This is a genomic window from Pseudomonas sp. RIT-PI-o, from assembly GCF_001297215.1.
GTDB lineage: Bacteria > Pseudomonadota > Gammaproteobacteria > Pseudomonadales > Pseudomonadaceae > Aquipseudomonas > Aquipseudomonas moraviensis_A.
Genome location: NZ_LHPA01000044.1, coordinates 1 through 115343 on the forward strand (window position 1 = coordinate 1; position 115343 = coordinate 115343).

Consider the following 115343-nt stretch of genomic DNA (forward strand, 5'->3'; position numbering starts at 1 on the left):
GTGCACAGGCGGAGCCGCGCAACACGCGATAGAGGCCGGGGCACGCCGAGAGCGCGCGGCCCCCGCGGGGGCGCCGGCCCACCCCCACAAAAGAGCGAGAACGGACTGTGGGGGGGCGGGTGTCCCCTCCCCGGGGCGCGCGCAGAGCACACTATGCCCTGGGGGGCCCCCCCGCACCGGAGCGACGAACTGCCCCCTCGCCACAAAATTTGTGCAATGGGTGGCGCACGGTTAAGCGCACAAAATCAAGGTATTGCCGGTCGCAAGCCCGGTCAGCCGGGGCGTCATGGCCCTTTCATAGCACGAACTCTCTGTGGAAAACGCCGTCATACCCTTCAGTTTGAGCCTGCCGTCGAACATTTCGTCGGTCTGTCCCGCCCTTTTCGAGATGGAGCATGTCCACAGATGAGCACCCCCGCCAAGATCGCCCCGAAGCTGCCTGACAGCATTTTCCGCGCTTACGACATTCGTGGCACCGTGCCGGAATACCTCAACGGTGAAACCGCTTACTGGATCGGTCGCGCCATCGGCTCGCAAAGCCTGGCCCAGGGCGAACCGAACGTGTCGGTCGGTCGCGACGGCCGCCTGTCCGGCCCGGAACTGGTTGCGGAACTCATTCGCGGTATCGCCGAGAGCGGTTGCCACGTCAGCGATGTCGGTCTGGTACCGACGCCGGCGCTGTACTACGCCGCCAACGTGCTGGCCGGCAAGTCCGGGGTGATGCTCACCGGCAGCCACAACCCGTCCAACTACAACGGCTTCAAGATCGTGATCGCCGGCGACACCCTCGCCAACGAACAGATTCAAGTGCTGCATGAGCGCATCAAGAACAACGATCTGAGCACTGGTCAGGGCAGCGTCACCCAAGTCGAAATCCTCGATCGCTACAACACCGAAATCGTCCAGGACATCAAACTGGCCCGGCGCCTGAAGGTCGTGGTCGACTGCGGCAACGGTGCGGCCGGCGTCATCGCTCCGCAGTTGATCGAAGCGCTGAACTGCGAAGTCATTCCGCTGTTCTGCGAAGTCGACGGCAACTTCCCGAACCATCACCCGGATCCGGGCAAACCGGAAAACCTCGTCGACCTGATCGCCAAGGTCAAAGAGACCAACGCTGATATCGGCCTGGCCTTCGACGGCGACGGCGACCGCGTGGGCGTGGTGACCAACACCGGCAGCATCGTTTACCCGGATCGTCTGCTGATGCTGTTCGCCCGCGATGTGGTGGCACGCAACCCGGACGCGGAGATCATCTTCGACGTCAAATGCACCCGTCGCCTGGTGCCGCTGATCAAGGAATACGGCGGTCGGCCGCTAATGTGGAAGACTGGTCACTCGTTGATCAAAAAGAAAATGAAACAATCCGGCGCGCTGTTGGCCGGCGAAATGAGCGGGCACATCTTCTTCAAGGAGCGCTGGTTCGGTTTCGACGACGGCATCTACAGCGCCGCGCGTCTGCTGGAGATCCTCAGCAAGGAAAAATCCACCGCGGAAGAGCTGTTTGCGACCTTCCCGAACGATATTTCCACGCCGGAAATCAATATCCATGTGACCGAAGAGAGCAAATTCAGCATCATTGATGCACTGCACGACGCACAGTGGGGCGCAGGCGCCGACCTGACCACCATCGACGGCGTGCGGGTCGATTACGCCAAAGGCTGGGGCCTGGTGCGCGCGTCCAACACCACGCCGGTGCTGGTGCTGCGCTTCGAGGCCGATGACGAGGCTGAATTGCAGCGCATCAAGGATGTGTTCCACGCCCAACTGAAACGCGTTGCACCTGATCTCCAACTACCGTTCTGATCCACCCGGAGCCCTGAATGACCCTCGAACGCGAAGCCGCCGCCAACACTGCCAAGGTCCTGTCCGAAGCGCTGCCTTACATCCGACGCTACGTCGGCAAGACCCTGGTGATCAAATACGGCGGCAACGCGATGGAAAGCGAGGAGCTGAAAACCGGCTTCGCCCGCGACATCGTGCTGATGAAAGCCGTGGGCATCAACCCGGTGGTCGTGCACGGTGGCGGCCCGCAGATTGGTGATCTGCTCAAGCGCCTGTCGATCGAAAGCCATTTCGTCGACGGCATGCGCGTCACCGACGCGGCGACCATGGACGTGGTGGAAATGGTCCTTGGCGGTCAGGTCAACAAGAGCATCGTCAACCTGATCAACCGCCATGGCGGCAGCGCCATCGGCCTGACCGGTAAAGATGCCGGGCTGATTCGCGCGAAGAAGCTCACCGTCTCCCGCCAGACCCCGGAAATGACCCAGCCGGAAATCATCGACATCGGCCACGTCGGCGAAGTTGTCGGCATCAACACCGAACTGCTGAACCTGCTGGTCAAGGGCAACTTCATCCCGGTGATTGCGCCGATCGGCGTGGGTGAAAACGGCGAGTCATACAACATCAATGCCGACCTGGTGGCGGGCAAGGTTGCCGAAGCGCTGAAAGCCGAAAAGCTGATGCTGCTGACCAACATTGCCGGCCTGATGGACAAGTCAGGCACCGTGTTGACCGGCCTGAGCACGCAGCAGGTCGACGACCTGATCGCTGACGGCACGATTTATGGCGGCATGCTGCCGAAGATCCGTTGTGCACTGGAAGCGGTTCAGGGGGGGGTTGGCAGTTCGTTGATCATCGACGGTCGTGTGCCGAACGCGATCCTGCTGGAAATCTTCACTGATACCGGCGTGGGTACGCTGATCAGCAATCGCAAGCGTCCTTGATGGCTGATCGCTGAAAGCAAAAGATCGCAGCCTTCGGCAGTTCCTACAGGGATTTCGCACTTACGGAAATCCGCTTTTGCAGGAGCTGCCGCGGGCTGCGGTCTTTTTTATGCGCGCAGGAAACGCCTTACTCCACACGGCGAAATGTCCGACATCCCCTCAGAACAAATCCCCCTAGGATCTTCCTTTCATCCAGTGGAGATCTTCCCATGCAAAAAGACAGCGTTCCTTACGGCAGTGACATTTCAGCAGGTACTTATGCCTGCGTGGACTGCGGCCGAGAGTATTCAGCCCCGTCACGAACATCGATGCCACCCTGCCCTGATTTCACCCAAGCCTCTCACCCTCTCAAGGGTTGGAAAGTGCTGCGTGGCCAGGGAGATGCGCCTCAGGATCCCTATCCAGCAGCCAGCGACAAATAATCCGGAGCGCCTGATCCATGCAGATCTCGTTCACGATCGACGCCGACGCTTTCGAGCAGGAACAGAAGGAACCGGTGAAAAAGACCTTGCGCATCGGCGACGCCGAAATCGCCCATGCGCTGGAGCGCATCGCCAAGGCCAGCCTGACCGAATACCTGAAAATGCTGGTCGAAGGCGGCATGCCCAGCCGGGCTGACGAAGCCAAACAGGATCGCCTGCTGTATCTGATCCAGAGTTACTTCGGGCAAACCCTGCCGACCGAATCGCAGATTTCGACGATCTTTCAACTGACCCAGAGCCAGAGCAAAACCCTGCTGAAGAACACCGTTTCGCGCTTTCGCAACCAGCTCGACGACATCCTGCAGCAGAGCATGCGCGCGGTGATCGAGTCCGCCGAACATGCGCAAAACGTGTTTCTGGTGGTAATCAGCTCGGACGTGATTCGTGATGAGTTGAATATGCTCATCACGCAAAACGAGCCGACCTTCAAACCCATCACCAAACGCAAGGGCAGCGCCGGGCAGTTCGAGATCAGCGAAGACTCCCACGCATTGCTCTGCGCCACGCTGGGTCTGAATGCCGTTCAGTGACATTGTCGCGGTCAGTGGCTTGCTGCTGACCCTGACCACGTTCATGTTCAACCTGGCGTGGCCGGCGCTCAATGAAGCGCTGGCGCAGGATGAATATCAAAAGGGTTCGCAGGCTCGAAAACGCAGTCGAGACAAGATTCTGGCCACTGTCTACTGGCGCGCATTACCATTGACCTGTGCTTTTGTGGCGCTGTTTTACGTTAACTTGCCGGCGGCAGTCGGAATCGTGCGCAGCAGTACGCTGGATCTGTGGGATTTCGATGTGGATCGCACGCTGTACGTGATGGTGGTTGTCGCGCTGTTGGTGTTTGCGCTGGTCAATGTCGGACTGGCGCTGAGACTGCTGATCAAATGGCAAAAACTGCGTTAATCATCAACAAAAAGACCCAATTCAACTGACTGAACTGGGTCTTTTTTATTGTGGGAGCGAGCCTGCTCGCGGAAGCGGTATTCGCCTCACATCGCTCAGTGTGACGGCCATTCGCGAGCAGGCTCGCTCCCACATTGGTCACACGCCAAATTGGGCGCGATAGGCTTCCACGGCTGGCAGGTGCTGCTTGAGCTGTGGATCGTCGGCGAGGAACTCCAACACTTGATTCAGCGACACGATGCTGATCACCGGAATGCCGAAGTCGCGCTCGACTTCCTGGATGGCCGACAACTCGCCGTTGCCACGCTCCTGACGGTTCAGCGCGATCAGCACGCCGGCGGCCTTGGCGCCGTCCTGGGAAGCGATGATCTGCATCACCTCGCGAATGGCGGTGCCGGCGGTGATCACGTCGTCGATGATCAAGACTTCGCCAGTCAGCGGTGCGCCGACCAGGCTGCCGCCCTCGCCGTGGGCCTTGGCTTCCTTACGGTTGAAACACCATGGCAGATCACGGTCGTGATGTTCGGCCAGCGCAACGGCGGTAGTAGCCGCCAGTGGAATGCCTTTGTAGGCCGGGCCAAACAGAACGTCGAAGGGGATGCCGCTTTCGGCGATGGCCGCAGCGTAGAAACGCCCCAGTTGCGCCAGGGCCGAACCCGAGTTGAACAGGCCGGCGTTGAAGAAGTAGGGACTGGTGCGTCCGGACTTCAGGGTGAACTCACCGAAGCGCAAAACGCCGCGATCGATGGCAAAACGAATGAAATCGCGCTGATACGCTTGCATGAAAAAAACCCCAAATACCACGGATTTAGCTAATTAGCTTGACGCCGTGTATCATACACGCACGCGATTTTTGGGGCCATTTATGCGGATCATCAGTGTGAACGTCAATGGTATTCAGGCGGCAGTCGAGCGCGGTTTGCTCAGTTGGCTGCAAGCCCAGAATGCCGACGTCATCTGCCTGCAGGACACCCGTGCCTCCGCCTTTGAACTGGATGACCCAGCCTTCCAACTGGATGGCTACTTCCTTTATGCCTGCGATGCCGAAGTCCCTGCCCAAGGCGGCGTGGCTTTGTATTCGCGGTTGCAACCGAAGGCTGTCATCAGCGGTCTCGGTTTCGAGACGGCCGACCGCTACGGGCGCTACCTGCAAGCAGATTTCGACAAAGTCAGTATTGCCACCTTGCTGTTTCCCTCGGGGATGAACGGCGATGAGGACTTGAACCAGAAGTTCAAGCTCATGGACGATTTCGGCAAGTATCTGGACAAACAGCGACGCAAACGTCGCGAGTACATTTACTGTGGCTCGCTGTACGTTGCGCAGCAGAAACTCGACATCAAGAACTGGCGCGACAGCCAGCAATCTCCCGGCTTCCTGGCGCCGGAACGCGCCTGGATGGACGAGATTGTCGGCAATATGGGCTATGTCGATGCGCTGCGTGAAGTCAGCCGTGAAGGCGACCAGTACAGCTGGTGGCCGGATAACGAACAGGCCGAGATGCTCAATCTGGGCTGGCGTTTCGATTACCAGATCCTGACCCCGGGCCTGCGTCGCTCGGTGCGCAGCGCACGCCTGCCGCGTCAGCCACGGTTCTCGCAGCACGCGCCGTTGATCGTCGACTACGATTGGACGCTGACCATCTAAGCGTTTTATCGCAGCCAAAGAAAATGCCCGCATCGTGAGATGCGGGCATTTTTTATGCGCCGTACTTCCTAAACCGCAGCGAAGAAAGGCAAGGTCAGGTACAGCTTGATCACGATGACGTTAACGATATCGATGAAGAACGCTCCTACCATCGGCACCACCAGAAACGCGATCTGCGAAGGCCCATACCGTTGCGTCACTGCTTGCATGTTGGCAATGGCCGTCGGCGTAGCACCCAGCCCAAAGCCGCAATGCCCCGCAGCAAGCACGGCAGCATCATAGTTGCTGCCCATTACCCGGAACGTTACAAAAATCGCGAACAGCGCCATGACCAGCGCCTGCACGGCCAGAATGATGAAGATCGGCAATGCCAGCGCTGCCAGATCCCAAAGCTTCAGCGACATCAGCGCGATCGCCAGAAACAGCGAGAGGCTGACATTGCCGAGCACAGAAACTTCACGCTCGAATACCTGATACAAGCCAAGCGCTGATAATCCGTTACGCAACACCACACCCACGAACAGCACACAGACAAAGGTCGGCAACTCGAACGCAGTGCCGTGGAGCAAACCATTCAACAAGTTGCCAGCGAGCAGGCTGACGGCAATCAGCGCCAGTGTCTCGACGAAAGAAAAGGGCGTGATAGAACGTTCTTTGTTCGGCTGTTCAAAACCTCTTGGCAGTCGCGGTGCTTGCTGGGGACTGCAGCCCGGCACCTGCACACGCTTGATCAGCAACCGCGCAACGGGACCACCGATCAGACCACCCAGAACAAGACCGAACGTCGCCGAGGCCAGCGCCAGTTCCGAAGCCGAGGCCAGGCCGTATTTCTCGCTGAACACCGCGCCCCACGCGGCGCCCGTGCCGTGACCACCGGCAAGGGTGATCGAGCCCGTCAGCAAGCCCATCAAGGGATCAAGCCCGAGCAAAGTTGCCAACCCTATTCCCATGGCGTTTTGCACCACCAGCAAGCCAATGACTGCCAGCAGGAAGATGCCGACAATGCGCCCGCCTTTTTTCAGACTGGCAAGGTCGGCACTCAAGCCAATCGTGGCAAAGAACGCCAACATCAACGGTGTTTGCAATGAAGTATCGAAGCGGACTTCTATATCGAAAGTGCGCAATATCAACAGGAGCACGGCAACCACCAGGCCACCCGCTACCGGTTCAGGAATATTGTAACTTCGTAGAAAGCCGAAACGCGTTACAAGTCCGCGCCCGAGAAGCAGCACTAATGAAGCGGCCACGAGCGTGCCGTAGAAATCGAGCTCAATCATGTGGATTATTCTTGGCTAAGTATTCACGAGGCGAGCATTTACCTGGGCCCGACGGGTGAACCGGCTGATTTTCTCAACACTGATTACTGGGGAGTTCAAGTGCCATCGTTGGCTTGAACATATCGAAATGTTTCAATCGAAACATTACACCGGGCAACTTTAACAACCAGCTTGCGCGAATAACAAGGACCGGAATATACACTTGCCCGATCAGTTGTGACCAAAGATGTAATAGAGAAATATCAGTAAATAAATGCCAAGCCGCACATCGTTAACAGACTAGTCCTACAACAAAACCCAATTATTCAGTTGCACAAATAAAAATGCCCCGATAAGTCGGGGCATTTTCATATTGCGATACAACAGACTTTCACTTGATCAATCGCCAGGTGAACGGATATCTGTAGGGGAAACCTTCGTTGGCTTTGACACCTGCAATGATCGTCAGGACCAGCGCCGCAATCGCCAGCAAACCAAACAGGAAGAAACCGATGATCAGCAGCATGAGCAGGAAGCAGATCATTGAGGCAATCGCCACCGTGATCTGAAAATTCAGCGCCTCTTTGCCCTGCGCGTCGATGAAGGGGTCCTTCTCGCGCTTCATCTGCCAAAGGATCAGCGGCCCGATCAGATTGCCGAACGGAATCCAGATCCCCAGCAAGGCGGACAAGTGACAGAACATCGCCCACTGGCGAACCTCCTGGCTCGGTTTGGGCAGCAACTCTTGCTCATCACTCATCACATCCTCCTTGTGGTCAAGAACTTCAGTCGGCCAGTGCAGCCTTCTGCAATTCGAAGATCTCGTTCATGCCTTTCTTCGCCAGTTCCAGCATGGCGTTCAAGTCTTCAGGCTGGAACGGCGCGCCTTCGGCGGTGCCCTGCACTTCGATGAAACCACCGGTGCTGGTCATCACCACGTTCAGGTCGGTTTCGGCTGCGGAATCTTCAAGATAGTCCAGATCCAGCACCGGCTCGCCCTGGTACATGCCCACCGAGACCGCGCCGATCATTTGCTTGAGCGGATCGCCGCCTTTCAGGCCGCCGCGCTTCTTGATCACTTTCAGGGCATCGACCAGCGCAACCATGGCGCCGGTGATGGACGCAGTACGAGTACCGCCATCGGCCTGGATCACGTCGCAATCCACATACAGGGTCACGTCGCCGAGCTTGGACATATCCAGCGCCGCGCGCAGGGAGCGGCCGATCAGACGCTGGATTTCCAGAGTACGACCGCCCTGCTTGCCACGGCTGGCTTCACGCTGGTTACGCTCGCCGGTGGCGCGCGGCAGCATGCCGTACTCGGCAGTCAGCCAGCCCTGGCCCTGGCCTTTGAGGAAGCGTGGCACGCCGTTTTCGACGCTGACGGTGCAGATGACTTTGGTATCACCGAATTCGACCAGTACGGATCCCTCGGCGTGTTTGGTGTAGTTGCGGGTGATGCGGATCGAGCGGAGCTGATCGGCAGCGCGACCACTTGGACGTTTCATAGGGATACCTGTACTGAGGACGGAAAACTGCCGAGCATTATAGAGCGCTGCACCGCGAGTGGGCACTGGTTAAAACCGCCGGCCGACGACCGAAGCGCCTCAAGCGCGCATAACCGACGGGCTGCAGCGCTTTGTCACACCGTGTGTTTGGGCGCATTCGCCGCACTGCGCTACAATCCTGCGCCTTTGCTGCCAGTCGGCTTAAATTCATTGAAATCGCGCCTGCGAAACAGCGTTTCGCGCCGATCTGCATTGCGAGGTCACCGCCATGGTGCACAGCATGACCGCCTTCGCCCGCGTCGAGAAAGCCGGCGTTCAGGGCACCCTGAGCTGGGAACTGCGCTCGGTCAACAGCCGCTATCTGGAACCGCACCTGCGTTTGCCCGAATCATTTCGCGACCTCGAAGGCGCCGTGCGTGAAGCGCTGCGTCAGGGCCTGTCGCGAGGCAAACTGGAGTGCACGCTGCGCTTCACCGAAGAAAGCACCGGCAAGCCGCTGCAAGTCGACCGCGAGCGCGCCGCGCAACTGGTTGCCGCTGCGGAAACCGTGGCCGGGCTGATCAAGAATCCCGCTGCGCTGAATCCGCTGGAAGTGCTGGCCTGGCCCGGCGTGCTGGTGGCCGATGCGACCGACCCGCAAGCGCTGAACGCCGAAGCGCTGGCGCTGTTCAATCAGGGCTTGAAGGACTTGAAGGCTGGCCGCGAGCGCGAAGGCGCGGAGCTGGCGCGTTTGATCAATGATCGCCTGACTTCCATTGAAGAAGACGTCGTGACCCTGCGTGAACTGGTGCCGCAGATGCTCGCCACCCAGCGCCAGAAAGTCCTCGACCGCTTTGCCGACATGAAAGCTGAGCTCGACCCGCAACGTCTGGAACAGGAAATGGTCATCCTCGCGCAAAAAAGCGACGTGGCCGAAGAACTGGATCGCCTGAGCACACACATCATCGAAGTTCGCCGGGTGCTCAAATCCGGTGGTGCCGCCGGGCGGCGTCTGGACTTTCTGATGCAGGAGCTCAACCGCGAGGCCAACACACTGGGCTCCAAAGCCTTCGACCCGCGCAGCACCCAGGCCGCCGTCAACCTCAAGGTGTTGATCGAGCAGATGCGCGAACAAGTGCAGAACATTGAGTAAGGCTACCCCGACATGACCCAACACACCGGCACCCTGTATATCATTTCCGCGCCATCGGGCGCGGGCAAGAGCAGTCTGGTCAAGGCGTTGACCGACGCCGATCCAGAGATCCGCGTTTCGGTCTCGCACACCACCCGCGCCATGCGTCCAGGTGAAGTGGACGGCGTGAATTACCACTTCGTGACCCGCGAAGAGTTCGTGAAAATGGGCGAGCACGGTGACTTCCTTGAACGCGCCGAGGTCTTCGGCAACTTCTACGGCACCTCGCAAAGCCGCCTGCAGCAGACCCTGGACGAAGGCCATGACCTGATTCTGGAAATCGACTGGCAAGGCGCCGAGCAAGTGCGCAAGCTGATGCCGCAAGCGCGCTCGATCTTCATCCTGCCGCCATCGCTGCAAGCCCTGCACCAGCGCCTGACCAACCGCGGCCAGGACAGCGACGAGATCATCGACGGCCGCATGCGCGAAGCGGTCAGCGAGATGAGCCATTACGTCGATTACGATTACCTGATCATCAACGACGATTTCGCCCACGCGCTGGACGATCTGAAAGCGATTTTCCGCGCCAATCAGCTGCAACAGAAACGCCAGCAAGTGCGTTTCGGCAAATTGCTGGCTGAATTGCTCGGCTAAAACAGCACTTCCCAAAATGCCTGCAAGCGCTTTACATTGGTGCTTGCAGCGCGTTGAAGGGTCTGGTCAAAAAATCAGCGCTTCCCTAATCGCTGGTGATTTTTTAAACTGCTCAGTCCGCTCGCCCAACCGGGCAGCGCGCATATTGCATTCGCTCCGAGGAATACCATGGCCCGCGTAACCGTTGAAGACTGCCTAGAACACGTGGAAAACCGCTTTGAGCTGGTCATGCTCTCTACCAAGCGTGCCCGTCAACTGGCCACCGGCGGCAAAGAGCCATTGGTGCAGTGGGAAAACGACAAGCCGACCGTTGTCGCGCTGCGTGAAATTGCTGAAGGCCTGATGAGCTACGAGTTCATCGCCGAGCAGGAAATCGTCCAGGATGAACCGCTGTTCGCAGCGTTCGAGGACGAGTCGAACGAGGCCGTCTAAGCCTATGCCTGGTCGACGTAGCACGGCGCGGGGTCACAGCTTTCGGCAGGAATCATCATGCCGAGCATAGACGCCCTCGCCGATCGCTTATCGACCTACCTCGGCAACGACCAGGTCAACCTGGTTCGCCGAGCGTATTTCTACGCCGAACAAGCCCATGACGGTCAACGCCGTCGCAGCGGCGAGGCGTACGTCACGCATCCTCTTGCCGTGGCGAATATTCTTGCCGACATGCACATGGACCATCAGAGCCTGATGGCCGCCATGCTGCATGACGTGATCGAAGACACCGGGATCGCCAAGGAAGCGCTGCAGGCGCAGTTCGGTGAAACCGTGGCGGAACTGGTCGACGGGGTCAGCAAACTGACCCAGATGAACTTCGAGACCAAGGCCGAAGCCCAGGCGGAAAACTTCCAGAAGATGGCCATGGCCATGGCGCGCGACATCCGGGTGATCCTGGTCAAGCTCGCCGACCGCCTGCACAACATGCGCACGCTGGAAGTGCTGTCCGGCGAAAAACGTCGGCGCATCGCCAAGGAAACCCTCGAGATCTACGCACCCATCGCCAACCGGCTGGGCATGCACGCGATCCGCATCGAGTTCGAAGACCTCGGCTTCAAGGCGATGCACCCGATGCGTTCCGCGCGGATCTACCAGGCGGTCAAACGCGCCCGGGGCAACCGCAAGGAAATCGTCAACAAGATCGAAGAATCCCTTGGCCACTGCCTCGCCATCGACGGCATCCAGGGCGAAGTCAGCGGTCGTCAGAAACACCTCTACGGCATCTACAAGAAAATGCGCGGCAAGCGTCGAGCCTTCAACGAGATCATGGACGTCTACGCGTTCCGGATCATCGTCGACAAGGTCGATACCTGCTACCGCGTACTAGGTGCTGTGCATAATTTGTACAAGCCGCTGCCGGGGCGCTTCAAGGATTACATCGCGATCCCCAAGGCCAACGGCTATCAGTCGCTGCACACCACGCTGTTCGGCATGCACGGCGTACCGATCGAGATCCAGATCCGTACCCGCGAAATGGAAGAGATGGCCAACAACGGCATCGCCGCCCATTGGCTGTACAAGTCCAGCGGTGACGAACAGCCCAAAGGCACCCACGCCCGCGCCCGCCAGTGGGTCAAAGGCGTGCTGGAAATGCAGCAACGCGCTGGCAACTCGCTGGAATTCATCGAAAGCGTGAAGATCGACCTGTTCCCGGACGAGGTCTACGTGTTCACGCCCAAAGGCCGGATCATGGAGCTGCCGAAAGGCTCCACGGCGGTCGATTTTGCCTACGCAGTGCACACCGACGTCGGCAACAGCTGCATTGCCTGCCGGATCAACCGTCGCCTCGCGCCGCTGTCCGAACCGCTGCAAAGCGGCTCCACGGTCGAGATCGTCAGCGCTCCCGGCGCCCGGCCGAACCCGGCGTGGCTCAACTTCGTGGTCACCGGCAAGGCGCGCACGCACATTCGCCATGCGCTTAAACTGCAACGCCGCTCCGAGTCCATCAGCCTCGGCGAGCGCTTGCTGAACAAGGTGCTCAACGGTTTCGACAGCTCCCTGGAAAAAATTCCGGCCGAGCGCGTGAAGGCGATGCTCACCGAGTACCGCCTCGAACTGATCGAAGACCTGCTCGAAGACATTGGCCTGGGCAACCGCATGGCCTACGTGGTCGCCCGCCGGCTGTTGGGCGAAGGCGAACAGTTGCCAAGTCCGGAAGGTCCGCTGGCGATTCGCGGTACCGAAGGTCTCGTGCTCAGCTACGCCAAGTGCTGCACGCCGATCCCGGGCGACCCGATCGTCGGCCACCTGTCGGCGGGCAAGGGCATGGTCGTGCACCTGGACAACTGCCGCAACATCAGCGAAATACGGCACAACCCGGAAAAATGCATCCAGCTCTCGTGGGCCAAGGATGTCACCGGCGAATTCAACGTCGAGCTGCGCGTCGAACTGGAACACCAGCGCGGCCTGATCGCCCTGCTGGCCAGCAGCGTCAACGCGGCCGACGGCAATATCGAGAAAATCAGCATGGACGAACGCGATGGTCGCATCAGCGTCGTGCAGTTGGTGGTCAGCGTCCACGACCGTGTGCACCTGGCCCGCGTGATCAAGAAACTGCGCGCCTTGACCGGGGTGATCCGCATCACCCGCATGCGTGCATAACCTGCCTATTACAAGGAGTCCTACATGACCAGAACCGTCATCACCAGCGACAAGGCCCCGGCCGCCATCGGTACTTACTCCCAGGCGATCAAGGCAGGCAATACCGTTTACATGTCGGGCCAGATCCCCCTGGACCCGAAAACCATGGAACTGGTCGAAGGCTTCGAAGCCCAGACCGTCCAGGTCTTCGAGAACCTCAAGGCCGTAGCCGAAGCCGCCGGCGGTTCGTTCAAGGACATCGTCAAACTGAACATTTTCCTCACCGACCTGAGCCACTTCGCCAAGGTCAACGAGATCATGGGCAAGTACTTCGACCAGCCCTACCCTGCCCGCGCCGCCATCGGCGTGGCCGCCCTGCCGAAGGGTGCGCAGGTTGAAATGGATGCCATTCTGGTCATCGAGTGATGCGCACGGCGCGGCTTTCAACGCCGCGCCGACTGCCGCAAGAAAAGGTTTTGAAAGGATTCCACCATGCGCAAAGCGCTAGCTCTCTCGCTGCTCGCCCTGTTCCTCGGCGGCTGCGCCAGCGACCCTGCCGACCGCGACATCAGCGGCACCTGGATCAACCAGGTGGCGATCGATGCCGCCGCCAAGGGCGGCCCTCTGCGCGAAGCGCTGCAGGCCTACGGCCCGAATCTGGAATGGGACGTCAACACCAAGGCCGGTCAGGCTCGCTACACCAACGGTTTTGAGAATGTCGAAGGACGGTTGCTGGGCCAAGAGTCCGGCGCCTGGAAAGTCGACTTCTATGGCAGCTCCGCCAGCGAACTGAAACGCGACGGCGGACGCCTGCAGCAAGCCGCCAGCGACAACGAACCCGAACAACTCTTCGATCGCGCACAGATCCCGGTGCCCGAAGGCGCCCCAATCGGTGCGAGCTTCGAACGCGCGCTGTACTCGGCGTACCTGGGCGGCAACTGGACCATCACCAGCGGTCAGGGTGAGGGCGGCACCGTCCAGTTCCAGGCCGATGGCCAGGTGAGCGGCCTGCCGGGCGTTGACCGTTATGCCTTGTGCCTGGCCGGCGATTGCGCATCGATGAGCAATGGCAACGACAGCATGTGGCTGCAACTCAATGGCCAGGGTAATAACTGGATCTTTGTGCGCAAGGGCAAGGAACTGGAGATTCTGCAGGCAGTGAATGCTGCGCTGGCGGATGAGCAACCGCAGTTTGCCGCGGGCGAGCGCAAGTGGTTGCTGGAAAAGCAGTAACCCGCTTCTGAATTCACATAGAACCCATGTAGGAGTGAGCCTGCTCGCGATAGCGGTATGTCAGACACATTGATGTCGACTGACACAACGCTATCGCGAGCAGGCTCACTCCTACAGTTGTTTTGTGTTGTTAGAAAGTCAGCACTTACCTTCCAGGATCGCTGCATAGCCTTCGCGGTAGCTTGGGTACTTCGGTACCCAACCCAACGCTTTCGCCCGCGCATTGCTGCAACGCTTGCTGCCGGTGCGGCGCACGCTGGCGTCTTCCGCCCATTCAGTTACCCCCAGATATTCGCGCAACCAGCCCACCACCTCGGCCAATGGCGCCGGCGCATCGTCTACTCCGATGTAGAGCTGCTCCAGCTTGACGCCCTCGCGGTCTTTTTCCAGCAGAAACGCCAGCAACCCGGCCGCATCATCGGCATGAATCCGATTGCCATACAGCGGCGGCTCGACTGCCACGCGATAGCCGCGACGCACCTGGGTCAGCAGCCATTCACGGCCCGGGCCGTAAATGCCGGTCAGACGCAGTACGCTAGCGGGGATGCCGCTATCGAGCGCGACCTGCTCGGCTTCAAGCATCAAGCGCCCTGAGTAACCGGCAGCGACAGTCTCGGACGTCTCATCCACCCAGGCTCCGTCCTGCTGGCCGTACACGCTGCTGCTGGACACGAAGATCAGTCGCTCGGGCACTTGCCCGTAGTCGCCCAGCCAGCTCAACACGTTCTGCAAACCCTGCACATAGGCCTTGCGATAACCCTCTTCATCATGGTCGGTGGCCGCAGCGCAATACACCAGATAATCCACAGCGCCCACTGGCCAAGTCGCCGGGCACTCTTCGCTGAACAGGTCACCAGCGACGCCGATGACGCCCTCCGGCAGCCTGGAAACATCCCGGCGCAAGCCATGAACCTGCCAGCCAGCCGCCAGCAATTGCGTGGCGAGACGACTGCCGACATCACCACAACCGGCAATCAAAACAGAAGGCGCGGACATCAGAAAACTCCCATCGGAAAGGCACAGACTAGCTCTGGCACAGGACGAACGGCTAGCAATGGTGGAAAAAAAGTTACTCTATTACTTTTGTTAACAAGAATTACTTGCAATAATGCACGCCACTTTTGTTCTCGGCCTCACGAGGCCTGGAAGAGCAATAACGTTTTTCTACCTCAGGTCCGGCCAGCATGACACGTAATCAAACTCCCGCTTCGCCAACTCGACCTCGCGCCTGGAGCGCTGTCGCGGCTCTGTTGCTCAGCCTGATGCTGGCACCGACCGCGGCCTTCGCCGACGCTCAAGCGCCAGCCACCCCAGCCGCCACCGAACAGAGCGCGCCCGCTGCCGCTCCGGCTGCACCCGCCGCCACCGATCCGGTGCAGGCTGTCGATGCGGCCGACGCACCTGAAGTCCTCGAAGCCGACAACACCTTGGGCATGGCCCACGACCTGTCGCCGTGGGGCATGTACCAGAACGCCGACATCATCGTGAAAATCGTGATGATCGGTCTGGCTATCGCTTCGATCATCACCTGGACCATCTGGATCGCCAAAGGCTTCGAGCTGATGGGCGCGAAGCGTCGTCTGCGAGGCGAAATCGCCGCACTGAAAAAAGCCACCACCCTCAAAGAAGCCAGCGCCACGGCCGGCAAGGAAGGCACCCTCGCCAACCTGCTGGTCCACGACGCTCTCGAAGAGATGCGCCTGTCGGTCAACAGCCGCGAGAAGGAAGGCATCAAGGAACGCGTCAGCTTCCGCCTCGAGCGCCTCGTCGCTGCCTGTGGCCGTAACATGAGCAGCGGCACCGGCGTCCTCGCGACCATCGGCTCCACTGCGCCGTTCGTCGGTCTGTTCGGTACCGTGTGGGGCATCATGAACTCGTTCATCGGCATCGCCAAAACCCAGACCACCAACCTCGCCGTTGTCGCACCTGGTATCGCTGAAGCGCTGCTGGCCACCGCACTGGGTCTGGTTGCGGCGATTCCGGCAGTGGTGATCTACAACGTCTTCGCCCGTTCCATCGCCGGTTACAAGGCGCAGGTCTCCGATGCCTCGGCAGAAGTCCTGCTGCTGGTCAGCCGCGATCTCGACCACCAGCCTGAGCGCAGCTCGCAGCCGCACATGGTTAAAGTGGGGTAATCGGCCATGGGCCTGCATTTGAAAGAAGGCGCAGACGACGATCTGGCCGAGAACCACGAAATCAACGTCACGCCGTTCATCGACGTGATGCTGGTGCTGTTGATCATCTTCATGGTGGCCGCTCCATTGGCCACTGTGGACATCAAAGTCGATCTGCCCGCCTCGACCGCCAAACCGGCGCCGCGACCAGAGAAACCGGTGTTTCTCAGTGTGAAAGCGGACCAGCGCCTGTTCCTCGGCGACGACGAAGTGAAGGCCGAAACCCTCGGCGCCACCCTCGACGCCAAGACCCAGGGCAAGAAAGACACCACCATCTTTTTCCAGGCCGATAAAGGCGTGGATTACGGTGACCTGATGAGCGTGATGGACAGCCTGCGCGCCGCCGGCTACCTGAAGGTCGGTCTGGTCGGCCTTGAGACGGCAGCCAAGAAATGATCACGACGCGCCATAAGCTGACGCGTTACAGCGGTAGCCTGGCCGTGGTGCTGGGCGTGCACGCGCTGGCCATCGCGCTGGCGCTGAACTGGACCGCCCGCCCGCCCATCGAATTGCCGCCGCAGGCAATGATGGTCGAACTGGCCCCATTGCCTGCCCCGCCACCGCCGGCTCCGCCGAAAGTCGTCACACCGCCGCAGCCACCGGCTCCGGTTGAAGAGTTGCCGATTCCGAAACTGGCCGAAGCACCGAAAGCGGAAATCGCGGTACCCAAACCCAAGCCGAAGCCCAAGCCAAAACCGCCGAAGCCGGTCGAGAAGAAGCTGCCTGATCCACCGAAGGAAAAACCTTCCGAGGAGAAACCGGCCGACACTCAACCGACCCAGGCACCAACGGAGAAATCAGCCCAGCCCGCACCCGGCCCATCGCCTGCTCAATTGGCAGCCAAGGCCAGTTGGCAAGGCACCCTGCTCGCGCATTTGCAGAAGTACAAGAAGTACCCGCAAAGTGCACAGTCGCGTGGCAAGGAAGGTTTGAATCGTCTGCGCTTCGTGGTCGATGGCGAAGGTAATGTGCTGTCGTTCGAACTGGTAGGCCGCTCCGGCAACGCTGATCTGGACCGGGCCACCCTGGACATGATCCGCCGCGCGCAACCGCTGCCCAAGCCGCCGGCCGACATGCTCAACAATGGCTCGATCGAAATCGTTGCGCCGTTTGTTTATTCGCTCGAACGTCGCCGCTAAGGCAACGCAAAACCCTGTAGGAGTGAGCCTGCTCGCGATAGCGTAGTGTCAGACGATGATTTTCTGACTGACACACCGCTATCGCGAGCAGGCTCACTCCTACAAGGGTTCTCTGCTAGCCGGATGATCCAGCCAAAAAGGCACCGAAAGGTGCCTTTTGCATATCTGCCAGCGACAAACCGACCTCGACCAGTGTCGTACTCAGCCCGCAGTCTGATAACGTGCGTCTATCGATTGCAGCCGGTATGCTTGGCGCGCATCTTCATGGACGCTTGCTATGACCCTCACAGAATTACGCTACATCGTTACCCTCGCCCAAGAGCAGCATTTCGGCCATGCCGCCGAGCGTTGCCACGTCAGTCAGCCGACGCTGTCGGTGGGCGTGAAAAAACTTGAAGACGAACTCGGTGTGCTGATTTTCGAGCGCAGCAAAAGCGCCGTGCGCCTGACCCCGGTCGGCGAAGGCATCGTCGCCCAGGCGCAGAAAGTGCTGGAGCAGGCCCAGGGCATCCGTGAACTGGCCCAGGCCGGCAAGAATCAGCTGACCGCACCGCTGAAAGTCGGCGCGATCTACACCGTCGGCCCGTACCTGTTCCCGCATCTGATTCCACAACTGCACCGGGTCGCCCCGCAGATGCCGTTGTACATCGAAGAAAACTTCACCCACGTGCTGCGCGACAAACTGCGCAACGGCGAACTCGACGCGATCATCATCGCCCTGCCGTTCAACGAAGCCGATGTGCTGACCCTGCCGCTGTACGACGAGCCGTTCTATGTGCTCATGCCGGCCCAGCACCCGTGGACCAAGAAAGAATCCATCGATGCCGGCCTGCTCAACGACAAGAGCCTGCTGCTGCTCGGCGAAGGCCATTGCTTCCGCGATCAGGTGCTCGAGGCCTGCCCGACCCTGACCAAGGGCAACGACGGCGCCAAGCACACCACGGTCGAATCCAGCTCGCTGGAAACCATTCGCCACATGGTCGCGTCCGGCCTGGGCATCTCGATCCTGCCGCTGTCGGCAGTGGACAGCCATCACTACGCCCCCGGCGTGATCGAAGTGCGTCCGCTGACCGCGCCGGTGCCGTTTCGCACCGTGGCGATTGCCTGGCGCGCGAGCTTCCCACGGCCGAAAGCCATCGAGATCCTCGCCGACTCCATTCGCCTGTGCTCGGTGGCCAAGCCTGCCGCGCCGGTTACGGCCGGTTAAGCGAGCGTCATGACGGAGCTGTCGCAAGTGTCGGTGACGGCACTCAAGGGTGTCGGCGAGGCCATGGCCGAGAAACTGGCCAAGGTCGGCCTCGAGAATCTGCAGGACGTGCTGTTCCACCTGCCGCTGCGCTATCAGGATCGCACCCGCGTGGTGCCGATCGGCGCTTTGCGGCCGGGTCAGGACGCTGTGGTTGAAGGCACCGTCAGCGGCGCCGATGTGGTCATGGGCCGCCGCCGCAGTCTGGTCGTGCGCTTGCAGGACGGCACCGGCGGCCTGAGTCTGCGCTTCTACCATTTCAGCAACGCGCAGAAAGAAGGCCTCAAGCGTGGCACGCGGGTTCGCTGCTACGGCGAAGCCCGGCCCGGCGCCTCGGGCCTGGAAATCTATCACCCGGAATACCGCGCGATCACCGGCGACGAACCGCCGCCAGTGGATGAAACCCTGACCCCGGTCTACCCGCTCACCGAAGGCCTGACCCAGCAGCGCCTGCGCCAGTTGTGCATGCAGACCCTGACGCTGCTCAAGCCAAGCACCCTGCCCGACTGGCTGCCGACCGAGCTCGCCCGCGACTATCAACTGGCGCCGCTGGCCGATGCGATCCGCTACCTGCACAACCCGCCCGCCGATGCCGACGTCGATGAACTCGCCCTCGGTCATCACTGGGCCCAGCATCGCCTGGCCTTTGAAGAATTACTGACGCATCAACTGTCGCAGCAGCGTCTGCGCGAAAGCATGCGTTCACTGCGCGCGCCGGCAATGCCGAAAGCCACGAAACTGCCACCGAAATACCTGAAAAACCTCGGCTTCAACCCGACCGGTGCGCAACAGCGAGTCGGCAACGAAATCGCCTACGACCTCAGCCAGCACGAACCGATGCTGCGGCTGATTCAGGGTGACGTGGGCGCGGGTAAAACCGTGGTCGCCGCCCTCGCTGCGCTGCAGGCGTTGGAGGCCGGTTATCAGGTCGCGCTGATGGCGCCGACCGAGATTCTCGCCGAACAGCACTTCATCACCTTCAAGCGCTGGCTCGAACCGCTGGGCATTGAAGTCGCGTGGCTGGCCGGCAAGCTCAAAGGCAAGAACCGCGTCGCCGCGCTGGAGCAGATCGCCAGCGGCACGCCAATGGTGGTCGGCACCCACGCGCTGTTTCAGGACGAAGTACAGTTCAAGAACCTCGCGCTGGTGATCATCGACGAACAGCACCGCTTCGGCGTGCAACAGCGTCTGGCGCTGCGGCAGAAAGGCGTCGGCGGGCGCATGTGCCCGCCCCAACTGATCATGACCGCCACGCCGATTCCACGGACGCTGGCGATGAGCGCCTACGCTGACCTCGACACCTCGATCCTCGACGAATTGCCGCCCGGCCGAACCCCGGTCAACACCGTGCTGGTCACTGACACCCGCCGCGTCGAAGTCATCGAACGAGTGCGCAGCGCCTGTGCCGAGGGGCGTCAGGCCTATTGGGTATGCACGCTGATCGAAGAGTCCGAAGAGCTGACCTGTCAGGCCGCCGAAACCACCTTCGAAGACCTCACCGCCGCCCTTGGCGAATTGAAAGTCGGGCTGATCCACGGGCGCATGAAGCCGGTCGAAAAGGCTGCGGTGATGGCCGAGTTCAAGGCCGGCAACCTGCAACTGCTGGTCGCGACCACGGTGATCGAAGTCGGCGTCGACGTGCCCAACGCCAGCCTGATGATCATCGAAAACCCCGAGCGCCTCGGCCTCGCGCAGCTGCACCAGTTGCGTGGTCGCGTCGGCCGGGGCAGTGCCGCCAGCCATTGCGTGCTGCTCTACCATCCGCCGCTGTCGCAGATCGGCCGCCAGCGCCTGGGCATCATGCGCGAGACCAACGACGGTTTCGTCATCGCCGAAAAGGACCTCGAACTGCGCGGCCCCGGCGAAATGCTCGGCACCCGCCAGACCGGCCTGCTGCAATTCAAGGTCGCCGACCTGATGCGCGACGCCGATTTACTGCCCGCCGTGCGCGATGCCGCCCAGGCCTTGCTGGAGCGCTGGCCGACCCACGTCAGCCCGTTGCTCGACCGCTGGCTGCGGCATGGGCAGCAATACGGCCAAGTGTGAGCACCGTCGCAGTTTGTGAAGGATCGTTCCTACAGAGCTGGTTATACTCCTGCCATTGTTTCAAAAACGGATACAGACCATGACTGACGCAGCTCTCGCCCCCGAACTCCCGCACGCGCCGTCTGTAATTCGGCTGCTGCTTGGCAAGCTGGGTATCGCCTACGAAGAAGTGCTCGATCACCACGGCCTCAATGCTTCACGCAAGGTCCAGGCCGTGTTGCTGGATGACGCCGTGGGCGCGCTGATGGTGCTGTTTCCACAGAGCCAGTTGCTCGACCTCAATCGCCTCGCCGAACTCACTGGTCGCCGCCTCACCGCCGTGTCCACCGAGCGTCTGGAAAAGATGCTCGGCAAACACAACCTGAGCCTGCTGCCGGGCCTGCCGGCGCTCACCAGTTCGCCGTGCCTCTACGAGGAAAGCCTGCTGCGCGAGCCGAAGCTGCTGATCAACTCCGGCGAGCCGGGCCTGCTGCTGGAAATCACCAGCGAAGCCTTCAAGAGCATGCTGACCAAAGCTAGCGCCGCCAACTTCGGCGAAGCCCTGAGCAGCATCCGCCCCAACCTCGACCGCCCGGACGATGACCGCGAGGAGATCACCCAGGCCGTGCAGGCGTTCACTGCGCGGCGTATCCAGCAGCGTCTGGAAGCGACCATCGAGATTCCACCGCTGGCCGAAACGGCGCAAAAAATCATCAAGCTGCGCGTTGATCCGAATGCCACCATCGACGACATCACCGGCGTCGTTGAAACCGATCCGGCGCTGGCCGCGCAAGTGGTGAGCTGGGCGGCATCGCCGTACTACGCCTCGCCGGGCAAGATTCGTTCGGTGGAAGACGCGATCGTCCGCGTGCTGGGCTTCGATCTGGTGATCAACCTGGCGCTGGGCCTGGCCCTCGGCAAGACCCTGAGCCTGCCGAAAGACCACCCGCAACACACCACACCGTACTGGCAGCAGTCGATCTACACCGCCGCCGTCATCGAAGGCCTGACCCGCGCCATGCCGCGCGCCCAGCGCCCGGAAGCCGGCCTGACTTATCTTGCCGGCCTGCTGCACAACTTCGGTTACCTGCTGCTGGCCCACGTGTTCCCACCGCACTTCTCGCTGATCTGCCGCCACCTGGAGGTCAACCCGCACCTGTGCCACAGCTACATCGAGCAACATCTGCTCGGTATCAGCCGCGAACAGATCGGCTCGTGGCTGATGCGCTACTGGGACATGCCGGACGAACTGGCCACCGCCCTGCGCTTCCAGCACGACCCAAGCTACGACGGCGCATACGCCGAATACCCGAACCTCGTCTGCCTGGCCGTGCGCCTGCTGCGCAGTCGCGGAATTGGCTCTGGCCCGGATGAAGATATTCCGGATGCGTTGCTTGAGCGTGTGGGTTTGACTCGCGACAAGGCCAATGACGTCGTCAGCAAAGTCCTCGAAGCCGAAGTCCTGCTGCGCGAACTGGCCTCGCAGTTCAGCCAGGCCTAAAACGAAACAGGCCCGCTCCCCCAAGGATCACCAAAATCCCTGTGGGAGCGAGCCTGCTCGCGAAGAATCCACCCCAATCCAACGAACTCAGCGAAACCCCTGTGGCGAGGGAGCTTGCTCCCGCTCGACTGCGCAGCAGTCGCAAAACCAGCCGGCAGGGTGTGTCAGGCAAAACTCGGCTTTCAGGATTTGGGGCCGCTCCGCAGCCCAGCGGGAGCAAGCTCCCTCGCCACAAAAGCTCTTCTCATCAAGACTCGGCTCAAGCCTTAGGCTTAGCCTTCCTCGGCTTCAAATACTTCATCAACCCCTGAAACCACATCACCAGCGCAGGGTTGCCCTTAAGCTGGATCGACTTGTCCTGAATCCCCTGCATAAACGCCAACTGCTTGTTCTTCGCCTGCATCGTGGCAAAGCCATAACCGGCATCTTTAAACGCAATCGCAAACGCCGGCTCAGCCACCACGCCAGACTTGCTGGTGATGCGCTGATCCTTGACCACGAAATGCCGCGCCACTTTCCCATCCAGCGTCTGCAACTGAAACACCAGATCCTTGTCACCCAACTGCTGCTGGAACGCAGGATTTGTCCGGCTGGCCTTACCCATCAACAAACCCATCATCCACAGAAGAAAACGAAATTTCATGCGCACAGCCTCAAAAGGAAAATGAACGGCCGGGGCAGTTTAAGGGATTCGGACGATAACGCCAGTATCTGACTCTATTGGAAGAGGATGCGGACCATTTCCTGCACGATGACCGCCAAGTCACGATTCCGCAAGCAACGTCCTACACCTGTTGAAACACATCCCTGTAGGAGCCGGCGAAGCCTGCGATCTTTTGATCTTCCGCCCCGCGAATCTATGGGAAATTTCCTGCGAAGTGCGGGGCGGTCCATGAACTAGTCAAGCTTGAAGATCACCGATAGGCTTCCTGCGTCATCGGGTATTCGGTGACCGGATGTGCAAGTCCGAATTCGGGAGCAATTTCTTCTTACTCCAAGGGATTTACACCGATGACCAATTCAACTGCCAACACTGAGGACACCTCCCCCTACGAATCCTTCGATTCAAGAAAACTACATGAAGCCGCCGAACGCGCCCCCGATCACCACTTCGGCAAATCCGACCTCCCTCAGGCCCCACGCCGTGAAGGCCTGTTCAGCCTGAACCCGGACATCGATGCCGAAGCCCTCCTGGCCAATGCCTCGGAAGATCTGCTGTCCATCAGCATCATCGCTGCGGATCTTGCGGACGACATAGACGGCTCACGCCGCTCGGTTGCACTGGCATTGAGCAGAATGGCGGACGGAGTGAGATTGATGGCGGAAGGGACGCTTGATCACATTGAAGTGCGAAGCGTGGCGGCGAAGCCTTAGCGAGATTAGCGGATGAAAAAAGGGGACGTTGAGTCCCATTTCTCGATGATCCCTGGCTCACCACCGACAGCCTGTCTCTGGAGATGCATCCATGGTGATGTCTTGATCAAATGAATACTTCTTTCCGGATTTGTAGTTCGTGTAAGTCATCCCGTAAATTCGAGCACCCTGGCTGACCATTTCGTATTCGCCTGTCAGCGAGTCTTCGGACACTTCCACCCAAGTTGTCGTGAACTGAGAAGGCCGCCCCTCTGCCATGACTTCCTCTTCAGCACTTCGATAGACAAGGGGAATGACCTTTCGGGACTTCGTGTACTTAACCCCTGCTCCGCTCCACCGTGAGACGGTGTCGTAATACGATCGAAACTCGAAATTGATGTTCTTGCCTTCCAACGAACGGAAGCAGGAAACCTCGGTGGTAACCTCACCTATGGCAGTCAGCGGTATTAGAAGAAGCGCAGAAATAAACGCAGAGGAAGATTTCAAACCGATCATTTCCTTAGCGGTTCATGGGTAATTGAAAGCGCATCCTCACCGCGCAGTTGCCGACGTCTTCACGCAACAGACGGCCAGCCATCTCACAATGCCCATCTGCGTACTTCTTCCAAAGCGGATCATCGAACTGATCCCCTCCCAGCCGCTCAATCGTGGCCGCTAAATCTCTCTCACGATCCTTCCCTGCCATCGCGGATGCCGCTTTGTAAAAACCGTCCAGCGGTAAGCCCGTCTGTAGAGCAATCAATTCACCCAAACGGGCGTTGGTCGTTTGCACCAGACACCCAAGCCTCTCGATTGGCGCCTCAGCGCCCGGCAACGCGGCTTGATAAAGCTGTTCGCAAAACGACTCTTTGAAGCGCACCCAGTTCTTTTGCACATATCTCAGATGGCTTTGCTCCGCAGGAGCCAGCGTCGACAGCGCTTTTTTGTATTGCTCGTTTAAGACACCATCGACTTTCTCGAAATTCTGCTGACCGCAAATGATCAAGTCCGGATTGGAAAAGCTGTCTGGGTTGCACGTTTCTCCAGCAGATAATGCGGATGAAGCAGCAGAGATCAAGCAACCGAGAAGAAACGAAAATACTTTCACGCCGTTACTCCCTCCCTAGACGGTCATGTCTGTACAGCCAAAACAGCGGCGGCAACAACACCAACAGCGCAAAACCATCAAGCCACACGTGCGACCAGACCTGTTGTTGCGCCGAGAGCCACATGTCCTGCGGCGCCCATAACAGGATGCCGGCGATCAACCATCCCCAGACTGCCGGCACTTTGAGGCGATTGCCCAGATGCACCAATGCGAGCATGTACAGCGAATAACTCTGCAGCGTCGCGCCAAACAGCGCGAGCCACCAGACTTGTTGTTCGTGGCCGGCGACAGGTACCGCATCGGTGCCCCAGAACGACAGTTCGAGGACTTGCAGGTAGCCATCGAGAAAGCCGGAGTCACCAGCCCAGGTCAGGGTAAGACCGGCGAGGATGTGGGTGATCGCAGCGGCATATAGCCAAAGCACCAACGCAGGGCGAAGCGAGGAAGTAGGGGCTGGCATTCCGTGTCCTGAGCGCGTTCCTTGGGGGTGGGGAGTTTAAAGGAATGCGTAGGGTTTCGGGGGTTGTCAGTAGCAGTAGCTGGGTTTGATTGGTGTGGTGGAGCTTTTCTTTAACTCATCCAAACGATTGATCGATCCTTTACTTCCCTTTGCCGCGCCCATTTCATAACAGGCCAAAGCACGGGACAAATCCTTGGTCACCAGTTCCCCCCGCTCGAAAGCGGAGCCTAAAGCACCCAACGCGTGGACGCTGCCCATGGTCGCAGCCCGGATCATTGATTCTTCAGCCAACGCTGGATGTTGGCATGAATCTGTTCCAGCCAATGTGTTGCCGTCGCAGTAATAGAGCGAGAGCATCAGTGCGCCTTCGGGCGAAGTAGCCGCTGCAGCTTTGATCAACGCCTCCAATTTATCCGTTGGCAACTGCGGCGCCATGCCCGAAAGGCTCAAACTTGCTGCACTCAAACTGGATTCCGGATCTCCGGAACGCGCTGCGCAAAGGTCATTTTCCAGTGACGCCTCGAAAAGCTCTGCAGTGAGACGGTACTGCTCCAGTCCTCCCAAATTACCGAAGGCGTTGGCACGTTGGCGGCAGAAATTCTCCTCAACACTCAACTTGGGCTTGCTCGCCACTACCAAGTCTTTCTCACTAATCGACCAATCCTCAACCCCCTCAAGCACCCAACATGCCTGACGAGAGAAGTTGAAGATCTTGATATTGCTGTTACCCGCCCGTTTATCCACAACGTTGACGTGACTGTCATCGACCTCTTCGATCTCGACTCCAGGTGTCTTGCCGGGTGTGATTGCAGCCATCAGCGGATAGGTGAACGTTGTTCCACTAACACCCGAGGTCGAAGGCTCAAAGGTGCTTCGATCCTTCCCAGCTACCGGTTTCAACACCAGCGACTTAACCGTCATTGCGGTGAGACGGCGTTGTGATTCGCTATTGGCGGAAAACGCTGTCAGGAAAGCAGGAAACTCCTCCGAAGGACAAGCGCCGCTGGCCGGCGCCGTCGAAGCGCTCTTGTCGGATGCTAAAGCAGGCACAATCTTGTCCAGATACGCCGAACGCTCTCGGCTCATCCTGGCGATGCAAGAGTTAACGGCGAACACATGCGCCGGCATCCCCGTCTCGATTTCGAATGCCTCCAAAGGGCAGTTCGCATCGCGCAACTTCAACCACGCACGTTGCGACTCTTTGACCTTCGCGGCGTACTCCGCGCCCAATGCCGGATCTGCTCGATAGTCAGACTCAAGCCGCGTCATCAACTGCTTGTAACTGACATTCAACTGCGCATCGGCAGCCTTCTTCGCCGCCTCCGAGCACGGCACCATTTCCAGACTTGAGGTGACTTGGCTGCAGTCGTCCTGCGCATAGGCAGCTGAAGCCGGTAGCAGTACGGCGAGCAGGGTTAAAACAAAACGGTTCACTGTGTTCATCCTTGAGTCATTCAGGTTTTGCGTTTGGTGAATCGGGTGATGCATTGCTTGGAAATATTTATTACCCAAAGACCCGGGAGCGACGCTTTACGTTTTTTTGACAACCTGCGGATCAACGAATCCATCGCCGCAGACAGTTGCAACTCTTCAAACGTGCCGACTTTGGCTTGGTAACGAAAATCGCTCTTATTTTGTAAGTGCCACTGCCATGATTAAGCCAGTGAATAAACGGAACAGATCTGTTTGCCTTCGCAATCTAGACAGAATTCGCATTGCACACCAAACAGATCCGCCCTTTCTTTGAGTTCAGAAGAATTGATCAGAACAGCTTATTTAAAGCAGCCCGATCATATCTTACGAATGAACTGTCAAGCTTTCCAGAAGACACATCGAGATAAAGCGGACTGACTAAATCGCCAGGCGAGTAAACGGAAAATACGTAGTTATCACCAAAGGAATGGCTGACTTTGTCTTTCTTTACAACGCTTTCGGGACGCAAGAACTTTAGGTCATTGGGAGAATGATAGGTTCGAGATAACTTCACCCCACCAAAAGCCGAGTCTTCAACCTCTACCAATACCGGGGGCGTTGCCAACAAAGGCGCTATAACAACCTTGCTAGTCAAGTTTTTCCACTGATCCGAAAATTCAGAAACTGCTTCCTCATACTCTTCAGCTAATGGGCGATCCAAGCCACAAACGGCTTTGTTTATTAGAACTCCATTCTGCTCGTTCCGAATATTTGTATACACGCAATCTATGAGAACATCCGCACCATGCCTAGTTAACGTAAAATAGGCTTCAAAAGGAGCACGCGACGCCAGATTTTCGTAATGGAGAGCCTTACCTCCATTAAATTCAACCAGTTCCCTAGTTGTTTCGCCTTGACTCCCGACTACGCCTTCTATTGTTTTGCTACCACCTGACCAAGTAACGGTCAGAGACTGGGCGTCAACATCGGCTGAATACACGTCATGCGGCTCGGCGACTGCGAAACCTGCTAGCACGAAAGTTACGACAGCTAAACCTACAGGCAACTTAATATTCATACTTATTTGGTCTCCGGTGCAATTGACGTGGCCTTTAGTATCGCTTCGAATTTCACAGCATAACTAGCAATCAACGCTTTTTGGTCGGAACCGTTGATTACCTTTCGCGCCCCTTCATAGTCCTTGGCACTATTATTTACATAATCGCCAAGTTTTTTCCCTGTAAATATACCTTCTTTCATGCCCCATATCATAATCGGCACAGAATTTTCAAACCCAGCGGCCTCATCGGGACGGGCGACAAAGTCGATTCCGAAATAATCTTTCGCCTTTTGATAGTTCTTCTTCCATGTCAAATGAACGAGACCACGACCCCGATATTTAAAACCGTCCCCTTGTACCGTATTACCGTTGCCGATCGCAGTTTGTCTGCGTGTTGCGGTATCTGCAAGCACAGGGTCATATTTGTCAAAATAGGAAACCGGCCCATACTCCGGGGCAGCGCTAAAATACTCAGCAATCATAAATTGGTAAGCCTCGTGACGCGCCGTCGCGAACATATATGACAATTCATAGACTGTATAAACCTCTTTGGTTTTGTCTAGATATTTATTAATATTTTCTGCGATCTTACGCAAATTGGACTTGGACGCAGCAGAAAACGGAGGCGCATCAACCTGAAACGAAGCATGTTGCTCAGAATACATGGCTACAAACCGCTCGACATCTATAAACTCGGAACGACTCATGAAGTTACTAAGCATTTCAATAGGATGAAAATGCCAAACCAAGTCCGTACTCATGGCGGCCTTGTCTTTCAGATCCTCCCAAAACACATACTTAGTGAGTCGTTCTTTTTCGTGTTTCAAGGTTTTCGGAGTGTCTTCTAAAATTAGACCAAGTCGATTCCATTTGGCAGCATCTGCTTCCTCTTTCCATTCCGTAGGATGACGCGCGATCAGCTTGGCCCAGCTCGCTCTTGTCTCTGCAGTTTTCAATGCAACGGCAAGCTCTGCAGGATCAACTTCCTTATCGTCGTTGGTATCCATCTTCAGGAATAGATCTTTGAAGAACTGCGGCATGCTATCCGGATCAAGAAATCCATCTGCCGCTGCGTTTGCTTCCTCAACAATAATGAAGCCAAGTTTCCCCCAGTCGTGCTGCGAAATGATTTCTGTTTCTTTTTTATTTACAAGCCCGGCTAAGGGCGAGCCGTCCTCGATGATGGAAACCTGATAATAGTCCTCGGCGCCTTCTTTGATGGCGCGGGTTTTGTTCAGATCAACGGCATGCGCTTTCTTGAGCGGAGTCAAATTTGTCGCTGGTGCATTTCTTTTCAGATTTGTTCCCGCTAACAAGTGAAGATATTGTTTCCCAACTTTCAATCCCGCGCTATTCTTCAAAAATTCCGCTACATGGGTTTCCGCGGTGAAGATCTCGACATGAACCTGATGCTTGCTTGAAACATTACCGTCCTCTCCAGACAAATTTTCCGTCAGCCCAAGATAGCCAATCGGATCGCCAGCCTTAATCCCTGTACCCGTGAGCTCGACGGAATCAAAACTTGTTGGAATGACATCCCAAGCGACAAATTCATTTTCCACGAATGCCCAAAAACTAGTTATCACCTCACCCGCGCCCGCAAGGTCGCCACTGATTTTCGTGCATTTCGCCATTCGTCGGGTGGCTCCCGACACCGTCAGGTTCAATACATCTTTACTTTCAAACTCAACAACGCTTCCCGGATTAAGCTGCATTGTTCCTTTTCTGGGGCCTGCGGGCTGTCCATTCTGCGGTAAAGCCGGGTCCTGATACAGATCCAGCTTTTTGATAGCAGTACCTTTTACCTTCCCTTGCCAATATTTTGGTTTATTACGCTCGGGAATCAGGTCAGCATGCCATATACGCTTTTGCTGCGAGTTCTTAAATGGCTCACTATTTTTCAGGTAAGCAAACCAGACCACGCTGCCTGACAAGCGTACTTTTTGTGCGTTGTTCTTGACGCTTCCCGAAAGAATCTTACCCTTGGCATAGGTAATATCCCCTGCGGCTTTTTCCTCCAACACTTCAAGTTTGGTCCCGCGGGTCAACTTTCCTGGAGAGGGCCAGCCGGATGCTTCGGGAAAACTATCATAGGCTTTAAAGTCGTCAACCTGCATTGTCACCTTAGGCTTAGGAATTTCCTCCTCCGACAGCGGATAACGCTTATAAGGTAGCAAATGCATATAAAGGCTGAAAAATGTCAGCTTATTTTGCTTGCCCTTGTTTGGCCCATCTTCAGGATTAGGCTCGGATTTATACTCATGGCGTACAAGACAAAAAGAATTGGAATACTTCAGTTTTTTTTCATTTTCACCAAAGGTCGACTCCAAATAATCTTCATTGAGACGATAAGCCACGACCTCGCCGTCGGCCATGCAGCGAATCGGTTCATTCAAAATGCATTGAGGAGCGCTGGCATTGCTGATGTGAATGCCACCGTGCCAGAACTTGTTGCTGCCAAGCAAATAATGCCCGGCACTCTCGTTTTCGAGAGCCTTGTAAATCTCATCCGCATCAGAAAACTGCTTACCGTCAGCTTTTCTGAATGGATATTGGAAGCTCATCAGCGGAGCTGGGCCTGCCGGTGCAGGGGCCGGCGCAGGAGTGGGTGCGGGGGCTGGTTGTGCGCCTCTGAATTGGGGCTTTGGGCGTAAAAACTTTTCAGGCATTGGCCAGTAACCACTACCCGCCCCATATTTGGCAGATTTCGGTCCGTTTGAAGACTGTGAACCGAAGAAATTCCCCCTATCTCGAACAGGCGACCCGGAGATGTCTTCGATGACCCCCGTGTGTCCATGAAAGTTTATCCACAGCGCAATATCGCCAGGCTGTACTTCCGCAAGCGGGATCACATCAAAATAGGTAGTGTCGGTATTCAACCCTGATGTTGTGAGGTAAGGGATCGTATACCCCGCATCCTTCAGCATTCGATACAGAAGCCCGGAGCAGTCGATTTCCTTCTTGCCATCGTTATCATGGTCAGTCTCGCCCTTGAAAGGGCCGTACTCGTAACCAGTGCGATATTGCTGCCTTTGTTCAAGTAGTCCTGTGCTCATCAAAAGCTTCCTGCTTCAAAACATTGAATAGAGTTATCGCTGACGACGCCTCGGGCTGCCAAGCGCTCAACCAAAGCGGTAGCCGTCTTAGGGTCGGTTTTCTGAATCTTCCGGTAACACGCCATTGCACGAGGCAAGTCAGCAGCTACGAGGGCTCCCGCTTCGTACACTTCCCCTAATCGAATCAGTGCGTTAGTCGAACCTAGACGGGCGGCACGCTCCAATGTCGCTATTGATTCTTTGGGGTTAATACAACCGTGATTTTCGTCGTACTCGCCTTCATCGCAATAAAAATCTGCGAGAGTCAAGCCGGCATCCGGGACTTGTTCTGAAGCTTGAATCAACAACGCTAGTATTCTGGAATTCTCCAAGCGTGGCGCTTGTCCAGAAAGACTGATCCCCGCGGCAGCGAATGCTGCTTGCGCCGAACCCTTCCGAGCGCCATCTAAATAGCTATCCAATGCCGCAGCGTACAAATAGATTCCTGATTCGGGAGACGCCTTGTTGACCAACCTGTCGAATATGACGCCTTTTTTGAGTTCCAGCTCACCGGGCGTTAGTTTCTCAGACTGAGTGATCTCTTCCATCACCGCATCGATTGCCCAGTCCTCCACTCGACTCAGAGCCCAGCAATCACTGTGTTTGAAGACGAAAATCTTCAAAAAATGGCCCGCCTCATCTCGGACGACCACCCTGTCAGGCACCTTGGTTTCAATAGTGAGATCCAATTTGGCAGCATTTTCCGGAAGCAGCACCTTCAACTCATCGGCGGAAATCGAGCCCAAGCTCCGTTCGACAACCTTCGGTATTTTCCCATCAGCTATCACGTGAACATGCTTCACAGGAGACGCAATAAACGCTTTCTGTGTCGCTGGCTCAGATGCAAAAACTTTTACGAAATCAGCAAAATTGCCACTTGGGCATTGGGCGGTGCTGGACGAAGAGGCAAAGGCCCCCGAAGTCATCCCCCAGCACAACAAAACAATCGAAAACCACTTCATCTGCCTCACGTACCTGTTTGTCGTCATCACGACACTCATCACTCAGAAAACACAAAAAAAGCCTTCGGCTTAACCCTCTCAGGCGGTGCATCCAACACCCCCTGACCCATCAAACCCCCCGCCTTATCCTTATCCGCCGCCCCCGGCAGCACCGGCGGTTTAATCCCGATCCCCGCGCCGGAACCAGCCGAGCCACCCGCATTGATCTTGATCACCGGCCCAACCACCGTCACCCCACTGCCATCGAGCTTGATAAAGCTCCCACCCCCAAGAATGGTCAGCTCCGTCCCCGCCTCAATAACAATCTTGTCCCCAGCCTTGAGGTGAATCTCTTTCCCCACGCTAGTGAGCTGCGCCGTACCGAGTTTGACGTGTTGGTTCTGCCCAATCGTCAAATGATCATCCAGCTTCGCTTCAACCTTGCGGTCGGAGATCGTCGTGCGGTGTTCTTCAGCCTTCAGCTCGGTGTAGGTGTTCTTCACCACCGTGTCGTGACGCTCATTCCCGACCCGAATCTTCTGATCGTGCTCAACGTTTTCATCCCAATCGCGCTGCGCATGAATGTAGATCTGCTCTGCACCCTTCTTGTCTTCAATGCGCAGTTCGTTGTACCCACCGCCACCTGGCGAGCTGAGAGTTTTGAACACGCTGCGGGTTTTGTTCGCCGGCAAGGCGTACGGCACCGGGTTTTCCTTGTGATACAGGCAGCCGGTCACCAGCGGTTGGTCGGGGTCGCCTTCGAGGAAGGTGACGAGGACTTCCATGCCGATGCGCGGGATGCTGATGGCGCCGTAGCGGTCGCCGGCCCAGGAGCTGGAGACGCGTAGCCAGCAGCTGGTTTTGTCATCGGCGAGGCCTTCGCGGTCCCAGTGGAACTGGACTTTGATGCGGCCGTATTGGTCGCAGTGGATTTCTTCGCCTTTGGGGCCGGTGACCATGGCGGTCTGGCTGCCGAGCACTCGCGGTTTCGGGTGTTCGAGGGCCGGCCGGTAGAACACGTCCCACGGGGTGGCGAGGAAGCGGTTGCGGTAGCCTTGGTGGAAATCGTCTTTGTTGTCGGTGGTGTCGCTGGTCACGCCTTCTTCGAGGACTTGCGGTTGTTTGCCTTCGTGGAAGATTTCGGTGAGCAGCCACAGGTCGTTCCACTCGCTGCGCGGGTGGTCGGACATTTCCATGAAGTGGCCGCTGACCAGTCTGGTCTGGTCGCCGCGACCTTCGGCCTGGCGGTAGTCGGCGCGATGCCGTTCGAGGGCGCGCTGGCTGAGGAATTTGCCACGGGCGCGGTCGATGAAACGGCCGGGGTAGTCGTAGTCTTCGAGATCCGGTTCGGTGCTGTCGCCATCGGGTTTGTACGCCGCTTCCATTTGCAGGCGCGGTTTTTCGAAATCGTAGTCGCGGCGCGTGGTGCGCGTGGTGCGGGTTTCCAGGCGCAGTTTGAAGGCTTTGATCACCGGCTCGTCGGCGACCATGCCGCTGCCCTGCACGTAGGCGGTTGGTTGCCCAAGGTTCTGGAACACGGTCTGGTCATCACCGAATACCAGCAGGTGAGCTTTTTCGCTGTGCTGGAAGTGGTAGTGAATGCCTTCTTCTTCGCACAGGCGCTGGACGAAATGCAGGTCGGTTTCGTCGTACTGCACGCAGTAGTCGCGATCCGGGCAGGGCTGGCTGAGCTGGAAACAGTAGGCGTTGCTCTTGATGCCGTGCTCTTCGAGGATCAGCGCGATGATTTTCGGCGCCGACATCTGCTGGTAGATGCGCTGGTTGGTGCGGTGATGCAGGTATTGCAGTTGAGGCACGATCGACACTTTGTAGCGGGTCAGGCGCTTGCCGGCATCGCCCTGGGCGACGCGGTAGATCTGCCCGTGAATCCCCGAGCCCTGTGGATCGAATGCGAGAAACGCCTGCTTGTGCAGAAGTTGCTCGAGATCCAGATCCGGGTTTTCGCTGACCAGTTCGAGGTCGAAGCGATACGCCTGGCTGATGCCTTCGGTGCCGGTGAACGACAGCACTTGCAGGTCGCCGACGTAGTCTTCGACCTTGAGGCTGAAGTGGGTTTCGTTAGCTGAGTTGAACATCGTGTGCTCCCTGTTCGAATGTCATCCGTTACGCCCGAAGTCGCAGACGTTGCAGCCAGGACGAAGTGGCGCCCAAGGCGTCACGCAATTGTGCGGCAGTGATGTTGCGCTCTGCCGGGTTGAAGCTCAGCGCGGTCTGCAGCGCTGTCCAGCCGTGTTTCGCTAGGTTTTTCGGTGCGTGCAGTTCGCGCTCCAGGTGCTCGTCGCGAGCCTGGGTCGAGGGCAAGCGGCGGAACGGGTGTTTGCCGCTCGCCAGTTCGTAGATCACGCAGGCCACGCCGTACACGTCCGCGCTGGCCGACAACGGTTGGCCCTCAAGCAGTTCGGGGGCGGCGTAGCCTGGGGTCCAGGCGTTGAAACGCTCGCGGCTCAGGTGCGGCAGACCGGGCAAGGTGCCCTCCTCTGCCTGTCCCAGACCGAAGTCGAACAGGCGCAGGCCGTCTTCGCTGAGCATCACGTTGCTCGGTTTCAGGTCACCGTGCAGCACGCCGCGACGGTGGGCGTAGGCCAACGTGTCGAGCAGCGGCAGGACGATGTCGCGCAGTTCCTTCCACGGCAGGCCCATCGGCCGCTCGCAGAGCAATTTGTCCAGGGTCAGGCCACGCATGTATTCCATGGTGATGAAGGCCCGCTGGCAGTCGGTGTCGACTTCAAAGGTGTGCGCACGCACGACGTTGTCGTGGCGCAGGCGCCGGGTCAGGGCGAACTCGCTGTAGAGCAAGGCACTGGCGTCCGGCGATTCGGCAAATTCTTCGCTGAGGATTTTCAGCGCAATGTAAGGGTCGGGATCGCCGAACTGTTCATGCAGCAGATCCCGCGCCCGGTAAACGGCGCCCATGCCACCGGCCCCGAGCAGACGCTCGAGGTGGTAGCGACCGGCGAGTACATCCGGCAGCGCACCGATGCTGGCCTTGGTCGGCGCCAGCAACGGTTCGGCCTTGTTGCCCTTGGCGAAAGCGAAGTAGGTCAGGTTGTTGGCCTGTTCTTCGCTGATCAGCAAGTCATCGATGGGCGATTCGAGTTCACTCATTGGCGGATCACCACGGCAGTCAGGTTATCCCGCGCAGCGCCTCGCAGGGCGCCGTCGAACAAACGTTCCAGCGCCACGTGCGGCGCGCTGAGGCTGAGGGCGTTGCCGAGGGCATCGCTGCTCAGGCCCTGATACAAACCATCGCTGCAGAGCAAAAACACATCGCCCGGATAGACCTCGAGTTCGAGCACATCCAGGGTCAGCGTTTCAGCGGCACCGACGGCTCGGGTCAAGGCCTGAGCCGCCGGGTGCGCTGCCGCCTGTTCGACGCTCATTTGCTGCTCGTCGATCAACTGCTGTTGCAGCGAATGGTCCTTGGACAGCTGATACAAACGCTGCCCACGCCACATATAGCAACGGCTATCACCGGCCCAGATGCAGGCCGCGCGGTTGCCTTCCACCAGCAGCGCGACGACGGTGCTGCCCATGATGCTGTCGTGACGCCCGGCAGTGACGGTCAACTCTTGCCCCAGTCGCCGGTTCAGCCAGTGCAGGCACTGGCGGATGGCTTTGAGGCGTTCGTCGAAGTCTTCGTGTTGCGGCAATTCAGCCAGGCTGGCGACGATCAACTGGCTGGCGATGTCGCCACCCTGATGACCGCCCATGCCGTCCGCGACCACCCACAGCCCATGCTGCGGGGAATCGAGGAAGGCATCTTCGTTGCGCGCCCGCACCTTGCCCGGGTCGGTACGCGCCGCGCTGCGCCAGGGACTGGCCACCAGCATCAGAGCTGCACCGGCATACGGAAGGTGCGCAGCACGCCCATGTCGAACGGGTTCGGCGTGCGCTGGCTGGTCAGCAGGTAGTTGGCGCGCAGGCCGCCCACGTCCGCTTTCAGCACCAGCACGTCGCGCCCGTTCAGGTACTCGGTCTGCATCAGGTCGAACAGACGGAACAGCGACCATGGGCCGGAGTTCTTCTCGATACCGATCGGACGCCCGGCCATCTTGTCCATGACCAGGCTGGTGCGACCGTCTTCAGCATCGGTCGGCCACTTGAAGGTCATTGGCAGGATCGGGCCGTGACGGTATTCCATGGTCTTGTCGCCGAACTTGAATTCGGAACGGCTGACCGCCGGATCAAGGGTGTACGGCTCGAGCTTGAACTGCACGGTCGGCTCGGCCGGGTTGATCGAGAAGAAGCTCTGGCGAATGGTCTGCGCCGCCGCCATCTGATCGAGGTAGACCTTCGATACCGGCAGGCTGTGACCGTCGACACTGCGCATGCGGTAGTTGCCCGGATCGCCGCTGACGAACGGACGCATGTAGCTGTCGAAGAAGCGGTCGACGGTGCCTTGAGCGCGGAAGAACTCGCGGAAGTCGCTGATCGCCACATCGCTGGTGCTGCTGGCGCTGAACGGATAGCGCTTGCTGATGGTTTTGCCATACACGCTGTACAGCTCGTTCTGATAACGGCCGTTCAGGTATTGATAGGCATCGTTGAGCACCAGGCGCCACGAGTCTTCGGCCAGCACGTTGAACCACACGCTGAGCGGACGCGGCAGACGACCGGAGGCATTGCGCAGGTTGGTCAGCGCATCACGCTGGCCGCTCATGCGCGTCTTGGCCATCTCGAACGCGGCTTGCTCCGGCGTGCTGGAACGGGCCAGACCGGCCAGTTGCAGTTGCAGGTCGTTGAGCGCGCTGAACGCTGGCGTCAGGTCAGCGCCCGGGCCGTTGTTGTCATCCAGCAAACGATGCAGCGGTTCGAAGCGGCGTTGCAGGGATTTCTTCGCGGTGTCCGGCAGGTTCTTCGCCACGTTCAGCGCCGAAGCCTTGTCGGCAGCAGCCGCGGCGAGCTTGCCGACCTTGCCCAGTTTGCCTTTCTGCCCGGCCAGCGCATCGGCGGCTTCGCCGGCTTCGTCGACCGGATCAACCGCCGCTTCGAAGCGGGTGTTTTCACGCACTTCGGTGAGCAGCGCGAGTACCGGCGAGTTGGCCGAAGTCAGGCCCGCCAGTTGCTCGGCGCCTTCGCCGGCGTCGCTGATTGGCGGCAATGCAACCTGGCCAACGGCTTCGCTCCAATAGTTGGCGTAGTCGCGGAAGTACAGCTGCTCGAGCTCGACCATCAGGCGACGCAAGTCCATGTCGCTGATGCCCGCGCCTTCGCCCAACACCCAGTTGTCACGCAGGATATCGGTGACCAGCGCCGCACCCTGCACCGAGAAATACTGCTGATAACCCTGTTGGGTGTAGAAACCCGGGATCACGTATTCGGTGCCGATGAACAGCGAACCCTGCGGGCCGAGGTGTTGGCTGAAGCGGTAGTCCGGCAGATTGCGCGCCTGCTCGCGGAGCATGCGATACACCACGTTGGCCAGAGATTCGCTGCGCAGGACCTGACGCGCCTGCGTCACCAACTGATCGTTCAGCGGGTAGATGAACGGCTGCTTGAGCAAACGCTCAAGGTGAGTATTCAGACCGTTCTGCACAGCGGTGTTGCCGGTGTAGCGCTGCGACCAGTCAGTGGCGACCCAGTCCTTGAGCCACGCCGCGTCGCGACGATCCTTCATGTTCAGCATCAGGTACGCGCGCAGGCTGTTGAGCAGGCGATCGCGGTCCTTCATATTGGCGCGGATCTGCCCTTCCAGCATGCTCGCCACCCGGGGCAGCAACTGCGCTTCAAGTTCACGCTCGTAGGCGGTTTTCACCACCGGGTTGATCTCTTCGCCCTGATACAGGCCGCCACGTTCGTGGTACGACACGTCGCCCTTGCTCGGGAACACCTGCGTCGCGGCGTAGCTGGTGTCGAGGACTTTCAGCACGCCCATGGCGTCATCGCGCGGCGTTACGGCCGAGCGTTGCTGGGTCCAGTTCTGTGCCAGCGTGCGCAGGTTTTCCAGACGCTCGTAGTTGGCCGAGAAACCACCGGCCCAGAGCATGCCGAACAGGGCCAGTGCCGCCAGTGCACCGACGTACAGCGCGCGCTGGCCCCAATGAATGCGGCTGCGCTCGCGCTTGTCCAGACCGGCCAGATCGGCCTCGGGGAAAATCACCTGGCTGAGCAAGTGGTGGATGAACCGCGAACGGCCACTGCGCAGGGTCGGCAGCACACCGGCGTTCATGCCGAGACTGGCGCCGATGCCGGCGGTGGTCGAATCCATTTCCTGGGTCAGGTGCGGCGCGCTGGTCAGGTAGAAACCGCGCAGTTGCGTGGCACGCTGATAACGGTTGCCGGTGAAAGCCATGTCGACGAACAGGCACAGGCGCTCGCCGATCTGCCCCAACTGATGGGGGAAATCGAGGATGCGCCCACGGCGCTGAGTATCGCGCTCGGAGTGCATGCGCATGATCACTTGGCTGTTCAAGCGGCGCAGCAGCTCTTCGAACTCGTTGCGCAGAACCGCCACGTCGGTGCCGACCTGATCCTTGCGGAAACTGGTGCCGAGCACTTGATCGCTTTCTTCGCGGGTCAGTTGATCGAAGAATTCGTCAAAGCCGAGCAGCTTGTCAGCCTTGCTCAGGACCAGATACACCGGCACGTCGACGTGCAGTTTCTGATGCACATCCTGCAGACGGCTGCGCACCTGGCGGGCCAGCGTGTCGATGTCCTGCTCGCTGCCACCGGTGAGGGTTTCCACCGGAATGGTCACCAGCACGCCGTTCAACGGACGGCCACGACGACGCTTGCGCAGCAGCTCCAGCAGCGTGATCCAGGCGTTGCCGTCAACTTCCGCGTCCGGCTGAGTCGTGTAGCGCCCGGCGGTGTCGATCAGCACACCGTGGTCGGCAAAATACCAGTCGCAATGACGGGTGCCGAGAGTGTCGCGAGTGAGCTTGCGGTCGATCTTGTTGATCGGGAATTCCAGACCGGAAAAGTCCAGCAGGCTGGTCTTGCCCGAGGCCTGCGGGCCGATCAGCAGGTACCACGGCAAGTCACTGCGCCAGCGCTCGCTGCGACCGCGATACAGGCTCGACGTCTTCAGGGTTTTCAGCGCGTCCTTGAAACGCGCCTTCAACTCTTTCTGTTCTTCGTCGATCAGCTCTTCGCGGCGGATACGGTCCTGGCCGTCCTCGCTTTCTTCCTCGGCTTTCTTGCGGATACCGGCGCGCCAGCTGACGAAGACCATGGTCAGGCCCCAGATCAGGAACAGCACGCTGATGGTCAGCAGGCGCGAGGTCGCGCTTTCCCAGAACTTGTAATCATCCACCGCCAACAACGGGCCGACAAACCACACCAGCAGCGCCACGAACAGCACCAGCAACAAGGTCCAGACCCAGGTCTGGCGCAGGAAGGCGCCGACTTTCTTGAAAAACTTTTTCATCACACGTCCCTGTTTTACGGCTGCGCCTGCGGTTGCACCGCGGCTGGATCAAGCGGCTGATAAGGATGCAGAACAGTGTCGCGCTGCTCGCCCAGCACCCAGGCGAAGCCCGAATACATCACCACCAGGCAGACCAGCGTGAACAGCACCACCATCCACGCCGGCACGATGCGCACCAGGTTGCGGCGCTGGTCGTTGAGGCCTTCCCAGTGCGGCGACAACTCGCGCGGCACGTCGCCACGCAACTGACGGATCTGCCGGTACAAGGCGTCGCGGATGCCTTCAAGTTCGAGCATGCCGCGTGCCTGTACGCGGTACTTGCCCTCGAAACCGAGGGACAGGCACAGGTACATCAGTTCGAGCATCGGCAGGTGCTTGACCGGGTTTTTCGACAGCCGATCGAGCAGCTGGAAAAACTTCTCGCCGCCGAAGGTTTCGTTGTGGAAGCTGCTCAGCAGGCTCATCTGTGACCACTCGCTTTCGTTGCCCCACGGGGTGGTCACGACAGCTTCGTCAACCACGGTGCAGAGCACGTAACGCGCGGCCATCACCTGGCTGCTCTCAGCGCCGTTGTGCAGGGCGCGTACTTCGAACAACTTGAGCCCGGCGGTCAGCCGCTCATTGAGCGCGTACAGGTCTTCGCGGGTCTCGCTGTGCTTGAGGCGCACCACTTCCGAAAGCAGGTCGGACGAGGCCGCGACCAGCGAGTTGAGGCTGATATTGAACGCCTCCGCCGGACGCAGGCGCGCGGCGTAGATCATGCGTTCTTCCAGTTGCTCGAAACGCGGCGGCGCGGCGAAGTCGGTCAGCGGACTCGATGCCGGTCCGTGGCCCTGACGGTCGAGCAGGACGGTTTTGTCGTCCTGGTTGTAATCCGTTTCCTTGATCATGTCGGTCAGTTCCTGATGGCCCAGAATTTCAGTTCAAGCTCGGCGAATTCGCCGGACACGTGGAACGCGAAACCGCCGGAGCGCTCGAGTTGTGCCAGGTCTTCGGAACTGAGTTCGAGGATGAAATAGGTTTTGTTCGAGTGGAACGCGATCTGCCGCGGGGCCACCGGCAACGGTTTGACCTTGATCCCCGGCAAGTGCAGGTTGACCAGTTGGCGGATGCGCTCCACCGGGCCGACCTTGAGGTGCTGCGGCAAACGCTGACGCAGTTCTTCGGAGTCGCAGTTGGCACTGGCTGCGAGCACGAACGAGGCCGAGCCGAGCAGTTTGTGGTCGTGCAACGGCGAGACGATGATGCCGTACTGACGCGCCTGCAGGATCAGTTCGATGGCGTGTTGCTCAAGCACCATCGACAGCACCTGACGGATCGCTTCCATCAGTTTGCGGAAGCTTGCGCCCTGATCGGCGTGGGAATAGCGGCTGTCCAGACGCGGGCGTTTGCTCTCGCCGGAGAAGGTCGCCAGATCGCCGAGCATGGTCAGCAGCGTGCGGTACAACTCTTCCGGATGCACCTGCTCAAGACCGAGGTAATGGCGCAGCAGCAGTTCGGTACGGTTGATCAGTTGCAGCATCATGAAGTCGCCGACTTCAGCGCCGCCGACCTTGCCGTTGGAGCGAATCCGCTCGGCAATGGTGTCGCCACGGTGGCTGAGCATGCTGATGACTTCTTTCAGGCACGACAGCAGGTAGCTGGAGGCGTGGGCCTGAATATAGGTCGGGACGAAATCCGGATCGAGGCTGATCACGCCGTCGGGCGTGGTGTCGAGCACATCGCAGATCTTCAGCTTCACGTAGGCCTGATCGCTCTGCTGCTCGCCGAGCAGCAGTTTGAAGTCCGGACGCCCGCAGCTGACCTGGCTGGCGGAGTCATCACCGGCGTTGGAGTCGGCGACTTCGGCGTCATACGCGGTGTAGCGCGCGAGCACGTCAGATTGCTCCGGGCGACGGGCTTCGATGTGGTTGCCGGTGACCAGTGGCAGCGCCAGATAGATCGGCGTGTTGCCGGTGTTCGGCGGCACGTCCAGCGCCAGCGGCTCGGTGTTGCCACCGAGTTCGAACAGGCTGCCGTCCGGCAGAATCCCCGAGGCTTCACTGATCACCAGTTTGCCCATGTTGAGGAACTGCAAGTCGATTTCCAGATTGAGAAAACCCCAGGTGTAGCCACCGAGCAATTGCGTGCGGGTTTTCATCTGGTGATCGTAATAACGATCGTTGTGCTGGAAGTGCTGCGGGCGCAGCAGCATGCCTTCCTGCCAAATGACTTTATGGGTGTTCATGATCAGTCATCCGCCTTGGCGAGCACTTGTTGGGTGTTGCGGATACCGGCCTGATCGAGGGTCAGATCCGCCTCGGTGAGTTCCAGCGGAGTGATCTGCACGGTGTGCCGCCATTGCGTATCCGGTAGGTCGCGATAGGCCGCGAGGATGCCCACGTAACGGCTGCCCTCCTCCACGCTGAGTTTCAGCTCCACGGTTTCACCCGGGCGCAGTTCGAGTTCTTCGCTGGCTACCAGATCCGGGTTGAGGGATTCCTTGGCGCGCTCGTAGAGGCTGAAGAAATCAGCGTTCTCGAAGGTCACCGGGTGCTTGAGTTCGAACAGGCGCACGACGATCGGCGACGGCCGACCGTTGAGGTCCGGGTTGAGCTGGTCGCTGCCGGTCAGCTTGAGGTTGATCTTGGTCACTTTCGAGTACGGCGACAGCGACGAGCAACCGGCGAGCAGCACCAGCACGGTGAGCGCAGTCAGCGTCTTGAAAAAAGCGGTCGAGCGGCGAGACATGCGCATCATCCTTGGTGGTCGGTGTGGAGGGTGGAGATCAGGCGGATCTGTTCTTCGTAAGCCTGAGCGAAGTCGCGGGCCAGCAGACGCTCGCTCCAGTCATCGTCCTGACGCAGTGCCTGGTGATAGCGGCCGAACGCTCTCCAGCGCCCGCCCGATGTCGCGATCAACGGCTTGTTGTCGCGCTCGAAACGCAAGGTCAGTTGCTCCGGCGAGAAGTGCTCCAGCGTGCCACGCACGGCGGCTCGACTGGCCGTCAGCAGCGCCACTTGATGCGCCTGCAAATCGCGGAATGCGCGGGAGATCGCTTGCTCGGCCGGCAGATGTCCGGGCTTGCTTGGCTGCAACAGAATCTGCAGCGCTTCGCTCGGATCGACGGCGAATTTCAGCGGGTTCTTGTTGGTGCCTTGCACGGTGGTCTGGGCCAGACGCAGCTCGTTTTTCAGCTCCGAGCGGGTACGCAGGCTCTGCTGCAAACCGCCGATGCTCTGGCGCAGCAGGCGCGCTGCGTTCAGCGCCAGCGCTTCACGTTCGTCGTGACTGAGGGCTTTGACGTCGACGCCCAGCGCCGCGCCGAAGTGCTCCCAGAAACCTTCGCTCTGACGCTCGACGGCTTTCGGCGCAGGCGCCGGCTCAGGCTCGACCGGGGCGGCAATCAGCTCCGGGACCATCAGGCTTTCCATGTCGATGCGCGCATAGTCGGCACGCTGACGGGAATCTTCCGGCTTGGCGGTGGGCGACAGCAGCTCGTCGATTTCCGAGTAGACGCGCTCTTGCTGTTCGAGGGCATTGAGCGGGTCGAGATCAAGGAACGCGTCGTCCGGAATGATGCTGCCAGCGGCGCGCGGACGGCCGACTTCGCCATCGAAGGTCGCCGGGTCACGGACCAGCCGCGCACGGATTTCGAAGTCGCCGAGAATGTAGGTGCTGCCATGCTCGATGCGCACCGGCTCGCCCTTGTGCAGGCGTGCGCCGCTGCTGCCGTCCTGGACACCGTTGCTGCTGGTGTCGGTGAGGAAGAACGAGCCTTCGCGGTAACTGACAATCGCGTGGTGATTGGACAGGTGACGCTTGCGGTCAGGGATGATCCAGTCACAGTCCTCGCCGCGCCCGATCACGCCACCGGCCTGTTTGAAGGTCCGCTGGCACAACTCGGTGGGCACGAACTGCTTGGTGTTCAGCATTTCGAAAACCAATTCCATGTTTGATGCTCCTTGCGGTCACTTGCCGCGATTGACCGCTTGCGGATCACCCAACGGGCGATAGTCGTTGTCGTTGAATTTGTAATTGCCGCTACAGCCGCCAAGGCCGCATAGAACGACGAGGGTCAGCAGGACAGCGTGCCAGTGACGAACAGACATCAGAGGGTCTCCAGGTGTAGACAAAGCACAAAGCGCCGGCCCTTGCGGGCGGCGCCGTTATTAGCGAATTCATTGTTTTGCGAGGCTCTGAACCGGGGTCTGAAGCCATGCCAGGGAGGAGCGACAACCTCCTGTGGCGAGGGAGCTTGCTCCCGCTGGGCTGCGAAGCGGCCCCAAAACCAGCCATCGCGGCGCTTCAGGACAATCGCGTTTACCGAGCTACGACTGCTGTGCAGCCGCGCCGGAGCAAGCTCTTTCGCCACAGGGAGGTTGTTCAGCTCAGGACACTTCTTCAGATCAACCATCGAAGTCTCCCAGATTGATGTTCAAGCGCCCCAGCCGATACAACAGCGTGCGTCGCGGCAGGCCCAGTTCGCGGGCGGCAAGGGTCTGGTTGCCATCGTTCTTGCGCAGGCAATCGAGGAGCAACGTGCGCTCGACCTGCTCCAGGCGTTCGCGCAGATTCAGGCCGCTGTTGTCCTCGGGCATCGGTTCCAGGCGCAGGGAAAAATGTTCGGCGAGCAACTCGCCACCCTCGCAAAGCAACACCGCGCGCTCGACCAGTGCCTTGAGTTCGCGAACGTTGCCAGGGAAGGTATAACCGCTCAGATGCTCCAGCGCCGAGTCCGACCAGCGCACCGGATCACGCTGCAAAAACGTGCAGGTCTTCTCGGCGAAATGCCGGGCCAGATCGAGGATGTCGCCTTCGCGCTGACGCAGTGCCGGCAACTCGATCGGGAATTGCGCGAGGCGGTAGTACAAGTCCTCGCGGAACTTGCCTTCGCTGACCAGCACCGCCAGATCACGGTGCGTCGCGGCGATGATGCGCACGTCGATCTTGTGCGTGTCGTTGGAACCCAGCGGACGGATCTCGCCTTCCTGCAGCACGCGCAGAATCTTCGCTTGCAGCGACAACGGCATGTCACCGATTTCATCGAGCAGCAACGTGCCGCCATTGGCCGCGTCGAACAACCCGGCGCGATCGCGATCGGCACCGGTGAAGGCGCCTTTGCGGTAGCCGAACAGCTCGCTTTCGAGCAGGTTCTCCGGAAACGCCGCGCAGTTCTGCACGATGAACGCCTGGGAGCGACGCGGGCCGCAATCGTGAATCGCCCGTGCCACCACTTCCTTGCCGGTCCCGGTCTCGCCCCGCAACAGCACGGTGTAAGGGCTGTGCAGAACCTTGCTGATCAGCGAGTAGGTCTGGCGCATCGCCGCACTTTTACCGATCAGGCCATAGCCGCTGATGCTCGGCACACTGCGTGTGGTCGTGGCCGATTCGGCCGGTGGCTGACGCAGGCGTTGCAGCAGATGCAGTTGGCCGAGCACGAACGAACCGAGCTGGCCGAGGGAATCGGCGAAACCCTGCAAGTCAGTGCGACGGCGACTGGCGCAGAGCAGCAAGCCCTCCACCGACTTGTGCTGATTGACCAGCGGCACGCACAACAGCGACTGCCACGGCGTGCTTGCCGCCGGCAGAAAACTGGTTTCGTGCAGGCTGCCGGCGAGGTCGTCGAGGCAGACCACGCGGTTCTGACACAGGGCGAACTGCAGCAGTTGCTCGCCGTTGTAATCGGCCGGCAGGCTCGCCGCCTGACGCGGTTGCAGCGCGCCGTCGAGGCACTCGGCGTTCATGCCCAGGCAGGTGTGGGTGGCGTCGAGCAGATACAGCTGGGTCAATTCGCAACCGCTCAGCTCGGCCAGGCCACGGACGAATTCACCCAGCAGCACAGCACTGTCCGCCGCCCGCGACAGACTGGCGAACTGCGCCAGCAACGCTTCGGCGTAGACCAGTGGCTGCGGCACCTGAGTGAACATCACGCCCACCTCAGACGAACTCGCAGGTCACGCTGGAGTTGCCGTCGAGCGTGGCATGCACACGCTTGAGGCTTTCGCCGGTCGCCATCGCGTCGAGCAGACGATCAGCCACCAGCGGCAGCACATGCTGATCGAGCAGATGATCGATCAGGCGCGCGCCGCTTTCGCTTTGCGTGCAGCGCTCGGACAGGTGATCGACGAGGTTCTGGCACCAGCTGAATTCCAGCTGACGACGGCTCAGACGCTCGCCGAGACGGCCGAGTTTGATCTCGATCAGCTCGCGCAGCACCGGGCCGCCCACCGGGTAGTACGGCACCACTTTCATCCGCGCCAGCAGCGCCGGTTTGAAGTGCTTGCTGAGCACCGGGCGAATGGTTTCTTCGAGGACTTCGGCGGTCGGCCGTGCGCCGTTTTCGCAGAGGTCGCTGATCTTGTCGCTGCCCAGGTTCGAGGTCATCAGGATCAACGTATTGCGGAAGTCGATTTCGCGACCTTCGCCATCGTTGGCCACGCCTTTGTCGAAGATCTGGTAGAACAGGTTGAGCACGTCCGGATCCGCCTTCTCGACTTCATCGAGCAACACCACCGAATACGGCTTCTGGCGCACGGCTTCGGTGAGCATGCCGCCCTCGCCGTAACCGACGTAGCCCGGCGGTGCACCGATCAGGCGCGAGACGGTGTGTTTCTCCTGGAACTCGGACATGTTGATGGTGGTGATGAAACGGTCGCCACCGTACAGCAGATCAGCCAGGGCTAGCGCGGTTTCGGTCTTGCCGACGCCGCTCGGGCCGACCAGCAGGAACACCCCGACCGGTGCATCCGGTTTGTTCAGACCTGCAGCGGTGGCGCGCATCGAGCGATCCAGCGCGTGCACGGCTTGTTCCTGACCGCGAATGCGGGTGCGCAGATCGGTGGCGAAACTGGCGACCTTGGCGTTGTGCTCGCGGGCCAGTTGCGCCAGTGGCACACCGGTCCAGGCGCTGATCACTTCGGCAACCAGACGCGGACACACTTCGAAGCTGACCAGACGTTCTTTGACTTGCGCGGCAGTCAACGCGGCGTGGGTTTCATGCAGCTGGGCTTCCAGCGCTTCGACGCTCTGGCCTTCTTCAACCTCGGCGACCACGGTTTCAATCACCGTGCCTTCGGCATCTTCTTCCACGCTGACGGTCGGCTCGACGGCTGCGGCTTCGCGGGCCTTGGCCAGTTGCTGACGCAGTTCCAGCAGACGCTCGGCCAGTTCTTTCTGTTCGGTCCAGAGAGTTTCCAGCGCGACCATTTCCTCTTCGGCTTCGTCCAGACGCGCTTCCAGTGCCTCCAGCGCTTCGTGGTCGATCAGCAGACCTGCCTCGGCATCGCGGCGCAGGGCCTGACGCTGACGGCCACCTTCAGCCAGTTCGCCACGCAGGCGCTCTAGGCTTTCCGGGGCGGCGGCGAGGCTGATGCGCACGCGGGCGCACGCGGTGTCGAGGACGTCTACAGCCTTGTCCGGCAGTTGCCGACCGGCCAGGTAACGCGCGGACAATTCAGCGGCGGACACCACCGCGTCATCGCGCAGGTAGATGCCGTGGCTCTTCTCGTAGACCTGGGCCAGACCACGCAGAATGGTCACTGCTTCGCTGACGGTCGGTTCGTGCAATTGCACGGGCTGGAAACGGCGGGCCAGCGCCGGGTCTTTCTCGAAGTATTTCTTGTACTCGGCCCAGGTGGTCGCGGCGATGGTGCGCAGTTCGCCACGGGCCAGCGCCGGTTTCAGCAGGTTGGCCGCGTCTGAGCCGCCAGCATTGCCGCCCGCGCCGATCAAAGTGTGGGCTTCGTCGATGAACAGAATGATCGGTTTTGGCGAGGCTTTGACCTCATCAATCACGCCTTTCAAACGACGCTCGAATTCACCTTTGACGCTGGCGCCGGCCTGCAACAGGCCCATGTCCAGCGACAGCAATTCAACGCCTTTGAGTACCTGCGGCGCTTCACCGGCAGCGATGCGCGAGGCGAGGCCTTCGACGATGGCGGTCTTGCCGACACCGGCCTCACCGACGACGATCGGGTTGTTCTTGCGACGACGGGCGAGGATGTCGACCATCTGCCGGATCGCGCCATCGCGGCACAGCACCGGGTCGAGTTTGCCGTCGCGGGCCTGTTGGGTCAGGTTGTGGGTGAAGCGCTGCAACAGCGATTCGCCCTGCGCCGCCGGTTTGCCATTGGCCGCCGGTTGCTCCTGTTGCGACAGGGCAAATTCTTTCAGGCGATCAATGTTCAGTTTGGCGAGCAGCGGTTGATAGCGGCTGCCGGCATAACGCATCGGATTGCGCAACAAAGCGAGGATCAGCGCGGCGTCTTCGACTTGGGTCTGGCCCAGTTCGAGATTGGCCACCAGCAGTGCGTCTTGCAGCCACTGCACCAGCTCCGGGGCGAACACCGGGTTGCGCGAAGCGCTGTGTTCGACTCGCGATTGCAATGCAGCGGTCAGTTCACCGGCGTCGACGTCAGCATCTTGCAACGCGCGCGACAGCAAGCCGTTCGGGCGCTCGAGCAAGCCCAGCAGCAAGTCTTCGACGAGGATCTTGCTGCCGCCCCGGGCGACGCAACGCTCGGCCGAACGCTCCAGATCACGACGGGTTTCGGCGTCCAGCGCCTGGATGAGTTGTTGCAGGTCTACGTTGATCATGGCTCACGTCCTTAATGAATTTTGCTGCCCAGGGTCACCACGCCGTCCGCTTTTTCGCGGCCCAGCCAACTGGTCCAACCGAGGCGACAGGCGTTCTGCTCACCGATGCGCAGTTCGCGGATTTCTTCCTGGCGCAGAACCAGGCGAATGTCGTAATCGAGCGGGTCACGCAAGGTGAACCGCACCAGCGCGCAGAGCGGCTGGTAGCCGAAACCGATCGGCAGGAATTCATGGAATCGCTGCCAGTCGAGTTCGGTGATGTGAATGCGGAATTTGCCGCTGCGATCGCGCACGTGCTCGCCCAGCACCAGGTCTTCGCCGAGTACGCTGTTGGCGCGGCCCAAACGATTGCGCTGCTCGTCGAGAATTTCCACGCGGCGCTCGATGCACTGCTCGATGACCAGGTCTTCGTGCTTGAAGTAGTAACGCAGCACGGCTTCGATCAGCGCCGCCGAGTGTGCCCGCAAACTGAGCAGGCCGAGGTACGGCAGCAGGCGTTTCCAGTTGAGTTCCTTGGCCTTGCGGATCTCGTCGCCGCCCAGGCCGATCAGCGCAAAAAGTTGCGCCGAGAAGGGATCGATCGCGCCGCTCTGGAAGCTCGCGCGGTAGCGGTACTTGCGCCAGATCGGCAGCATCAGTCGTTGCAGGCGATGGTGGAACAGGTCGAGGAAATTGCGCGTCGGGTTACCGTCTTCGCTGTCGCCCAGCGCCTGCTCGCCGTAGAACGCCGGCAGCGGCGAACCGGAGCCCACCAGGCCGATCAGGTTGAAGCGCATGCGCGCGCGCATCTTGCCGTGTTCTTCGAAAAACTCCACGCGATCAACGTCGCTGCGCGGAAAACCCAGACTCGGGTTGGCCTGGAACTCGACCTGGTCGTACAGATCGTCTTCGCTCAGATGCGGGTGTGCCTCGCGCAGCCGGTCGATCACCAGCAGCACGGCCTGAAACAGCGAGTACTCGCGTATTACCTTGGTCAGCCCGCTTAAAGCAGGGGCTGCAGGCCCATACGTGGTGTCCATTGGTACACCTCTCCCTGTGTGCTTTTTACCCGCAGCTCATGGAATGAATTGAGACTGGCGTAAAGCGCGAAAAACTCGTTGAGAACCGAAGCGAAGACGAACAGGTCGCCTTCGCCGATATAGCCTTCCGGGTCGATGGTCAGTTCGGTGCGCAAACCGCGCACCGGCAGACCGCGATGCAGTCGGTCGACGTGGTGATGCTTGATGTGCTTGAGGCCGCCGAGCAGGCGTTTGCTGACCTTTTCCGCGTGCTGGTCGTAGTAGCGCGGCAGGTCGTAGGTTTCCAGAATCACCTTCAACGCATTGACGTCCGCCAGTGACAGATAGTTAAGCGACATGTTGCTGATCAGCTTCCACAGGAAGTCGCGGTTCAGCGGCGGCGCGAAGCTCGAGGTGGCCGGGGTGATGTTGCGGAAACTGAGGAATTCCGGGGTCTGCTCGCTGGCCATGCAGATGTCGCCGAGCTTGAGCTTTTTCGGCAGGTTCTGGTTGGTGCACATCAGCTCGATCGACAGCGTTTCGTGGGCTTCGGTGTGGCGGATGCCGAAGCTCAGGTAAGTGTCGAGGCCGTCATGCAACAAGGACGAGCGCTGGCGAATGCTGTAATGCGGACGGCTGTTGGGCACGTCGAAACTCGGGTCGTGCTCGAAGGATTCGAACGGCACGTATTCCTGATAACCGAGGCCGCCGGGCTTCCAGCCAGTGACGGTTTCCACCGAGAACACACCGCAGTTTTCCAGGTCGTATTCCGCCGGCAGCAACAGGTATTCGTCCTGCTTGCCGTCGAGACGGATCGGCAGTGCGTCGTGCTCGAACAGATTGACGATCGGCGTGCAGAACAGCTTCACGTTATCGAGGGTCGGACGCATGCGCATGATGCCGCTCTTGCGAATGTCGAAACGCAATTCGAGGCCGCGCATCTGCTTGAGCGTGTCTTCCGGCAGCGCCTTGAGAATGTCCAGACCGTTGACGTCGACGAACAGGAACTTGTCCTGGAAGGCGAAGTATTCCTGCAGGTAGCGATAGCCACGGAAGGTGTTCAGCGGATACGGGATCAACGCTTCTTCTTCGGCAAAGCCCACCGGTTTCACCCGGTCACCGGGAATCTTGAACGCCATCGGCTTGCCGCTGACGCCATCAATCGCCTTGCCGGCGCCGTCGAGCGGGATCAGCTCGATGCCGTCGAGGTTGCGCAGCAGGCTCAGATAAAGCATCTGGCTGATGTAGCGCTCGCCGGCGAAGTGCAGGCGCAATTTGCTCAGCTCCAGTTCACCGAGATGGCCGTCGGCGCTCATTTCCAGACGCAGGCTGAGCAGCGAGCCGTCGCCTTTCACCGAATAATTCAGCGCAGCCAGATCCAGTGGCAGCACTTCGGTCGGGTAGCAGGTGCGGAAGCGGCAGCGCACGTCATCGATCGGCTTGCTCTCGATCGGCGTATCGCGCTCAACCAGCAGCGCCGGGCCGGAACGCTTGAGCGGATCAAACTGCAGAATGCTGAACGCCGGCAGCGGGCGCATGTAGTTCGGCCACAGCAGCTGCATCAGCGAATGGCTGAGCTCCGGCAGCTCGTCATCGAGCTTCTGCCGCAGGCGCCCGGTGAGAAACGCAAAGCCTTCGAGCAACCGCTCCACATCCGGATCCCGCCCGGCCTGCCCCAGATACGGCGCCAACGCCGGACTACGCTCGGCGAAACGGCGACCGAGTTGGCGCAGTGCGGTGAGTTCGCTTTGGTAGTAGTGGTTAAAGGACACGGGGTACCTGCCTGGTAATGGAGCTCATGGAATTACCGACCTGTGAATTACGTTCAACGCCCGACTTGGTCATTGGATTGCACCTGCAGGCCGACTTGGCTGAATGCGACCTGTGATGTTTCGCAAAGCCCAGCGCAACTCGATGACTTGAGTGGTGAGGATCGCCAGCAACGTGACGCAACCTTGGGCCACGCCGTAGAACAGGGCTCTTAACGGGTTGTCGGGTAGCATCCAGAGCAGGATGAAGCCCACCATCAGAAAAAGGATGACCAGCTTGGCAACCAGATTTGGAGTCAGCGCAACGATCAGATTGACGCCCAGAAAAATGTAAAACAGTGAGTAAGTCGCAATTCCGATGGCGACGCCATGGGAGGTAAATCCGCCGTTAAAAAGCTTGTAAGCATGCACAACCGCGTAATTCAAAAATGCATAAGCCACGCATCCGAGGGCGTGGGTTAATAAACATAGGTCGAGACGGACGTAGCTGTTCATACTGCTATCAGTTTTCCAGAATCTCGTAGGGTGTATTACTGATGAAAATATTCAGCCAGCTTTCTTCCCATTGCGGCATGGAAATTACAAAAGCCTTATCTTTCTTTTCGAAGGAGATCCAAGTAATTCCAACCTCAGCATCATCTTCAAATGTACGCATATCCAATGACTGAGTATCATACAGCGGGGTTCGATATACCTTTTCTGGCTCTTTTGAATCGATAACTCTTAAATACGCCATACCACCAAGCATGAAGATCCTGCCGACACGTACATTCTCAATTGTGTAGCGGCCCGAGGGACTAGCTGTAGTTGTACTTGCAGGATAATCCAGCATTGCGTTCAAGCAATAAACGAGCAATGCAATAAACACCAAGAGCAAACTGATAGGCACTAGCCATTTCTTTTTAAGCGTAGTCATTTTTTCGCCACACCCAGTTCGACAGCGGATTGTACACGAGTAAAAATGCGCATCATTTATTCCAAACATTAATAACTGTCACGGGAACGTTTTGATATTGAACATCAGACAAAACCTGGAAATCACCGCCTTTTTTAAATTCCATCCGATATTTTACAAAGTGAGAATTTGTAATATAGAAATAACGCGAGCTTTCTATTTCCCTAAACATCGCCTGAGAATCTTCCGCACTGATATAGGGGTTTGAAGCGATGTCTGACTTCATCTGCGCTGCACCGGTATTTGCGGTGGCCGCATAGGCAGGGTTGGCTATACCATCAAAGTTCCAGAACCCCAATGGCTGACTGAAATTGTCATCCGGTGAGTCATTGAAGTCATACGCGTCCTCAGCATAAAACCCAATTCGCTCCACAAACAGCTGAATGCTATCTACGGAAATCACCAGTTTTCCTTCTGGAAATACGCGGACATTAAAGTTTGCCAGCGCAGCTCGCAACTCATCAGTCTTGTCTATCAGGCCAAATTTAACTGCTCGACTATTACTGTATCCAAACTCTTCAACCTTCCTGGCGCTCGCAAACTTAAAAGGATAGACACCCGGCGCCGAGCCAAGATACTTATCTTTAATCTTCTTGCTTATATTATTACGACCTGCAGTATTATCCCAAGCAGACTTAAGCTCTTCAATGACAGCTTTCGCAGGTTCAAACTGCATCAACCAGTCCATTTTTACGATAGTGTCATTCACGTAGGCGATGTCAGCAAGAGCAATATGGTCTTTGACCTCTTTACTCATCGCACCATCGGCGGTTGGCCATGGCGCGCCATCAAACCAGTGGCGCATAAGCTTCGCAGCAACTGGCCATTTCATCTTATCCATCGCATCAGGTATATCTGTGATTTTGAATTGACGGACAGCTGCAGACTTACCAGTTTGGTTACTGGCCGGCGTCAGACTTGATGCTATTTTCGTATCCGCCATAACAAAATCCTTTTATCCAATTACGACTTCAGATTGCTGTTCAATAGTCAACTCATAGGACTCCGCTATAGAGGACGAGATTTTTTGCGTCTTCCCGTCGGCTCCCGTGACCCCACTGATAACTTTCCCCGAGGCTGTTTTGAAGCTGTATGCCACTCCCGCCAGTGGCTTCCCAGAGTCCTGACAATTGATGACGTAGTGCTCGTTAAACGGCCATTTGATCTCCACCGGCAACGGCGGAACAAACGGCGCTGGCGAATGCGAATTGCCAATAATCACCGTCCCGGACCCAGCCGTAACCTTGTTGCCATGGGTCCCCACCGAATCAACCGTGGCGGCCGGTTTGCCGTTGATCAAAACGGTAGTGGCAAGGTCGCCGACCAGCGCACCACCACACGCCGAGGCATCGCCTTGGCGGGCGGCCGCGAGGCCGTCGAAGAATACGTCGCCGGAACCGGCGGCGATCGGGTTGGTGCCGTGGCCGGGGAGCGGGCAAGCGGTGGGGTCGGATACGCGTGCTGCGGGTTTGCCAGACATCGGGGATCTCCTTAAGTGACCTTGACTTGACCGCTGCCATCCAGGCGCGCGGAAAAACTGACCTGACGCTTGAAACCCTCGACTTCCAGCAGGCCTTCGATACTGAAGGCCAGGCGCAGTTGATCGTGGTCACGCGGCAGGGAAATGACACGCACATTGCTCAGGCGTGGCTCGTAGGCTTCGATGAAGTTTTCGATAGCCAGACGGGCCTGACTCAGGGAGTCGTGCAGGCTCAGACGCATGTCATTGAGATCGGGCAACCCGTAGTCGGCGAGCGTTTGCACGCTGCCGGCCCGGGTGCTGAGCATTTTGGCCAGATGGGCAGCCACTGACGCCATGGCACAAGCCTCAAGGCTGTTGCCCTTGCGTAGTTGTGCGTCGCCATTGAGGCGTTCGAACAGGCTGCCGTATCCGTCCATGAGTCGCTCTTACTCTTTGTCCAGCTTGCCAACCAGCGACAGGGTGAAATCGGCACCCATGTACTTGAAGTGCGGACGCACGTTCAAGCTCACGCGGTACCAGCCCGGCTCGCCTTCAACGTCGCTGACGATCACTTGCGCAGCGCGCAGCGGACGACGGCCACGCACTTCGGCGCTCGGGTTTTCCTGGTCGGCAACGTACTGACGGATCCACTTGTTCAGTTCCAGCTCGAGGTCGGTACGCTCTTTCCACGAACCGAGTTGCTCGCGCTGCAGCACTTTCAAGTAGTGAGCCAGGCGGTTGACGATCATCATGTACGGCAGTTGGGTGCCGAGCTTGTAGTTCAGCTCTGCCGCCTTGCCTTCTGCGCTGATGCCGAAGAACTTCGGCTTCTGCACCGAGCTTGCGGAGAAGAACGCCGCGTTGTCGGAGCCTTTGCGCATGGTCAGGGAGATGAAGCCTTCCTCGGCCAGTTCGTATTCACGACGGTCGGAAACCAGTACTTCGGTAGGAATCTTGGTTTCGATTTCACCCATGCTTTCGAAGTGGTGCAGAGGCAGATCCTCAACCGCGCCACCGCTCTGCGGGCCGATGATGTTCGGGCACCAGCGGAATTTGGCGAAGCTGTCGGTCAGCTTGGTACCGAACGCGTAGGCCGTGTTGCCCCACAGGTAGTGCTCGTGGCTGTTGGCAACGGTTTCCTTGTACACGAACGATTTGACCGGGTTTTCTTCCGGATCGTACGGGTTACGCAGCAGGAAACGCGGCACGGTCAGGCCAACGTAACGGGAGTCTTCCGAGGTACGGAAGCTCTGCCATTTGGCGAATTGCGGGCCTTCGAAGTGGTCTTTCAGATCTTTCAGATCCGGCAGGCCGGTGAAGCTTTCCAGGCCGAAGAATTTCGGGCCGGCGGCAGCGATGAACGGCGCGTGGGACATGCACGAAACGCTGGCCACGTACTGCATCAGCTTGACGTCTGGCGAGCTTGGCGACATGTAGTAGTTGGCGATGATCGCGCCCACCGGCTGACCACCGAACTGGCCGTATTCAGCGGTGTAGATGTGCTTGTACAGGCCCGACTGCATGACTTCCGGCGAATCTTCGAAATCGTCCAGCAGGTCTTCTTTCGAGACGTTGAGGATTTCGATTTTGATGTTTTCGCGGAAGTTGGTGCGGTCGACCAGCAACTGCAGGCCACGCCACGACGATTCCAGTGCCTGGAAATCCGGGTGGTGCAGGATCTCGTCCATCTGACGGCTGAGCTTGGCATCGATCTCGGCGATCATGCGGTCAACCATGGCCTTCTTGACCGGCTCACCGTTGTTCTGCGGCTTGAGCAGCTCTTCGATGAACGCCGACACGCCGCGTTTGGCGATGTCGTAGGCTTCGTCGTCCGGAGTCAGACGGGTTTCGGCGATGATGCTGTCGAGAATGCTGTATTCGCCGCTGGCGGCGCTCTTCTCTTGTGCTGCGCTAGTGCTCATTGTGTTGGCTTCCTTGGCTACTGGAGTCTCAGGCGTCCGGGGCTGCGGCGTTCAGGCCCAGCTCACCGAGTACGCGACCGCGGGATTCGTCGTCGGCGAGCACGCCTTCGATCGCTTTACGGAACGCAGGTGCGTTACCCAGCGGGCCTTTGAGGGCCACCAGCGCATCGCGCAGTTCCATCAGTTTTTTCAGCTCAGGCACTTGCTCGACCAGGCTGGCCGGGTTGAAGTCCTTCATCGAATTGACGCGCAGTTGCACGCCCAGCTCTTCAGTGCTGCCTTCTTCCTGCAGACGGTTCGGCACGTTCATCGTCAGGCTGAGCTCTTGCTTGGCCAGCACTTCGTCGAAGGTCATCTTGTCGATGCTGATCGGCTTGCGATCTTCGATCTTGCGCTCGTCCTTGCGGTGGGTGTAGTCACCGATTGCCAGCAGTTTCAGCGGCAGTTCAATCTCTTCCTGAGCACCGCCGGTGGCGGGTTTGAAGGTGACGTTGATGCGTTCCTTGGGGGCTACCGAGCCTTCTTTGGCCATGGCTTTTCTCCTTGCGGTTGTGGCCCTGGGGCCTATTCGAGTACCACTTCGAGGTCGAGGTGGCACAGCCTGCGATAAATCTCTTCCTTGCGTTCACGTACGGCATGGTTCTGCGGCAACAACTCGCAGCAACTGTGCAGCAGGTGCAGCACTTGCAATGCAAGCTCCGGCTCCCAGGCGTGCAGGCCTGAGTCCAGTAATGTCTGATCGAGGGTTTCGAGCTGGTTCTTGGCCAGTTCGTATTTCTTGGCCAGGAAGCACAGCCGCGCGAGGGCGAACTGCCAGAAAAAGCGTTCGCGCCCGCCGAAGGCTGATTGCAGACCCTGCTTGAGAATCTGCACGGCGGGTTTCAAACCTTCCTTGCGCAGGATCGGCTGGACGTCCTCGAGGGCTTTTTCCCAGGCCGGCTGGGTTTCGACGTTTTCGCTTTCGACCTTGCGCGGCGCGCTGGCGCTTTGCAGGTGCGGCATGACGTTGGCGGCGATCCACGCCCGGGTGGACGGATCGGCGAACGGCGCGCCGTCATGGAAGCGCAGCTCGATGATGCCCGGCAGGCGCTGAATCAAAAGCGCGAAGTGGATTTCCACTTCGCGCATGGCCAGCTCGGCGTTGAGGTTCTGCAGACATTCCCAGACCATCCTCTGGCCATCGAACCAGAACGGCGCCTTCGCCAGGCTCGCCTCCAGTTCCACCAGCAGGTCGGCGTATTTACCCTGATCGAAGCGGTCCTGATAGAGCTTGAGCTTTTCCAGCGGCAGGCCGCGCAGTACGGTGATCTGCTCGGCGTTGCGCTCGGGCACCGCATCAATGGTCATCCACAGCAGCGTACGGTTCAGGCGCAGGGCGCGCAGGTCGGTGGCCTTCTGCTTGAGCCACCAGGCGCACAACGGACGGGCGCTTTCCTGCTGCGCGCGCAGGGCTTTGTGCGCATCGCGTTCGTTGTCGATCGGCGCACCGGGGGCGAGCAATTGACTCGCGGCCTGCTTGACCTGCGCCACCGCCGCACCCACCACGCCGGGGGCCGGCTGGTTGTCGGCTGCGCGCTGGATCATGGTTTTCAGGCGACGGGAGATCGGCAGCAGCAGCGGCGCGTCATCGCCCAGATGTTCGGTGCAGGCAGCCTCGAGGCCGGCCAGGTGCTCAGAGAGCTGCCGGAACATCGGCAACTGCTCTTTGATCGCAATGTTTTCGGTGATGACCTGCTCGAGACGCGGCACCAGCCAGCCGATCGCGGCGGCGCGGGTGCGGGGTTTGAGCGGGTGGACGTCGGCCCAGTGATTTTCCGACAGATGGTGCAGCAGACCGAGGCCGGCGAGCAGCCCCGGAAAGGATTCGCGCTGATACAGCGACCACGTCAGCCAGGCGCCGACACGCAGATCCTTGGATTGGGTACGCAGCAGGTTTTCGCTGTTTTCGCGGATTTTCAGCCAGTCGATCTGCCCGCTTTCGTGCATCGACGAAGCCTTGGCCAGCTCACTTTCCAGCGCCTCGAATTCGCTCGAGAAACGAACGTCTTCGCCCGCGAAATTCTCTTTGGAAACAGAGACTTTTGCGAGTTCGAGGTAATGGGCGGAAAGTTTGCTTGAGTAGGACATCCATGGCCTTTAGTAAGGATTACAGTCAGACGCGCGAATGGAGTTCAGCAACGCGGGACAGTATCGAAGAGCAGTGAAGCGACTCATCCAATTGAGATGTGCTCTTTCAAGTGGGCGCATCGTAATCACTATGATGGCCACTAGCAAGCATCTGATTAAACAACAAGACGAAGTGTTCAGTGGGCTCTGTAGGAGATCGCCCTATATGTCACAGGGGTTTCCCTGAGGCCGCTTATTAATCAGCGCATTTTCCCTGCTCCCGCCAAACCATTGACCCAGAGCCTCCCGCGGTAGCCGGGCGAGTTTACCGGACGCTCGCATCCTCGAGCGGCGTGCAGCATGCCAAATTCAAAAAAAATAGAAGTAGGACACTTCCGAATGACTAACGGCATATTTCAACCAATCGTTCGCGACAACGAGCAGTTCAAAAAGTGCCATCACAATGATGGCATCTTGCTTATTGAAACTTCATTCTGCAACAAATACGCCCTCGCATTGCAACGTCGATAGTTATCGGTGCGGCTTTTTTATAAGCTATCGCACTTAATGGCGGGAAATACTCTGATAAAAGACAGGGATAATTCTTACAAAGATTCATATCTTGCAGGGGATTGGCTCCGGAGCCGGGCACAAGCAAATCCCCCCCTCATGAAACGCAGGTCAGGAGCTTTAACTCATGGAATTGAAACCTCTGTTTTTCGCAGCGCTCATGTGGCTGCCCATCACCCAGGCGTCAGCGCAAACCCCACCATTGGACGGCCATTATTATCTGACCGGCGCAATGGAAATGGGCGCTGAGTTGCTATTGCGCAAGGACGGGACGTTTGACGCGGGTATGGCGTATGGCAGTGCCGATGGTTTTGCCAAAGGCACCTGGAAAGTAGAGAACCAGACAGTGTGGCTGAAAAGCCAGACCAAACCCGCTTCCGACAGTGATCTGGGCGGGCTGTTCCAGGACCTGCAATTGGCAATCGAACCAAACTGTCTGGCCGTGGATTTCGGCAACGGCAAGGCTTGCTTCCGCCGCCAGTAAGTCATCAGGCAACCACAAAAAATGGGCACCCGACCGCAATCGGTGTGCCCATTTTTTTGCGGTTCTCCCCGTTATTCAGGGAAGTACGCCGCCATCAAGGATTGACGCTGTCTTTCAACGATTTGCCTGGCTTGAACGCAACGGTGTTGCTGGCCTTGATCTTGACCGGTTCGCCGGTTTGCGGATTTTTGCCGGTGCGAGCGCCGCGGTGGCGTTGCAGGAAGGTGCCGAAGCCGACCAGCGTCACGCTGTCCTTGCGGTGCAGGGCGCCGGTGATTTCTTCGAGGACGGCGTTGAGGACGCGGTTGGCCTGTTCTTTGGTCAGGTCTGCCTTTTCGGCGATTGCAGCGGCGAGTTCTGGTTTACGCATTAGTGAAGCCCCTTTGACGGTTTTTTGTTGTTATGTCCGTGCTGTTCTCGTTGGAACAGCGCCCAAGGCGCCGCAGGCTCTACTCTGCGGCAGACGGGAGTGAGAATGGCACGCCGCCAACGGCGGCGCCAGTCTCCCCAAGAGCTTTGTCGGGGCAAAAGAGCGGTGATTACGACAGAACGACCGGCATTTACGCCAGCAGCGGCGGCAGCTGTTTGTTCAAGGCCAGTTTTTCCATGACGGCCGCCCCAGTCAGGGCGTAACCGAGCAACCGACCGTCGGCACTGTGGCATAGCGCTTTGATGTCGGCGCCCTGCCCTTCGACGCTCCATACACCTTCGCTGCCCCGTGGCGGCGGCGACACCACCAGCGGGCATACCGGGGTTTTCACGGTGATCGGCATCGGCCCGTAACTGACCGCGGTCGGGTTTCCGGCGAGGGTTTGCGCCAGCGCCCGAGCGCAACTCATCAGCGGCATCACGTAGAGCAGATTGAGCCCATCGACTTCGGCGCAGTCGCCCAAGGCGAAGATGTTGGCGTGGGAAGTCTTCAGGTAACGATCGACCATCACACCGCGATTGATCTGCACGCCGGCAGCCGCCGCCAGATCGATGCGTGGGCGCAGGCCGATCGCCGAGACGACCACATCGCACGGGATGATCTGGCCGTCGGACAGGTGTGCTTCCAGGCCATCGGTGACTTTCTCCAGCCGGGTCAGCACCGGGCCGAGGTGAAACTTTGCCCCGATACTTTCCAGCCCGGCCTGCACGGCGGCCGCAGCGGCGGGATGCAAGAGCATCGGCATGACCTGCTCGCACGGCGCGACCAATTGCACCTCGTAGCCGCCAAGGATCAGGTCATTGGCAAATTCGCAGCCAATCAGCCCCGCCCCCAGCAACAACACCCGACGCTTGCCCGCCGCGGCGGCACGAAAGCGCGCGTAGTCTTCGAGATCGTTGATCGGAAACACCAGATCGCTGCCGTCGCCTTCGATCGGTACGCGCACGGTTTCCGCACCCCAGGCAAGGACCAGGTCGCGATAGGGCACGGCTTCTTCGCCGATCCACAAGCGTTTATGGCCGGCGTCGATGCCGCTGATGCGCGTGTGGGTGCGCACTTCGGCCTTCAACTGCTCGGCCATGGCGCCGGGTTCGGCCATGCTCAGGCCGTCGGCGTCCTTGTTCTTGCCGAAACCGGTGGAGAGCATCGGCTTGGAGTAAGAGCGGCCGTCATCGGCGGTGATCAGCAACAGCGGGGTTTCGCTGTCGAGCTTGCGAAACTCCCGGGCCAGGTTATAGCCCGCAAGCCCGGTGCCGATGATGACGACTGGTGCGCTCATGCCTTACTCCTTGTGTGTTTTCAGTTGATTTCGATCATTTCGAAGTCCATTTTGCCGACGCCGCAGTCGGGGCACAGCCAGTCTGCCGGTACGTCTTCCCAGCGGGTGCCCGCCGCGATGCCGTCATCCGGCCAGCCATCGGCTTCGTTATAGATCAGGCCACAGACGATACATTGCCACTTCTTCATTCAGGTACTTCCTCAGGGTTCAGGCGTAGTGCCGGCGCGGACGGTCGATGGGCGCTGCGCTGCCATCCGGCTCAGGGCGTTTTGTACTGAGGGTGCCGGGCAGATGCAAGCCTGTTCGGCGCAACGGCGGCCGGCGCCACTCGATCTTGTCGCCCGCCATGGTAAGCTCGGCGCCTCATTTGCGGCCAATAATGACTCATTGTGCAACATTCAAATGCCTGCCCCGCCCCGCTCTGGCTGAGCCAGAACCGCCTGACGCCCCGCCCCGATCCGCTGACCCTCGACTGGCTGTTCGACGAAGGTTCGCTGACCCGCCGTCTGACCCGTTTGTCCGAGGATGGCTTCAGCGTGTCGCCGTTGTTCGAAGGCTGGGACACCCTGCGCGCTGACGAATGCACAGCGCTGGATCTGGCCGAGGGCAGCGAAGGCTGGGTGCGTGAGGTGTATCTGCGCGGTCATGGCGAAGCCTGGGTGTTTGCCCGCAGCGTCGCCTCGCGCGAGGCCCTGCAAGGCGATGGGCTGCACATGGATGAACTGGGCAGCCGCTCGTTGGGCGAATTGCTGTTTTGCGATCAGGCGTTCCAGCGTCGCGCGATTGAAGTCTGCCACTACCCTGAACAATGGCTGCCGTCAGCGGTGAGAGCCCCTGAGCTGTGGGGCCGGCGTTCGCGTTTCGATCGTGGCGCGCTGAGCGTGCTGGTCGCGGAAATCTTCCTGCCGAGCCTGTGGGACGCCGCCCGCGCCCACCCGGAGAACTGCTGATGTATCAGAGCCTGCTCAAGTCCCTCAACCGTCTGAACCCGCGCGCCTGGGATTTCGTTCAGTTGACGCGCATGGACAAGCCGATCGGTATTTACCTGCTGCTGTGGCCGACGCTGTGGGCACTGTGGATCGCCGGCAAGGGTTCGCCGTCGCTGGCCAATATCGTCATCTTCGTCCTCGGCGTAGTGCTGACCCGCGCCGGCGGCTGCGTGATCAATGACTGGGCCGACCGCAAGGTCGACGGCCACGTCAAACGCACCGCACAACGGCCGCTGGCCAGCGGCCGGATCAGTTCAAAAGAAGCGCTGGTGTTCTTCGCCGTGCTGATGGGCATCAGTTTTCTGCTGGTGCTGTGCACCAACGCGCCGACCATCTGGCTGTCGCTCGGCGGTCTGGCGCTGGCGTTCACTTATCCGTTCATGAAGCGCTACACCTACTACCCGCAAGTGGTGCTGGGCGCGGCGTTTTCCTGGGGCATGCCCATGGCCTTCACCGCCGAGACCGGCGAGCTGCCAGCGGCGGCGTGGCTGCTGTGGATCGCCAATCTGCTGTGGACGGTGGGTTACGACACTTATTACGCGATGACCGACCGCGATGACGACCTGAAGATCGGCGTGAAATCGACGGCGATTCTGTTTGGCGAGGCCGATCGAGTGATCATCCTCAGCTTGCAGGCGCTGTCGCTGGGCTGCCTGGTCCTGGCCGGGTCAAAGTTCGAACTGGGCGTCTGGTTCCACCTTGGCTTGCTGGTGGCGGCCGGGTGTTACGGGTGGGAATTCTGGTACACCCGCAGCAAGGACCGCATGCGTTGCTTCAAGGCGTTTTTGCACAATCACTGGGCCGGGTTGGCGATTTTTGTCGGGATCGTGCTGGATTACGCACTGCGCTAAATACAACCCCTGTAGGAGTGAGCCTGCTCGCGATAGCGGTGTGTCAGTTGACGAAAGCATCGACTGACACACCGCTATCGCGAGCAGGCTCACTCCTACAAGGGGACCGTGGTTATTTGGCTTTGGCGACTTTCCAAGCGCCGTCCATTTTGCCGTCGCCGGTCATGTCACCGGCCTTCTTGTCCATCACGAAGGTGTACAGCGGCATGCCCTGGTAGGCCCACTGCATCGAACCGTCATCACGTTTGATCACTGTCCAGTCGCCCATGGATTTATCGCCGGCCTCAGCCTTCAGCGGTGGCCAATTCGCCGCGCATTTGTCGTTGCAGGCAGATTTGCCAGCGGAGTCCTTGGCGAAGGTGTACAGGGTCATGCCCTTGTGATCGGTGTACATGCCGTCCTTCTCCATCGCCGGATCGGCAGCCATTGCCAGTCCCGGCAATGTCAGGGCGGCGGCCATCAGCAGGGCTTTGAAAGAAGCAGTCATCTGAGTCATGGAAACCTTCTTTTGTGGTTGTCAGGATTCGGACTTAGAGCTTAGTCGAGGATGCGGACAAATGTTGCCGGCCTGAAATACTGTCACACGACTGCAATAATTCCGTTATCTAATGCGGCGCAAGACAGTTAAATGACAAGAGGATTAACCCATGGTTGGCAGGAGCATTCTGATCGTCGACGACGAAGCGCCCATTCGCGAAATGATCGCCGTGGCGTTGGAAATGGCCGGCTATGACTGCCTCGAGGCAGAGAACTCGCAGCAGGCCCACGCCATCATCGTCGACCGCAAGCCGGACCTGATCCTGCTCGACTGGATGCTGCCCGGTACCTCGGGCATCGAACTGGCCCGACGCCTCAAGCGTGACGAGCTGACCGGGGATATCCCGATCATCATGCTCACCGCCAAGGGCGAAGAAGACAACAAGATCCAGGGCCTGGAAGTCGGCGCCGACGATTACATCACCAAACCGTTTTCCCCCCGTGAACTGGTCGCCCGCCTCAAAGCCGTGCTGCGCCGCGCCGGCCCGACCGATGGCGAAGCGCCGATCGAAGTCGGCGGCCTGCTGCTCGACCCGATCAGCCACCGCGTGACCATCGACGGCAAACCCGCCGAGATGGGCCCGACCGAATACCGTCTGCTGCAATTCTTCATGACCCATCAGGAACGCGCCTACACCCGTGGCCAGTTGCTCGATCAGGTTTGGGGCGGCAACGTCTATGTCGAGGAGCGCACCGTCGACGTGCATATCCGCCGCCTGCGCAAGGCCCTCGGCGACGCCTACGAAAATCTGGTACAAACCGTGCGCGGCACCGGCTACCGCTTCTCCACAAAAGCGTAAAAAAGCAGCTGCAAGCTTCCAGCTACAAGCGGCAAATGAAAGCCGATCCGTTTTAGCCTGGAGCTTGCGGCTTGAAACTTGAAGCTGCGGCTAAGGACGCCCTCGTGAATCAAAACTGGCATGGCACCCTGATTCGCCACATGCTGTTGCTGGTCACCGCCTGCCTGGTGATCGGCCTGATCACCGGCTATTACGGCTGGAGCCTCGCGGCCGGCCTGGGTCTCTATCTGGCCTGGACGCTCAAGCAATTGCTGCGTCTGCACGAATGGCTGCGCCAGCACCAGCCCGACGAAGCGCCGCCCGATGGCTATGGTCTGTGGGGCGAGGTGTTCGACAGCATCTACCACCTGCAACGTCGCGACCAACGGGTGCGCGGGCGCCTGCAAGCGGTGATCGACCGGGTGCAGGAATCCACCGCTGCGCTGAAAGACGCGGTGATCATGCTCGACAGCGACGGCAATCTGGAATGGTGGAACCGCGCCGCCGAAACCCTGCTCGGCCTGAAGACTCCGCAGGACAGCGGCCAACCGGTGACCAACCTGGTGCGGCACCCGCGCTTCAAGGAGTATTTCGAGCAGGACAGCTTCGCCGAGCCGCTGGAGATTCCCTCGCCGACCAATGATCGGGTGCGCATTCAGCTGTACCTGACCCGCTACGGCAACAATGAACACCTGATGCTGGTCCGCGATGTCACGCGCATCCATCAGTTGGAACAGATGCGCAAGGATTTCATCGCCAACGTCTCCCATGAGTTGCGCACCCCGCTGACAGTGATCTGCGGCTACCTGGAAACCCTGCTCGACAATGTCGAAGAAGTGAACCCGCGCTGGGGCCGTGCCCTGCAGCAGATGCAGCAACAGGGCGGGCGCATGCAGACGCTGCTCAACGATTTGTTGCTGTTGGCCAAGCTGGAAGCCACCGATTACCCGTCGGACAACCAGCCGGTGCAGATCGACACGCTGCTGCAGTCGATCACCAGCGATGCGCAGCAGTTGTCCGGCGCGAAAAACCAGCGCATCACCCTGGAAGCCGACGCCCGCCTGGTGCTCAAGGGCAGCGAGGCCGAACTGCGCAGTGCGTTTTCCAATCTGGTGTTCAACGCGGTCAAGTACACCCCGGCCGAGGGCAACATCCGCATCCGCTGGTGGGGCGACGAGCAGGGCGCGCACCTCAGCGTGCAGGATTCCGGCATCGGCATCGACAGCAAACACCTGCCGCGCCTGACCGAGCGCTTCTACCGTGTGGACTCCAGTCGCAACTCCAACACCGGCGGCACCGGCCTCGGCCTGGCCATCGTCAAGCACGTGTTGTTGCGCCACCGCGCGCGCATGGAGATCAGCAGCGTGCCCGGCCACGGCAGCACGTTCACCTGCCATTTCGCCCCGGCCCAGGTGGCCAGCGCACGGGCCATCAGCGCCACCGAGTGACGCCGCCCGGCACGCGCCACTAGGCAATCGCCCGGTCAGCCGCTACATTGGCTGACTTGTGCCTGCCTTTCAGGCGCTGTCTGTCCCTACTTTCGAATCACACGGAACCCGCAAAACTCCATCATGGACCCTTCCCCTGGCTTGTCCCTCGCAACAATATTCGCCGATTTCGGCATGATCCTTTTTGCTCTGATCCTGGTTTTGCTCAACGGCTTTTTCGTTGCGGCGGAATTCGCCATGGTCAAACTGCGCTCGACCCGGGTCGAGGCCATCGCTGAACAGAACGGCTGGCGCGGACACATCCTGCGCACCGTGCACAGTCAGCTCGATGCCTACCTGTCGGCGTGCCAGCTCGGCATCACCCTCGCCTCCCTCGGCCTGGGCTGGGTCGGTGAGCCGGCGTTCGCGCACATTCTCGAGCCGCTGCTGAGCGCCATCGGTGTCGACTCGCCCGAGGTCGTCAAAGGCGTGTCGTTCTTCACCGCGTTCTTCATCATTTCGTACCTGCACATCGTCGTCGGTGAGCTGGCGCCAAAGTCGTGGGCGATCCGCAAACCCGAGCTATTGTCGCTGTGGACGGCGGTGCCGCTGTACCTGTTCTACTGGGCCATGTACCCGGCAATCTACCTGCTCAACGCCAGCGCCAACGCGATTCTGCGTATCGCAGGGCAAGGCGAACCCGGCCCGCACCATGAACACCATTACAGCCGCGAAGAACTGAAACTGATCCTGCACTCCAGCCGTGGTCAGGATCCGAGCGATCAGGGCATGCGCGTACTGGCCTCGGCGGTGGAAATGGGCGAGCTGGAAGTCGTCGACTGGGCCAACTCTCGCGAAGACCTGATCACCCTCGAATTCAACGCGCCGCTGAAGGAAATCCTGGCGATGTTCCGTCGCCACAAGTTCAGCCGGTACCCGGTGTACGACAGCGAGCGCCAGGAGTTCGTCGGTCTGCTGCACATCAAGGATCTGCTGCTGGAACTGGCGGCGCTGGATCACATTCCCGAGTCGTTCAACCTCGCCGAGCTGACCCGCCCACTGGAGCGCGTGTCGCGACACATGCCGCTGTCGCAGTTGCTGGAGCAGTTCCGCAAGGGCGGCTCGCACTTTGCCGTAGTCGAGGAGGCTGACGGCAACATCATCGGCTACCTGACCATGGAAGACGTGCTGGAAGTGCTGGTCGGCGACATTCAGGACGAACACCGCAAGGCTGAACGCGGCATTCTCGCCTATCAACCGGGCAAGCTGCTGGTACGGGGTGATACGCCGTTGTTCAAGGTCGAGCGCCTGCTCGGCATCGATCTGGATCACATCGAAGCGGAAACCCTCGCCGGGCTGGTCTACGAAACCCTGAAACGGGTGCCGGAAGAGGAAGAAGTGCTGGAAGTCGAAGGCCTGCGGATCATCATCAAGAAGATGAAAGGGCCGAAGATTGTTTTGGCCAAGGTGTTGATGCTGGATTGAGTGCAATGCGGGAAACCGCGTTGCCTGCCAAAAGATCGCAGCCTTCGGCAGCTCCTACAGGGATCGCATTCCCATGTAAGAGCTGCCGCAGGCTGCGATCTTTTGCTCTATTGCTTGCCCAGCGCAAAGTTGGGCAACGCCCCCAGCGGCTGGTTGAACTGATAGGGAATCGACACCAGCCCTTCGCCGGTATTGCGCTGCACCACGAAGTGCAAGTGCGGGCCGCTGCTGTTGCCGGTATTGCCCGACAGGGCCAGCGGGCTGCCGACCTTGACCCGCTGCCCTTCGCGCACGCTCACCGAACCCTGTTTCAGATGCAGATACACGCCCATGGTGCCGTCATCGTGCAGCACCCGGACGAAATTGCCGGAGGCATCGGTGCCGCGCCCGCTCTGGGCATTCTCGGTCTTGACCACCACCCCCGCTCGCGCGGCAATGATCGGTGTGCCCACCGGCATGGCGATGTCCATGGCGTAGCGATTCTTCGGTCCATAGTGGCTGTACTGCCCGTTGGCGCCTTGGCTGAGGCGGAACGGTCCGCCACGCCAGGGCAGCGGATAGCGATAGCTCTGCGCGGTGCCTGAGGGGTCGCCCAGCGAATACTGGAACTGCGGCGAATACACCAGCGGCTGGTCGCGGCTGATCGCTGTCAGCAGCGCCAGCCGCGTGTTGCTGCGCGGTGGCAGCACGCGACGGATCGCCTGCGCGGGCGCGCCACGCACATTGCTCGTGCCGATGAAGGCCAGCGCAACCTCGACCGGCGCGTACAGATCGTTGCGCGCAAACACCACATCAACGCCCTTCTGCTTCTTGATGTCCAGGTACACCTGGCGATCAAGGCGTTCGACCATGCGATCCTGAAAAACGAACACTTTCGCGCCTTTGCTCGGGCGGTCACTGTACGAGACCACGCCGTTGGCGTCGGTGGATTTGTAGATGGTCATGGCCATCGCCAGCTGGGAGGCCAGGCAGAGACCGCAGAAAAACAGCAGGCGCGCGAGCATGGGCAAGAGTCTGTCGAAGGAAGGCCTGGGAATCAGCCTAGCAGCTGAGACAGACCAGGCTAGTCGACAGATGTTTCAAATTGGCCAGCACACAAAGCAAAAGATCGCAGCCTTCGGCAGCTCCTACATGAGAATGCGATCCCCTGTAGGAGCTGCCGAAGGCTGCGATCTTTTGGGCCGCTGCAGTTACGCGCCGGGTACGAAATGCTTCTGCGCCGTGCCACGGGCGATCAGGCGCGAGATGTAGTCGAGCTTCTGTGCGTCCTGGTCGACGAAGCGGAAAGTCAGTTGCAGCCAGTCGCTGTCGGCTTTCTGCTCGTGGGCGACGATGGCGTGCAGGTAACCATTGAGGCGAGCGATCTCGGCGTTGTCGCCCTGCTCCAGATCGAGCACGGCGCTGTCGAGGATCTGCGGCAGGGTTTCGGTGCGCTTCACTACCAGCAGCGCTTCCTTGATGCTCAAGGCCTTGATCACGCATTGCTGGGTGCCGCTCGGCAGGCGCAGCTGGCCCTGACCGCGACCACCTACCGGCGCTTTCGAGGCGCCAGCTGCCTGCACCGGCGGGCTGTTGAGCAAACCACGCGAGGGTGCAGCGGCGGCTGCGGGAGCGGCGACAGGCTTGGCAAACGGGTTGGCTGCAGCGGCGGCCGGGGCGCCGCCGACCACGGCAGGCTTGCCACCGGTCAGTGCGCTCAGGGAATCGTTGCCGAACGCTGAATTCATCTTCGTCGGTGCGCTGTTCATCAAGGTGTCGAGCTTGCCGACCTTGTTCAGCGCCTGCTTGACCTTGGTCAGCAATTGCTCGTTGGTGAACGGCTTGCTGACGTAACCGGATACGCCGGCCTGAATCGCCTGCACGACGTTTTCCTTGTCGCCACGGCTGGTGACCATGATGAACGGCATGGTCTTGAGGTTGTCCTGCTCGCGGCACCAGGTCAGCAGTTCGAGGCCGGACATTTCCGGCATTTCCCAGTCGCACAGCACCAGGTCGAAGGCTTCTCGGGCCAGCATGGCCTGGGCCTTTTTGCCGTTGATGGCGTCCTCGGTGCGAATCCCCGGGAAGTAATTACGCAGGCACTTTTTCACCAGGTCACGAATGAACGAAGCGTCGTCCACGACCAACACACTGATCTTGCTCATCCAACACCCCTATTAAAATCCCGGCAAGCATAACGCTGGCTGATGGCACATTGCCAAAACTCTTCAGTCACGCCGGGACTTTTCGTTCGCGGGTGCTGCTTTTTAATTCGCTTTAATTCGCCTCCGCCTTTGAAAAGCAGAAACAAAAACGCCCGGCCAGAGGGCCGGGCGCTTTTCTCAGGCAATCTTACTTATCGTCAGCTTCGCCCGGAACATTAGCGGTTTCAGCACTTGTGCCTTCAACTTCTTCCTTCATGCGCTTGAGGCCCATGTGGCGCACATCGGTGCCGCGCACCAGGTAGATCACCAGTTCCGAGATGTTGCGCGCATGATCGCCGATGCGCTCCAGCGAACGCAGGACCCAGATAATGCTCAGCACCCGGGAGATAGAGCGCGGGTCTTCCATCATGTAGGTGGCCAGCTCACGCAGGGCGGTCTTGTATTCGCGGTCGATGATCTTGTCGTACTGCGCCACCGACAAGGCCAGATCAGCGTCGAAACGCGCGAAAGCGTCCAGCGCATCGCGAACCATGTTGCGCACCTGGTCGCCGATGTGACGAACCTCGACGTAACCGCGCGGCGCTTCGCCTTCTTCGCACAACTGGATGGCACGGCGGGCGATCTTGGTGGCTTCGTCGCCGATACGCTCAAGGTCGATCACCGACTTGGAAATGCTGATGATCAAACGCAGGTCGGACGCCGCCGGCTGACGACGGGCGAGAATGCGCAGGCATTCTTCGTCGATGTTGCGTTCCATCTGGTTGATCTGATCGTCGATCTCACGGACCTGCTGAGCCAGACCGGAGTCGGCTTCGATCAGCGCTGTGACCGCATCGTTGACCTGCTTCTCGACCAGCCCGCCCATGGCAAGGAGGTGGCTGCGCACTTCCTCCAGTTCAGCGTTGAACTGCGCGGAAATGTGATGGGTAAGGCCTTCTTTGGAAATCATTGTTCGCTCCGCGAAAGTTGCAAGCTTCAAGCTGCAAGCTTCAAGCAGTTATGTATAAGTCCTGATATCGCACCAATTCTTTCTTGCCGCTTGAAGCTTGCGGCTTGCCGCTGCTGCAATCAGCCATAGCGACCGGTGATGTAGTCTTCGGTCTGCTTCTTCGCCGGATTGGTGAACAGAGTATCGGTGTCGCCGAATTCCACCAGTTTGCCCATGTACATGAACGCGGTGTAGTCGGACACCCGCGCGGCCTGTTGCATGTTGTGGGTAACGATGACGATGGTGAACTTGGACTTGAGCTCGTAGATCAGCTCTTCGACTTTCAGCGTCGAGATCGGGTCGAGGGCCGAGCACGGTTCGTCGAGCAGCAACACCTCCGGCTCGACCGCGATGGTGCGGGCGATGACCAGACGCTGTTGCTGACCACCGGAAAGGCCAAGGGCCGAGTCGTGCAGGCGGTCCTTGACTTCATCCCACAGCGCCGCGCCTTTCAACGCCCACTCGACCGCCTCGTCGAGAATGCGCTTCTTCTTAATGCCTTGAATGCGCAAGCCGTAGACCACGTTTTCGTAGATGGTCTTCGGGAACGGATTGGGCTTCTGGAACACCATGCCGACACGACGACGCAACTCGGCAACGTCTTCGCCCTTGCGATAGATGTTGTTGCCGTACAGGTTGATCGCGCCCTCGACGCGGCAGCCGTCGACCAGATCGTTCATCCGGTTGAAGGTACGCAGCAGCGTCGACTTACCGCATCCGGACGGGCCGATGAACGCGGTCACGCGCTGCTTCGGGATGTTCATGCTGACGTCGAACAGCGCCTGTTTCTCGCCGTAGTACAGGCTCAGGCCCGGCACTTCGATGGCAACGGTTTCCTGCGCCAGGTCCAGGCTCTGTTTGTCGCGGCCCAGGGCAGACATGTTGATGCCGTGGCTGTGTGTTTCGTGCTGCATGGGAGGCTCCCTGTGCTAACAAATTCGGTTCGTTTTTTGTAGGAGTGAGCCTGCTCGCGATCCAAGCGCTGCGGTTTGTCTATCAAACCGCGGTGTTGCCATCGCGAGCAGGCTCACTCCTACATGAGAAATCAGCTGTCCAGTGCTTTGTATTTTTCGCGCAGGTGGTTACGGATATACACCGCCGACAGGTTCAACGTCGCGATCACCAGCACCAGCAGCAGCGCGGTGGCGTAGACCAGCGGGCGGGCGGCTTCGACGTTCGGGCTCTGGAAGCCGACGTCATAGATGTGGAAGCCCAGGTGCATGATCTTCTGGTCCAGGTGCAGGTACGGGTAGTTGCCGTCCACTGGCAGCGACGGCGCCAGTTTCACCACACCCACCAGCATCAGCGGCGCCACTTCACCGGCGGCGCGCGCCACGGCGAGGATCATGCCGGTCATCATTGCCGGGCTGGCCATCGGGATAACGATTTTCCACAGCGTTTCCGCTTTGGTCGCGCCGAGGGCCAACGAACCTTCACGCACGGTACGCGGGATACGCGCCAGACCTTCTTCGGTCGCCACGATCACCACCGGCACTGCGAGCAAGGCCAGAGTCAGCGAGGCCCAGAGCAGGCCCGGCGTGCCGAAGGTCGGTGCCGGCAATGCTTCAGGGAAGAACAAGCGGTCGACCGAACCACCCAGCACGTAGACGAAGAAGCCCAGGCCGAACACGCCATACACGATCGCCGGTACGCCGGCGAGGTTGTTCACCGCGATACGAATGACGCGAGTCAGGGTGTTCTGTTTGGCGTATTCGCGCAGGTACACCGCCGCCAGCACGCCGAACGGGGTGACGATCATCGCCATGATCAGGGTCATCATCACGGTGCCAAAGATCGCTGGGAAAATCCCGCCTTCAGTGTTGGCTTCACGGGGATCATCGGAGAGGAATTCCCAGATTTTGCTGAAGTAGAAACCGACCTTGGTCAACGTGCTCATCGCGTTCGGCTGGTAGGCGTGAACCACTTTGCCCAGACCGATTTCAATCTCTTTGCCGTTGGCATCGCGAGCGGTCAACGCGTCGCGGTTGAACTGCGCATGCAGATCGGCCAGACGCGCCTCGATGTCCTGATAGCGCGCGTTCAACTCGGCGCGCTCGGATTCCATGTCCGCTTGTGCGGTGGCGTCGAGTTTGCCTTCAAGCTCCAGCTTGCGGCCGTGCAGGCGGATGCGTTCGAGGCCGGCGTTGATCGCGCCGATGTCGACTTTCTCCAGCGATTTCAGTTGTGCAGCGAGGCCGTTCACGCGGTCGATGCGCGCTTGCAGTTCAGGCCATGCGGCCTCGCCCTCGGCGATGACCTTGCCGTCCTGTTTGACGTTGACCAGGTAGCCGTAGAAGTTGCCCCACTCACGACGCTCGATCGCCATCAGCTCGGGCGGCGTGGTCTGATTGGTCAGCCACTCGCCGACGATCCAGGTGAAGTCGTTGCCGTTCAGATCACGGTTGCCGACCTTGATCAGCTCGCGGGTCATGAATTCCGGGCCTTCGTCCGGCACCGGCAGGCCGGCACTCTTCAGACGGGCACGCGGCACTTCTTCTTTTTGCACCACTTCGCCGATCACCAGGTGATTGGCCTGGCCCGGTACGTCGTAATGCGCGTGGATCAGATCCGCCGGCCAGAAGTGACCCAGACCGCGCACGGCAATCACTGCCAACAGGCCAATGGTCATGATGACCGCGATGGACACCGCGCCACCGCTGATCCAGACGCCGGGGGCGCCGCTCTTGAACCATCCTTTCAGGGAGTTCTGTTTCACAGACTTCTACCTTTGCTTAAAGCGACGAGTATTTCTTGCGCAGACGCTGACGAATCAGTTCTGCCAGGGTGTTCATGACGAAGGTGAACATCAGCAGCACCAATGCCGAGAGGAACAGCACGCGGTAGTGGCTGCCGCCGACTTCCGACTCGGGCATTTCCACCGCGACGTTGGCGGCCAGGGTGCGCAGGCCTTCGAACAGGTTCATCTCCATGACCGGGGTGTTGCCGGTGGCCATCAGCACGATCATGGTCTCGCCGACCGCACGGCCCATGCCGATCATCAGTGCCGAGAAAATGCCCGGACTGGCGGTCAGGATCACAACGCGGGTCATGGTCTGCCATGGCGTGGCGCCGAGGGCCAGAGAACCCAGGGTCAGGCCGCGCGGCACGCTGAACACGGCGTCCTCGGCGATCGAGTAGATGTTCGGGATCACCGCAAAACCCATGGCCAGACCGACCACCAGAGCGTTGCGCTGGTCGTAGGTGATGCCCAGGTCGTGGGAAATCCACATGCGCATGTCGCCACCGAAGAACCAGTTCTCCATGAACGGACTCATGTACAGCGACAGCCAGCCCACAAACAGGATCACCGGAATCAGCAGCGCACTTTCCCAGCCATCCGGGACTTTCAGGCGGATCGACTCGGGCAGGCGGCTGAAGGTGAAACCGGCGACGAGGATGCCGATCGGCAGCAGCATCAACAGGCTGAAAATCCCCGGCAGATGACCTTCGACATACGGCGCCAGGAACAGGCCGGCGAAGAAACCGAGGATCACCGTCGGCATCGCTTCCATCAGCTCGATCACCGGTTTGACCTTGCGGCGCATGCCCGGGGCCATGAAGTACGCGGTGTAGATCGCGGCAGCGACGGCCAGTGGTGCCGCCAGCAACATCGCGTAGAACGCGGCTTTCAGGGTGCCGAAGGTCAGCGGCGACAGGCTCAGTTTCGGTTCGAAATCGGTGTTGGCCGCCGTCGATTGCCAGACGTATTTAGGCTCGTCGTAGTTCTCGTACCAGACCTTGCTCCACAACGCGCTCCACGAAACTTCCGGGTGCGGGTTGTCGAGCAGCAGCGGTTGCAGCTTGCCGCCGGCTTCGACGATCACCCGGTTGGCGCGTGGCGACAGACCGAACAGGCCCTGGCCTTCAACTACCTGATCAACCAGCAAAGTGCGGTGCGCGGTGCTGTGGAACACGCCGAGCTTGCCGCTGGCATCGAGGGCGAGGAAGCCTTTGCGGCGTTCTTCGGCAGCGATTTCAACGATCGGTGTGGTGCCCATCTGGAAAGTGCGGATCTGCTTCAGGCGCAGCTCGCCATCGGTGTCGCGGGCCATGAACCACTGGGCCAGACCGCCCTTGGAATCACCGACGATCAGCGAGATGCCGCCGACCAGTTGCCCAGTCGCAGTGACTTCGGCGTCGGCATTTTCCAGCAGTTTGTAGCGGCCGTTGAGGCTCTTGTCGCGCAGGCTGAACACGTCGGCCTGGGCACGTCCATTGACCACGTACAGCCATTGCTGACGCGGGTCGACGAAGATGTTTTTCACCGGCTCGGTCATCTGCGGCAGATCGATACGCTTCTGCTCGTTGGTGACTTCGCCGGTCATCATGTTTTCTTCGCTGGTCAGCGAGAGCACGTTGAGTTGCGAACCGGTGGAGCCGACCAGCATCAGCGTCGAGTCGGTGGCGTTGAGGCTGACATGCTCCAGCGCGCCGCCGCTTTCATTCAGCGCGATCGGCGCCTCACCGTACGGGTATTCGATGGCCGGGCTGATGGTTTTCTTGCCATCCGGGTAGCTGACTTTATAGGTGTGACGGAACACCAGCGCCTGGCCGTTGGACAGGCCTACGGCCACCAGCGGATGGCCCGGCTGATCTTCGCCAATCGAAGTCACCGTGGCGCCCGCCGGCAATGGCAGGTCGACGCGCTTGAGTTCAGCGCCACTGTCGATATCGAAAAACAGCGCCTGGCCCTTGTCGGAGACGCGCATGGCCACCTGATTCTGCTCCTCGAGCGAGATCATCAGCGGCTTGCCGGCGTCCTGCATCCAGGCCGGGGTGATCGAGTCTTTCGCGGTCAGGTCGGCACCCTGGAACAAGGGCGCAACGACATAAGCGAGGAAAAAGAAAATCAGGGTGATTGCCGCGAGCACCGCCAGGCCGCCAACAAGGACGTACCAGCGGGTGAAGCGATCCTTGAGCGCGCGAATGCGACGCTTGCGTTGCAGCTCAGGCGTATTGAAATCAATGCGCTTGGGAGGGGAAGACGTAGTCATTGGGGAATTGGCCAGATCATTCATGCGCACACCCTAGCGATCCTGTATGACAGAAAGATGACAGTGCAGTGACGCAGCAAATCCGCCGCCAGCGGGATGCAGGAGGAGGATCGAAAAATTCGATGTCGTGAAACCTGTGCAGGAGCTGTCGAGGGAACCGAAGCTGCGATCTTTTGATCTTGCGATCAGAAGCCAGATCAAAGGATCGCAGCCTCGGTTCCCTCGTCAGTTCCTACAGGGTTTCAGCAGGTCCGGGTTTTGCCCCCGGATCCAAAGTGTTATTTCTTGGCGACCGCGCCGCCTTCCTGCAGACCCAGGTCAGCCAGAGCTTTGGCAGCAACCTTGGCTGGCAGCGGGATGTAGCCGTCTTTCACTACCACTTCCTGGCCCTGTTTCGACAGCACCAGCTTCACGAACTCGGCTTCCAGCGGGGCCAGAGGCTTGTTCGGGGCCTTGTTGACGTAAACGTAGAGGAAGCGCGACAGCGGATACTTGCCGTTCAGGGCGTTTTCTTCGGTGTCTTCGATGAACTCGGAGCTGCCTTTCTTGGCCAGAGGTACGGTTTTCACGCTGGCGGTCTTGTAACCGATGCCCGAGTAACCGATGCCGTTGAGCGAGGAGCTGATCGACTGCACTACCGACGCCGAACCTGGTTGCTCGTTGACGTTAGGCTTGTAGTCGCCTTTGCACAGGGCTTCTTCCTTGAAGTAGCCGTAGGTGCCGGAGACCGAGTTGCGGCCGAACAATTGCACTGGCTTGTTGGCCAGGTCGCCGGTCACGCCCAGATCGCCCCAGGTTTTCACGTCGGCCTTGGCGCCGCACAGGCGGGTCGACGAGAAGATCGCATCAACCTGTTCCATGGTCAGGTGCTGGATCGGGTTGTCCTTGTGCACGAACACCGCCAGGGCGTCCACGGCAACCGGGATAGCAGTGGGCTTGTAGCCGTACTTCTGCTCGAAGGCCGCCAGTTCGGTGTCCTTCATCTTGCGGCTCATCGGGCCCAGGTTAGAGGTGCCTTCGGTCAGCGCAGGTGGTGCAGTGGCCGAGCCTGCTGCCTGAATCTGGATGTTGACGTTCGGGTATTCTTTTTTGTAGTTCTCGGCCCAGAGGGTCATGAGGTTGGCCAGGGTATCGGAACCGACGCTGGACAGATTGCCCGACACACCAGTGGTCTTGGTGTAGCTCGGGATAGCAGGGTCAACAGCGGCGAACGCGTTGGCAGTCGCAACGCCAGCAGCGACAAAAGTCATTGCCGCCATCAAACGCTTCAGTTTCATGCCTTACTCCTAGCAGATAGGGTGTGTTAAGTCGGGGCCAAGTATCGGCAGGCCATGTGAACACTCTATGGCTGAAATATGACAATTGGATGAAAGGCCAGCATCGGTTATTGCTAAGTGATTTGTGGCGCCTCATTCGCGAGCAGGCTCGCTCCCACAATTGAAATGCATTCCAACTGTGGGAGCGAGCCTGCTCGCGAAGACGTCGGAATTGCTGGAGGATATCTCGGGTCAGCGACCCTTCTTCCACAGCCACGCTCCCACCACCATCCCCATCCCGCACAACACCGCTACGTAGTAAGCCGGCCCCATCGCGCTTTCCTTCAACAGCAGGCTCACCACCATCGGCGTCAAGCCACCGAAAATTGCGTAAGCGACGTTGTACGAAAACGACAACCCGCTGAATCGCACCACCGGTGGGAACGCCTTGACCATCACGTACGGCACTGCGCCAATCGTGCCGACCAGCAGACCGGTCAATGCGTACAGCGGGAACAGCCAGTTCGGGTGGTCGGCGAGGCTGTGGTAGAAGGTCCAGGAGCTGATCAGCAGGCCCAGGCAACCGAACACGAATACGCGACCGGCGCCGAAGCGATCAGCCAGTGCGCCGGCGCCGATGCAGCCGAGGCTGAGGAAGACGATCGCCAGGCTGTTGGCTTGCAGCGCGGTGGTTGGCGAGAAGTGGTAGACCGTTTGCAGCACGGTCGGGGTCATCAGAATCACCACGACGACGCCTGCCGACAGCAACCAGGTCAGCAGCATCGAGATGGCGATGGCGCCGCGGTGGTCACGCAGTACCGCGCGCAGCGGCACTTCTTCGGCCAGTGCCTTGCGCAGTTGCAGTTCGGCGAATACCGGGGTTTCGTGCAGCCAGCGGCGCAGATACACCGAGAACAGGCCGAACACGCCGCCAAGCAGGAACGGAATTCGCCAGGCGTAATCCGACACTTCAACGGGCGTATAAATGCTGTTGATCGCCGTGGCGACCAGCGAGCCAAGGAGGATGCCGGCAGTCAGACCGCTGGTGAGGGTGCCGCAGGCGTAGCCGATGTGCTTTTGCGGTACGTGTTCGGAAACGAAGACCCACGCCCCCGGCACCTCACCGCCAATCGCGGCGCCCTGGATCACCCGCATCAGCAGCAACAGGATCGGCGCCCAGATGCCGATCTGCGCGTAGGTCGGCAGCAGGCCCATGATCAGCGTCGGTACGGCCATCATGAAAATGCTCAGGGTGAACATTTTCTTGCGCCCCAGCAGGTCGCCGAAGTGCGCCATGACGATGCCGCCCAGCGGCCGCGCCAGATAGCCGGCCGCAAAGATGCCGAAGGTCTGCATCAAGCGCAGCCACTCGGGCATGTCGGCCGGGAAGAACAGCTTGCCGACCACCGTGGCGAAGAAAACAAAGATGATGAAATCGTAGAACTCCAGCGCCCCGCCAAGGGCGGACAGCGACAGAGTCTTGTAGTCATTGCGGGTCAACGGTCGTGCGGGTTGCTCGGGCTGCGCGAGGCTCGAAGGCGCTGTGGTCATGGCAAGGGCTTCTCTTATAGTCGAATCTGTCGCCACAACAACGCTGGCGGTGGCTTGGACAGGTTCGGCACCATAGCAAATTGTTCGAAAAAGCACATAGAGGTGCGTAATTGACGGTCGAAATCAGAACCGGGTGGTCGTCGCGGGGTCTATCGACCGATATACTCGCCACCTGCGCAGGATTTGTAAGAGGTTACTGTGCGAAAACGTTGTTGGCCCGTCCTTTGCTCGGGATTTAGCCTTTTTCGCAGAGTTTCCCTTTAGGCGCCTGATGGAAAACGTGACGAACGCAGTGTGTTCGGTGTTGAATCGTTTTTCTTGAAGACGGCTACCACCCGCAATACCCACGAAGAGTCACGGGTCAGAGGCCCCTCGGCATGATAGAGCTCGAACAAGAAGATCCGATCCCACAGGGCGACCTGGCCCTGCAAATCACCGCACTTCCGCGCGAAACCAATGGCTTTGGCGATATTTTCGGCGGCTGGCTGGTCGCGCAAATGGATCTGGCCGGCACCGCCATGGCCAGCCGTGTTGCCGGTGGCCGCGTCGCCACCGTCGCCATCGACCGCATGGCGTTTCTCGTGCCGGTCGCCGTAGGCGCGCAGTTGTCCTTTTATACCCAGACCCTGGAAATCGGCCGCAGCTCGATCCAGATGATGGTCGAAGTGTGGAGCGATGACCCACTGTCCAGCGAATGGCGCAAGGTTACCGAAGCGGTTTTCGTCTTCGTTGCCATCGACGGCAGCGGTCGCACCCGCTCGGTGCCGCCACGCGCGCGTTAAACCTCGCGGCCGTTTTGCGGTCGATAGTCGTCCCCAGTGTCTGATCGAGAGTTGCCCATGAACACGCCCAACGTTGAAGCCGTCAAACAGGATGAACTGAACTGCTGGCGCATCCGCCACGGCAAGGCCGAAGTGCTGGTGGCCCAGCAAGGCGCGCACATCCTCAGTTATCAGATCGACGGCCAGCCGCCGATCATCTGGCTCAACGACAAGGCCGAGTTCAAGACCGGCAAGAGCATTCGCGCCGGTGTGCCGGTGTGCTGGCCGTGGTTCGGCAAGTTCGAACGCAACCCGCACAGCGTGCAGGTCATGTATACCGGCGAACAACCGGCCCCCGCGCACGGTCTGGTGCGGGCGATGGACTGGGAGTTGGGCAACATCGAATCAGAGGCTGACGGCATCAAGGTCGAGTTCAGGCTGCCCTACCCGGAAGGCGGCCTGCCGGGCTGGCCGCACGAGGTCGATCTGACCCTGACCCTGCATCTGGCGGATCAATTGCACTACAGCCTGACCAGCCATAACCGTGGTACTGACACCGTCACATTGAGTCAGGCGCTGCACACGTATTTCGCCGTGAGTGACGTGCGCACTGTGCATGTCGACGGCGTGGCCGGGCTGAATTACATCGAGACCCTGGATGACTGGAACACGGCCAGCCAGAGCGGCGATCTGCATTTCAGTGGCGAGACCGACCGCATCTACCTTGACGCTCCGCCACAGCTGAGCATCGTTGATCCGACCTGGGAACGACGCATCGTGCTGACGGCTACAGGCTCGCGGACTGCGGTGATCTGGAACCCGTGGATCGACCGCGCCGCCGCATTGCCCGACATGGACAACGACGGCTGGCAGCGCATGCTGTGCATCGAGACGGCGAATGTGATGGATGACATCGTGAGCCTGGCGCCGGGTGCGAGCCACACCATGGGCGTCAGCGTCGCCAGCAAACCACTTTAAGATCAAAAGATCGCAGCCTTCGGCAGCTCCTACAGGGCGTACATCAATCCCATGTAGGAGCTGCCGAAGGCTGCGATCTTTTGCTTTAAAGGTCAGCCTCCTCCACCACCCGCACCTTATCCGCTTCCAGCGCATAGGCCGCATCCGCCAGGTCATTACTGACCTTTTCGATTTTCAGCGTGCCGGTCACCCAGAGCGGTGTATAGATGTCGTCCAGCTTCAAGCCTTTCGGATAACGCACCAGCACCAGTTGATTCGGCGGCGGTGGCGGCACATGGATGCACGCGCCCGGATACGGCACGAGGAAGAACAACGTGCTACGGCCCTTGGCATCGGATTCCAGCGGCACCGGGTAGCCACCGAGGCGGATGTGCTTGTCGTTCATCGACGCCACGGTTTTCGTCGAATACATCACCGCCGGCAGACCTTTTGCCTGCTTCATCCCACCCTTCTCGGTGAAGGTGCCAGTGGCCTCGGGGGAGTTGTGGTCGATTTCAGGCATGGCCTCGAGGGCCTTCTGGTCCGACTTGGGCATCAGTTCCAGCCAGTCGGTTTCCGGCAGTTCGCCGGCGTGGGCGAGATGGCTGCCCAGCAAAAGGAGAGTCAACAGAAGACGGCGCATGAAGGTGCTCGGCAGGCAAGGGAATGAACGGTGAGTCGCCGCGCATTCTAGCCCTCCCGGCCGCGATGGCCGAGAGTGCTTTGTCGCTTTCGATCAGTTCTTTTTGATCAGACCGTAGATCACCAGCAACACGACAGCGCCGACCAGTGCGCCGAGGAAACCCGCGCCCCCCCCCCCCTGATAGACCCCCAGAGCCCGGCCGCCGTTGGGGGCTGCCAGCGAACCGCCGATACCGAGCAGGATGGTCATGATCCAGCCCATGCTGTCATCGCCCGGTTTCAGGAACCGAGCCAGCAGGCCGACGATCAAGCCGATAAAGATGGTTCCGATAATTCCCATGGCATTTCCCTCTGATTTGGTAGATATGCGAAAGCCTAGACAGACTTTGGCATCCTGCCATGAGAGAACGGCGGCCCTTGAATGGTTCCGCCGCTGCCACATGAAACCGTTTTTACTCGGCGATCAGCGCTTCGACCTTGATGATCTGCGCCTGTAGCGTGGCCATGTCGGCGCAACGCAGGTTGGCGTGGCCGACCTTGCGTCCGGCCTTGAAGGCCTTGCCGTAGTGATGCAGATGGCAGTCTTCGATGGCGATGACTTTCTCAACCGGCGGTACCACGCCGATGAAGTTGAGCATCGCGCTCTCGCCGACCTTGGCGGTCGAACCCAGTGGCAGGCCGGCCACGGCGCGCAGGTGGTTTTCGAACTGGCTGCACTCGGCGCCTTCGGTGGTCCAGTGCCCGGAGTTGTGCACGCGCGGGGCGATTTCGTTGGCTTTCAGGCCACCGTCGACTTCAAAGAATTCGAAAGCCATCACGCCGACGTAGTCGAGGTGCTTGAGCACACGGCTGGAATAATCTTCCGCCAGTGTCTGCAACGGGTGATCGGTGCTGGCGACGGACAGCTTGAGGATGCCGCTGTCGTGGGTGTTGTGCACCAGTGGATAGAACTTCGTTTCACCATCGCGAGCACGCACGGCGATCAGCGACACTTCGCCGGTGAACGGCACGAATCCTTCCAGCAGGCAGGCAACGCTACCCAGTTCGGCGAAAGTACCCGCCACGTCTTCCGGCTTGCGCAGGACTTTCTGGCCCTTGCCGTCGTAACCCAGGGTGCGGGTTTTCAGCACGGCCGGCAGACCGATGGAAGCGACGGCGGCTTCCAGATCGGCTTGCGACTGGATGTCGGCGAAGGCCGGGGTCGGAATGCCGAGGTCCTTGAACATGCTTTTTTCGAACCAGCGATCACGGGCGATGCGCAGCGCTTCGGCGCTCGGGTAGACCGGCACGAATTGCGAGAGAAACGCCACGGTTTCGGCCGGGACGCTTTCGAATTCGAAGGTCACCAGATCGACTTCATCGGCCAGTTGGCGCAGATGATCCTGATCGCCGTAATCGGCCCGCAGGTGTTCGCCCAGTGCGGCCGCACAGGCGTCCGGCGCAGGGTCGAGAAAAGCGAAGTTCATGCCCAGCGGAGTGCCCGCCAGGGCCAACATGCGACCCAACTGGCCGCCACCGATTACACCGATCTTCATCTCAACAACCTCAGGCAATACGTGGGTCTGGATTGTCCAGGACGCTGTCTGTCTGCTCGGCACGGAAGGTTTTCAGTACCGCGTGGAACTGCGGGTGCTTGGCGCCGAGGATGCTCGCCGAGAGCAGCGCGGCGTTGATCGCGCCGGCCTTGCCGATGGCCAGGGTGGCGACCGGAATGCCCGCGGGCATCTGCACGATCGACAGCAGCGAATCGACGCCCGAGAGCATGGCCGACTGCACCGGCACGCCCAGCACCGGCAGGTGGGTCTTGGCCGCACACATGCCTGGCAAGTGGGCTGCGCCACCGGCACCGGCGATGATCACCTCGATGCCGCGGCTTTCAGCCTCTTCGGCGTACTGGAACAGCAGATCCGGGGTGCGGTGGGCGGAGACCACCTTGACCTCGTACGGGATGCCGAGCTTTTCCAGCATATCGGCGGTGTGGCTAAGGGTGGACCAATCGGACTTGGAGCCCATGATCACGCCAACCAGTGCACTCATCGTCGCGCCTCTTCTCTCTGGAGCGCCCGCAGGCGCGTCATAAAACAACAAGCCACGCAGGTTGCGTGGCTTGATTGTGCGAAAAATGGCCGGACGTGCCGGCCGAAGGCCGCGCAGTATACCGCAAAGAAAGCAATAAACAGCCCCCGAAACGACCATCTGTCAAATGAGCGAAAGGCCCGGTTTTATTGACTTGAAGGTCAGCGCCGCAACACCACAAATCCCTGTAGGAGTGAGCCTGCTCGCGATGGCGGTGTGTCAGTCACATCATCGTTGAATGTGCAGACGCTATCGCGAGCAGGCTCACTCCTACAAAGGGTCCGCGTAGGGTCAGGAAGCTTGTGCAGCGCCGCCTTCAAGCTTGCGCCACAGCAACCGCACGTTGGCCTTGCGCACCAGGGCGCAGCGGTACAGGCGGATCTCCAGCGGCACATGCCATTGCGGGCCGCCACAGACCACCAGTTCGCCGCGCGCCAGTTCGGCGCGTACGCTCAGTTGCGGCACCCAGGCGATACCCAGGCCTTCCAGCGCCATGCTCTTCAGGCTGTCGGCCATGGCGGTTTCGTAGATCGTGGTGAAGCGCAGCTGGCGCTGGCGTAGCAGGCCGTTGACCGAACGGCCGAGAAACGCCCCGGCGCTGTAAGCCAGCAACGGCACGCTCGCCTCACCTTCCAGATCGAACAATGGCTTGCCATCCAGATCCGCCGCGCACACCGGCAGCATCTCGGTCTGGCCCAGGTGCAGCGAGGGGAAGATTTCCGGGTCCATCTGCATCGCCGAATCCGGGTCGTAGAACGCCAGCATCAGATCGCAGCCACCTTCGCGCAGCGCATGCACGGCGTCGCCAACGTTGGTCGCCACCAGCCGCGTGGCAATGTTCAGCCCTTCGTTGCGCAACTGGGCGATCCAGCGCGGAAAAAAGCCCAGGGCCAGCGAGTGCGCCGCTGCGACTTGCATCACCTCGCCCTGCCCGCCTTCCAGATGATGCAGGTGGCGCAGCACTTCACCGAGCTGTTCGACCACGGTGCGCGCGGTCACCAGAAACAACTGCCCCGCCGCCGTCAGTTCGACCGGCGTGCGCGAACGATTGACCAGGGTCAGCCCCAATGCGGCTTCGAGGCTGCGAATCCGCCGACTGAACGCCGGCTGGGTCACGAAGCGCCGTTCGGCCGCCTGCGAGAAGCTGCGGGTAGCGGCCAGGGCACTGAAGTCCTCGAGCCATTTGCTTTCCAGATTCATCACGTCCTCCCGGACACGCACCAAAACAGGTCACACGTCTGCCGCACAGACGGCGTCACATGGGCATTATGCCGAATGTGCATAGGGCAGTGCTGAACAGCATTGGCCCAAAAATCCCCACAAGCCTAGCATTCGCAGCGTTCCGGCACAGACCGGGTCCTTATCGAGATGATTTCTATCATGTCCTCCGCTGCATCTTTCCGCACAGAAACCGACCTGCTTGGCGCCCTCGAAGTACCGGCCCATGCGTATTACGGCATCCAGACCCTGCGAGCGGTGAACAACTTCCGCCTCTCGGGCGTTCCGATTTCGCATTACCCGAAACTGGTTGTGGGCCTGGCGATGGTCAAACAGGCCGCCGCTGACGCCAACCGCGAGCTGGGTCACCTGAGCGAAGCCAAGCACGCTGCCATCAGCGAAGCCTGTGCCCGATTGATCCGCGGCGATTACCACGAAGAGTTCGTGGTCGACATGATTCAGGGTGGCGCCGGCACGTCCACCAACATGAACGCCAACGAAGTGATCGCCAACATTGCTCTGGAAGCGATGGGCCACGAGAAAGGCGAATACCAGTACCTGCATCCGAACGATGACGTGAACATGGCGCAGTCAACCAACGACGCCTACCCGACGGCGATCCGTCTGGGTCTGCTGTTGGGTCACGACGCGCTGCTGGCCAGTCTCGACAGCCTGATCCAGGCCTTCGCGGCCAAGGGCAAAGAGTTCGATCACGTCCTGAAAATGGGCCGTACCCAGCTACAAGACGCCGTGCCGATGACCCTCGGCCAAGAATTCCGCGCGTTCGCCACCACCATGGGCGAAGACCTCGCCCGCCTGAAGACGCTGGCCCCGGAACTGCTGACCGAGGTCAACCTGGGCGGCACCGCGATCGGCACCGGCATCAACGCCGACCCGCGTTACCAGGCACTGGCGGTACAGCGTCTGGCACTGATCAGCGGTCAACCGCTGGTACCGGCCGCCGACCTGATCGAAGCAACCTCCGACATGGGCGCGTTCGTGCTGTTCTCCGGCATGCTCAAGCGCACTGCGGTCAAGCTGTCGAAGATCTGCAACGACCTGCGCCTGTTGTCCAGCGGCCCACGCACCGGCATCAATGAAATCAACCTGCCGGCGCGTCAGCCAGGCAGCTCGATCATGCCCGGCAAGGTCAACCCAGTGATCCCGGAGGCCGTGAACCAGGTGGCGTTCCAGGTCATCGGTAACGATCTGGCGCTGACCATGGCGGCCGAAGGCGGCCAGTTGCAGCTGAACGTGATGGAGCCGCTGATCGCCTTCAAGATCCTCGACTCGATCCGCCTGCTGCAACGCGCCATGGACATGCTGCGCGAGCACTGCATCGTCGGCATCACCGCCAACGAAGCGCGCTGCCGTGAACTGGTCGAGCACTCGATCGGTCTGGTCACCGCACTGAACCCGTACATCGGCTACAAGAACGCCACCCGCATCGCCCGTATCGCCCTTGAAAGCGGCCGTGGCGTGCTGGAACTGGTGCGCGAAGAAGGTCTGCTCGACGAAGCCATGCTCGCCGACATCCTGCGCCCGGAAAACATGATCGCTCCGCGTCTGGTTCCGCTCAAAGCCTGAGCCCGACGCGAACTTGCAGCACCGCTCACCAGGTCGAGGGACTAGACACCTCTCACCTTTTGAGGGCTTGGGGATTTTGTCCCCGAGCCCTTTTTTTTAACTGTTTGAAGGACAAACGTCTTCTGTGGGAGTGAGCCTGCTCGCGATGAACGATGACGCGGTGTGCCATTAGAACCGCAGCGCCTGCATCGCGAGCAGGCTCACTCCTACAAAAGCCCGGCGCCGGTAACGCCGGGTGTTTCAACGCTTCGTTTCGTCGCTTGCACCACTACCGTGCAGACGGGCGCGCCACTGATCGGTATAGTGCCGCCCCTCTTCGCGTGAGCGGTCGTCGGTAACGAGGCCATTACCCATGCGAAACCCGAACTAATAACAAAACCCGCGATATGGATCCGGGACGAAACCTTCGCCTCACCCGTCGTGCCGCGCGCAGACCGGTGTAACACGATGTTTCTCCGATCCAGCATTTGCACCCACAAAAAACAGCGAGGAAAAATCCATGCTCGAAGTCATCAACGACTTCCTCTCAGGGAAAGTACTGATCGTGCTCATTGTCGGGCTCGGTAGCTACTTCACGATTCGCTCGCGTTTCGTTCAACTGCGTCACTTCTTCCACATGTTCGCGGTGTTCCGCGACAGCCTCAAAGGCAGCGCCGGGCAACTCAGCTCGTTCCAGGCCTTGATGCTCAGCCTCGCCGGCCGCGTCGGTGCAGGCAACATCGCCGGTGTCGGCATCGCCGTGACCCTCGGTGGTCCGGGTGCGGTGTTCTGGATGTGGGTGACCGCACTGGTCGGCATGTCCAGCAGCTTCTTCGAGTGCACCCTGGCCCAGGTCTACAAGCGCGCCGATGGCGACGGCCTGTACCGTGGCGGCCCGGCCTACTACATCCAGCACGGGCTCAAGCTCAAAGGCATGGCGGTGGTTTTCTCGATTCTGCTGCTGGTCACTTACGGCTTCGCCTTCATTGGCCTGCAGTCCTACACCGTGACCCACTCGCTGCAGAACGCCTTTGACTTCGACCCGCGCCACACCGGGATCGTCCTCGCGGTGCTGCTGGCCATCACTTTCATCGGCGGGATCAAGCGCATCGCTTCGGTCTCCGACCTGCTGGTCCCGATCAAGACCCTGGCCTATATCGGCGTGACCCTTTATGTGATCGGCACCCAGATCGAACACGTGCCGGCCATGCTGGAAACCATCTTCAAGAGCGCCTTCGGTCTCGATCCGGCCTTTGGTGGCCTGCTCGGCAGTGCCATCGTCATGGGCGTGAAGCGTGGCGTGTTTGCCAACGAAGCGGGTCTGGGCAGTGCGCCGAACGTCGCCGCTGTGGCCGCCGTAAAGCACCCGGGTGCACAGGGCGTGGTCCAGGCTTTCAGCGTGTTCCTCGATACCTTCGTGATCTGCACCTGCACCGCACTGCTGATCCTGCTGTCGGGCTTCTATACGCCGGGCTTCGAAGGTGACGGCATCGTCCTGACCCAGAACTCGCTGGCTGCCGTAGTCGGTGACTGGGGTCGCATGTTCGTCAGCGTCGCGCTGTCGCTGTTCGTCTTCACCTGCATCCTCTACAACTACTACCTGGGCGAAAACAGCCTGCAGTTCCTCAGCCGCAACCGCGCCCTGCTGATGCTGTTCCGTGGCCTGGTGCTGGCGCTGGTGGTCTGGGGTTCGATGCAGGACCTGTCGACCGTGTTCGCCTTCGCCGATATCACCATGACCTGCCTGGCCTTCGTCAACCTGGTGGCCCTGGCCATGCTGTTCAAGGTCGGCCTGCGCGTGATGCGCGACTACGACGAACAGCGCCGCGCCGGCGTCAAACAGCCAGTATTTGACTCCAGCAAATTTGCCGATCTGGATCTGGATCGCAACGCTTGGCCAGTCAACCCGCCAGCCGCTGCGGGCCAGACTGAAACTGCGCCGCAAGGCGTACCTGCAGCGCAACGCTGACAGGTGAATGACGGGCGCATCCGCTGCGCCCGTCAGTTATTGTGATGCAATAACTTGTAGGAGTGAGCCTGCTCGCGATAGCGATTGATCATTCAACATTTATGTTGGCTGAAAGACTGCTATCGCGAGCAGGCTCACTCCTACAATGTCATCTCTTGTGGAGACCTCAGATGATTGCCCATTCCTATCCCGCCGCCCAACACGTCATGGTGCTCTACACCGGTGGCACCATCGGCATGCAGGCCAGCGCCAACGGCCTGGCCCCGGCGTCCGGTTTCGAAGCGCGGATGCGTGACTACCTGCACAGCCAGCCTGAGCTGGTGGTGCCGCAGTGGCAATTTCGCGAGATGTCGCCGCTGATCGACAGCGCCAACATGACCCCGGCCTACTGGCAGCAACTGCGCGAAGCGGTGGTCGATGCCGTTGACGTAAAAGGCTGCGACAGCGTGCTGATCCTGCACGGCACCGACACGCTGGCGTACAGCGCAGCGGCGATGAGTTTTCAATTGCTCGGTCTTCACGCCCGCGTGTGCTTCACCGGTTCGATGCTGCCGGCAGGCGTGACCGACAGCGATGCCTGGGAAAACCTCGGCGGCGCGCTGGTTGCCCTCGGCCAAGGCCTGGCGCCCGGCGTGCATCTGTACTTCCACGGCGAACTGCTGGCTCCGACCCGTTGCGCGAAAGTGCGCAGTTTTGGCCGTCATCCGTTCAAACGACTTGAGCGTCAGGGCGGTGGCCTGAAAGCGCCTTCGATTCCAGCGTCGTTGAACTACAACCAGCCGAAGCAACTGGCCAAGGTGGCGGTGTTGCCACTGTTCCCGGGCATCAGCGCCGAGGTGCTCGACGGCCTGCTCGACAGCGGCATTCAAGGTCTGGTGCTGGAGTGCTACGGCAGCGGCACAGGGCCGAGCGACAACCCGCAATTCCTCGCCAGCCTTGGCCGCGCACGGGATAACGGCGTGGTCGTGGTTGCAGTCACGCAGTGTCATGAAGGTGGCGTTGAGCTTGATGTGTACGAAGCGGGCAGCCGCTTGCGAAGTGTGGGCGTGTTGTCCGGTGGGGGCATGACCCGCGAAGCGGCGTTCGGCAAGTTGCATGGTCTGCTTGGCGCAGGGCTTAACACACAGGAAGTTCGTCAACTGGTTGAGCTGGATCTGTGTGGAGAGCTGGTCTGACCAGCGCTGTCCAATACACTTTTCATCATAAATAAACCTTCCTGCAAAATTGATGCAGGAAGGTTTAAACAATTAATCTAAAGTAACTTCGAATTTTCCGCCGGTGAGTATGGAGTTACCGTCTCTATCGCCTTGAACATCACCCAGCAACCCAGCTATATTTTTACTGCCCTCTTGCCACTCCACTCGAATCCAGCCCTTTGTCGCCACCCACTCTTGCACAGAATCCTGAAACAACAAATAAACAGGGTCGCCGTGCGCTACAAACTCCACTTTCGTATTCAAATAAGCTTTGCCGATTACCACGCCGATAATATTATTGCGGCCCGGATCTCCGCCGCTCATATCGAAGTCGAAAACAATTTCATTAGCACGAACTTCGGCGTGAATGACCGGAAACGTTTGCTTGCGACCGTCAACCTCCACAGTAATCTGGCCTTGAAGCGCCTTCTTGCTGCCTTTGAAAAATTCCAGCGAATATTTTTTAGCTAGTGAACCGCTCATTTAAATCTCCTTATCGACACATTGGTCAAAATTCATATTTACTGAAAAACTCGCAACATCCAATAAACAATTAGCGACATCCACTGGCAAACTAGACCCGACTTATGTAGCTGTCAAAAAAAATACCTATAAATAAAAATATTCGACAAACGGTTAACAATTCGCCAAAAACCTGTGATTTCTGACAGTAGACCAAGCGCAGCTTAATATTTAGAATTGACATGGGCCATGTCCTGCTCTGATTACTCAACGGCTTAGAGGCAACTTTAAAAACATAACTTGCAACTTGCAAATCTCTCGTCAGAGATTGGAAGTTTAACTTCCAATATAATCTCGACATTACAAATTATCTTGAGCGGCACATAAATTGCTGGTGTATCCCCATCCATGATCGGGGAACTTCTTATGCTCCACTCCCACCTCACCACCCTCAACGCGGTCTCGCTGATCCTCAACACCTTCAAGGCCGAAGGCCTGTCGAGCGAGGCGTTGCTGGCTGGCAGCGGCATCGTTGCGGCAGATCTGCAGCGGGCCGACACGCGCATCACCACCCATCAGGAGATGCAGGTCTGCACCAACGCGGTCGCGCTCAAGCGTGACATCGGCCTCGAACTGGGCCGGCGCATGCACGTCTCCTGTTACGGCATGCTCGGTTACGCCCTGCTGACCTGTGCCACCTTCGGTGACGCTTTGCGCCTGGCGATCCGTTATCCGGCGCTGTTGGGAACGCTGTTCGAACTGAGCCTGGAAGACGATGGCGAGCAGGTGTGGTTCGTCGCCGCCGACTATCGCGAGAGCCCGGCCATGGCGGTGTTCAATGCCGAATTTTGTCTGGTGTCGCTGAAAGTCATCTGCGACGACTTGCTCGGCCATGCGCTGCCACTGCGCGCTACGCGTTTCGAGCACGCCGCGCCCGATTACCGCGACAGTTATGCTGAACCTTTCAACTCGCCGCTGCAGTTCTCGGCCAAGGACAACGCCTTCGCCTTCGACCGCCACTGGCTGGATCAGCCGTTGCCGCTGGCCGACGCTATTACCCATCAGGCCATGGCCGAACGTTGCCGCAAGCAGAATCTGGAGTTCACCGGACGTCAGGCCTGGCTGGGGCGGATTCGTCAGCTGCTCAGCGCGCAATTGAATGCCGCGCCGGGACTCGAAGGGCTCGCGCAGCAGATGAAGTGTTCACCGCGCACCTTGCGCCGGCATCTGAAAGACATGGGCAGCAGCTATCAGGAACTGCTCGATGAATTGCGTTTCGAGCGGGCCAAGCAGATGTTGTGTGAGGATCAGTTGCCGATCTATCGGATCGCCGAGACGCTGGGCTTCAGTGAGACCGCCAGTTTCCGCCATGCCTTTGTGCGCTGGAGCGGCGTGGCGCCGAGTCAGTTCCGGCCGCATTGATCCTCCCTGTAGGAGTGAGCCTGCTCGCGATGGCCATTTATCATCCAACACATTCTTTGCCTGACGGACCGCTATCGCGAGCAGGCTCACTCCTACAAGAGTTCGTATTTCACCCTTGAGCCAGCGTTATCAAGGGGCGAATTGCGGTCAGAGGTTTTGGCCATTTCGATCCCCTTTTGGCCGCTCCCGACGTTCTCCGATTCACCTCGCCCCGCAACACTGAAGACCACCGAATCAGCCCTGCGGAGAACAACAAATGCTGACGATCTACTCAGATGATCACCACTTGCACCATGGCCGCTGTGAGCTCATCGATGGCCAGCTCAAGCCATGCTTCGAGATGCCCTCTCGTGCCGACCACGTACTGCAACGGGTGCAGAAGCAGAATCTCGGTGCCGTCGAAGCGCCGAGGGATTTCGGTCTGGAGCCGATCGCGCGCATTCACAGCCGTGACTATCTGGAATTTTTCAAAGGTGCGTGGGATCGCTGGACCGCGTTCAACACCGACGGCGACCTGCTGCCCTACACCTGGCCGGCGCGCACGCTGCGTGCGATCAAACCGACCAGCCTGCACGGCCAGCTCGGTTATTACAGCTTCGACGGTGGCGCACCGATCACCGCCGGCACCTGGCAAGCGGCCTACAGCGCAGCGCAAGTGGCCCTGACCGCGCAAGCGCAAATCCAGGGTGGCGCCCGCGCGGCCTTCGCCCTGTGCCGTCCGCCGGGTCATCACGCTGCCAGCGATTTGATGGGCGGTTATTGCTACCTCAACAACGCCGCCATCGCCGCGCAAGCGTTCCTCGATCAGGGTCACCGGAAAGTCGCGATCCTCGACGTCGATTACCACCACGGCAACGGCACCCAGTCGATTTTCTACGCGCGCAGCGACGTCCTGTTCACTTCGATCCACGGCCACCCGGAAGCGGAGTTTCCGTTCTTCCTCGGCTACGACGACGAGCGCGGCGAAGGTGCCGGTGAAGGGTTCAATTTCAATTATCCGCTGCCGGCCGGTTCCGGCTGGGACGTGTGGAGCGCGGCGCTGGATCGGGCCTGCGGCGAAATCGACAGTTATGGCGCGGACATCATCGTCGTTTCCCTCGGGGTCGACACGTTCAAGGACGACCCGATCTCGCAGTTCAAACTCGACAGCCCGGATTACCTGGCCATGGGCAAACGCATTGCCGCCCTTGGCAAACCGACCCTGTTCGTCATGGAAGGTGGCTACGCCGTTGAAGAGATCGGCATCAACGCCGTGAACGTGCTGGAAGGTTTTGAACAATGAAAAAGCGACTGATCGCCTCGGCGCTGTGCGCGGCCATGCTGAGCGCCGGCGCCCACGCCGAAGAACGCACACTGCGCGTCTACAACTGGTTCGACTACATCACCCCCAAAGCGCTGGACGAGTTCAAGGCGCAGAACACCCAGACCAAACTGATCTACGACATCTTCGACACCAACGAAGCCCTTGAGGCCAAGTTGCTCACCGGCAATTCCGGCTACGACGTGGTAGTGCCGTCCAACGTCTTCCTCGCCAAACAGATCGAGGCCGGAGTATTCCAGCCGCTGGATCGCAGCAAGCTGCCGAACTGGAATCACCTTGATCCGAAACTGATGAAGCTGATCGAAGCCAATGATCCGGGAAACAAATTCGCCGTGCCTTACATGTACGGCACCATCCTGATCGGCTTCAATCCGGCCAGGATCAAGGCAGCGCTGGGCGACAACGCGCCAGTGGACAGTTGGGACCTGATCTTCAAGGAAGAGAACATCAGCAAGCTCAAGCAGTGCGGTGTCGCCCTGCTCGATTCACCGTCGGAGATTCTGCCGCTGGCCCTGCAACACCTGGGTCTGGACCCCAACAGCAAGAAACCGGCGGATTACGCCAAGGCCGAAGCGCTGCTGATGAAGATCCGCCCCTACGTGACCTACTTTCATTCCTCCAAATACATGGCCGACATCGCCAACGGCGACATCTGCGTGGCCGTCGGTTATTCCGGCAGCTTCTCGCAAGCGGCCAACCGCGCCAAAGAAGCGAAAAACGGTGTGGTGGTGGACATGCGCCTGCCAAAAGAAGGGGCGCCGATCTGGTTCGACATGCTCGCCATCCCCAAAGGTGCGAAGAATACCGAGGACGCCTACACCTTCATCAACTATCTGCTGCAACCTGCGGTGATCGCCCCGGTCAGCGATTTTGTCGGATATCCCAATCCGAACAAGGACGCCACCGGTCTGGTCGATCCGGCCATTCGCAACAACCCGAACCTGTACCCGACCGATGCGGCGATGAGCACGCTCTACACCTTGCAGCCGCTGCCTCGGGATGCCGAACGCGCACGAACGCGGGCGTGGACCAAAATCAAATCCGGAACCTGATCCCCGTACCGCCTCCAAGACCCGCGCACGCGGGTCTTTTTTTGCCCGGCAGATCTATGTACCGCACGCGCGAACGTGGCGCCTTTTAACTTGCCCTGAACCGCCGGCATTCGGCGCCCGACAGAGCAGGAATCACTGATGCCCGAACTCCCCTCACCCAGTGCCGTCGATATCGTGACCCAACTGGTCACCGGCCCCTCACTCCATGAAGTCGCCACGAAAACGCTGGGCCCGGCACTCAAGACGCTGTACCCCAACCTTGAGATAGATCCGCAATTGGCCATGGTCGTAGAACCGACCTGGGAGATCGATGACGATCAAGTCTTCGCCGGTCGGCCCAACGTTGAATCGCTGACCGATGCGCTGGTACGCCTTGGCATGACCGGCAAAACCGTGACCTATCTGGACGGCGAGCATTATCTGACCCAGCAGCCTGCCTGGCCGGCCCCCGTGCAGTTGCCGGTGAAAATCGAGGCCATCGGTCTGCTGCTCAACGAGCTCGCACCGCTGTTGTTCATCGCCTACAAGGATCGACACGTCATCTACTGGGATGAGTTCACCTACCCGGGACAGCCGCGCTGGCAGCAGTTGTCGCAAGCGTTGCGCAATTTATGGAGAGCCGATGCCAGCCATGGCTGGGATGCCGCTCAAACCGCCGTCGCCGAGGCGGTGTTCCGCCAGCCCGACAGGCAACAACGCATGAGCGCTGACACCTACGACACACGGGCCTGCCTGATCGACCTCGACCGGCAAGACACCGCACAGCCCGCCCACCTGGCCTTGCTCGATATGGCGGTGATCATTGGCACGGTTGCGGAACGCAGCGTGATTCTCACTCACGCGGTCACTCGCGGTTACCAGCACTTCGACTCGCTGCAAGCGCTTGGCGAGGATCTGCAGCAACGCTTCGGTGCCACTTGCGCAGATCCGCACCTCAGGTGGCGGCTGGTCGAACCGCAGGGCAATTTCTTCGATCATCAGGCCTGCACCTTGATTTCGCTTGAGGCCGACGCCTTGGGGGAGATCAATTTTTTTGCTGAAAGGCCGCTCAACCGCGTCTATCCGCACACCGGAACCCTGGGCAAAACGGCTGAACCGACGCCGCGCCTTGAGACACATTTCGAGCGACTGCGACCGATGCTGCCGCAGTGGCTGAACGATGCGCTGCCCGTCGATCAGGCACGCTATAGCCGGCATCTGCTGGACCTGACCACGTTTGCGCATGAACACGACGGCAAATCGTTCCAGAGCGAAGTCATCGACCTGCGCGCGTACACCCGCGACGCCTTGGTGCAACAGATGGCGAAGGACCAGACGAGCGCCAAGGACATCAACCCCGATGACATTCTGATCACCATCACCAGCCTGGTGGTCTGGGGCACGTTCGTATTGCCCGGCAACACCAGCGTCCAGTCCCTGACGTTGCCGGAACTTGCCCTGCAGAATCTCGCCGGACTGCCACTGGGCAACAAGACCGTGAGCTATAAAAACGCCAGCGCAGTGCCTGCGTGGATGACCGTGGCCTACCTGGAAAAACTGGTCAGGACGGTGGATATCGGCAAGACCTATCCAGCGCACTTGAAGGCATGTCTGGTAGACGACACCGATCAGGCGTCGGCCTTGAAAGAGTTATACAAGAGCCAGTTACGCATCGAGCTGCCATTGCTGGCGTTGCAGCACAAGATCCAGGGCCGGGGCGGCCTTGATGAGTCGGGGTATCGCTACGTGGCAGCGGCGCTGGCGACGACCGGCGCAGAGCGCTACGTCGATGGCGAGGAAATCGTGATCCGCCCGCTGGCCTTTGTCGCGCACCGCAGCAGTTCCGTAACCGACAGCGTCGTCAACATGTACGTCATCGGCCCGCGCGAAGCGAACAAGGGCCCCTGCCTGCTGTACCGTCCGCTGTTCGAGATGCCGTTGATGCAATATCCCGGGCACGCCAACCTCCTCTACGCGATCGAGCATTCGCGACATTTACGCGATTCGGTGCTGGCGTGGTTGCCCGATGACGTACGTTTCAATTACAGCCAGTTTGTCTTTACCGCCAGGCTGCCGTCGGTGTGGACAATTCCACAGATGCTGGTCAATCCGACGACGGCACTCGACATGTCGGGCCCCGTCGCGCTGGGTACCCAAGTGCTGACCGGCGACGTGCTGGAAACCCTTCATGACCGCAACGTACAGGCCCTGCTGACCCAGGCCGACCGGCAATCGGTGTCCAACGCCGAGGCACGCTGGGCCACCCTGAAACAGGGCGGCTGGCTGATGTTCAATGCCGCTCTGCCGTTTCTGGGGCGCAGCGTCGGCACGGCGGCGTGGATCTGGCAAATCATGGACGATCTGCAAGAAGTCACCGACGTTGCCAATCAGCAGTCGGGCAAGATCGCGTGGACGGCAATTGCCGACATCCTTCTGGCCCTGGGCATGGTCCTGGCGCATCGCGCGGCAGTCGGCGAGGCACCAGCACATGAATCGTTGGCGCAGCCAGAAAAACAAACAACGTCCCTCAACCCGGCCGTAAAAGTACCCAAGGCGCTGCAATTGCCCGATGTCATCGGCGCTGAAATGACCGGCGTACACGCGACCACCATCGATATCGTCACCGCACTGAAACGCTCGCCGCAGGCCCTGGCCAAGGTTCTCGACAGCTTCAAGCTCGACCGACCGAAAGATCTTGGCGCCGCCGCCAGCGACGGCACGCACCGGGGCCTGCACCCTCATCGCGACACCTGGTACGTGCAGGTCGGCGAGCGCTGGTTCGAGGTGATGCGCAACGAACACGATAAAGTGCAGATTATCGACTCGCGCCAGCAACCACGCCGCTTCGGTCCGACACTGGCCTATTCCGTCAGGGGCGAGTGGGTGATCGATATGCGCCTGCGTCTGCGCGGCGGGGGCCTGGACTCGGCACTGCAAAAATCCCGTGGCAGCAGGCAGACCGTCGCCAAAGCGTTGACCGAAAAAATCACCGCCTTCGATGACACCATGCATGCCAAGGAGCTACGTCTGAACGCGGACCGTGATGCCTTGAGCGATGCTTTGCCGCAGGCGCAGTCACAGGCGCGCACTCAGTACCTCGCCACACTCGACGCCCAGTACAAGGAGTACGCAGCGAACATTCAGCAGATCAGAGAGTTGAATCTCAATCAGACCATTCCCAATTACCGCACCGTCATGACCGAGCGCCTGCAAATGCAATTGTTTCTGGGCCAGGAGTGGCTCAACGAGCATTCCTCACACTTTCAACAAAGTGTCGAGGCCATGCAGACAATGATCGCGGATGGGCGCACCGTCGAGCCTGAAGCATTCAGCCAGGCGGCGGTCAGCCTGAATGACACCACTCAGAGCATCATCGAGAAAATCGAGGCGGCACACGTCTGCTTCGAAGAAATGAAGCTGTTGGGAAAAGACGCCGTGCAAGCCATGCGTGTCTATCGGGACGCTTTGCCGGATTACCGGTTGAACGACCTCAAAGTGCTGCAAATCAGCCTCGCCGAGAGAATATGTATCAAGCCGGGCGACACCACGGACCATGCCAGCGCTCAACAGGCACTGGCCGATCTCATCGAAGACGCTGCGCTGAATATCCAGAGCTCGCTGGACTTGAGCGCCGATGAAAGCCTGGGCGACTTGCGTGGACGCATCGATGCCTTGAGCAATGTCGCCCAGCAGTTCGATTCGGTGAACAAACGCTTCAGCGATCTGGCCAGCGAATATTCCGACCAGCTCCACACAGACCGACTCAAACATGTACAAGCGCGGGTGATTGCCTTCAAGGCCGCCGCCGACAATCGCCTCGCCGACCTGTTGCGCTACCGGCATCTGCTGGTGCCGCAGGCTGGTCCGTCAACGCCATCCGCGTCTGCCTCGAATCGACAGATCATCCACACACGATCAAGGGGCACCGTGGTCGGCGAACGCAAGAAAAGCGTCGGCGATGACGCTACCGAAACGATGGAAGTGCGCACCCATCTGACGGGCGTCATTGCCACATTCCACGAAGAGTCGCCCGGTGTCTGGGTCGAACAGCGTACGCCGCCGACGCCGGCGCCAACCTCTCCCGTCGACTTGAAAAACAGTGTTCGCGAGGGCCAGGCACTGATCGATGGCCTGGCGGCATTTCATCGGCGCATCGAGGCGCGCCTCAAGCGCGGCGCGCGGATTCCGGTGGAGGTCGAGGAGGAATACCACCAGCATGCCGCACTCTTGCGCAAGGCCATTGCGGCGATCGACGAAGCACTGACCGCCAGGAACCTCACCGCGGGCCCGCATGAACCCTCCGAAACGCTCAGCCACGCGCTCGACAAAGCAGCGAAAACCCTGGAAGAAAAAGGCACCAGCACGCGCATTCGCCTGGTCAAACAGCAATTACCCACGGCGGCGGGCATGCAATGGCTCAAGGAAAAGGGAGAAATAACCATCGACAAAACCGTGACCCGGCGGCCGATCAGACGCCGTCAGCATGATTTCCTCGACGAGTACCGGATTCGTGATGCCCATAATGACAAGGTCCTGTGCTATGCCCATTTTCACTACAGCAGCGCTGAGGCGCATGATCCATCGTTCGTTCGCGGGCACATGAAAACCGTCGCCCAACAGCGAATGGGCGGCGCCTACGAGCCCAGCCAGCCAAGCAACCAGCAACTGATTGAAATCCATCGCAGCGAAATTTCCAGTCGCTCGGCCGAGGCGTTGTTCTTCAACCTCCCCAAGCCTGGCGCAAGCGCGCCAGTGCCGCTGTGATCGCAGCCTCCGGCACCGCGGCAAAACCCAGCACCAGGCCGGCGCGCCGGGCCATGGGTGTGGTTGAGTCCGGCAACCAGTAAGTGCTCAGGCCGTTGATCTCGACATCGACATCCGCGGCCCGAGCGATCAACTGTTGCTCGCGCTCTACGGTGTCCACAGCGACGGTCAGGTGCAGCCCGGCGGACACGGCGGGCAATTGACCGACACCGGCGATTGCTGTCGGCCAACCTTCGAGCAAGCAATTGCGCCGGCTCAGCGCAGCCCGGCGCATCCGGCGGATATGCCGCTGAAAATGCCCGGCAGCCATGAACTCGGCCATCACCGCCTGGGTGCTGACTTCCGAATGCCGCACGTCGACGGCACGGCGTTGCGAGAACGCCTCGACCAGTGCTGGCGGCAGCACCAGATAACCGAGGCGCAACGCCGGAAAGGCGACTTTGCCGAACGTGCCGACGTAGAGCACACGACCCTGACGATCAAGTGCGGCCAACGGCGCCAGCGGCGCGCCGGTGTATCGATATTCGCCGTCATAGTCATCCTCGACGATCCAGCCACCGACGCGCTCGGCCCAGGCGAGCAACTCCAGACGCCGGGCCAGACTCATCACCACGCCGGTCGGGTACTGATGAGACGGCGTGACGTAGGCCACACGGCAGTCGCTGAGCTGAGCCATGGCGCTGCAATCGATGCCCTCGCCGTCTACCGCCACGCCGTGCAACTTCGCCCCCGCTACGGCGAAGGCATGCCCGGCGGCGCGATAGCCCGGATTCTCGATCGCCACCCCGTCGCCCGGCTCGACCAGCAGCTGTGCACAAAGGCTTATGCCCTGCTGCGCGCCACTGGTGATCACAATTTGCTCAGCCGAGCACTGCATGCCCCGCGAGCTGCGCAGATAAGCAGCGATCATTGCGCGCAGCCGCGCATCACCGGACGGGTCGCCATAACACAGTTGCTGCAGATCCGGTTTGCGCCAGAAAGCCGCATTCAGCTTGGCCCACACCTCGAAAGGGAACAGATCGAACGCTGGAACGCCCACCCGAAAAGCCCGCGGCGGACCGCTCGGTGGTCGGGGCAAATGATGCTTTTCGATACGGGAAAATCCACCGCTGTGGATAACTTTGCTGGATGGATTCACAGGTAAATCCAGCCAATTTGTGGATAAGGCTGTGGGTAAGCCTGTTGACAAGCCTGTGGATGGATTTGTGGATAGTTTTTTCTTCGAGGTGGAACCCTGAGCCAATTGCGCGACATAGGTGCCGTCGCCCACGCGTCCTTCGATAAAGCCCTCTGCATACAACTGATCGTAGGCGCGCACCACGCTGTTGCGGGATATTCCCAGAGCCGAGGCCAGGTCGCGGCTGGCCGGCAATCGCGTGCCACTGACCAGACGTCCGTCGAGTACCCGCAGACGCAGGGCCTGATAGAGCTGGCGACTCAAGCCCTGACGGCGATCAAGCGCGATTCCGGCCGGATTGAACGGCATCGACAGCGGTGGCAGATCAGACATGGCAATGGACCTGTGAAATGGCTCGGCAATGGCTCTTACAACAGACCAATAGCCTGCCTAGGATGCAGGCATTCGCCAAGGAAAATCTGTCCATGTACACACCACGCGCCTTTGCCATCGAAGACTTGTCCCAACTGCACGAACTGATCCTTGCCACTCGCCTGGCCATTCTGGTCAGCCACGGTGAGAGCGGACTGCAAGCCAGCCATGTGCCAGTGCTGCTGCATCGCGAACAGGGCGAATACGGCACGCTCTACGGTCATCTGGCCAAAGCCAACCCGCAGTGGAAAGACCTGCGCGACGGCGCCGAAGCGATGCTGATCTTCGCTGGCCCAGACGCCTACGTCAGCCCGAGCTTCTATCCGAGCAAAGCCGAACACGGCAAAGTCGTGCCGACCTGGAACTACATCGCCGTACACGCCTACGGTCATGCCGAGACCTTCAGCGATGGCGGGCGGCTGCTCGACATCGTCAGCACCCTGACCGACCGTCACGAAGCGGGCCGCGCCCAGCCTTGGTCGGTGGAAGATGCGCCGGCCGATTACATCGACGGCATGCTCAAGGCCATTGTCGGTTTTGCCATTCCCATCGATCGCCTCGAAGGCAAACGCAAGCTCAGCCAGAACCGCAGCGCCGAAGACATTGCCGGGGTGCGCGAAGGCCTCGCCGCCAGCCCCGACGCCAACGACCAGACCCTCGCTCGCTTGATGCGCTAAGGAGACCCGCATGACCCAGATCGATATTCGCCCGGTCAGCGCCAATGACCACGCCGCCTGGCTGCCGCTGTGGCAGGCCTACCTGCGCTTTTACAACACCGAGCTACCGGACACCGTGACCCAAAGCACCTGGCAGCGCTTTCTCGACCCGAACGAACCGACCCACGCGGCCATCGCCTGGGCTGATGGCAAAGCGTTGGGCATGGTGCATTACATCTATCATCGCTCGAACTGGAGCATCGAAAACTCCTGCTACCTGCAGGATCTGCTGGTCGTGCCCGAGTCGCGGGGCACGGGCGTCGGCCGCCTGTTGATCGAACATGTCTACGCTACCGCCAAGGCCGATGGTTGCTGCAAAGTCCACTGGCTGACCCACGAAACCAACGCCACCGCGATCCAGCTCTACGAGCGCATCGCCGAACGCCCGGGTTTCATCCAGTTTCGTAAAGCACTTTAAGGAGACGCGCACATGACCGCTTCACTCGCTGACTGGAAAGGCGTCCCCGCCCCCTCCGCCACCTTGCTTGAAGGCCGCTTCATTCGTCTGGAGAAACTCGACCCGGCACGGCATGCCGAGCAACTCTACGCTGCTCTGGAAGGGCCGGGCGCCGATCCGAAACTCTGGGATTATCTGCCTTACGGGCCGTTTCGCGAGCGCAGCGCGTTCAACGACTGGTTGAACAACCATGCGGCCAACAGCGACCCGTATTTCTTCAGCGTCATCGACCGCGCGACTGATCAGGTCCAGGGCATCCTCAGCCTGATGTCGATCGTCCCGGCCCAAGGTCGTATTGAAATCGGTCACGTCACCTTCGGCGCACCCATGCAGCGCTCGCCGAAAAGCACCGAGGCGGTGTACCTGCTGGCCAAGTACTCGTTCGAGCTGGGTTACCGGCGCCTGGAATGGAAGTGCAACAACGGCAACGCCCGCTCCAAATACGCGGCCGAGCGTTTGGGCTTCAGCTTCGAAGGAGTGTTCCGCCAGCACATGGTGGTCAAGGGACAGAACCGCGATACCGCGTGGTATTCGATTCTGGATGCGGAATGGGCGGCGATTGGCACCGGGTTCGAGCGCTGGTTGAGCGATGAAAACCAGACGCCGGGTGGCCAAGTGAAAGGCTTGGCCGAGTGCCGTAGCTGAATTTCTCAAATACCCTGTGGGAGCGAGCCTGCCCGCGAAGGCGGTATGTCAGTCACTGCGAATGTTGACTGACTGACCGCTTTCGCGAGCAGGCTCGCTCCCACAATTGGCGGGGTCAGGCTTATCGACGCAGTTCCTGCGCCAGCACCGCAATATGCTCCGGCCCGATCCCGCAGCAGCCGCCCAAGTGAGTGGCGCCGCGCTGTTGCCAGTCCAGCGCCCAGTGCAGATACCCCGGCGGATCAAGATCGTCACGCAGCGGGTCGAGTCCGTCGTTGGCCGTGGCTTCCTTCGGTTGCGGAGGAAACGCATTGGCGTACGCGCCGATGTTGATGTTCACGCCGAGACGCTCGAACGTTGCGCGCGCCGCGTCGATGGCCGCGCCAATCACTTCAGGCTGGCTGCAGTTGAACAGCAACGTTTCGACGCCGAGCTCAGCCGCCGCCGCAGCCGCTTCGGCAACGGGCTCACCGGAGCGCAGGCGCGGCACTTCATCGGTGTCTTCGTCCTTGAGGGTGAATGACAGCCAGAACGGTTTGCCATCCTTCGGCAGCCCGGCGTGAATGGCGCGCGCCTCGACGATCGAGCTTTGCGTTTCTGCCAGCCACAGGTCGACATATGGGGCCAGACCGTTAACCAAAGGCGTCAACAGTTCGGTCACGCGAGCAGCCTCGAACAGATCCGGACGGTACGAGCCGAACAGCGGCGGCAATGAGCCGGCAACGCGTACGGATCTACCTGAAGCCTGCACCGCGCGCTGCGCCACTTCCCCCGCCAGTGCTGCAAGCGCCTGACCTTCAGCGGCAAAGCGCTCTTCACCAATGTGAAACGGTACCACTGCGTAACTGTTGCTGGTGATCACATTGGCGCCGCTATTGATGTAAGCGGCATGCACCGCCTCGACCGCTAGCGGCGCTTCGCTCAGCGCCAGTGCCGACCACTCGGGCTGGCGAAATGGCGCACCGGCGCGTTGCAACTCACGGCCCATGCCGCCATCGAGAATGACCGTTCCTGCTGCGCTCATATGCGTTTCACTCATATGCTTATGAAAATAACTCACTATCGGAGCCGTTCTTATAACTATTTAATACGCACCACTCGGTTAATAACAACCTCTTTTTTCAACAGGAAGCGACTGTGAAATTCCAACCGCTATTGGCCCTGGGCCTGACCGTTCTGGCCTCCACCCAAGCCTTCGGCGGCGCGACGCTGGACCGTGTCGAGCAGAAAAAAGAACTGGTTGGCGTGCTGATGGAGAGTTATCCGCCCTTCTCGTTCCTCAATGAACAGAATCAACTCGACGGTTTCGATGTCGACGTTGCCAAAGCGGTGGCGGATAAGCTCGGCGTCAGACTTCGTCTGGAAACGCCGTCCTGGGACGTGATCGCCGCCGGCCGCTGGAGCGGGCGCTACGACATCTGCATCTGCTCGATGACCCCGAGCAAGGCCCGCGCCGAAGTGTTCGATTTCCCGGTCGAGTACTACGCCTCGCCAGCAGTGATCGTGGTCAATGCCAAGGATGAGCGGATCCACAGCGCCAAGGACCTGAGCGGCAAGAAAGTCGGCCTGACCAGCGCCTCCAGCTATGAAAGTTATCTGAACAAGAATCTGGTCATCGAAGGCGCCGAGGATACACAGCTGCAGTATCCGTTCGAGGATGTGCAGATCGCTCCGTACGACACCGACAACGTCGCCTTTCAGGATCTGGGTCTCGGCGCCGGCGTGCGCCTGGATGCGATCCTCACCAATCTGGTCACCGCACAACCGCGCTTGAACCAGGACCAGCGCTTCAAACTGGCCGGCGAACCGCTGTACTCGGAGCCGAACTCGGTGGCCATCGAAAAGGGTGACCCGCAGTGGGACGCCAGGGTGCGCGAGGTGTTCGCCCAGCTGAAACAGGACGGCACCCTGAGCAAGCTGTCGCAGAAATGGATCGGCGCCGACATCAGCCAATGAGTTCTTTTCCAACCCCGCCACAGCCACCGCAACCGGTGGCTGAAACCCGCCTGCAAAAGCTTTTCGGGTTCCGTACGCGCCTGTACCTGACGTGGGCTGCGCTGTTCTGTCTGTTTGCCGGATTTTTCCTCAGCTTCGACCTGAAGTTCGCGATCATCCTCGACAAGCTGCCCAACCTCGTTGGCCTGAAGCTAGCGCCGAACGGCTTCCTGCAGGGCGCAGCGCTGACGCTGTTCCTCTGCGCCTGCTCGATCATCGCGTCGTCGCTGCTCGGTTTCATCACCGCGCTGGCGCGCCTGTCCAACAGCGCCGTGGCGTTTGGCATTGCCAGTTTCTACACCTCGTTCTTCCGTGGCACGCCGTTGCTGATCCAGATCCTGCTGATCTACCTCGGCCTGCCGCAACTGGGCATCGTCCCCGGCGCCATCGTCGCCGGCATCATTGCCCTGTCGCTGAACTATGGCGCCTACCTGAGCGAAATCTTCCGCGCCGGCATCCTCGGCGTCGATCACGGCCAACGCGAAGCATCCCTGGCGCTGGGCCTGCGCGAAAGCGTGATCTTCTGGCGCATCACCCTGCCCCAGGCCATGCGCACGATCATCCCGCCGACCACCAATCAGTTCATCTCGATGCTCAAGGACTCGTCGCTGATCTCGGTGATGGGCGTCTGGGAAGTGATGTTTCTCGCCCAGTCCTACGGCCGCTCAAGCTATCGCTACATTGAAATGCTCACCACGGCGGCGATCATCTACTGGCTGATGTCGATCGGGCTGGAGCTGATTCAGGCAAGGATGGAGCGGCATTACGGCAAGGCGTATTTGCGGCGTGGTTAAACAGTCGCGCAGGTTTTAAACGGTGTCCCGGCGTATTCGCACAACACCCATTTTCATGCCGAATGGGCGGAACACCGCGTTCAGCGACTTCAATGTCTGGTTGCCTTCGCCATGTTCGATATGCACCAGCGTGCGCACTGAAATCTTGCACATTTTCGCAAACTGGGTCTGATGCAGACCGGTGACTTCGACCCGTAAACGGCGCACGGCGTCACCGATTTCCAGAGTGCCTTCGGCCAGTGATTGCTGAATGCTTTCGATGAGCGCCGTGCGCTCGAGGACGGTCAGACTCATTGCAGGTCCCACTCTTTCAAACGTTGCTCGAGGTTTTTCAGGTGAACGCTCGGGTGATTCATGGTTCTGGCGGGCAAACCGCTGGCCGCAAGAATATCCGGCAGTGCGGCCAGACGGCGGGCATCCGCGCGCAGGCCTTCGAACAGCGCAGAGGCATCCAGCCCCGCCAACGAATCGTGCGGATCTGCGCTATCGGCCAATACGCGGCAGACACCTCGCCAATCGACATCGCCCGCCCGCTCCAACTCTTTTGTCCATTTGGTCGTACGCGTCACGCCTTCGTCATCCATGACCATCGGGGCGAGGTCATAAATAGGCGCGAGTTGGAAAGCGTTCTCTTGCCGGATGATCGCCGTGTTACGACCGTGGTTATCGGAGTTTCCGAGGATTTTATTGATCAGGTCGCGACGCAGGTAATCGGCGACGAGGCCGGGAATCTGGCTGGCCTGACCCGCTTTGCGCCATAGCCCGGCGAGCATGCGGATCGCGTCCAGATGATTCATGGCGCTGCCAGGCGTCGTCACTTCAGCCAGCGAATAAATCGATTCGACGGCAAAACGCGACACCGCCCCATCTTCCACTTGTCGATCAAAACGCCGCATCCACAAACTCGGTTTGTTCGCCTCTTCCAAGGCCAGGCCTTCTGCCGCGACCGTTTCGATGCCCAATGTCTGCAGCGCTTTGTAGTAATGGAATTCGCTGCGCAGGATGTCCTGATCGGTCTGCCCGCCCCTGTTTCTGGCGAATTTCACGAACCAGTGCTGTCGCACTTCTTCATCGTCCAATACCGCGTCGGGATACAGAAGCCCGGCGCTGTTCTCTGCCAGTAATAGCTTCGGAGCTTCACCACCTGCCCCCGTCGCGCCACCGATGGCCGCGCCCAGCTCGTAGGCATATTCAAGAAAGCGGTTGTCGCGGCTAATGACCTCTTCGCGCTTGAATCCGATCGGCTTCCTCTCATCGACTGCTTCCGCCGATTCCTTTATTCGCATGTTGCCAATGGGAGCCGGTGTTCTGCGGCCCAGCAGAAACAGATCGGCGCTGATCTCGGCGGGTCTTTCCTGACCCAGGCGGGCGAGGAGAAACCGCTTGGCTGCGCCTGCCGGTGCGATGTCGTGGACAAAGGCTGGTGTCTTCGCGCGCCGACCTTCCCAATCCAGCGGATACAGGGCACTCACGGCTTGGGAAAAAGGCGACCCGATCAACTCGATGTTTTCCACCAGATAGCCCGCTTCATAGCCAAAACTGCAGCGGCTTTCGAAGCCTTTTTCCGGATCATCGAAGTCAAGAGTCATCGCGTCGTGCCATTGCCCGGCGGTGAAGACCTGGAGTGTCAGGTTATACATGTTGATTCCGTATGCATTTAAATGCAGCTTAACGAGAAAAAAACTTTCGATACATGCAATATAGTGCATTCGCGGAGTTTCAGTTGCAGGATCTCTGCAACAAAATGCAGTTCTATCTTGGCCATTGATAAGGTGCATGCAAAATAATGCAGGTAAGCGCCTGACATCACCCCGATAAGAGTGCGCCACCAGTATCAAGCCGTAGGAAAAAGAACCGGCGATGCTGCGTAAAAGCTCCGTTTGCGAAATCCCGTGAGGATTTTCGACAGGACGATCCGACGTAGCCTGCACAGCATCAGGAACCGACCGACATCGTTTTTTTCAAGGCAGCAATAGAGTTGAGCCTTTCATACATGGAGGTTGAAACTCGATGCCTGCCCTACACAAATACCGTCCCCATCACCTCGCTTTGGCGATCGCGCTGACGATCGGATCTGCCGAGGCGTCCATCGAACAGCTACCTGACGTCCAGGTTTCTGCAGAGATCAGCGAAGACAAAACCGCCAAGCCTCGAAAGAAGAAAACACCCACGCCGAAAGTGGATCCTGATGACTTGTTTGCGATCAAGGAATTCATCGGCCCGCTGGAGCACACTTCTCCGTCGCCCGCGCAGGCCTCTGACGCGCCTTCGGTCGATGCCGTACGCGCGACGGTTGCGATCGAGGATTTCAGTCCGGCCTTTTATGAAGGGCTGGAGTTTCCAGAGTTCGTGGTGGAGGAAACCGGCGATGAGGAATTCGATCTCGTCGACCCGTTTGAACGCGACATGTTTGCGATCACGACGCAGCGCTCTTTTGTCTCCAGCCCGCTCGAGAATATCGACGGCGTATCCCTGCAACTGGGCGATGGAGATGACCTGCTGGTGATCAATAAGGGCGCCCGTTGGGACGGTCGCCTGGACGGTGGCAAAGGTGCGAACGGGCTGCTGTTCAATGCTGCAGAAGGCGGCGAGATCGGTGAAACGCGCAATTTCTCGGCCATGCGTATCGCACGTGGACAGTGGACCCTGCGTCACGCTTTCGAGGGCGATGCTGACGTCAAAGCCGACGCCGTGCTGATCAACTACGCATCGATCAATGGTGTCGATGTCGACCCGGGAGCGGTTTTTGGCGGTTATGGACATGTGACGGGGCTGTATGTCGCAGGAACCCTGCTTGCCAGCCAGCAACACGGCTCTCCCAATATCAAAGGCAATCTGACGCTCCATGAGGACGCTGTGTTTTCTTACGCCGTATCTGCCGACCGCGGCTCAGATCCTGTGCATGTTCAGGGCACCGCGAGCCTGGGAGGTGCGCGTGTCGAGATTTATGGCGCACCGGGCGACTACGCTCGTACCAATGAGTATCGGCTGTTGTCTGCAAACGTCATCGATGGCGAGTTCGGTGAGGTCACCACCAATCTGGCCTATATGATGCCAACACTCTCCTATGAGCCAAACGCGGTGAAGCTGCACTACGTGCGCAACGATGTAGGGTTCGAACAACTGGCCCGAACGCGCAGTGCTCGTTCGATTGCGCAGAGCATGGATAATCGAGGGGCTTCCACTCAAGCTTTCGATATCGGCACCAACAGGGCCGTCGCCGCACTGCTGACCAGCGATAAAACCACCGCACCGATCGCACTTGATCAACTTGCCGCCGGCAGCAACGCCAACCTCGCCAAAGCCACGCTGAGCAGTATCACGCCGGTCAGTACGAGCATGCTCTCGGCGATGCGCCAACTGAACAACCGTTCCGGCTCTACTGACGGCTCGCGCAGTTCACCTCGTCAGGCCGCAGGCAGCGGAGACTCCGGACGGGTGTGGATTCAAGCGCTGGGTAACGGCGGCAAGGTTGATCGGGACGGTGACGGCATCCTCCAACACTCCACGCAAGGTCTGGTCGTGGGCGCTGACTGGCGACTCGACGAGCAGTGGCACGTCGGCCTGCTCGGCGGCAAATCACAGACGAAACTGGATGCTCGCCAGTACGACGGCGATCTCGACAGTTGGCACTTGGGCGCCTACGCCGTGCGTCAGGACGGCCCACTGTCGTTGCGTCTCGGCGCCACCTACGCCAGCCATGACGGTAGCAGCACACGACGGGTCGCGTTCAAGGGTTTCAGCGATCGTCTGAAGGGCAACTACGACGCCAATACTCAGCAGGCATTCGCCGAAGCCGGGTTCAATTTGGGCCGCGACAGCGTAACCCTCGAACCCTACGCCAGCCTCGGCTATCAACGTTATCAACGCGACAGCTATAACGAGAAAGGTGGCGACGCAGCGCTGAAAGTTTATGGGCAGACCCGCGACAACTTCAGCAGCACCTTCGGTCTACGGCTTGCGCAGGTCAACACGCTGGATAACGGCATGCGCCTGACGCCGCGATTGAGCGCAGGCTGGAAACATACCTTCGGCGACATCGACAGCGACACCCACCAGCAACTGCGCAAGGGCGGCAAGCGTTTCGAAGTGACCGGCGCGGCGCTGGACCGGAACAGTCTGTCGGTGGATGCGGGGCTCGATCTTGGCCTGTCGGCGGCGCACACGCTGGGCGTGGGCTTAACCGGTGAACTGGGTAATGACAGCCGAACGTATGGCGTGGCGGGCCAATGGCGCATGGCGTTCTGACGGAGCGCGTTCCTGTGTAGGAGTGAGCCTGCTCGCGATAGCAGTGTGTCAGACGAGCAATCATTGACTGACACGACCCCATCGCGAGCAGGCTCACTCCTACAAGGGATCTTCGTCATCGCGGTAAATCACAGGCAAAAAAAGGGGAGCACATGCCCCCCCGAGGTTTAAAGCGTTGGATCGCGGCCGTTATCTCAGCCTTCGATCTCGATAAGGATTTCGCCCGGGTTGACCCGGTCGCCCTTGGCCACATGGATCGCGGTGACTTTGCCGGCAATGGCAGCCTGGACTTCGGTCTCCATCTTCATCGCTTCGGTGATCAGTACCGCCTGGCCTGCCTTGACGGTATCGCCCTCCTTGACCAGCACATCGACGATGTTGCCCGGCATGGTGGTGCTGACATGGCCCGGCGCCGAGGCCTGTTTGCGTTTGCTGCTGCCGCCGCTGACAAATTCATTGAGCGGTTCGAACACCACTTCTTCCGGCATGCCGTCGATGGACAGATAGAAGTGGCGCTTGCCCTCGGCCTTGACGCCGACGCCGGTGATGTCGACGCGATAGGTTTCACCGTGGACGTCGATGACAAACTCGGTCGGCACGCCTTCGCCGCTCGCCGAGGCCACGGCGCCCGCTTCCGGAATAGGCAGCAGCACTTCCGGGGTGAGGGTGCCGGCGGCACGTTCTTCGAGGAACTTGCGGCCGATGTCCGGGAACATGGCGAAGGTCAGTACGTCTTCTTCGGACTTGGCCAGTGCGCCGATATCGGCACGCAGCTTGGTCATTTCCGGCTTGAGCAGATCGGCCGGACGTACGTCGATGACGTCTTCGCTGCCGATCGCCTGACGCCGGAGTTTTTCATTCACGACGCCCGGTGCCTTGCCGTAGCCGCCCTGCAGATACAGCTTCACCTCGTTGGTGATGGTCTTGTAGCGCTCGCCGGCCAGTACGTTGAAGAACGCCTGGGTGCCGACGATCTGTGAAGTCGGGGTCACCAGCGGCGGGAAGCCGAGGTCTTCACGTACGCGCGGAATTTCTGCGAGCACTTCGCCCATGCGGTTCAGGGCGCCCTGCTCTTTCAACTGGTTGGCGAGGTTGGAGATCATCCCGCCCGGCACCTGGTTGACCTGCACACGAGTGTCGACGGCGGTGAATTCGCTTTCGAACTGGTGGTACTTCTTGCGCACGGCATAGAAGTACAGGCCGATTTCCTGGAGCAGCTCCAGATTCAGGCCGGTGTCGTATTCGGTGCCTTTGAGCGCGGCGACCATCGACTCGGTGCCCGGGTGGCTGGTGCCCGAGGCGAAGCTGGAGATTGCGGTGTCGATATGATCGGCACCATTTTCGATCGCCTTGAGCTGGCACATGGCGGCCAGGCCAGCAGTATCGTGGGAGTGGATGAACACCGGCAGCGACTGTTCGGCTTTCAAAGCACGCACCAGTTCACCGGTGGCGTACGGTGTCAGCAGACCGGCCATGTCCTTGATCGCTACGGAATCGCAACCCATGGACTCCATTTGCTTGGCCTGGGTAACGAAAGCATCGATGGTGTGCACCGGGCTGGTGGTGTAGGCGATGGTGCCTTGCGCATGTTTGCCGGCAGCCTTCACCGCTTCGATGGCGACGCGCAGGTTACGCACATCGTTCATTGCATCGAAGATGCGGAACACGTCGATACCGTTTACCGCGGCCTTGGCGACGAAGGCTTTGACCACGTCATCGCTGTAGTGACGATAGCCGAGCAGGTTCTGCCCGCGCAGGAGCATTTGCAGACGGGTATTGGGCAGTGCGGCGCGCAATTGGCGCAGGCGCTCCCACGGGTCTTCCTTGAGGAAACGTACGCAGGCGTCAAACGTCGCCCCGCCCCAGCATTCCAGCGACCAGTAGCCGACCTTGTCGAGCTTGTCGCAGATCGGCAGCATGTCTTCGGTGCGCATGCGGGTGGCGAGCAGCGATTGGTGAGCGTCGCGCAGGATGGTGTCGGTGACAAAGATCTTCTTGCTCATTCTTGATTCCTCACAGGCCTGCGTGGGCGGCGATGGCGGCGGCGATGGCCAGGGCCAGCTCTTCGGGTTTGCGCTTGATCGAGTAGTTGGTCAGTTCCGGGTGGCTTTCAACGAAGCTGGTATTGAACTGGCCGCTACGGAATTCCGGGTTGCGCAGGATTTCCTGGTAGTACGCGGCGGTGGTCTTCACGCCCTGCAGGCGCATGTCGTCGAGGGCACGCAGGCCCCGGTCCATCGCTTCTTCCCAGGTCAGCGCCCAGACCACCAGCTTCAGGCACATCGAGTCGTAGAACGGTGGAATCGTGTACCCGGTATAGATCGCCGTGTCGGTGCGCACACCCGGGCCGCCGGGAGCGTAGTAGCGGGTGATCTTGCCGAAGCTCGGCAGAAAATTGTTCTTCGGGTCTTCGGCGTTGATCCGGAACTGCAAGGCGAAACCACGGTGCTGAATGTCTTCCTGCTTCACCGATAGCGGCAGGCCGGAAGCGATGCGAATCTGTTCGCGAACGATGTCGATGCCGGTGATTTCTTCGGTGATGGTGTGCTCCACCTGAACCCGCGTGTTCATCTCCATGAAGTACACCTCGCCCTCGGCGAGCAGGAACTCCACGGTGCCGGCGTTCTCGTAACCCACAGCCTTGGCCGCACGTACCGACAGGTCGCCGATGTACGCGCGCTGCTCCGGGGTCAGCTGTGGGCTCGGTGCGATCTCGATCAGCTTCTGGTTGCGGCGCTGGATCGAGCAGTCACGCTCGAACAGGTGCACGACGTTGCCGAAGCTGTCGCCGAGGATCTGCGCTTCGATGTGCTTGGGATTGACGATGCATTTTTCCAGGAACACTTCCGCCGAACCGAACGCCTTGGTGGCCTCGGATATGACACGGGGGAAGTTCTGTTCGAGTTCTTCGCGGCTGTTGCAGCGACGGATACCGCGCCCGCCACCACCGGAGGTGGCCTTGAGCATCACCGGATAGCCGATGCGGTCACCTTCGACCAGGGCTTCTTCGATGCCGGAGACATTGCCGTCGGTGCCGGGCGTCACCGGTACGCCGGCCTTGATCATGCTGCGCCGCGCTTCGGTCTTGTCGCCCATGCGCCGGATGACTTCCGCCGACGGGCCAATGAATTTGATACCGCGCTCGGCGCAGATTTCCGCCAGCTCGGCGTTTTCCGAAAGGAAACCGTAGCCGGGGTGCAGCGCATCACAGCCGGTTTCCACCGCCAGGTTCACCAGCTTGCGCGGGTTCAGGTAGCCGGCCAGCGGCTCGGCTCCGACGCTGTGGGCCTCGTCCGCACGCTTCACATGCAACGCATGGCGATCGGCGTCGGAGAAAATCGCAACCGAGCGAATGCCCATTTCGGCGCAGGCTCGCACGATTCGTACGGCAATCTCACCACGGTTGGCGATCAGGATCTTTTTTATCACTTGGAGGTTCCCTTGAGCCGGTGGCACCACGACCTGCTAGACCCAGGTCGACGCGTGACCAAATGTTTCAATTCGGTCGCAGGACCACACTAGCGCTGCCAAGGGATTAACAAAAATGAATAAAAATTGGGTCAGGCATAAGTAAACACTTATAGTTGGAACATCTGCCCGCCGACCGAGCCCGAACCTATGCGTAAGTCATTGATGCGTATGACATTGCGTCAATTGCAGATCTTCAATGAGGTGTGCGATTTACGTTCCTACAGCCGCGCAGCGGAGGAAATGTCTCTCACACAACCGGCCGTAAGCCTACAGATTCGTCAGCTCGAAGAGCTGATTGGCCAGCCGTTGTTCGATTATGTCGGTAAAAAACTCTATATGACCGAGGCGGCGGAAGCGCTTCAGCGCGCCAGCCGCGACATTTTCGGACGGCTGGAAAACCTCGATATGCAGCTGTCGGACATGCAGGGGTCGCTGCAGGGTCAGTTGAAACTGGCGGTGGAGTCCAGTGCCAAATATTTCGTACCGCACCTGTTCGCCGCGTTCAAGCGCCAGCATCCGGAAGTCAATTTGCAGCTGACCGTGGTCAACCGTGGCCAGGTCATCCGCCGCCTCTCGGACAACCGCGATGATCTGGTGATCATGGCGATGGTGCCACAGGACATGGGCCTGGAATTTCTACCGTTTCTCAACAATCCGATCGTCGCCGTGGCACGCCCGGATCATCCGCTGGCGCACACCGGCCCGCTGCGCTTGCAGGATCTGGAACCGTACACGCTGCTGATCCGCGAGCCGGGCTCGGGTACGCGCCTGGCCTGCGAGGAATACTTCAAGGAAAAGCGCGTGCACTTCACCCAGACCCAGGAAGTGGCGTCCGCCGAAGCTCAGCGCGAATGCGTGCTGGCGGGTCTGGGCCTGGCGCTGTTGACGCGCCACGCCCTGAACCTGGAGCTGGCGACCGGCGGCCTGGTCGAGCTGCCGGTCGAAGAGTTGCCGCTGATGCGCAGTTGGTGTCTGGTGCAAGCCAAAGCCAAACGGTTGTCACCGGTTGCGCATGCGTTCCTGGCATTTATCCGCAGCGAGCGGGCGCAGATTATTGCGCTGGTTGAGCGTTTCGACGGGAAGCTGCGGGCGCTGCCTGCCAGTGAGTGATCTCGGGAAAATCGCCGATCTCGGCTTGAAGCTGGCGGAGTTCGAAGCGATCTTCAATCGCGCGGCGGAATTCCATGCGGCGCTGATCTTCCTGCTGACGACGGGTTTTCGCGGCGCTGTTGCGTTCTTCGTAGGGCTGAGCCATTTCGATTCTCCCAAGGCGAGTACGGGAGTTTCACGATAGGCGTGGGGGATGACGGTTTGGCTGCGTCAGGGTTACAGAGTGATGAAAATTTCAAATGTGCGGTGTTCACAGGTGCGCCTTCGCGAGCAGGCTGGCTCCCACATTTTGAGCTCCGGCAGACGCAGAATTTGTGTTTACAGCAGAACTCTGTGGGAGCGAGCCTGCTCGCGAAGAGGTCGGCCGACCTTGGATTTAGTCGTCCAGCGCTTTCACAGCCTTGGGCGACAAGCGGAGACTGCGCAGACTGCGCTTCACGCTCTTGAGGTGATTGACCAGGCTCGGTCCGCGGGCCATGGCCACGCCCATCGCCAGCACGTCGATCACCACCAGGTGAGCGATGCGCGAGGTCAGCGGTGTATAGATTTCGGTGTCTTCGTGCACATCGATCGCCAGGTTCACCGTCGACAACTCCGCCAATGGCGTCTGACTCGGACACAAGGTGATCAGCGACGCCCCGCTCTCGCGAACGAGGTTGGCGGTGATCAGCAGATCCTTGGAACGCCCCGACTGGGAAATACAGATCGCCACGTCGGTGGGCTTCAGCGTTACCGCCGACATCGCCTGCATGTGCGGATCGGAATACGCCGCTGCGGTCAGCAGCAAGCGGAAGAACTTGTGCTGCGCATCCGCCGCCACCGCGCCCGAGGCACCGAAACCGTAGAACTCGACGCGTTGCGCCTGGGACATCAGCGTGACTGCACGTTGCAACTCCACCGGGTCGAGTTTCTCGCGCACTTCCATCAAGGTGTGCAGCGTGGTGTCGAAAATCTTCAGGCTGTAGTCGGCGACGGAGTCGTCTTCGTGGATGGCGAACTGACCGAAGCTGGCACCGGCGGCCAGACTCTGAGCCAATTTCAATTTGAGATCTTGAAAGCCGGAACAACCGATGGCGCGGCAGAAGCGCACGATGGTCGGCTCGCTGATGCCGACGCTGTGAGCAAGGTCGGCCATGGAACTGTGCATCACTGCCGCAGGGTCAAGCAGCACGTGGTCGGCGACCTTGAGCTCCGACTTGCGTAACAGGTGACGTGACTGGGCGATGTGTTGCAGCAGATTCAAGGGGCTGGACTCTTCTTGTGGGCAAGGATGTAGCAAGCTTGTAGTTATACTACATGAATGGGCATTTTGCCTGCTCAATGCGTAACTCAATGTCCCTGTATCAGGCCTGCTGAGGTGCATGTAGCCCTTACTGCGGATTTTCCTGATCGCGCAAAAGCCCGGCCAGACGGGCAGCGTCCACTGGCCGGCTGATCAGGTATCCCTGCACCTCGTCGCAGCGCTCGACGCGCAGAAATTCCAGCTGATCCTGCCGCTCGACGCCCTCGGCCACGACTTTCAGGGCCAGCCCGTGCGCCATGGCGATGATCGCGCGAGTGATCGCGGCGTCCGCACTGCCCGCGCTCAAGCCGCGAATGAACGCCTGATCGATCTTCACGTAATCCACCGGAATACGCTTGAGATAACTCAAAGACGAATAACCGGTACCGAAATCATCAATCGCCAGTTTCACCCCCAGATCACGCAGTTGCTGGAACGTCGCAATGATGTGTTCGACGCTGTCGAGCAAATGGCTTTCGGTCAGCTCGAGCTCAAGGCAGTGCGGCGCCAGCCCGGTTTCTTCCAGCACCTGCCGAACCAGGCTGACCAGTTTGCCCTGGCGCAGCTGATGCACCGACAGGTTCACCGACACGCGGATCGGCGCCAGGCCCTGACGCTGCCATTCGCACGCTTGCCAGCACGCCTGACGCAGGACGAATTCGCCGATCGGGCCGATCAGCCCGGTCTCTTCGGCAAGGCCGATGAAATCCGCCGGTGGCACCTGGCCCATGCTCGGATGATCCCAGCGCACCAGCGCCTCGGCAGCATTCAAACGACCGCTTTGCAGGCACAGTTTCGGTTGGTAGAACACCGTCAGTTGCCGTTCTTCAATGGCTCGGCGCAAGTGGTTCTCCAGTTGCAACCGCTCAAGGGTGCTGGCTTGCAGGCTGTCGGTGTAGAACTGGAAGTTGTTGCCGCCCAGATGTTTGGCATGTTGCATGGCCATGTTCGACTGGCTGACCAGCGTCGAGATCTCCCGCGCGTTGTCGGGCAACAGACTGATGCCCATCGAGGCGCTCACCACCAGCTCATGCCCGTCAACACTCAGCGGCAAACGCAGCTTGGCCGACAACCGTGTCGCCACCCGGGCCAGGCTCGACAGATTGCCGTAGGCATCGAACAGCGCGGCAAACTCGTCTCCCGACAAGCGCGCAATGGTGTCGGCCTCCGGCAAGGCATTGACCAGCCGGCGCGCCATCTTCTGCAGCAACTGATCGGCGACTTCATGACCAAGGCTGTCATTGAGCAATTTGAAACGATCCAGATTGATGTGCAGCAACGCCAGACTGCGGCGCCCGCCCTGGCGAACCCGCTGATGGGCTTCATGCAGGCGCTCGCGGAACAGCGAGCGGTTGGCCAGACCGGTGAGCTCGTCGTAATGGGTCAGATAGCGCAGGCGTTCTTCCGACGCCCGCCGCGCCGAGAGATCGGCAAAGAAACCAACGATATGGCTGACATTGCCGCGGCTGTCGCGCACCGCATTGAGCTGCAACCATTGCGGGTACAACTCGCCGTTCTTGCGGGTTTCCACCAGTTCGCCCTGCCAGCTGCCGTGCTGCTCCAGCGCATGCCGGATCGCCACGTAGTGACGACGGGCATCGCGGCTGCACGGCAACTCGACAACGTTGCGCCCGAGCATGTCGTCGATCTCGTAACCGGTAACCCGGCTGAAAGCCTGATTGATCGCAATCAACGCGTAGTCAGGATCGAGAATCACGATGCCTTCGCTGGCCGCCTCGAACACCGTCGCCGCCAGCCGTTGCTGCTCTTCGAGGCTTTTGCCGGCGCTGATATCGCGGCGGGTACCGACCATGCGGATCACCCGGCCGCTGGCGCTGCGCTCGACGGCGCGGCCGCGGTCCTCGATCCACACCCAGTGGCCGTCGCCGTGGCGCAAGCGATATTCAACCTGATAATCCTCGGTGCGCCCCTTCAAATGTTCGACCAGGGCGAACTGCAGTGACGGCACGTCTTCGGGGTGCAGTCGCGGTTTCAGATCGCGCAGCAGCGCAGTCACGTATTCCGGGGCGAGGCCGAACAGTTCCTGAACCTGCGTGTGGTGGACTTCGTCGGTCTGCAGATTCCAGTCCCATAAGCCGAGCTCACTGGCCTTCAGTGCCAGCGCCAACCGCGCTTCGCTTTTGCTCAAGGCCTGGTTGGCTGCATCCAGTTCGCGGCTGCGCTGGGCCACGCGATCTTCGAGATCAACCTGCGCTTCACGCAACCGGGCTTCGGCACAGCGGCGCTGCTCGATCTCTTTGCCCAGTTCCTGATTGAGTTGTTCGCTGCGCGCCTGTGCTTGCTGAAGGTGCTCGATCAGGTGCTGGTTCTGGAAACGCCGGAGCAAACCGCGATCGATCAGCCGATTGACCTGCCACGCGACCACGCTCAGCGAACCGAGCAGGATCAACCCCAGCCAGCCCCAGCCCCGTGCCTGATCGTCGCCGCCCCAGAACAGGTAGCCGATCGCTGGCAGCAGACAGGGCAAGGTAAACGACAGGAACGCCGGCAGGCTCACGGCGTAGGCGACACTGGCCGACAGCGTTGCCGCGCCGATCAGGCCGAATACCCAGGCTTGCTGAATGAAATTGTCGGCGGGAACGAGGGCGATGCCGGCACCGGCCAAAGTCAGACCGGTCATGGTCGAACCGAGCAGAAACATGCGAAACCAGATCGGCCGGGCCTGGCGATCGGGAATCGCCGAATCGAACGCGGCCACCTGGATCACCCGCAACGCGACCAGCGACAGCAGCCACACCAGCCAGACGCTGACCACGAAGTAGCGCTGCGGGCTCCAGAGCAAAGCGGCGCAGACCAGACCATTGATCAACATGAACAGCGTGGGCAACAACGAGCCCTGATACAGCAGACGCGTGCGCTCCACCGCCATTTCGACGGCATAGTGCTTGCGGATCACCCGAGGGTCCACGGAGGGCCCCGACAGTTCGGCGCTGAGGGTCATGGGCAACGTTCTTGTTCTTATAAGGAGGGCGTGCGCCCGAAACGTGGACGGAGCATACACAAGCCGACCCCGTTGCCAAACTGCTGCCGATCACAATTGCAGGGAAAATTTCCGCCGCCAACGCCCCGCTGCCACCCCCCAGGCGAGACAGGCCGAAGCCTGCAGCCAATGACCGACCGGTC

General features: G+C 59.8%; 101 protein-coding genes and 1 pseudogene. 40 read left to right on the top strand and 62 right to left on the bottom strand.

Annotated features, from left to right (window positions below):
- Positions 1–399 precede the first annotated feature (399 nt).
- The 4 genes and pseudogenes from AEQ63_RS23920 to AEQ63_RS23935 form a co-directional block, all read left to right on the top strand.
- A pseudogene (locus AEQ63_RS23920) lies at positions 400–1803 on the top strand (phosphomannomutase/phosphoglucomutase); the annotation flags it as partial.
- Between the two features lie 17 nt (positions 1804–1820).
- Positions 1821–2726 (top strand): acetylglutamate kinase, encoded by a 906-nt coding sequence (gene argB / locus AEQ63_RS23925; protein WP_016772548.1) that lies wholly within the window; start codon positions 1821–1823, stop codon positions 2724–2726.
- A 439-nt stretch (positions 2727–3165) separates the two neighbouring features.
- On the top strand, positions 3166–3738 hold the full coding sequence (locus tag AEQ63_RS23930; protein WP_042608116.1) for a hypothetical protein: 573 nt from the start codon (positions 3166–3168) through the stop codon (positions 3736–3738).
- The gene (locus tag AEQ63_RS23935; protein ID WP_064365113.1) at positions 3725–4108 is read left to right on the top strand and encodes a hypothetical protein; all 384 of its coding nucleotides are present in this window, start codon (positions 3725–3727) and stop codon (positions 4106–4108) included. The genes AEQ63_RS23930 and AEQ63_RS23935 overlap by 14 nt, the downstream gene beginning before the upstream one ends.
- A gap of 138 nt (positions 4109–4246) precedes the next feature.
- Here AEQ63_RS23935 and pyrE read toward each other — a convergent pair whose 3' ends face one another.
- A complete protein-coding gene (gene pyrE / locus AEQ63_RS23940) occupies positions 4247–4891 on the bottom strand; it encodes an orotate phosphoribosyltransferase (protein ID WP_042608114.1) in 645 nt (214 codons plus the stop codon).
- An 82-nt stretch (positions 4892–4973) separates the two neighbouring features.
- Between pyrE and AEQ63_RS23945 the strand changes: the two genes are divergently transcribed.
- Entirely contained in the window at positions 4974–5753 is a 780-nt protein-coding gene (locus AEQ63_RS23945) for an exodeoxyribonuclease III (RefSeq protein ID WP_016772543.1), read from the top strand.
- Positions 5754–5821: 68 nt separating this feature from the next.
- Here the strand turns inward: AEQ63_RS23945 and gltS are convergent, their stop codons facing one another.
- The 3 genes from gltS to rph form a co-directional block, all read right to left on the bottom strand.
- Positions 5822–7030, bottom strand: coding sequence for a sodium/glutamate symporter (gene gltS / locus AEQ63_RS23950; protein ID WP_064365114.1), 1209 nt, complete (start codon positions 7028–7030; stop codon positions 5822–5824).
- 370 nt (positions 7031–7400) lie between these two features.
- Complete coding sequence (locus tag AEQ63_RS23955; RefSeq protein WP_016772541.1) at positions 7401–7769, bottom strand: DUF4870 domain-containing protein; 369 nt, start codon at positions 7767–7769, stop codon at positions 7401–7403.
- 25 nt (positions 7770–7794) lie between these two features.
- Positions 7795–8517 carry a ribonuclease PH gene (gene rph / locus AEQ63_RS23960; RefSeq protein WP_027610407.1) on the bottom strand — a complete coding sequence of 241 codons (723 nt, stop codon included), beginning with the start codon at positions 8515–8517 and terminating at the stop codon, positions 7795–7797.
- A gap of 268 nt (positions 8518–8785) precedes the next feature.
- Between rph and AEQ63_RS23965 the strand changes: the two genes are divergently transcribed.
- The 6 genes from AEQ63_RS23965 to AEQ63_RS23990 all read left to right on the top strand — a co-directional run bounded on the left by AEQ63_RS23965 (position 8786) and on the right by AEQ63_RS23990 (position 14089).
- Positions 8786–9649 (top strand): YicC/YloC family endoribonuclease, encoded by an 864-nt coding sequence (locus tag AEQ63_RS23965; RefSeq protein WP_016770639.1) that lies wholly within the window; start codon positions 8786–8788, stop codon positions 9647–9649.
- 12 nt (positions 9650–9661) lie between these two features.
- Positions 9662–10282, top strand: coding sequence for a guanylate kinase (gene gmk / locus AEQ63_RS23970; protein ID WP_039757364.1), 621 nt, complete (start codon positions 9662–9664; stop codon positions 10280–10282).
- A 168-nt stretch (positions 10283–10450) separates the two neighbouring features.
- Complete coding sequence (rpoZ, locus tag AEQ63_RS23975) at positions 10451–10714, top strand: DNA-directed RNA polymerase subunit omega (protein ID WP_008030604.1); 264 nt, start codon at positions 10451–10453, stop codon at positions 10712–10714.
- Between the two features lie 57 nt (positions 10715–10771).
- The gene (spoT, locus tag AEQ63_RS23980; protein WP_007920338.1) at positions 10772–12877 is read left to right on the top strand and encodes a bifunctional GTP diphosphokinase/guanosine-3',5'-bis pyrophosphate 3'-pyrophosphohydrolase; all 2106 of its coding nucleotides are present in this window, start codon (positions 10772–10774) and stop codon (positions 12875–12877) included.
- Positions 12878–12901: 24 nt separating this feature from the next.
- A complete protein-coding gene (locus AEQ63_RS23985; protein ID WP_064365115.1) occupies positions 12902–13282 on the top strand; it encodes a RidA family protein in 381 nt (126 codons plus the stop codon).
- Between the two features lie 66 nt (positions 13283–13348).
- A complete protein-coding gene (locus AEQ63_RS23990) occupies positions 13349–14089 on the top strand; it encodes a hypothetical protein (protein ID WP_064365116.1) in 741 nt (246 codons plus the stop codon).
- Between the two features lie 138 nt (positions 14090–14227).
- Here AEQ63_RS23990 and AEQ63_RS23995 read toward each other — a convergent pair whose 3' ends face one another.
- Positions 14228–15085 carry an SDR family oxidoreductase gene (locus tag AEQ63_RS23995; RefSeq protein WP_064365117.1) on the bottom strand — a complete coding sequence of 286 codons (858 nt, stop codon included), beginning with the start codon at positions 15083–15085 and terminating at the stop codon, positions 14228–14230.
- A gap of 188 nt (positions 15086–15273) precedes the next feature.
- On the opposite strand from AEQ63_RS23995, the gene exbB reads away from it, so the two are divergent.
- The 6 genes from exbB to AEQ63_RS24025 all read left to right on the top strand — a co-directional run bounded on the left by exbB (position 15274) and on the right by AEQ63_RS24025 (position 22174).
- A complete protein-coding gene (gene exbB / locus AEQ63_RS24000; RefSeq protein WP_064365118.1) occupies positions 15274–16224 on the top strand; it encodes a tonB-system energizer ExbB in 951 nt (316 codons plus the stop codon).
- 6 nt (positions 16225–16230) lie between these two features.
- Positions 16231–16659, top strand: a complete 429-nt coding sequence (gene exbD, locus AEQ63_RS24005) for a TonB system transport protein ExbD (RefSeq protein ID WP_016772535.1) — start codon at positions 16231–16233, stop codon at positions 16657–16659.
- Positions 16656–17402, top strand: coding sequence for a TonB family protein (locus AEQ63_RS24010; RefSeq protein WP_041476628.1), 747 nt, complete (start codon positions 16656–16658; stop codon positions 17400–17402). The genes exbD and AEQ63_RS24010 overlap by 4 nt, the downstream gene beginning before the upstream one ends.
- Before the next feature lie 277 nt (positions 17403–17679).
- The gene (locus AEQ63_RS24015) at positions 17680–18609 is read left to right on the top strand and encodes a hydrogen peroxide-inducible genes activator (RefSeq protein ID WP_024014805.1); all 930 of its coding nucleotides are present in this window, start codon (positions 17680–17682) and stop codon (positions 18607–18609) included.
- Between the two features lie 9 nt (positions 18610–18618).
- Positions 18619–20694, top strand: coding sequence for an ATP-dependent DNA helicase RecG (gene recG / locus AEQ63_RS24020; RefSeq protein ID WP_064365119.1), 2076 nt, complete (start codon positions 18619–18621; stop codon positions 20692–20694).
- 79 nt (positions 20695–20773) lie between these two features.
- Positions 20774–22174 (top strand): aminoacyl-tRNA deacylase and HDOD domain-containing protein, encoded by a 1401-nt coding sequence (locus AEQ63_RS24025; RefSeq protein WP_042608106.1) that lies wholly within the window; start codon positions 20774–20776, stop codon positions 22172–22174.
- Between the two features lie 259 nt (positions 22175–22433).
- Here the strand turns inward: AEQ63_RS24025 and AEQ63_RS24030 are convergent, their stop codons facing one another.
- Complete coding sequence (locus tag AEQ63_RS24030) at positions 22434–22817, bottom strand: helicase (RefSeq protein ID WP_039757355.1); 384 nt, start codon at positions 22815–22817, stop codon at positions 22434–22436.
- A 368-nt stretch (positions 22818–23185) separates the two neighbouring features.
- Between AEQ63_RS24030 and AEQ63_RS24035 the strand changes: the two genes are divergently transcribed.
- The gene (locus tag AEQ63_RS24035; RefSeq protein WP_064365120.1) at positions 23186–23548 is read left to right on the top strand and encodes a DUF6124 family protein; all 363 of its coding nucleotides are present in this window, start codon (positions 23186–23188) and stop codon (positions 23546–23548) included.
- A 57-nt stretch (positions 23549–23605) separates the two neighbouring features.
- On the opposite strand, the gene AEQ63_RS24040 is transcribed toward AEQ63_RS24035, so the two are convergent.
- The 29 genes from AEQ63_RS24040 to tssA form a co-directional block, all read right to left on the bottom strand.
- The gene (locus tag AEQ63_RS24040) at positions 23606–24043 is read right to left on the bottom strand and encodes a hypothetical protein (RefSeq protein WP_064365121.1); all 438 of its coding nucleotides are present in this window, start codon (positions 24041–24043) and stop codon (positions 23606–23608) included.
- Positions 24044–24047: 4 nt separating this feature from the next.
- On the bottom strand, positions 24048–24635 hold the full coding sequence (locus tag AEQ63_RS24045; protein WP_064365122.1) for a lysozyme inhibitor LprI family protein: 588 nt from the start codon (positions 24633–24635) through the stop codon (positions 24048–24050).
- A 4-nt stretch (positions 24636–24639) separates the two neighbouring features.
- Positions 24640–25095 (bottom strand): hypothetical protein, encoded by a 456-nt coding sequence (locus AEQ63_RS24050; protein WP_064365123.1) that lies wholly within the window; start codon positions 25093–25095, stop codon positions 24640–24642.
- 66 nt (positions 25096–25161) lie between these two features.
- Complete coding sequence (locus tag AEQ63_RS24055) at positions 25162–26529, bottom strand: lysozyme inhibitor LprI family protein (RefSeq protein WP_064365267.1); 1368 nt, start codon at positions 26527–26529, stop codon at positions 25162–25164.
- 328 nt (positions 26530–26857) lie between these two features.
- Positions 26858–27586 carry a hypothetical protein gene (locus AEQ63_RS24060; RefSeq protein ID WP_064365124.1) on the bottom strand — a complete coding sequence of 243 codons (729 nt, stop codon included), beginning with the start codon at positions 27584–27586 and terminating at the stop codon, positions 26858–26860.
- 2 nt (positions 27587–27588) lie between these two features.
- The gene (locus AEQ63_RS24065) at positions 27589–30624 is read right to left on the bottom strand and encodes a hypothetical protein (RefSeq protein ID WP_064365125.1); all 3036 of its coding nucleotides are present in this window, start codon (positions 30622–30624) and stop codon (positions 27589–27591) included.
- Complete coding sequence (locus AEQ63_RS24070; RefSeq protein WP_152972410.1) at positions 30624–31625, bottom strand: sel1 repeat family protein; 1002 nt, start codon at positions 31623–31625, stop codon at positions 30624–30626. The genes AEQ63_RS24065 and AEQ63_RS24070 overlap by 1 nt, the downstream gene beginning before the upstream one ends.
- Before the next feature lie 38 nt (positions 31626–31663).
- Entirely contained in the window at positions 31664–33700 is a 2037-nt protein-coding gene (gene tssI, locus AEQ63_RS24075; protein ID WP_064365127.1) for a type VI secretion system Vgr family protein, read from the bottom strand.
- 28 nt (positions 33701–33728) lie between these two features.
- Positions 33729–34730, bottom strand: a complete 1002-nt coding sequence (locus AEQ63_RS24080) for a serine/threonine-protein kinase (protein ID WP_064365128.1) — start codon at positions 34728–34730, stop codon at positions 33729–33731.
- A complete protein-coding gene (locus tag AEQ63_RS24085; RefSeq protein ID WP_042608097.1) occupies positions 34727–35455 on the bottom strand; it encodes a PP2C family protein-serine/threonine phosphatase in 729 nt (242 codons plus the stop codon). Before AEQ63_RS24085 ends, AEQ63_RS24080 begins: the two co-directional genes overlap by 4 nt.
- Entirely contained in the window at positions 35455–38994 is a 3540-nt protein-coding gene (gene tssM / locus AEQ63_RS24090; protein ID WP_064365129.1) for a type VI secretion system membrane subunit TssM, read from the bottom strand. The genes AEQ63_RS24085 and tssM overlap by 1 nt, the downstream gene beginning before the upstream one ends.
- 14 nt (positions 38995–39008) lie before the next feature.
- Complete coding sequence (gene icmH, locus AEQ63_RS24095; RefSeq protein WP_064365130.1) at positions 39009–39884, bottom strand: type IVB secretion system protein IcmH/DotU; 876 nt, start codon at positions 39882–39884, stop codon at positions 39009–39011.
- A gap of 5 nt (positions 39885–39889) precedes the next feature.
- The gene (gene tssK / locus AEQ63_RS24100; RefSeq protein ID WP_016772510.1) at positions 39890–41221 is read right to left on the bottom strand and encodes a type VI secretion system baseplate subunit TssK; all 1332 of its coding nucleotides are present in this window, start codon (positions 41219–41221) and stop codon (positions 39890–39892) included.
- A gap of 2 nt (positions 41222–41223) precedes the next feature.
- Positions 41224–41724 carry a type VI secretion system lipoprotein TssJ gene (tssJ, locus tag AEQ63_RS24105; protein ID WP_016772509.1) on the bottom strand — a complete coding sequence of 167 codons (501 nt, stop codon included), beginning with the start codon at positions 41722–41724 and terminating at the stop codon, positions 41224–41226.
- A gap of 5 nt (positions 41725–41729) precedes the next feature.
- Positions 41730–42926: a type VI secretion system-associated FHA domain protein TagH gene (tagH, locus tag AEQ63_RS24110; protein WP_042608095.1), complete on the bottom strand. Its 1197-nt coding sequence runs from the start codon at positions 42924–42926 to the stop codon at positions 41730–41732.
- 18 nt (positions 42927–42944) lie between these two features.
- Positions 42945–43085 carry a hypothetical protein gene (locus AEQ63_RS24115; RefSeq protein WP_003229566.1) on the bottom strand — a complete coding sequence of 47 codons (141 nt, stop codon included), beginning with the start codon at positions 43083–43085 and terminating at the stop codon, positions 42945–42947.
- Positions 43085–43390: a hypothetical protein gene (locus AEQ63_RS24120; protein ID WP_064365131.1), complete on the bottom strand. Its 306-nt coding sequence runs from the start codon at positions 43388–43390 to the stop codon at positions 43085–43087. The genes AEQ63_RS24115 and AEQ63_RS24120 overlap by 1 nt, the downstream gene beginning before the upstream one ends.
- Positions 43383–44903 carry a sigma-54 interaction domain-containing protein gene (locus AEQ63_RS24125; protein WP_064365132.1) on the bottom strand — a complete coding sequence of 507 codons (1521 nt, stop codon included), beginning with the start codon at positions 44901–44903 and terminating at the stop codon, positions 43383–43385. The genes AEQ63_RS24120 and AEQ63_RS24125 overlap by 8 nt, the downstream gene beginning before the upstream one ends.
- Positions 44904–44913: 10 nt before the next feature.
- Entirely contained in the window at positions 44914–47571 is a 2658-nt protein-coding gene (gene tssH / locus AEQ63_RS24130) for a type VI secretion system ATPase TssH (protein WP_064365133.1), read from the bottom strand.
- A gap of 11 nt (positions 47572–47582) precedes the next feature.
- Complete coding sequence (gene tssG, locus AEQ63_RS24135) at positions 47583–48590, bottom strand: type VI secretion system baseplate subunit TssG (RefSeq protein WP_056790879.1); 1008 nt, start codon at positions 48588–48590, stop codon at positions 47583–47585.
- The gene (tssF, locus tag AEQ63_RS24140) at positions 48554–50341 is read right to left on the bottom strand and encodes a type VI secretion system baseplate subunit TssF (protein WP_042608090.1); all 1788 of its coding nucleotides are present in this window, start codon (positions 50339–50341) and stop codon (positions 48554–48556) included. The genes tssG and tssF overlap by 37 nt, the downstream gene beginning before the upstream one ends.
- A gap of 69 nt (positions 50342–50410) precedes the next feature.
- On the bottom strand, positions 50411–50833 hold the full coding sequence (locus tag AEQ63_RS24145; protein ID WP_042608089.1) for a hypothetical protein: 423 nt from the start codon (positions 50831–50833) through the stop codon (positions 50411–50413).
- 7 nt (positions 50834–50840) lie between these two features.
- Positions 50841–51254, bottom strand: coding sequence for a hypothetical protein (locus AEQ63_RS24150; protein WP_064365134.1), 414 nt, complete (start codon positions 51252–51254; stop codon positions 50841–50843).
- A 52-nt stretch (positions 51255–51306) separates the two neighbouring features.
- Positions 51307–52236 (bottom strand): DUF6402 family protein, encoded by a 930-nt coding sequence (locus AEQ63_RS24155; RefSeq protein ID WP_064365135.1) that lies wholly within the window; start codon positions 52234–52236, stop codon positions 51307–51309.
- 12 nt (positions 52237–52248) lie between these two features.
- On the bottom strand, positions 52249–52773 hold the full coding sequence (locus tag AEQ63_RS24160) for a PAAR domain-containing protein (protein ID WP_042608086.1): 525 nt from the start codon (positions 52771–52773) through the stop codon (positions 52249–52251).
- Positions 52774–52784: 11 nt separating this feature from the next.
- Complete coding sequence (gene tssE / locus AEQ63_RS24165; protein WP_007920274.1) at positions 52785–53192, bottom strand: type VI secretion system baseplate subunit TssE; 408 nt, start codon at positions 53190–53192, stop codon at positions 52785–52787.
- Between the two features lie 9 nt (positions 53193–53201).
- Positions 53202–54677, bottom strand: coding sequence for a type VI secretion system contractile sheath large subunit (tssC, locus tag AEQ63_RS24170; RefSeq protein ID WP_016772499.1), 1476 nt, complete (start codon positions 54675–54677; stop codon positions 53202–53204).
- 28 nt (positions 54678–54705) lie between these two features.
- On the bottom strand, positions 54706–55209 hold the full coding sequence (tssB, locus tag AEQ63_RS24175; protein ID WP_064365136.1) for a type VI secretion system contractile sheath small subunit: 504 nt from the start codon (positions 55207–55209) through the stop codon (positions 54706–54708).
- 32 nt (positions 55210–55241) lie between these two features.
- Positions 55242–56804, bottom strand: coding sequence for a type VI secretion system protein TssA (gene tssA / locus AEQ63_RS24180; RefSeq protein WP_064365137.1), 1563 nt, complete (start codon positions 56802–56804; stop codon positions 55242–55244).
- Between the two features lie 676 nt (positions 56805–57480).
- Between tssA and AEQ63_RS24185 the strand changes: the two genes are divergently transcribed.
- A complete protein-coding gene (locus tag AEQ63_RS24185; RefSeq protein WP_064365138.1) occupies positions 57481–57837 on the top strand; it encodes a hypothetical protein in 357 nt (118 codons plus the stop codon).
- Positions 57838–57931: 94 nt separating this feature from the next.
- On the opposite strand, the gene AEQ63_RS24190 is transcribed toward AEQ63_RS24185, so the two are convergent.
- The 3 genes from AEQ63_RS24190 to AEQ63_RS24200 form a co-directional block, all read right to left on the bottom strand.
- Positions 57932–58207, bottom strand: coding sequence for an HU family DNA-binding protein (locus AEQ63_RS24190; RefSeq protein ID WP_003213368.1), 276 nt, complete (start codon positions 58205–58207; stop codon positions 57932–57934).
- A 190-nt stretch (positions 58208–58397) separates the two neighbouring features.
- Positions 58398–59546: an NAD(P)/FAD-dependent oxidoreductase gene (locus AEQ63_RS24195; RefSeq protein WP_064365139.1), complete on the bottom strand. Its 1149-nt coding sequence runs from the start codon at positions 59544–59546 to the stop codon at positions 58398–58400.
- Between the two features lie 20 nt (positions 59547–59566).
- Positions 59567–59734, bottom strand: a complete 168-nt coding sequence (locus AEQ63_RS24200; protein WP_016772491.1) for a rubredoxin — start codon at positions 59732–59734, stop codon at positions 59567–59569.
- A 201-nt stretch (positions 59735–59935) separates the two neighbouring features.
- Here AEQ63_RS24200 and AEQ63_RS24205 point away from each other — a divergent pair, with 201 nt between their 5' ends.
- On the top strand, positions 59936–60496 hold the full coding sequence (locus AEQ63_RS24205) for a chorismate--pyruvate lyase family protein (RefSeq protein WP_064365140.1): 561 nt from the start codon (positions 59936–59938) through the stop codon (positions 60494–60496).
- A complete protein-coding gene (gene ubiA, locus AEQ63_RS24210) occupies positions 60496–61386 on the top strand; it encodes a 4-hydroxybenzoate octaprenyltransferase (protein WP_064365141.1) in 891 nt (296 codons plus the stop codon). Before AEQ63_RS24205 ends, ubiA begins: the two co-directional genes overlap by 1 nt.
- Before the next feature lie 112 nt (positions 61387–61498).
- Here the strand turns inward: ubiA and AEQ63_RS24215 are convergent, their stop codons facing one another.
- Positions 61499–61882: a COG4315 family predicted lipoprotein gene (locus AEQ63_RS24215; RefSeq protein ID WP_064365142.1), complete on the bottom strand. Its 384-nt coding sequence runs from the start codon at positions 61880–61882 to the stop codon at positions 61499–61501.
- A gap of 151 nt (positions 61883–62033) precedes the next feature.
- Here AEQ63_RS24215 and phoB point away from each other — a divergent pair, with 151 nt between their 5' ends.
- The 3 genes from phoB (at position 62034) to AEQ63_RS24230 (ending at position 65614) form a co-directional block, all read left to right on the top strand.
- Complete coding sequence (gene phoB / locus AEQ63_RS24220; protein WP_007896474.1) at positions 62034–62723, top strand: phosphate regulon transcriptional regulator PhoB; 690 nt, start codon at positions 62034–62036, stop codon at positions 62721–62723.
- A gap of 140 nt (positions 62724–62863) precedes the next feature.
- Positions 62864–64150: a phosphate regulon sensor histidine kinase PhoR gene (phoR, locus tag AEQ63_RS24225; RefSeq protein WP_236705283.1), complete on the top strand. Its 1287-nt coding sequence runs from the start codon at positions 62864–62866 to the stop codon at positions 64148–64150.
- 123 nt (positions 64151–64273) lie between these two features.
- A complete protein-coding gene (locus tag AEQ63_RS24230; RefSeq protein ID WP_042608078.1) occupies positions 64274–65614 on the top strand; it encodes a hemolysin family protein in 1341 nt (446 codons plus the stop codon).
- A gap of 107 nt (positions 65615–65721) precedes the next feature.
- Here the strand turns inward: AEQ63_RS24230 and AEQ63_RS24235 are convergent, their stop codons facing one another.
- The 8 genes from AEQ63_RS24235 to AEQ63_RS24270 all read right to left on the bottom strand — a co-directional run bounded on the left by AEQ63_RS24235 (position 65722) and on the right by AEQ63_RS24270 (position 76547).
- Positions 65722–66618 (bottom strand): peptidoglycan DD-metalloendopeptidase family protein, encoded by an 897-nt coding sequence (locus AEQ63_RS24235; RefSeq protein WP_064365143.1) that lies wholly within the window; start codon positions 66616–66618, stop codon positions 65722–65724.
- Between the two features lie 186 nt (positions 66619–66804).
- Positions 66805–67758: a response regulator gene (locus tag AEQ63_RS24240; RefSeq protein WP_042608076.1), complete on the bottom strand. Its 954-nt coding sequence runs from the start codon at positions 67756–67758 to the stop codon at positions 66805–66807.
- 187 nt (positions 67759–67945) lie between these two features.
- The gene (gene phoU, locus AEQ63_RS24245) at positions 67946–68707 is read right to left on the bottom strand and encodes a phosphate signaling complex protein PhoU (protein WP_016772483.1); all 762 of its coding nucleotides are present in this window, start codon (positions 68705–68707) and stop codon (positions 67946–67948) included.
- A 119-nt stretch (positions 68708–68826) separates the two neighbouring features.
- A complete protein-coding gene (pstB, locus tag AEQ63_RS24250) occupies positions 68827–69660 on the bottom strand; it encodes a phosphate ABC transporter ATP-binding protein PstB (protein ID WP_064365144.1) in 834 nt (277 codons plus the stop codon).
- 131 nt (positions 69661–69791) lie between these two features.
- A complete protein-coding gene (gene pstA, locus AEQ63_RS24255) occupies positions 69792–71462 on the bottom strand; it encodes a phosphate ABC transporter permease PstA (protein ID WP_064365145.1) in 1671 nt (556 codons plus the stop codon).
- 16 nt (positions 71463–71478) lie between these two features.
- On the bottom strand, positions 71479–73512 hold the full coding sequence (locus AEQ63_RS24260) for an ABC transporter permease subunit (RefSeq protein ID WP_172667892.1): 2034 nt from the start codon (positions 73510–73512) through the stop codon (positions 71479–71481).
- Between the two features lie 506 nt (positions 73513–74018).
- A complete protein-coding gene (locus AEQ63_RS24265; RefSeq protein WP_042608073.1) occupies positions 74019–75017 on the bottom strand; it encodes a phosphate ABC transporter substrate-binding protein PstS in 999 nt (332 codons plus the stop codon).
- A gap of 231 nt (positions 75018–75248) precedes the next feature.
- Positions 75249–76547, bottom strand: a complete 1299-nt coding sequence (locus AEQ63_RS24270; RefSeq protein ID WP_064365146.1) for an MFS transporter — start codon at positions 76545–76547, stop codon at positions 75249–75251.
- 377 nt (positions 76548–76924) lie between these two features.
- On the opposite strand from AEQ63_RS24270, the gene AEQ63_RS24275 reads away from it, so the two are divergent.
- Both AEQ63_RS24275 and AEQ63_RS24280 read left to right on the top strand, forming a co-directional pair.
- Positions 76925–77329 (top strand): acyl-CoA thioesterase, encoded by a 405-nt coding sequence (locus AEQ63_RS24275; protein WP_003229628.1) that lies wholly within the window; start codon positions 76925–76927, stop codon positions 77327–77329.
- Between the two features lie 57 nt (positions 77330–77386).
- Complete coding sequence (locus tag AEQ63_RS24280) at positions 77387–78286, top strand: D-hexose-6-phosphate mutarotase (RefSeq protein WP_064365147.1); 900 nt, start codon at positions 77387–77389, stop codon at positions 78284–78286.
- Between the two features lie 85 nt (positions 78287–78371).
- Here AEQ63_RS24280 and AEQ63_RS24285 read toward each other — a convergent pair whose 3' ends face one another.
- From AEQ63_RS24285 to AEQ63_RS24305, 5 genes are all read right to left on the bottom strand, one after another.
- Complete coding sequence (locus AEQ63_RS24285; RefSeq protein ID WP_064365148.1) at positions 78372–78908, bottom strand: DUF3299 domain-containing protein; 537 nt, start codon at positions 78906–78908, stop codon at positions 78372–78374.
- 93 nt (positions 78909–79001) lie between these two features.
- Complete coding sequence (locus tag AEQ63_RS24290) at positions 79002–79247, bottom strand: GlsB/YeaQ/YmgE family stress response membrane protein (RefSeq protein WP_064365149.1); 246 nt, start codon at positions 79245–79247, stop codon at positions 79002–79004.
- A 112-nt stretch (positions 79248–79359) separates the two neighbouring features.
- The gene (locus AEQ63_RS24295) at positions 79360–80442 is read right to left on the bottom strand and encodes a 5-(carboxyamino)imidazole ribonucleotide synthase (RefSeq protein WP_064365150.1); all 1083 of its coding nucleotides are present in this window, start codon (positions 80440–80442) and stop codon (positions 79360–79362) included.
- Positions 80443–80452: 10 nt separating this feature from the next.
- Complete coding sequence (purE, locus tag AEQ63_RS24300; protein ID WP_007920220.1) at positions 80453–80944, bottom strand: 5-(carboxyamino)imidazole ribonucleotide mutase; 492 nt, start codon at positions 80942–80944, stop codon at positions 80453–80455.
- A 330-nt stretch (positions 80945–81274) separates the two neighbouring features.
- Positions 81275–82183 carry a LysR substrate-binding domain-containing protein gene (locus tag AEQ63_RS24305; protein WP_016772473.1) on the bottom strand — a complete coding sequence of 303 codons (909 nt, stop codon included), beginning with the start codon at positions 82181–82183 and terminating at the stop codon, positions 81275–81277.
- Between the two features lie 180 nt (positions 82184–82363).
- On the opposite strand from AEQ63_RS24305, the gene aspA reads away from it, so the two are divergent.
- The 3 genes from aspA to AEQ63_RS24320 all read left to right on the top strand — a co-directional run bounded on the left by aspA (position 82364) and on the right by AEQ63_RS24320 (position 86911).
- The gene (aspA, locus tag AEQ63_RS24310; RefSeq protein WP_016772472.1) at positions 82364–83788 is read left to right on the top strand and encodes an aspartate ammonia-lyase; all 1425 of its coding nucleotides are present in this window, start codon (positions 82364–82366) and stop codon (positions 83786–83788) included.
- A gap of 499 nt (positions 83789–84287) precedes the next feature.
- A complete protein-coding gene (locus tag AEQ63_RS24315; RefSeq protein WP_042608066.1) occupies positions 84288–85736 on the top strand; it encodes an alanine/glycine:cation symporter family protein in 1449 nt (482 codons plus the stop codon).
- Positions 85737–85906: 170 nt separating this feature from the next.
- Positions 85907–86911: an asparaginase gene (locus AEQ63_RS24320; RefSeq protein ID WP_064365151.1), complete on the top strand. Its 1005-nt coding sequence runs from the start codon at positions 85907–85909 to the stop codon at positions 86909–86911.
- A gap of 72 nt (positions 86912–86983) precedes the next feature.
- On the opposite strand, the gene AEQ63_RS24325 is transcribed toward AEQ63_RS24320, so the two are convergent.
- Positions 86984–87415, bottom strand: a complete 432-nt coding sequence (locus tag AEQ63_RS24325) for a hypothetical protein (protein WP_064365152.1) — start codon at positions 87413–87415, stop codon at positions 86984–86986.
- Between the two features lie 405 nt (positions 87416–87820).
- Here AEQ63_RS24325 and AEQ63_RS24330 point away from each other — a divergent pair, with 405 nt between their 5' ends.
- From AEQ63_RS24330 to AEQ63_RS24345, 4 genes are all read left to right on the top strand, one after another.
- Positions 87821–88816, top strand: coding sequence for an AraC family transcriptional regulator (locus AEQ63_RS24330; protein ID WP_064365153.1), 996 nt, complete (start codon positions 87821–87823; stop codon positions 88814–88816).
- Positions 88817–89072: 256 nt separating this feature from the next.
- The gene (locus AEQ63_RS24335; RefSeq protein ID WP_064365154.1) at positions 89073–90098 is read left to right on the top strand and encodes a histone deacetylase family protein; all 1026 of its coding nucleotides are present in this window, start codon (positions 89073–89075) and stop codon (positions 90096–90098) included.
- Positions 90095–91189 carry a polyamine ABC transporter substrate-binding protein gene (locus tag AEQ63_RS24340; RefSeq protein ID WP_064365155.1) on the top strand — a complete coding sequence of 365 codons (1095 nt, stop codon included), beginning with the start codon at positions 90095–90097 and terminating at the stop codon, positions 91187–91189. Before AEQ63_RS24335 ends, AEQ63_RS24340 begins: the two co-directional genes overlap by 4 nt.
- Positions 91190–91327: 138 nt before the next feature.
- Positions 91328–95932, top strand: a complete 4605-nt coding sequence (locus AEQ63_RS24345; protein ID WP_064365156.1) for a dermonecrotic toxin domain-containing protein — start codon at positions 91328–91330, stop codon at positions 95930–95932.
- Here AEQ63_RS24345 and pdxR read toward each other — a convergent pair.
- Positions 95889–97442, bottom strand: a complete 1554-nt coding sequence (gene pdxR / locus AEQ63_RS24350; protein ID WP_064365157.1) for a MocR-like pyridoxine biosynthesis transcription factor PdxR — start codon at positions 97440–97442, stop codon at positions 95889–95891. The two genes, AEQ63_RS24345 and pdxR, sit on opposite strands and share 44 nt — an antisense overlap.
- Positions 97443–97534: 92 nt before the next feature.
- On the opposite strand from pdxR, the gene AEQ63_RS24355 reads away from it, so the two are divergent.
- The 3 genes from AEQ63_RS24355 to AEQ63_RS24365 are packed head-to-tail and all read left to right on the top strand — an operon-like array spanning position 97535 to position 99299.
- A complete protein-coding gene (locus AEQ63_RS24355) occupies positions 97535–98158 on the top strand; it encodes an FMN-binding negative transcriptional regulator (RefSeq protein WP_064365158.1) in 624 nt (207 codons plus the stop codon).
- Positions 98159–98168: 10 nt separating this feature from the next.
- Positions 98169–98615 carry a GNAT family N-acetyltransferase gene (locus tag AEQ63_RS24360; RefSeq protein ID WP_064365159.1) on the top strand — a complete coding sequence of 149 codons (447 nt, stop codon included), beginning with the start codon at positions 98169–98171 and terminating at the stop codon, positions 98613–98615.
- A gap of 12 nt (positions 98616–98627) precedes the next feature.
- Positions 98628–99299, top strand: coding sequence for a GNAT family N-acetyltransferase (locus AEQ63_RS24365; protein ID WP_064365160.1), 672 nt, complete (start codon positions 98628–98630; stop codon positions 99297–99299).
- A gap of 121 nt (positions 99300–99420) precedes the next feature.
- Here AEQ63_RS24365 and AEQ63_RS24370 read toward each other — a convergent pair whose 3' ends face one another.
- Positions 99421–100323, bottom strand: a complete 903-nt coding sequence (locus tag AEQ63_RS24370) for a homocysteine S-methyltransferase family protein (RefSeq protein ID WP_064365161.1) — start codon at positions 100321–100323, stop codon at positions 99421–99423.
- A gap of 113 nt (positions 100324–100436) precedes the next feature.
- Between AEQ63_RS24370 and AEQ63_RS24375 the strand changes: the two genes are divergently transcribed.
- A complete protein-coding gene (locus tag AEQ63_RS24375; RefSeq protein WP_064365162.1) occupies positions 100437–101255 on the top strand; it encodes an ABC transporter substrate-binding protein in 819 nt (272 codons plus the stop codon).
- Positions 101252–102088, top strand: a complete 837-nt coding sequence (locus tag AEQ63_RS24380) for an amino acid ABC transporter permease (RefSeq protein ID WP_064365163.1) — start codon at positions 101252–101254, stop codon at positions 102086–102088. Before AEQ63_RS24375 ends, AEQ63_RS24380 begins: the two co-directional genes overlap by 4 nt.
- A gap of 15 nt (positions 102089–102103) precedes the next feature.
- Here the strand turns inward: AEQ63_RS24380 and AEQ63_RS24385 are convergent, their stop codons facing one another.
- Together AEQ63_RS24385 and AEQ63_RS24390 are read right to left on the bottom strand one after the other, a co-directional pair.
- Positions 102104–102382: a helix-turn-helix domain-containing protein gene (locus tag AEQ63_RS24385; protein ID WP_024014849.1), complete on the bottom strand. Its 279-nt coding sequence runs from the start codon at positions 102380–102382 to the stop codon at positions 102104–102106.
- Positions 102379–103728 carry a HipA domain-containing protein gene (locus AEQ63_RS24390; RefSeq protein WP_064365164.1) on the bottom strand — a complete coding sequence of 450 codons (1350 nt, stop codon included), beginning with the start codon at positions 103726–103728 and terminating at the stop codon, positions 102379–102381. The genes AEQ63_RS24385 and AEQ63_RS24390 overlap by 4 nt, the downstream gene beginning before the upstream one ends.
- Positions 103729–104098: 370 nt before the next feature.
- Here AEQ63_RS24390 and AEQ63_RS24395 point away from each other — a divergent pair, with 370 nt between their 5' ends.
- Entirely contained in the window at positions 104099–106336 is a 2238-nt protein-coding gene (locus AEQ63_RS24395; RefSeq protein WP_442965730.1) for an autotransporter outer membrane beta-barrel domain-containing protein, read from the top strand.
- A gap of 194 nt (positions 106337–106530) precedes the next feature.
- Here AEQ63_RS24395 and oadA read toward each other — a convergent pair whose 3' ends face one another.
- Both oadA and AEQ63_RS24405 read right to left on the bottom strand, forming a co-directional pair.
- Complete coding sequence (gene oadA / locus AEQ63_RS24400) at positions 106531–108339, bottom strand: sodium-extruding oxaloacetate decarboxylase subunit alpha (RefSeq protein ID WP_042608049.1); 1809 nt, start codon at positions 108337–108339, stop codon at positions 106531–106533.
- 10 nt (positions 108340–108349) lie between these two features.
- Positions 108350–109765 carry an acetyl-CoA carboxylase biotin carboxylase subunit gene (locus AEQ63_RS24405; RefSeq protein WP_064365165.1) on the bottom strand — a complete coding sequence of 472 codons (1416 nt, stop codon included), beginning with the start codon at positions 109763–109765 and terminating at the stop codon, positions 108350–108352.
- Positions 109766–109954: 189 nt separating this feature from the next.
- Between AEQ63_RS24405 and AEQ63_RS24410 the strand changes: the two genes are divergently transcribed.
- The gene (locus AEQ63_RS24410) at positions 109955–110917 is read left to right on the top strand and encodes a LysR family transcriptional regulator (RefSeq protein WP_064365166.1); all 963 of its coding nucleotides are present in this window, start codon (positions 109955–109957) and stop codon (positions 110915–110917) included.
- Here AEQ63_RS24410 and AEQ63_RS27485 read toward each other — a convergent pair.
- From AEQ63_RS27485 to AEQ63_RS24425, 3 genes are all read right to left on the bottom strand, one after another.
- Positions 110859–111062 carry a PA3496 family putative envelope integrity protein gene (locus tag AEQ63_RS27485; RefSeq protein ID WP_080902479.1) on the bottom strand — a complete coding sequence of 68 codons (204 nt, stop codon included), beginning with the start codon at positions 111060–111062 and terminating at the stop codon, positions 110859–110861. The genes AEQ63_RS24410 and AEQ63_RS27485 overlap by 59 nt on opposite strands.
- A gap of 231 nt (positions 111063–111293) precedes the next feature.
- Positions 111294–112160 carry a transcriptional regulator HexR gene (hexR, locus tag AEQ63_RS24420; protein WP_007962240.1) on the bottom strand — a complete coding sequence of 289 codons (867 nt, stop codon included), beginning with the start codon at positions 112158–112160 and terminating at the stop codon, positions 111294–111296.
- A gap of 127 nt (positions 112161–112287) precedes the next feature.
- Positions 112288–115161 (bottom strand): GGDEF domain-containing phosphodiesterase, encoded by a 2874-nt coding sequence (locus tag AEQ63_RS24425; RefSeq protein ID WP_064365168.1) that lies wholly within the window; start codon positions 115159–115161, stop codon positions 112288–112290.
- Positions 115162–115343: the final 182 nt, after the last annotated feature.

What these genes read in the sequence shown, in the direction of transcription:
- spoT (WP_007920338.1), top strand. Translation starts at nt 10,772, where the DNA reads ATGCCGAGCATAGACGCCCTCGCCGATCGCTTATCGACCTACCTCGGC.
- tssG (WP_056790879.1), bottom strand. Translation starts at nt 48,590, where the DNA reads ATGGACACCACGTATGGGCCTGCAGCCCCTGCTTTAAGCGGGCTGACC.
- AEQ63_RS24270 (WP_064365146.1), bottom strand. Translation starts at nt 76,547, where the DNA reads ATGACCACAGCGCCTTCGAGCCTCGCGCAGCCCGAGCAACCCGCACGA.
- rph (WP_027610407.1), bottom strand. Translation starts at nt 8,517, where the DNA reads ATGAAACGTCCAAGTGGTCGCGCTGCCGATCAGCTCCGCTCGATCCGC.
- AEQ63_RS24290 (WP_064365149.1), bottom strand. Translation starts at nt 79,247, where the DNA reads ATGGGAATTATCGGAACCATCTTTATCGGCTTGATCGTCGGCCTGCTG.
- aspA (WP_016772472.1), top strand. Translation starts at nt 82,364, where the DNA reads ATGTCCTCCGCTGCATCTTTCCGCACAGAAACCGACCTGCTTGGCGCC.
- phoB (WP_007896474.1), top strand. Translation starts at nt 62,034, where the DNA reads ATGGTTGGCAGGAGCATTCTGATCGTCGACGACGAAGCGCCCATTCGC.
- AEQ63_RS23985 (WP_064365115.1), top strand. Translation starts at nt 12,902, where the DNA reads ATGACCAGAACCGTCATCACCAGCGACAAGGCCCCGGCCGCCATCGGT.
- AEQ63_RS24025 (WP_042608106.1), top strand. Translation starts at nt 20,774, where the DNA reads ATGACTGACGCAGCTCTCGCCCCCGAACTCCCGCACGCGCCGTCTGTA.
- AEQ63_RS24185 (WP_064365138.1), top strand. Translation starts at nt 57,481, where the DNA reads ATGGAATTGAAACCTCTGTTTTTCGCAGCGCTCATGTGGCTGCCCATC.
- AEQ63_RS24120 (WP_064365131.1), bottom strand. Translation starts at nt 43,390, where the DNA reads ATGGTTGATCTGAAGAAGTGTCCTGAGCTGAACAACCTCCCTGTGGCG.
- gltS (WP_064365114.1), bottom strand. Translation starts at nt 7,030, where the DNA reads ATGATTGAGCTCGATTTCTACGGCACGCTCGTGGCCGCTTCATTAGTG.
- AEQ63_RS24010 (WP_041476628.1), top strand. Translation starts at nt 16,656, where the DNA reads ATGATCACGACGCGCCATAAGCTGACGCGTTACAGCGGTAGCCTGGCC.
- AEQ63_RS24195 (WP_064365139.1), bottom strand. Translation starts at nt 59,546, where the DNA reads ATGAGCGCACCAGTCGTCATCATCGGCACCGGGCTTGCGGGCTATAAC.
- tssA (WP_064365137.1), bottom strand. Translation starts at nt 56,804, where the DNA reads ATGTCCTACTCAAGCAAACTTTCCGCCCATTACCTCGAACTCGCAAAA.
- AEQ63_RS24315 (WP_042608066.1), top strand. Translation starts at nt 84,288, where the DNA reads ATGCTCGAAGTCATCAACGACTTCCTCTCAGGGAAAGTACTGATCGTG.
- AEQ63_RS24365 (WP_064365160.1), top strand. Translation starts at nt 98,628, where the DNA reads ATGACCGCTTCACTCGCTGACTGGAAAGGCGTCCCCGCCCCCTCCGCC.
- AEQ63_RS24155 (WP_064365135.1), bottom strand. Translation starts at nt 52,236, where the DNA reads ATGGCGGATACGAAAATAGCATCAAGTCTGACGCCGGCCAGTAACCAA.
- recG (WP_064365119.1), top strand. Translation starts at nt 18,619, where the DNA reads ATGACGGAGCTGTCGCAAGTGTCGGTGACGGCACTCAAGGGTGTCGGC.
- AEQ63_RS23930 (WP_042608116.1), top strand. Translation starts at nt 3,166, where the DNA reads ATGCAGATCTCGTTCACGATCGACGCCGACGCTTTCGAGCAGGAACAG.
- AEQ63_RS24240 (WP_042608076.1), bottom strand. Translation starts at nt 67,758, where the DNA reads ATGAGCAAGATCAGTGTGTTGGTCGTGGACGACGCTTCGTTCATTCGT.
- AEQ63_RS23935 (WP_064365113.1), top strand. Translation starts at nt 3,725, where the DNA reads ATGCCGTTCAGTGACATTGTCGCGGTCAGTGGCTTGCTGCTGACCCTG.
- AEQ63_RS24015 (WP_024014805.1), top strand. Translation starts at nt 17,680, where the DNA reads ATGACCCTCACAGAATTACGCTACATCGTTACCCTCGCCCAAGAGCAG.
- pstB (WP_064365144.1), bottom strand. Translation starts at nt 69,660, where the DNA reads ATGCAGCACGAAACACACAGCCACGGCATCAACATGTCTGCCCTGGGC.
- AEQ63_RS27485 (WP_080902479.1), bottom strand. Translation starts at nt 111,062, where the DNA reads ATGGCTCAGCCCTACGAAGAACGCAACAGCGCCGCGAAAACCCGTCGT.
- AEQ63_RS24115 (WP_003229566.1), bottom strand. Translation starts at nt 43,085, where the DNA reads ATGTCTGTTCGTCACTGGCACGCTGTCCTGCTGACCCTCGTCGTTCTA.
- AEQ63_RS24265 (WP_042608073.1), bottom strand. Translation starts at nt 75,017, where the DNA reads ATGAAACTGAAGCGTTTGATGGCGGCAATGACTTTTGTCGCTGCTGGC.
- gmk (WP_039757364.1), top strand. Translation starts at nt 9,662, where the DNA reads ATGACCCAACACACCGGCACCCTGTATATCATTTCCGCGCCATCGGGC.
- AEQ63_RS24215 (WP_064365142.1), bottom strand. Translation starts at nt 61,882, where the DNA reads ATGACTCAGATGACTGCTTCTTTCAAAGCCCTGCTGATGGCCGCCGCC.
- AEQ63_RS24390 (WP_064365164.1), bottom strand. Translation starts at nt 103,728, where the DNA reads ATGTATAACCTGACACTCCAGGTCTTCACCGCCGGGCAATGGCACGAC.
- AEQ63_RS24395 (WP_442965730.1), top strand. Translation starts at nt 104,099, where the DNA reads ATGCCTGCCCTACACAAATACCGTCCCCATCACCTCGCTTTGGCGATC.
- argB (WP_016772548.1), top strand. Translation starts at nt 1,821, where the DNA reads ATGACCCTCGAACGCGAAGCCGCCGCCAACACTGCCAAGGTCCTGTCC.
- AEQ63_RS24325 (WP_064365152.1), bottom strand. Translation starts at nt 87,415, where the DNA reads ATGAGCGGTTCACTAGCTAAAAAATATTCGCTGGAATTTTTCAAAGGC.
- AEQ63_RS23945 (WP_016772543.1), top strand. Translation starts at nt 4,974, where the DNA reads ATGCGGATCATCAGTGTGAACGTCAATGGTATTCAGGCGGCAGTCGAG.
- AEQ63_RS23990 (WP_064365116.1), top strand. Translation starts at nt 13,349, where the DNA reads ATGCGCAAAGCGCTAGCTCTCTCGCTGCTCGCCCTGTTCCTCGGCGGC.
- tssB (WP_064365136.1), bottom strand. Translation starts at nt 55,209, where the DNA reads ATGGCCAAAGAAGGCTCGGTAGCCCCCAAGGAACGCATCAACGTCACC.
- AEQ63_RS24295 (WP_064365150.1), bottom strand. Translation starts at nt 80,442, where the DNA reads ATGAAGATCGGTGTAATCGGTGGCGGCCAGTTGGGTCGCATGTTGGCC.
- pyrE (WP_042608114.1), bottom strand. Translation starts at nt 4,891, where the DNA reads ATGCAAGCGTATCAGCGCGATTTCATTCGTTTTGCCATCGATCGCGGC.
- AEQ63_RS24285 (WP_064365148.1), bottom strand. Translation starts at nt 78,908, where the DNA reads ATGCGCCGTCTTCTGTTGACTCTCCTTTTGCTGGGCAGCCATCTCGCC.
- AEQ63_RS24030 (WP_039757355.1), bottom strand. Translation starts at nt 22,817, where the DNA reads ATGAAATTTCGTTTTCTTCTGTGGATGATGGGTTTGTTGATGGGTAAG.
- AEQ63_RS24035 (WP_064365120.1), top strand. Translation starts at nt 23,186, where the DNA reads ATGACCAATTCAACTGCCAACACTGAGGACACCTCCCCCTACGAATCC.
- AEQ63_RS24345 (WP_064365156.1), top strand. Translation starts at nt 91,328, where the DNA reads ATGCCCGAACTCCCCTCACCCAGTGCCGTCGATATCGTGACCCAACTG.
- AEQ63_RS24190 (WP_003213368.1), bottom strand. Translation starts at nt 58,207, where the DNA reads ATGCGTAAACCAGAACTCGCCGCTGCAATCGCCGAAAAGGCAGACCTG.
- AEQ63_RS24050 (WP_064365123.1), bottom strand. Translation starts at nt 25,095, where the DNA reads ATGCCAGCCCCTACTTCCTCGCTTCGCCCTGCGTTGGTGCTTTGGCTA.
- AEQ63_RS23995 (WP_064365117.1), bottom strand. Translation starts at nt 15,085, where the DNA reads ATGTCCGCGCCTTCTGTTTTGATTGCCGGTTGTGGTGATGTCGGCAGT.
- AEQ63_RS24410 (WP_064365166.1), top strand. Translation starts at nt 109,955, where the DNA reads ATGCGTAAGTCATTGATGCGTATGACATTGCGTCAATTGCAGATCTTC.
- AEQ63_RS24380 (WP_064365163.1), top strand. Translation starts at nt 101,252, where the DNA reads ATGAGTTCTTTTCCAACCCCGCCACAGCCACCGCAACCGGTGGCTGAA.
- tssM (WP_064365129.1), bottom strand. Translation starts at nt 38,994, where the DNA reads ATGAAAAAGTTTTTCAAGAAAGTCGGCGCCTTCCTGCGCCAGACCTGG.
- AEQ63_RS24370 (WP_064365161.1), bottom strand. Translation starts at nt 100,323, where the DNA reads ATGAGCGCAGCAGGAACGGTCATTCTCGATGGCGGCATGGGCCGTGAG.
- AEQ63_RS24260 (WP_172667892.1), bottom strand. Translation starts at nt 73,512, where the DNA reads ATGCAGGACGCCGGCAAGCCGCTGATGATCTCGCTCGAGGAGCAGAAT.
- exbD (WP_016772535.1), top strand. Translation starts at nt 16,231, where the DNA reads ATGGGCCTGCATTTGAAAGAAGGCGCAGACGACGATCTGGCCGAGAAC.
- AEQ63_RS24280 (WP_064365147.1), top strand. Translation starts at nt 77,387, where the DNA reads ATGAACACGCCCAACGTTGAAGCCGTCAAACAGGATGAACTGAACTGC.
- tssJ (WP_016772509.1), bottom strand. Translation starts at nt 41,724, where the DNA reads ATGTCTCGCCGCTCGACCGCTTTTTTCAAGACGCTGACTGCGCTCACC.
- AEQ63_RS24125 (WP_064365132.1), bottom strand. Translation starts at nt 44,903, where the DNA reads ATGTTCACTCAGGTGCCGCAGCCACTGGTCTACGCCGAAGCGTTGCTG.
- AEQ63_RS24425 (WP_064365168.1), bottom strand. Translation starts at nt 115,161, where the DNA reads ATGACCCTCAGCGCCGAACTGTCGGGGCCCTCCGTGGACCCTCGGGTG.
- pdxR (WP_064365157.1), bottom strand. Translation starts at nt 97,442, where the DNA reads ATGTCTGATCTGCCACCGCTGTCGATGCCGTTCAATCCGGCCGGAATC.
- tssH (WP_064365133.1), bottom strand. Translation starts at nt 47,571, where the DNA reads ATGATCAACGTAGACCTGCAACAACTCATCCAGGCGCTGGACGCCGAA.
- phoU (WP_016772483.1), bottom strand. Translation starts at nt 68,707, where the DNA reads ATGATTTCCAAAGAAGGCCTTACCCATCACATTTCCGCGCAGTTCAAC.
- AEQ63_RS24040 (WP_064365121.1), bottom strand. Translation starts at nt 24,043, where the DNA reads ATGATCGGTTTGAAATCTTCCTCTGCGTTTATTTCTGCGCTTCTTCTA.
- AEQ63_RS24235 (WP_064365143.1), bottom strand. Translation starts at nt 66,618, where the DNA reads ATGCTCGCGCGCCTGCTGTTTTTCTGCGGTCTCTGCCTGGCCTCCCAG.
- AEQ63_RS24305 (WP_016772473.1), bottom strand. Translation starts at nt 82,183, where the DNA reads ATGAATCTGGAAAGCAAATGGCTCGAGGACTTCAGTGCCCTGGCCGCT.
- AEQ63_RS24385 (WP_024014849.1), bottom strand. Translation starts at nt 102,382, where the DNA reads ATGAGTCTGACCGTCCTCGAGCGCACGGCGCTCATCGAAAGCATTCAG.
- phoR (WP_236705283.1), top strand. Translation starts at nt 62,864, where the DNA reads ATGCTGTTGCTGGTCACCGCCTGCCTGGTGATCGGCCTGATCACCGGC.
- AEQ63_RS24160 (WP_042608086.1), bottom strand. Translation starts at nt 52,773, where the DNA reads ATGTCTGGCAAACCCGCAGCACGCGTATCCGACCCCACCGCTTGCCCG.
- AEQ63_RS24200 (WP_016772491.1), bottom strand. Translation starts at nt 59,734, where the DNA reads ATGAAGAAGTGGCAATGTATCGTCTGTGGCCTGATCTATAACGAAGCC.
- rpoZ (WP_008030604.1), top strand. Translation starts at nt 10,451, where the DNA reads ATGGCCCGCGTAACCGTTGAAGACTGCCTAGAACACGTGGAAAACCGC.
- tssK (WP_016772510.1), bottom strand. Translation starts at nt 41,221, where the DNA reads ATGAACACCCATAAAGTCATTTGGCAGGAAGGCATGCTGCTGCGCCCG.
- AEQ63_RS24330 (WP_064365153.1), top strand. Translation starts at nt 87,821, where the DNA reads ATGCTCCACTCCCACCTCACCACCCTCAACGCGGTCTCGCTGATCCTC.
- AEQ63_RS24360 (WP_064365159.1), top strand. Translation starts at nt 98,169, where the DNA reads ATGACCCAGATCGATATTCGCCCGGTCAGCGCCAATGACCACGCCGCC.
- AEQ63_RS24340 (WP_064365155.1), top strand. Translation starts at nt 90,095, where the DNA reads ATGAAAAAGCGACTGATCGCCTCGGCGCTGTGCGCGGCCATGCTGAGC.
- tssE (WP_007920274.1), bottom strand. Translation starts at nt 53,192, where the DNA reads ATGGACGGATACGGCAGCCTGTTCGAACGCCTCAATGGCGACGCACAA.
- purE (WP_007920220.1), bottom strand. Translation starts at nt 80,944, where the DNA reads ATGAGTGCACTGGTTGGCGTGATCATGGGCTCCAAGTCCGATTGGTCC.
- AEQ63_RS24065 (WP_064365125.1), bottom strand. Translation starts at nt 30,624, where the DNA reads ATGAGCACAGGACTACTTGAACAAAGGCAGCAATATCGCACTGGTTAC.
- AEQ63_RS24355 (WP_064365158.1), top strand. Translation starts at nt 97,535, where the DNA reads ATGTACACACCACGCGCCTTTGCCATCGAAGACTTGTCCCAACTGCAC.
- AEQ63_RS24080 (WP_064365128.1), bottom strand. Translation starts at nt 34,730, where the DNA reads ATGAGTGAACTCGAATCGCCCATCGATGACTTGCTGATCAGCGAAGAA.
- exbB (WP_064365118.1), top strand. Translation starts at nt 15,274, where the DNA reads ATGACACGTAATCAAACTCCCGCTTCGCCAACTCGACCTCGCGCCTGG.
- tagH (WP_042608095.1), bottom strand. Translation starts at nt 42,926, where the DNA reads ATGGAATTGGTTTTCGAAATGCTGAACACCAAGCAGTTCGTGCCCACC.
- AEQ63_RS23965 (WP_016770639.1), top strand. Translation starts at nt 8,786, where the DNA reads ATGGTGCACAGCATGACCGCCTTCGCCCGCGTCGAGAAAGCCGGCGTT.
- AEQ63_RS24275 (WP_003229628.1), top strand. Translation starts at nt 76,925, where the DNA reads ATGATAGAGCTCGAACAAGAAGATCCGATCCCACAGGGCGACCTGGCC.
- icmH (WP_064365130.1), bottom strand. Translation starts at nt 39,884, where the DNA reads ATGATCAAGGAAACGGATTACAACCAGGACGACAAAACCGTCCTGCTC.
- AEQ63_RS24085 (WP_042608097.1), bottom strand. Translation starts at nt 35,455, where the DNA reads ATGCTGGTGGCCAGTCCCTGGCGCAGCGCGGCGCGTACCGACCCGGGC.
- AEQ63_RS23955 (WP_016772541.1), bottom strand. Translation starts at nt 7,769, where the DNA reads ATGAGTGATGAGCAAGAGTTGCTGCCCAAACCGAGCCAGGAGGTTCGC.
- ubiA (WP_064365141.1), top strand. Translation starts at nt 60,496, where the DNA reads ATGTATCAGAGCCTGCTCAAGTCCCTCAACCGTCTGAACCCGCGCGCC.
- AEQ63_RS24150 (WP_064365134.1), bottom strand. Translation starts at nt 51,254, where the DNA reads ATGACTACGCTTAAAAAGAAATGGCTAGTGCCTATCAGTTTGCTCTTG.
- AEQ63_RS24070 (WP_152972410.1), bottom strand. Translation starts at nt 31,625, where the DNA reads ATGAAGTGGTTTTCGATTGTTTTGTTGTGCTGGGGGATGACTTCGGGG.
- AEQ63_RS24230 (WP_042608078.1), top strand. Translation starts at nt 64,274, where the DNA reads ATGGACCCTTCCCCTGGCTTGTCCCTCGCAACAATATTCGCCGATTTC.
- oadA (WP_042608049.1), bottom strand. Translation starts at nt 108,339, where the DNA reads ATGAGCAAGAAGATCTTTGTCACCGACACCATCCTGCGCGACGCTCAC.
- tssI (WP_064365127.1), bottom strand. Translation starts at nt 33,700, where the DNA reads ATGTTCAACTCAGCTAACGAAACCCACTTCAGCCTCAAGGTCGAAGAC.
- tssC (WP_016772499.1), bottom strand. Translation starts at nt 54,677, where the DNA reads ATGAGCACTAGCGCAGCACAAGAGAAGAGCGCCGCCAGCGGCGAATAC.
- AEQ63_RS24145 (WP_042608089.1), bottom strand. Translation starts at nt 50,833, where the DNA reads ATGAACAGCTACGTCCGTCTCGACCTATGTTTATTAACCCACGCCCTC.
- AEQ63_RS24335 (WP_064365154.1), top strand. Translation starts at nt 89,073, where the DNA reads ATGCTGACGATCTACTCAGATGATCACCACTTGCACCATGGCCGCTGT.
- AEQ63_RS24320 (WP_064365151.1), top strand. Translation starts at nt 85,907, where the DNA reads ATGATTGCCCATTCCTATCCCGCCGCCCAACACGTCATGGTGCTCTAC.
- AEQ63_RS24060 (WP_064365124.1), bottom strand. Translation starts at nt 27,586, where the DNA reads ATGAATATTAAGTTGCCTGTAGGTTTAGCTGTCGTAACTTTCGTGCTA.